The 111,588-nt window shown below is 56.5% G+C and carries 113 protein-coding genes, 1 tRNA gene and 1 pseudogene (2 of these 115 running past the window's edge); 66 read left to right on the top strand and 49 right to left on the bottom strand.

The features are described 5' to 3' along the window. On the top strand, nucleotides 1-1,515 hold the 3' portion of the coding sequence (locus CFA77_RS16940) for a S9 family peptidase (RefSeq protein ID WP_206991687.1). The gene continues 507 nt to the left of window position 1, outside the view; only the last 1,515 of its 2,022 coding nucleotides appear in the window; its start codon lies beyond the left edge, outside the window; it ends in the stop codon at nucleotides 1,513-1,515. Nucleotides 1,516-1,525: 10 nt separating this feature from the next. Here the strand turns inward: CFA77_RS16940 and CFA77_RS16935 are convergent, their stop codons facing one another. Together CFA77_RS16935 and CFA77_RS16930 are read right to left on the bottom strand one after the other, a co-directional pair. Next, nucleotides 1,526-2,056, bottom strand: coding sequence for a phosphoribosyltransferase (locus CFA77_RS16935; RefSeq protein WP_206991686.1), 531 nt, complete (start codon nucleotides 2,054-2,056; stop codon nucleotides 1,526-1,528). After that, the gene (locus tag CFA77_RS16930) at nucleotides 2,053-2,769 is read right to left on the bottom strand and encodes an MJ0042-type zinc finger domain-containing protein (protein WP_206991685.1); all 717 of its coding nucleotides are present in this window, start codon (nucleotides 2,767-2,769) and stop codon (nucleotides 2,053-2,055) included. Before CFA77_RS16930 ends, CFA77_RS16935 begins: the two co-directional genes overlap by 4 nt. A gap of 62 nt (nucleotides 2,770-2,831) precedes the next feature. Here CFA77_RS16930 and ftsE point away from each other — a divergent pair, with 62 nt between their 5' ends. From ftsE to CFA77_RS16895, 7 genes are all read left to right on the top strand, one after another. After that, nucleotides 2,832-3,581, top strand: a complete 750-nt coding sequence (gene ftsE, locus CFA77_RS16925) for a cell division ATP-binding protein FtsE (protein ID WP_206991684.1) — start codon at nucleotides 2,832-2,834, stop codon at nucleotides 3,579-3,581. 2 nt (nucleotides 3,582-3,583) lie between these two features. After that, a complete protein-coding gene (locus tag CFA77_RS16920) occupies nucleotides 3,584-4,453 on the top strand; it encodes an ABC transporter permease (RefSeq protein WP_206991683.1) in 870 nt (289 codons plus the stop codon). Further along, entirely contained in the window at nucleotides 4,450-5,040 is a 591-nt protein-coding gene (locus tag CFA77_RS16915) for a YdcF family protein (RefSeq protein WP_206991682.1), read from the top strand. The genes CFA77_RS16920 and CFA77_RS16915 overlap by 4 nt, the downstream gene beginning before the upstream one ends. A gap of 19 nt (nucleotides 5,041-5,059) precedes the next feature. Then, nucleotides 5,060-5,800, top strand: coding sequence for a 1-acyl-sn-glycerol-3-phosphate acyltransferase (locus CFA77_RS16910; protein ID WP_206991681.1), 741 nt, complete (start codon nucleotides 5,060-5,062; stop codon nucleotides 5,798-5,800). A 19-nt stretch (nucleotides 5,801-5,819) separates the two neighbouring features. Beyond that, nucleotides 5,820-6,839, top strand: coding sequence for a DUF2125 domain-containing protein (locus tag CFA77_RS16905; protein ID WP_206991680.1), 1,020 nt, complete (start codon nucleotides 5,820-5,822; stop codon nucleotides 6,837-6,839). Then, on the top strand, nucleotides 6,836-7,483 hold the full coding sequence (locus CFA77_RS16900) for a DNA-3-methyladenine glycosylase (protein WP_206991679.1): 648 nt from the start codon (nucleotides 6,836-6,838) through the stop codon (nucleotides 7,481-7,483). The genes CFA77_RS16905 and CFA77_RS16900 overlap by 4 nt, the downstream gene beginning before the upstream one ends. A gap of 140 nt (nucleotides 7,484-7,623) precedes the next feature. Beyond that, complete coding sequence (locus tag CFA77_RS16895) at nucleotides 7,624-8,187, top strand: HNH endonuclease (protein WP_206991678.1); 564 nt, start codon at nucleotides 7,624-7,626, stop codon at nucleotides 8,185-8,187. Nucleotides 8,188-8,196: 9 nt separating this feature from the next. Here the strand turns inward: CFA77_RS16895 and CFA77_RS16890 are convergent, their stop codons facing one another. Next, nucleotides 8,197-9,600 (bottom strand): protein adenylyltransferase SelO family protein, encoded by a 1,404-nt coding sequence (locus tag CFA77_RS16890; protein ID WP_206991677.1) that lies wholly within the window; start codon nucleotides 9,598-9,600, stop codon nucleotides 8,197-8,199. 79 nt (nucleotides 9,601-9,679) lie between these two features. Beyond that, on the bottom strand, nucleotides 9,680-12,016 hold the full coding sequence (locus CFA77_RS16885; RefSeq protein ID WP_206991676.1) for a TonB-dependent receptor: 2,337 nt from the start codon (nucleotides 12,014-12,016) through the stop codon (nucleotides 9,680-9,682). A 381-nt stretch (nucleotides 12,017-12,397) separates the two neighbouring features. Between CFA77_RS16885 and CFA77_RS16880 the strand changes: the two genes are divergently transcribed. After that, on the top strand, nucleotides 12,398-15,274 hold the full coding sequence (locus CFA77_RS16880; protein ID WP_206991675.1) for a TonB-dependent receptor domain-containing protein: 2,877 nt from the start codon (nucleotides 12,398-12,400) through the stop codon (nucleotides 15,272-15,274). A gap of 61 nt (nucleotides 15,275-15,335) precedes the next feature. Here CFA77_RS16880 and CFA77_RS16875 read toward each other — a convergent pair whose 3' ends face one another. After that, nucleotides 15,336-16,292 (bottom strand): alpha/beta hydrolase, encoded by a 957-nt coding sequence (locus CFA77_RS16875; protein WP_034814523.1) that lies wholly within the window; start codon nucleotides 16,290-16,292, stop codon nucleotides 15,336-15,338. A gap of 64 nt (nucleotides 16,293-16,356) precedes the next feature. Between CFA77_RS16875 and CFA77_RS16870 the strand changes: the two genes are divergently transcribed. Continuing rightward, nucleotides 16,357-17,001, top strand: coding sequence for a DsbA family protein (locus CFA77_RS16870; RefSeq protein WP_206991674.1), 645 nt, complete (start codon nucleotides 16,357-16,359; stop codon nucleotides 16,999-17,001). Between the two features lies 1 nt (nucleotide 17,002). On the opposite strand, the gene CFA77_RS16865 is transcribed toward CFA77_RS16870, so the two are convergent. From CFA77_RS16865 to cysQ, 3 genes are all read right to left on the bottom strand, one after another. Then, nucleotides 17,003-17,908: a hypothetical protein gene (locus CFA77_RS16865; protein ID WP_206991673.1), complete on the bottom strand. Its 906-nt coding sequence runs from the start codon at nucleotides 17,906-17,908 to the stop codon at nucleotides 17,003-17,005. 115 nt (nucleotides 17,909-18,023) lie between these two features. Next, on the bottom strand, nucleotides 18,024-19,364 hold the full coding sequence (glmM, locus tag CFA77_RS16860; protein WP_206991672.1) for a phosphoglucosamine mutase: 1,341 nt from the start codon (nucleotides 19,362-19,364) through the stop codon (nucleotides 18,024-18,026). Between the two features lie 59 nt (nucleotides 19,365-19,423). Then, nucleotides 19,424-20,215 (bottom strand): 3'(2'),5'-bisphosphate nucleotidase CysQ, encoded by a 792-nt coding sequence (cysQ, locus tag CFA77_RS16855; protein ID WP_371822995.1) that lies wholly within the window; start codon nucleotides 20,213-20,215, stop codon nucleotides 19,424-19,426. A 151-nt stretch (nucleotides 20,216-20,366) separates the two neighbouring features. On the opposite strand from cysQ, the gene CFA77_RS16850 reads away from it, so the two are divergent. Next, nucleotides 20,367-21,968 carry a caspase domain-containing protein gene (locus CFA77_RS16850; protein ID WP_206991670.1) on the top strand — a complete coding sequence of 534 codons (1,602 nt, stop codon included), beginning with the start codon at nucleotides 20,367-20,369 and terminating at the stop codon, nucleotides 21,966-21,968. Here the strand turns inward: CFA77_RS16850 and CFA77_RS16845 are convergent. From CFA77_RS16845 to CFA77_RS16815, 7 genes are all read right to left on the bottom strand, one after another. Then, nucleotides 21,965-22,846 carry an FKBP-type peptidyl-prolyl cis-trans isomerase gene (locus CFA77_RS16845; RefSeq protein WP_206991669.1) on the bottom strand — a complete coding sequence of 294 codons (882 nt, stop codon included), beginning with the start codon at nucleotides 22,844-22,846 and terminating at the stop codon, nucleotides 21,965-21,967. The two genes, CFA77_RS16850 and CFA77_RS16845, sit on opposite strands and share 4 nt — an antisense overlap. 81 nt (nucleotides 22,847-22,927) lie before the next feature. Further along, nucleotides 22,928-24,154: a threonine ammonia-lyase gene (locus CFA77_RS16840; RefSeq protein WP_206991668.1), complete on the bottom strand. Its 1,227-nt coding sequence runs from the start codon at nucleotides 24,152-24,154 to the stop codon at nucleotides 22,928-22,930. 70 nt (nucleotides 24,155-24,224) lie between these two features. Beyond that, entirely contained in the window at nucleotides 24,225-25,274 is a 1,050-nt protein-coding gene (locus CFA77_RS16835) for an SO2930 family diheme c-type cytochrome (RefSeq protein ID WP_206991667.1), read from the bottom strand. Between the two features lie 11 nt (nucleotides 25,275-25,285). Next, nucleotides 25,286-26,524: a parallel beta-helix domain-containing protein gene (locus tag CFA77_RS16830; protein WP_242517425.1), complete on the bottom strand. Its 1,239-nt coding sequence runs from the start codon at nucleotides 26,522-26,524 to the stop codon at nucleotides 25,286-25,288. 78 nt (nucleotides 26,525-26,602) lie between these two features. Beyond that, nucleotides 26,603-26,842, bottom strand: coding sequence for a DUF1150 family protein (locus tag CFA77_RS16825; RefSeq protein ID WP_206991666.1), 240 nt, complete (start codon nucleotides 26,840-26,842; stop codon nucleotides 26,603-26,605). 222 nt (nucleotides 26,843-27,064) lie between these two features. Further along, nucleotides 27,065-27,140 (bottom strand) — tRNA-Ala (locus tag CFA77_RS16820). A 46-nt stretch (nucleotides 27,141-27,186) separates the two neighbouring features. Beyond that, nucleotides 27,187-27,702 (bottom strand): TIGR02300 family protein, encoded by a 516-nt coding sequence (locus tag CFA77_RS16815; RefSeq protein ID WP_206991665.1) that lies wholly within the window; start codon nucleotides 27,700-27,702, stop codon nucleotides 27,187-27,189. A gap of 118 nt (nucleotides 27,703-27,820) precedes the next feature. Between CFA77_RS16815 and aroA the strand changes: the two genes are divergently transcribed. The 15 genes and pseudogenes from aroA (at nucleotide 27,821) to CFA77_RS16740 (ending at nucleotide 42,281) form a co-directional block, all read left to right on the top strand. Then, entirely contained in the window at nucleotides 27,821-29,143 is a 1,323-nt protein-coding gene (gene aroA, locus CFA77_RS16810; RefSeq protein WP_206991664.1) for a 3-phosphoshikimate 1-carboxyvinyltransferase, read from the top strand. 51 nt (nucleotides 29,144-29,194) lie between these two features. Continuing rightward, on the top strand, nucleotides 29,195-30,289 hold the full coding sequence (locus tag CFA77_RS16805; protein ID WP_206991663.1) for an NADH:flavin oxidoreductase: 1,095 nt from the start codon (nucleotides 29,195-29,197) through the stop codon (nucleotides 30,287-30,289). Nucleotides 30,290-30,322: 33 nt separating this feature from the next. Then, complete coding sequence (cmk, locus tag CFA77_RS16800) at nucleotides 30,323-30,961, top strand: (d)CMP kinase (protein ID WP_206991662.1); 639 nt, start codon at nucleotides 30,323-30,325, stop codon at nucleotides 30,959-30,961. Between the two features lie 146 nt (nucleotides 30,962-31,107). Then, nucleotides 31,108-32,787 (top strand): annotated as a pseudogene (rpsA, locus tag CFA77_RS16795) (30S ribosomal protein S1); the annotation flags it as partial. Nucleotides 32,788-33,207: 420 nt separating this feature from the next. Then, on the top strand, nucleotides 33,208-33,507 hold the full coding sequence (gene ihfB, locus CFA77_RS16790; RefSeq protein ID WP_034814550.1) for an integration host factor subunit beta: 300 nt from the start codon (nucleotides 33,208-33,210) through the stop codon (nucleotides 33,505-33,507). A gap of 106 nt (nucleotides 33,508-33,613) precedes the next feature. Beyond that, complete coding sequence (gene mscL, locus CFA77_RS16785; RefSeq protein WP_206991660.1) at nucleotides 33,614-34,021, top strand: large conductance mechanosensitive channel protein MscL; 408 nt, start codon at nucleotides 33,614-33,616, stop codon at nucleotides 34,019-34,021. 145 nt (nucleotides 34,022-34,166) lie between these two features. After that, a complete protein-coding gene (locus CFA77_RS16780; RefSeq protein WP_206991659.1) occupies nucleotides 34,167-34,877 on the top strand; it encodes an SDR family NAD(P)-dependent oxidoreductase in 711 nt (236 codons plus the stop codon). Nucleotides 34,878-34,933: 56 nt separating this feature from the next. Then, on the top strand, nucleotides 34,934-35,836 hold the full coding sequence (locus CFA77_RS16775; RefSeq protein WP_305798372.1) for a tyrosine recombinase XerC: 903 nt from the start codon (nucleotides 34,934-34,936) through the stop codon (nucleotides 35,834-35,836). Nucleotides 35,837-35,934: 98 nt separating this feature from the next. Further along, on the top strand, nucleotides 35,935-36,453 hold the full coding sequence (locus tag CFA77_RS16770; RefSeq protein ID WP_206991658.1) for a rhodanese-like domain-containing protein: 519 nt from the start codon (nucleotides 35,935-35,937) through the stop codon (nucleotides 36,451-36,453). A 116-nt stretch (nucleotides 36,454-36,569) separates the two neighbouring features. Continuing rightward, complete coding sequence (locus CFA77_RS16765) at nucleotides 36,570-37,385, top strand: ferredoxin--NADP reductase (RefSeq protein WP_206991657.1); 816 nt, start codon at nucleotides 36,570-36,572, stop codon at nucleotides 37,383-37,385. 73 nt (nucleotides 37,386-37,458) lie between these two features. Next, on the top strand, nucleotides 37,459-39,126 hold the full coding sequence (locus tag CFA77_RS16760) for a serine protease (protein WP_206991656.1): 1,668 nt from the start codon (nucleotides 37,459-37,461) through the stop codon (nucleotides 39,124-39,126). Nucleotides 39,127-39,185: 59 nt separating this feature from the next. Then, complete coding sequence (locus CFA77_RS16755; protein ID WP_206991655.1) at nucleotides 39,186-39,812, top strand: hypothetical protein; 627 nt, start codon at nucleotides 39,186-39,188, stop codon at nucleotides 39,810-39,812. Between the two features lie 78 nt (nucleotides 39,813-39,890). Next, a complete protein-coding gene (locus tag CFA77_RS16750; RefSeq protein WP_206991654.1) occupies nucleotides 39,891-40,259 on the top strand; it encodes a hypothetical protein in 369 nt (122 codons plus the stop codon). 97 nt (nucleotides 40,260-40,356) lie between these two features. Then, nucleotides 40,357-41,763, top strand: coding sequence for a dihydrolipoyl dehydrogenase (gene lpdA, locus CFA77_RS16745; protein ID WP_206991653.1), 1,407 nt, complete (start codon nucleotides 40,357-40,359; stop codon nucleotides 41,761-41,763). Nucleotides 41,764-41,837: 74 nt separating this feature from the next. Continuing rightward, complete coding sequence (locus tag CFA77_RS16740) at nucleotides 41,838-42,281, top strand: GNAT family N-acetyltransferase (RefSeq protein WP_206991652.1); 444 nt, start codon at nucleotides 41,838-41,840, stop codon at nucleotides 42,279-42,281. Nucleotides 42,282-42,284: 3 nt separating this feature from the next. On the opposite strand, the gene CFA77_RS16735 is transcribed toward CFA77_RS16740, so the two are convergent. From CFA77_RS16735 to CFA77_RS16725, 3 genes are all read right to left on the bottom strand, one after another. After that, the gene (locus tag CFA77_RS16735; protein WP_206991651.1) at nucleotides 42,285-42,596 is read right to left on the bottom strand and encodes a transcriptional regulator; all 312 of its coding nucleotides are present in this window, start codon (nucleotides 42,594-42,596) and stop codon (nucleotides 42,285-42,287) included. Between the two features lie 5 nt (nucleotides 42,597-42,601). Next, nucleotides 42,602-43,222 carry a hypothetical protein gene (locus tag CFA77_RS16730; RefSeq protein WP_206991650.1) on the bottom strand — a complete coding sequence of 207 codons (621 nt, stop codon included), beginning with the start codon at nucleotides 43,220-43,222 and terminating at the stop codon, nucleotides 42,602-42,604. A 108-nt stretch (nucleotides 43,223-43,330) separates the two neighbouring features. After that, nucleotides 43,331-44,089 carry a YebC/PmpR family DNA-binding transcriptional regulator gene (locus CFA77_RS16725; protein WP_206991649.1) on the bottom strand — a complete coding sequence of 253 codons (759 nt, stop codon included), beginning with the start codon at nucleotides 44,087-44,089 and terminating at the stop codon, nucleotides 43,331-43,333. 253 nt (nucleotides 44,090-44,342) lie between these two features. Here CFA77_RS16725 and CFA77_RS16720 point away from each other — a divergent pair, with 253 nt between their 5' ends. From CFA77_RS16720 to CFA77_RS16695, 6 genes are all read left to right on the top strand, one after another. Beyond that, nucleotides 44,343-45,089, top strand: coding sequence for an electron transfer flavoprotein subunit beta/FixA family protein (locus CFA77_RS16720; protein ID WP_034814577.1), 747 nt, complete (start codon nucleotides 44,343-44,345; stop codon nucleotides 45,087-45,089). Continuing rightward, the gene (locus CFA77_RS16715) at nucleotides 45,089-46,018 is read left to right on the top strand and encodes an electron transfer flavoprotein subunit alpha/FixB family protein (RefSeq protein ID WP_206991648.1); all 930 of its coding nucleotides are present in this window, start codon (nucleotides 45,089-45,091) and stop codon (nucleotides 46,016-46,018) included. The genes CFA77_RS16720 and CFA77_RS16715 overlap by 1 nt, the downstream gene beginning before the upstream one ends. 94 nt (nucleotides 46,019-46,112) lie before the next feature. After that, a complete protein-coding gene (locus CFA77_RS16710; RefSeq protein ID WP_206991647.1) occupies nucleotides 46,113-46,814 on the top strand; it encodes an SDR family oxidoreductase in 702 nt (233 codons plus the stop codon). A gap of 170 nt (nucleotides 46,815-46,984) precedes the next feature. After that, nucleotides 46,985-47,863, top strand: coding sequence for a 3-hydroxybutyryl-CoA dehydrogenase (locus tag CFA77_RS16705; protein WP_206991646.1), 879 nt, complete (start codon nucleotides 46,985-46,987; stop codon nucleotides 47,861-47,863). Nucleotides 47,864-48,066: 203 nt separating this feature from the next. Further along, nucleotides 48,067-48,261: a NepR family anti-sigma factor gene (locus CFA77_RS17320; RefSeq protein WP_371822963.1), complete on the top strand. Its 195-nt coding sequence runs from the start codon at nucleotides 48,067-48,069 to the stop codon at nucleotides 48,259-48,261. Between the two features lie 13 nt (nucleotides 48,262-48,274). After that, complete coding sequence (locus CFA77_RS16695; RefSeq protein ID WP_206991644.1) at nucleotides 48,275-48,880, top strand: RNA polymerase sigma factor; 606 nt, start codon at nucleotides 48,275-48,277, stop codon at nucleotides 48,878-48,880. A gap of 6 nt (nucleotides 48,881-48,886) precedes the next feature. On the opposite strand, the gene CFA77_RS16690 is transcribed toward CFA77_RS16695, so the two are convergent. The 3 genes from CFA77_RS16690 to CFA77_RS16680 are packed head-to-tail and all read right to left on the bottom strand — an operon-like array spanning nucleotide 48,887 to nucleotide 50,283. After that, complete coding sequence (locus tag CFA77_RS16690) at nucleotides 48,887-49,534, bottom strand: hypothetical protein (protein ID WP_206991643.1); 648 nt, start codon at nucleotides 49,532-49,534, stop codon at nucleotides 48,887-48,889. A gap of 47 nt (nucleotides 49,535-49,581) precedes the next feature. Next, nucleotides 49,582-49,980 (bottom strand): hypothetical protein, encoded by a 399-nt coding sequence (locus CFA77_RS16685; RefSeq protein WP_206991642.1) that lies wholly within the window; start codon nucleotides 49,978-49,980, stop codon nucleotides 49,582-49,584. A 3-nt stretch (nucleotides 49,981-49,983) separates the two neighbouring features. Continuing rightward, nucleotides 49,984-50,283 (bottom strand): YqjD family protein, encoded by a 300-nt coding sequence (locus tag CFA77_RS16680; RefSeq protein ID WP_206991641.1) that lies wholly within the window; start codon nucleotides 50,281-50,283, stop codon nucleotides 49,984-49,986. 116 nt (nucleotides 50,284-50,399) lie between these two features. Here CFA77_RS16680 and CFA77_RS16675 point away from each other — a divergent pair, with 116 nt between their 5' ends. Next, nucleotides 50,400-51,215: a Crp/Fnr family transcriptional regulator gene (locus tag CFA77_RS16675; protein WP_206991640.1), complete on the top strand. Its 816-nt coding sequence runs from the start codon at nucleotides 50,400-50,402 to the stop codon at nucleotides 51,213-51,215. A gap of 37 nt (nucleotides 51,216-51,252) precedes the next feature. After that, on the top strand, nucleotides 51,253-51,417 hold the full coding sequence (locus CFA77_RS16670; protein ID WP_206991639.1) for a hypothetical protein: 165 nt from the start codon (nucleotides 51,253-51,255) through the stop codon (nucleotides 51,415-51,417). A gap of 79 nt (nucleotides 51,418-51,496) precedes the next feature. On the opposite strand, the gene CFA77_RS16665 is transcribed toward CFA77_RS16670, so the two are convergent. After that, entirely contained in the window at nucleotides 51,497-52,291 is a 795-nt protein-coding gene (locus tag CFA77_RS16665) for a response regulator (protein WP_206993295.1), read from the bottom strand. A gap of 166 nt (nucleotides 52,292-52,457) precedes the next feature. On the opposite strand from CFA77_RS16665, the gene CFA77_RS16660 reads away from it, so the two are divergent. The 3 genes from CFA77_RS16660 to CFA77_RS16650 are packed head-to-tail and all read left to right on the top strand — an operon-like array spanning nucleotide 52,458 to nucleotide 54,934. After that, nucleotides 52,458-52,646: a NepR family anti-sigma factor gene (locus CFA77_RS16660; protein ID WP_034814600.1), complete on the top strand. Its 189-nt coding sequence runs from the start codon at nucleotides 52,458-52,460 to the stop codon at nucleotides 52,644-52,646. 10 nt (nucleotides 52,647-52,656) lie between these two features. After that, nucleotides 52,657-53,253, top strand: a complete 597-nt coding sequence (locus tag CFA77_RS16655) for a sigma-70 family RNA polymerase sigma factor (protein WP_206991638.1) — start codon at nucleotides 52,657-52,659, stop codon at nucleotides 53,251-53,253. Nucleotides 53,254-53,302: 49 nt separating this feature from the next. Continuing rightward, nucleotides 53,303-54,934 (top strand): sensor histidine kinase, encoded by a 1,632-nt coding sequence (locus tag CFA77_RS16650; RefSeq protein ID WP_206991637.1) that lies wholly within the window; start codon nucleotides 53,303-53,305, stop codon nucleotides 54,932-54,934. Between the two features lie 434 nt (nucleotides 54,935-55,368). Here the strand turns inward: CFA77_RS16650 and CFA77_RS16645 are convergent, their stop codons facing one another. Next, nucleotides 55,369-55,530, bottom strand: a complete 162-nt coding sequence (locus CFA77_RS16645; protein ID WP_206991636.1) for an entericidin A/B family lipoprotein — start codon at nucleotides 55,528-55,530, stop codon at nucleotides 55,369-55,371. A 163-nt stretch (nucleotides 55,531-55,693) separates the two neighbouring features. Between CFA77_RS16645 and CFA77_RS16640 the strand changes: the two genes are divergently transcribed. After that, nucleotides 55,694-55,867: a DUF1328 domain-containing protein gene (locus CFA77_RS16640; RefSeq protein ID WP_034814608.1), complete on the top strand. Its 174-nt coding sequence runs from the start codon at nucleotides 55,694-55,696 to the stop codon at nucleotides 55,865-55,867. Between the two features lie 139 nt (nucleotides 55,868-56,006). Beyond that, nucleotides 56,007-57,161, top strand: a complete 1,155-nt coding sequence (locus CFA77_RS16635; RefSeq protein ID WP_206991635.1) for an AI-2E family transporter — start codon at nucleotides 56,007-56,009, stop codon at nucleotides 57,159-57,161. Between the two features lie 7 nt (nucleotides 57,162-57,168). On the opposite strand, the gene CFA77_RS16630 is transcribed toward CFA77_RS16635, so the two are convergent. Beyond that, entirely contained in the window at nucleotides 57,169-59,577 is a 2,409-nt protein-coding gene (locus CFA77_RS16630) for a glycoside hydrolase family 3 protein (RefSeq protein ID WP_206991634.1), read from the bottom strand. Beyond that, nucleotides 59,574-61,529, bottom strand: a complete 1,956-nt coding sequence (locus CFA77_RS16625; protein ID WP_206991633.1) for a sodium:solute symporter family protein — start codon at nucleotides 61,527-61,529, stop codon at nucleotides 59,574-59,576. The genes CFA77_RS16630 and CFA77_RS16625 overlap by 4 nt, the downstream gene beginning before the upstream one ends. A 245-nt stretch (nucleotides 61,530-61,774) precedes the next feature. Here CFA77_RS16625 and CFA77_RS16620 point away from each other — a divergent pair, with 245 nt between their 5' ends. Further along, entirely contained in the window at nucleotides 61,775-62,776 is a 1,002-nt protein-coding gene (locus CFA77_RS16620; protein WP_206991632.1) for a LacI family DNA-binding transcriptional regulator, read from the top strand. A gap of 156 nt (nucleotides 62,777-62,932) precedes the next feature. On the opposite strand, the gene CFA77_RS16615 is transcribed toward CFA77_RS16620, so the two are convergent. The 10 genes from CFA77_RS16615 to CFA77_RS16570 form a co-directional block, all read right to left on the bottom strand. Beyond that, complete coding sequence (locus tag CFA77_RS16615; RefSeq protein WP_206991631.1) at nucleotides 62,933-64,210, bottom strand: TRAP transporter large permease; 1,278 nt, start codon at nucleotides 64,208-64,210, stop codon at nucleotides 62,933-62,935. Further along, nucleotides 64,201-64,710 (bottom strand): TRAP transporter small permease, encoded by a 510-nt coding sequence (locus CFA77_RS16610; protein ID WP_206991630.1) that lies wholly within the window; start codon nucleotides 64,708-64,710, stop codon nucleotides 64,201-64,203. Before CFA77_RS16610 ends, CFA77_RS16615 begins: the two co-directional genes overlap by 10 nt. Continuing rightward, nucleotides 64,707-65,666 (bottom strand): TRAP transporter substrate-binding protein, encoded by a 960-nt coding sequence (locus CFA77_RS16605; RefSeq protein ID WP_242517424.1) that lies wholly within the window; start codon nucleotides 65,664-65,666, stop codon nucleotides 64,707-64,709. Before CFA77_RS16605 ends, CFA77_RS16610 begins: the two co-directional genes overlap by 4 nt. A 206-nt stretch (nucleotides 65,667-65,872) precedes the next feature. Further along, nucleotides 65,873-66,385 (bottom strand): hypothetical protein, encoded by a 513-nt coding sequence (locus CFA77_RS16600; RefSeq protein WP_206991629.1) that lies wholly within the window; start codon nucleotides 66,383-66,385, stop codon nucleotides 65,873-65,875. 3 nt (nucleotides 66,386-66,388) lie between these two features. Then, nucleotides 66,389-67,978, bottom strand: a complete 1,590-nt coding sequence (locus CFA77_RS16595) for a carboxylesterase/lipase family protein (protein ID WP_206991628.1) — start codon at nucleotides 67,976-67,978, stop codon at nucleotides 66,389-66,391. Between the two features lie 27 nt (nucleotides 67,979-68,005). Beyond that, a complete protein-coding gene (locus tag CFA77_RS16590) occupies nucleotides 68,006-69,004 on the bottom strand; it encodes a sugar kinase (protein WP_206991627.1) in 999 nt (332 codons plus the stop codon). 23 nt (nucleotides 69,005-69,027) lie between these two features. Further along, a complete protein-coding gene (kduD, locus tag CFA77_RS16585; protein ID WP_206991626.1) occupies nucleotides 69,028-69,789 on the bottom strand; it encodes a 2-dehydro-3-deoxy-D-gluconate 5-dehydrogenase KduD in 762 nt (253 codons plus the stop codon). Nucleotides 69,790-69,836: 47 nt separating this feature from the next. After that, the gene (locus tag CFA77_RS16580) at nucleotides 69,837-70,478 is read right to left on the bottom strand and encodes an RpiB/LacA/LacB family sugar-phosphate isomerase (RefSeq protein ID WP_206991625.1); all 642 of its coding nucleotides are present in this window, start codon (nucleotides 70,476-70,478) and stop codon (nucleotides 69,837-69,839) included. A 188-nt stretch (nucleotides 70,479-70,666) separates the two neighbouring features. Further along, complete coding sequence (locus CFA77_RS16575; RefSeq protein WP_206991624.1) at nucleotides 70,667-71,716, bottom strand: LacI family DNA-binding transcriptional regulator; 1,050 nt, start codon at nucleotides 71,714-71,716, stop codon at nucleotides 70,667-70,669. A 50-nt stretch (nucleotides 71,717-71,766) separates the two neighbouring features. Next, nucleotides 71,767-73,152 carry a polysaccharide lyase family 1 protein gene (locus CFA77_RS16570; RefSeq protein ID WP_242517423.1) on the bottom strand — a complete coding sequence of 462 codons (1,386 nt, stop codon included), beginning with the start codon at nucleotides 73,150-73,152 and terminating at the stop codon, nucleotides 71,767-71,769. Nucleotides 73,153-73,300: 148 nt separating this feature from the next. On the opposite strand from CFA77_RS16570, the gene CFA77_RS16565 reads away from it, so the two are divergent. Next, a complete protein-coding gene (locus tag CFA77_RS16565; protein WP_206991623.1) occupies nucleotides 73,301-74,110 on the top strand; it encodes a 2-keto-4-pentenoate hydratase in 810 nt (269 codons plus the stop codon). On the opposite strand, the gene CFA77_RS16560 is transcribed toward CFA77_RS16565, so the two are convergent. The 3 genes from CFA77_RS16560 to CFA77_RS16550 all read right to left on the bottom strand — a co-directional run bounded on the left by CFA77_RS16560 (nucleotide 74,107) and on the right by CFA77_RS16550 (nucleotide 82,074). Next, nucleotides 74,107-75,729, bottom strand: a complete 1,623-nt coding sequence (locus CFA77_RS16560; protein ID WP_206991622.1) for a family 43 glycosylhydrolase — start codon at nucleotides 75,727-75,729, stop codon at nucleotides 74,107-74,109. The genes CFA77_RS16565 and CFA77_RS16560 overlap by 4 nt on opposite strands. 150 nt (nucleotides 75,730-75,879) lie before the next feature. Next, nucleotides 75,880-78,657 carry a TonB-dependent receptor gene (locus CFA77_RS16555; protein ID WP_206991621.1) on the bottom strand — a complete coding sequence of 926 codons (2,778 nt, stop codon included), beginning with the start codon at nucleotides 78,655-78,657 and terminating at the stop codon, nucleotides 75,880-75,882. A 222-nt stretch (nucleotides 78,658-78,879) separates the two neighbouring features. Beyond that, a complete protein-coding gene (locus tag CFA77_RS16550) occupies nucleotides 78,880-82,074 on the bottom strand; it encodes a PAS domain S-box protein (RefSeq protein ID WP_206991620.1) in 3,195 nt (1,064 codons plus the stop codon). A gap of 443 nt (nucleotides 82,075-82,517) precedes the next feature. Here CFA77_RS16550 and CFA77_RS16545 point away from each other — a divergent pair, with 443 nt between their 5' ends. Next, nucleotides 82,518-83,288, top strand: coding sequence for a response regulator (locus tag CFA77_RS16545; protein WP_206991619.1), 771 nt, complete (start codon nucleotides 82,518-82,520; stop codon nucleotides 83,286-83,288). 25 nt (nucleotides 83,289-83,313) lie between these two features. Here CFA77_RS16545 and CFA77_RS16540 read toward each other — a convergent pair whose 3' ends face one another. The 3 genes from CFA77_RS16540 to fliL are packed head-to-tail and all read right to left on the bottom strand — an operon-like array spanning nucleotide 83,314 to nucleotide 84,935. Continuing rightward, on the bottom strand, nucleotides 83,314-83,919 hold the full coding sequence (locus CFA77_RS16540; RefSeq protein WP_051607780.1) for a MotE family protein: 606 nt from the start codon (nucleotides 83,917-83,919) through the stop codon (nucleotides 83,314-83,316). Next, nucleotides 83,903-84,421, bottom strand: coding sequence for a hypothetical protein (locus CFA77_RS16535; protein WP_206991618.1), 519 nt, complete (start codon nucleotides 84,419-84,421; stop codon nucleotides 83,903-83,905). The genes CFA77_RS16540 and CFA77_RS16535 overlap by 17 nt, the downstream gene beginning before the upstream one ends. Nucleotide 84,422: 1 nt before the next feature. Then, the gene (gene fliL, locus CFA77_RS16530; RefSeq protein WP_206991617.1) at nucleotides 84,423-84,935 is read right to left on the bottom strand and encodes a flagellar basal body-associated protein FliL; all 513 of its coding nucleotides are present in this window, start codon (nucleotides 84,933-84,935) and stop codon (nucleotides 84,423-84,425) included. Between the two features lie 115 nt (nucleotides 84,936-85,050). On the opposite strand from fliL, the gene fliF reads away from it, so the two are divergent. Genes fliF through CFA77_RS16505 form a run of 5 tightly spaced genes read left to right on the top strand, consistent with a single transcriptional unit; the run spans nucleotide 85,051 to nucleotide 89,331 of the window. Then, nucleotides 85,051-86,571 (top strand): flagellar basal-body MS-ring/collar protein FliF, encoded by a 1,521-nt coding sequence (gene fliF, locus CFA77_RS16525; protein WP_206991616.1) that lies wholly within the window; start codon nucleotides 85,051-85,053, stop codon nucleotides 86,569-86,571. Further along, entirely contained in the window at nucleotides 86,564-87,127 is a 564-nt protein-coding gene (locus CFA77_RS16520) for a hypothetical protein (protein ID WP_206991615.1), read from the top strand. The genes fliF and CFA77_RS16520 overlap by 8 nt, the downstream gene beginning before the upstream one ends. Continuing rightward, nucleotides 87,127-87,450: a FliM/FliN family flagellar motor switch protein gene (locus CFA77_RS16515; RefSeq protein ID WP_206991614.1), complete on the top strand. Its 324-nt coding sequence runs from the start codon at nucleotides 87,127-87,129 to the stop codon at nucleotides 87,448-87,450. The genes CFA77_RS16520 and CFA77_RS16515 overlap by 1 nt, the downstream gene beginning before the upstream one ends. Next, complete coding sequence (gene fliP / locus CFA77_RS16510; protein WP_206991613.1) at nucleotides 87,434-88,216, top strand: flagellar type III secretion system pore protein FliP; 783 nt, start codon at nucleotides 87,434-87,436, stop codon at nucleotides 88,214-88,216. Before CFA77_RS16515 ends, fliP begins: the two co-directional genes overlap by 17 nt. After that, a complete protein-coding gene (locus CFA77_RS16505) occupies nucleotides 88,213-89,331 on the top strand; it encodes a FliG C-terminal domain-containing protein (RefSeq protein WP_206991612.1) in 1,119 nt (372 codons plus the stop codon). Before fliP ends, CFA77_RS16505 begins: the two co-directional genes overlap by 4 nt. Nucleotides 89,332-89,373: 42 nt before the next feature. Here the strand turns inward: CFA77_RS16505 and CFA77_RS16500 are convergent, their stop codons facing one another. The 5 genes from CFA77_RS16500 to CFA77_RS16480 are packed head-to-tail and all read right to left on the bottom strand — an operon-like array spanning nucleotide 89,374 to nucleotide 95,158. Continuing rightward, entirely contained in the window at nucleotides 89,374-90,486 is a 1,113-nt protein-coding gene (locus tag CFA77_RS16500; protein WP_242517422.1) for a flagellar basal body P-ring protein FlgI, read from the bottom strand. Between the two features lie 2 nt (nucleotides 90,487-90,488). Next, nucleotides 90,489-91,469 carry a flagellin gene (locus tag CFA77_RS16495; RefSeq protein ID WP_206991611.1) on the bottom strand — a complete coding sequence of 327 codons (981 nt, stop codon included), beginning with the start codon at nucleotides 91,467-91,469 and terminating at the stop codon, nucleotides 90,489-90,491. 1 nt (nucleotide 91,470) lies between these two features. Then, nucleotides 91,471-92,919 carry a flagellar hook-associated protein FlgK gene (flgK, locus tag CFA77_RS16490; protein WP_206991610.1) on the bottom strand — a complete coding sequence of 483 codons (1,449 nt, stop codon included), beginning with the start codon at nucleotides 92,917-92,919 and terminating at the stop codon, nucleotides 91,471-91,473. A 28-nt stretch (nucleotides 92,920-92,947) separates the two neighbouring features. Then, nucleotides 92,948-94,258 carry a flagellar hook protein FlgE gene (locus CFA77_RS16485; protein ID WP_034814647.1) on the bottom strand — a complete coding sequence of 437 codons (1,311 nt, stop codon included), beginning with the start codon at nucleotides 94,256-94,258 and terminating at the stop codon, nucleotides 92,948-92,950. A 45-nt stretch (nucleotides 94,259-94,303) separates the two neighbouring features. After that, complete coding sequence (locus CFA77_RS16480) at nucleotides 94,304-95,158, bottom strand: flagellar motor protein MotB (protein WP_206991609.1); 855 nt, start codon at nucleotides 95,156-95,158, stop codon at nucleotides 94,304-94,306. Nucleotides 95,159-95,326: 168 nt separating this feature from the next. Between CFA77_RS16480 and CFA77_RS16475 the strand changes: the two genes are divergently transcribed. From CFA77_RS16475 to CFA77_RS16440, 8 genes are read left to right on the top strand one after another with little or no spacing between them, the layout of a single operon-like run. After that, nucleotides 95,327-96,244 carry a FliM/FliN family flagellar motor switch protein gene (locus CFA77_RS16475; protein WP_206991608.1) on the top strand — a complete coding sequence of 306 codons (918 nt, stop codon included), beginning with the start codon at nucleotides 95,327-95,329 and terminating at the stop codon, nucleotides 96,242-96,244. 41 nt (nucleotides 96,245-96,285) lie between these two features. Continuing rightward, the gene (gene motA, locus CFA77_RS16470) at nucleotides 96,286-97,152 is read left to right on the top strand and encodes a flagellar motor stator protein MotA (protein WP_206991607.1); all 867 of its coding nucleotides are present in this window, start codon (nucleotides 96,286-96,288) and stop codon (nucleotides 97,150-97,152) included. After that, a complete protein-coding gene (locus tag CFA77_RS16465) occupies nucleotides 97,152-98,897 on the top strand; it encodes a hypothetical protein (RefSeq protein WP_206991606.1) in 1,746 nt (581 codons plus the stop codon). Before motA ends, CFA77_RS16465 begins: the two co-directional genes overlap by 1 nt. Further along, nucleotides 98,897-99,610 carry a flagellar hook-basal body complex protein gene (locus tag CFA77_RS16460; protein ID WP_206991605.1) on the top strand — a complete coding sequence of 238 codons (714 nt, stop codon included), beginning with the start codon at nucleotides 98,897-98,899 and terminating at the stop codon, nucleotides 99,608-99,610. Before CFA77_RS16465 ends, CFA77_RS16460 begins: the two co-directional genes overlap by 1 nt. Nucleotides 99,611-99,638: 28 nt before the next feature. Continuing rightward, complete coding sequence (gene flgG, locus CFA77_RS16455) at nucleotides 99,639-100,424, top strand: flagellar basal-body rod protein FlgG (protein ID WP_034814657.1); 786 nt, start codon at nucleotides 99,639-99,641, stop codon at nucleotides 100,422-100,424. Between the two features lie 4 nt (nucleotides 100,425-100,428). Then, on the top strand, nucleotides 100,429-100,836 hold the full coding sequence (gene flgA, locus CFA77_RS16450) for a flagellar basal body P-ring formation chaperone FlgA (protein WP_051607784.1): 408 nt from the start codon (nucleotides 100,429-100,431) through the stop codon (nucleotides 100,834-100,836). Then, on the top strand, nucleotides 100,833-101,543 hold the full coding sequence (locus CFA77_RS16445; protein WP_034814660.1) for a flagellar basal body L-ring protein FlgH: 711 nt from the start codon (nucleotides 100,833-100,835) through the stop codon (nucleotides 101,541-101,543). The genes flgA and CFA77_RS16445 overlap by 4 nt, the downstream gene beginning before the upstream one ends. A gap of 9 nt (nucleotides 101,544-101,552) precedes the next feature. Next, a complete protein-coding gene (locus CFA77_RS16440; protein ID WP_206991604.1) occupies nucleotides 101,553-102,104 on the top strand; it encodes a flagellar basal body-associated FliL family protein in 552 nt (183 codons plus the stop codon). Between the two features lie 44 nt (nucleotides 102,105-102,148). Here the strand turns inward: CFA77_RS16440 and CFA77_RS16435 are convergent, their stop codons facing one another. Continuing rightward, nucleotides 102,149-102,817, bottom strand: a complete 669-nt coding sequence (locus CFA77_RS16435; protein ID WP_206991603.1) for a flagellar hook assembly protein FlgD — start codon at nucleotides 102,815-102,817, stop codon at nucleotides 102,149-102,151. Nucleotides 102,818-102,829: 12 nt separating this feature from the next. Beyond that, nucleotides 102,830-104,131 carry a flagellar hook-length control protein FliK gene (locus CFA77_RS16430; protein WP_206991602.1) on the bottom strand — a complete coding sequence of 434 codons (1,302 nt, stop codon included), beginning with the start codon at nucleotides 104,129-104,131 and terminating at the stop codon, nucleotides 102,830-102,832. Between the two features lie 267 nt (nucleotides 104,132-104,398). Between CFA77_RS16430 and CFA77_RS16425 the strand changes: the two genes are divergently transcribed. The 6 genes from CFA77_RS16425 to CFA77_RS16400 all read left to right on the top strand — a co-directional run bounded on the left by CFA77_RS16425 (nucleotide 104,399) and on the right by CFA77_RS16400 (nucleotide 108,575). Then, nucleotides 104,399-104,719: a hypothetical protein gene (locus CFA77_RS16425; protein ID WP_206991601.1), complete on the top strand. Its 321-nt coding sequence runs from the start codon at nucleotides 104,399-104,401 to the stop codon at nucleotides 104,717-104,719. Further along, complete coding sequence (locus tag CFA77_RS16420) at nucleotides 104,712-105,095, top strand: hypothetical protein (RefSeq protein ID WP_206991600.1); 384 nt, start codon at nucleotides 104,712-104,714, stop codon at nucleotides 105,093-105,095. Before CFA77_RS16425 ends, CFA77_RS16420 begins: the two co-directional genes overlap by 8 nt. 145 nt (nucleotides 105,096-105,240) lie before the next feature. After that, nucleotides 105,241-106,842: a flagellin gene (locus CFA77_RS16415; protein WP_206991599.1), complete on the top strand. Its 1,602-nt coding sequence runs from the start codon at nucleotides 105,241-105,243 to the stop codon at nucleotides 106,840-106,842. A 65-nt stretch (nucleotides 106,843-106,907) separates the two neighbouring features. Further along, nucleotides 106,908-107,297: a flagellar biosynthesis regulator FlaF gene (locus CFA77_RS16410; protein ID WP_206991598.1), complete on the top strand. Its 390-nt coding sequence runs from the start codon at nucleotides 106,908-106,910 to the stop codon at nucleotides 107,295-107,297. Continuing rightward, nucleotides 107,297-107,731: a flagellar biosynthesis repressor FlbT gene (locus CFA77_RS16405; protein ID WP_034814676.1), complete on the top strand. Its 435-nt coding sequence runs from the start codon at nucleotides 107,297-107,299 to the stop codon at nucleotides 107,729-107,731. Before CFA77_RS16410 ends, CFA77_RS16405 begins: the two co-directional genes overlap by 1 nt. 1 nt (nucleotide 107,732) lies before the next feature. Next, nucleotides 107,733-108,575, top strand: coding sequence for a DUF1217 domain-containing protein (locus CFA77_RS16400; RefSeq protein WP_206991597.1), 843 nt, complete (start codon nucleotides 107,733-107,735; stop codon nucleotides 108,573-108,575). Here the strand turns inward: CFA77_RS16400 and CFA77_RS16395 are convergent. Next, nucleotides 108,572-109,894, bottom strand: coding sequence for a FliI/YscN family ATPase (locus CFA77_RS16395; protein WP_242517421.1), 1,323 nt, complete (start codon nucleotides 109,892-109,894; stop codon nucleotides 108,572-108,574). The genes CFA77_RS16400 and CFA77_RS16395 overlap by 4 nt on opposite strands. An 82-nt stretch (nucleotides 109,895-109,976) precedes the next feature. Between CFA77_RS16395 and CFA77_RS16390 the strand changes: the two genes are divergently transcribed. The 5 genes in view from CFA77_RS16390 to CFA77_RS16370 are tightly spaced (at most 15 nt apart) and all read left to right on the top strand, a layout consistent with a single transcriptional unit that may run on beyond the window. Next, entirely contained in the window at nucleotides 109,977-110,339 is a 363-nt protein-coding gene (locus CFA77_RS16390) for a flagellar biosynthesis protein FlgB (RefSeq protein WP_242517420.1), read from the top strand. A 3-nt stretch (nucleotides 110,340-110,342) separates the two neighbouring features. Further along, nucleotides 110,343-110,726, top strand: a complete 384-nt coding sequence (locus CFA77_RS16385; RefSeq protein WP_206991596.1) for a flagellar basal body rod C-terminal domain-containing protein — start codon at nucleotides 110,343-110,345, stop codon at nucleotides 110,724-110,726. 11 nt (nucleotides 110,727-110,737) lie between these two features. After that, complete coding sequence (locus CFA77_RS16380) at nucleotides 110,738-111,034, top strand: flagellar hook-basal body complex protein FliE (protein ID WP_206991595.1); 297 nt, start codon at nucleotides 110,738-110,740, stop codon at nucleotides 111,032-111,034. A gap of 15 nt (nucleotides 111,035-111,049) precedes the next feature. Further along, complete coding sequence (locus tag CFA77_RS16375; protein ID WP_034814684.1) at nucleotides 111,050-111,313, top strand: flagellar biosynthetic protein FliQ; 264 nt, start codon at nucleotides 111,050-111,052, stop codon at nucleotides 111,311-111,313. 7 nt (nucleotides 111,314-111,320) lie between these two features. Continuing rightward, a protein-coding gene (locus CFA77_RS16370) for a flagellar biosynthesis protein FlhA (RefSeq protein ID WP_206991594.1) crosses the window boundary here: on the top strand, nucleotides 111,321-111,588 show its 5' end (the start). It continues 1,811 nt past the right edge of the window; the window shows 268 of its 2,079 coding nt (coding positions 1-268); the start codon lies at nucleotides 111,321-111,323; the stop codon falls past the right edge of the window.

Genomic DNA, 111,588 nt, shown 5'->3' with positions numbered 1-111,588 from the left:
CATATCCTGATGCCTGCGCGCCTGGACGGAGACCTCGACCTGTTCAAGGTAAATGTCACCGATGGTACAGTCGAGCGGATCGCGACAGGAACGAGAAACACCTATGCGTGGTACACAGACAGGAATGGGGAGCCGGCCTTTCGCTTGAATAAAAATGCGCGGGGCACAGTCATTTATATTTATGCGCGCGAAGACCGGAAAAACGGTTCGATCAAATGGCGAAAGATCCGTACGGTACGCCTCAAATCGCGCCAGAATGACGAGGCGGCGCTAGACTTCCAGGTGCTTTATCCCGGTCCTACAGAGACGACTTATTATGTGTCCGCCCGGCCGGATGATGAAGACAAGGCTGGCATCCATCTTTACGATTTCGAGCGGGATGAAATTGTCGAAACTGTGCGTAAACATGAAAAGGTCGATATTGAAGATGGATTCTTCAACACCGAAACTCGAGAATTGGTGGGGGTGTTCTATTATGATGACCGCCTCGTCATTGAGATGGACGATCCCCTGATCCAGAGTCATCTGGATGCGTTGGACACGTATTTCGGGAATGAGGTCAATGTGATCCCGCTCGATTCCAGCGAGGATGGCAAGCGATGGCTGCTCAAGGCCGTCGGGCCGCGTGAACCGGGGTCGTATCATATCTACAATCTGGAAACTGCGGGGGCGACGGAACTCGGTAACCAGCGCAAGCGCCTCAACGATAAGACGTTCGGTGCCACCGATGTTGTGACCTATACCGCGCGCGACGGACTGGAATTGCGTGGATACCTCACCCGTCCTCCGATGGCTGAAGGTGCGCCTCCGCCCCCGCTGGTCGTGATGCCGCATGGTGGTCCGGAAATGCGGGACATGGTCACCTTCGATCAGGACGTGCAAATACTTGTGGCGCGCGGATACCAGGTGTTCCAACCCAATTTCCGTGGCTCTTCCGGCTTCGGGAAGGCGTTTGCTGACATGGGGCGGCGGCAATGGGGGCGGGCCATGCAGACCGATGTGGAAGATGGATTTGACCATCTTGTGGCCGAGGGATTGGCGGAAGCAGACCGCGCGTGCATTTTCGGTTATTCTTATGGTGGGTATGCCGCGATGGCGGCCGCCACGCTGACCCCCGAAAAATATCAATGTGTGATTGCTGCAGCAGGGGTCAGTGACTTACTTGCATTCTTGCGTCGTGAACGACGTGAAGAGGGTAGCAATTCCGAAGCCTATCAGTACTGGGTGGCTCATATTGGCCACCCGGGGCGCGACAAGGAGACCATTAAAGCAGTTTCGCCGGTCGAGCATGCGGGAAATCTGTCACGACCTCTTCTGATCCTGCATGGCAAGGATGATGGTGTGGTAGACTACGAACAAGCCGAACGTATGGACAAGGCCCTACGCAAAGCAGGTAAGTTCTTCCGGCTTGTGACGCTGGAAAACTCCTCTCATTCTTACATGCCTGAAGAAGACGAGCTGACCTACTACACCGAGATCCTCGCCTTTCTGGAGACGCACCTGCCGGTGAATTAGCCAGGCGGCCCTAGTCCAGCGCGCCGATATATGGCAGGCCGCGGTATTTGCCGGCATCGTCCATGCCATAGCCGACCAGGTAGCGGCCCGGCGCATCGATGGCGCAATAGTCGACGCCGTCTGCGCCGCGTGGGGCCCAGGGCTTTTGGGTCAGAGCGCAGGTGATAACTTCCCGCGCGCCCTTGGACAGCAAATGGGTCTTGGCAAAGGCCAGCGTGCGGCCCGTATCGTAGACATCATCCAGAATGATGACGCCCTTGTCCTTCACGGACCGGGCAAGGTCTGCACGCACGACCACGCGACCCGAGCTTTCGCGCGCGTCGCGATAGGATTCCAGCCAGATCACGTCGAGGGTGGGGTGGATATCGCGCCGGGCGAGGGCCTTCATCAGATCCGCCGTGAAGGGTGTGGCCCCGATCAGGATCGAGACAATCGTCCACTCCCCCGTCAGGCGCGGGGCCAGCGTGTCCGCCAGCTTGTCGATCTGGGCCAACAGTTCGTCTTCAGGCACGATTACTTCGATTTTGGGCAGGTCGGTCATTCGGCGGGCGTTTCCGTTTCGGTGGCCATGAGGTCTTCAGTGGTAGGATCCGGGGTATCGTCCCGCGGGGGCATATCGGAAAGATCGACGAATTTGAGTTCGATCTCGAAGCTTTCCATCGGCGCCTGTTCGACGACAACCTGAAACGTTCCCGATTCGCCTGCCGCCAGTTGGTCAGGCCGGATGCGGCCGTACTTGGTGGCAACCACGGCGCCGATTTCGTCTTTCAGGTCGACGCGCACCGCTGGCGTGTCGACGGTAGAGCGCGAAATATTGAGGGCCTTGCCTGCCACAGTGACGACCGGGACCGTGTCATTGAAGGTGCGGCTGCGCTGGATATCTTCGAAGTCGAGCCCGAACCGGTTCACATTGAACCCGATCTGTTTGTAGATGCTGCCCGCCTGCGGCCAGAGCTTCACCACTTCATTGCGGTACATGATGGCCCCAACACCGAGGGAGAAGAACAGGCCTGCGGTGACCAACCAGGAGAGCAAGGCGGCCGTACGGCTCTTGCGACGGCGTTGCTCGCGGACTTTTTCGCGATAAATCTCGTGGGCCGCGGCGGGGGTGCGCCGGACCGTTTCGTCCAGATGTTTTGGTTCAACAAACCAGGATCCGCCACAGGCCGCGCACTTAACAGTGCGTCCGCTTTCACCGATTGTTGAGTCATCGGCGAAATACTGGGTTTCACAATTGGGACAGGTGAGGATCATGTCTTGGTGTTTCCCGCAATTCGCCCCAATAATCCATTCGCCCGCGCACAGGACAGGAGCCTATGACTCTTTCCCGCCACGACCTGTTTGACGATGTTGCCGTACGCCTCGATGGTGTTTCGCTGCGCTATGACTCGTCAGAGGATATCCTTAGCGGGATTGATCTGGTCCTGAAACCCGGATCATTCAGCTTTCTGACGGGTGCCTCTGGCGCAGGCAAGACCAGCTTGCTGAAGCTGCTTTATCTCGCACTGAAACCGACACGGGGCGAAGTTTCCCTGTTTGGCCGCCCGACGAGCCGATTGACGCGAGATCAGCTGTCGGCATTGCGTCGCCGGGTTGGCGTTGTCTTCCAGGAGTTTCGCCTGCTGGACCATTTGACCGCATATGAGAATGTTGCGCTGCCGCTGCGGGTGTTGGGCCGGAAAGAGTCGACCTATCGCAGCGATGTCGAGGAATTGCTGGCCTGGGTCGGGCTTGGCGAGCGGATGCATGCGCGGCCGACCACGCTTTCGGGCGGCGAACAGCAGCGCGTGGCCATCGCCCGCGCCGTGGTGACCCAGCCGGACATCCTGATTGCGGACGAGCCGACGGGCAATGTCGACCCGGAGATGGGCTCGCGCCTGATGCGGCTGTTCCTTGAGCTGAACAAGCGCCGGGCTACGACGGTGATTATCGCGACCCACGATCTGGGACTGGTGCGGCAGGTCGAGGCGCCGGTGTTTCGCCTGCAGCACGGCCTGCTGGTACAGGATGTGGAATATGGGCCGGCCGCACGACGGCGGACAGACCTTTCGAAGGCGGTGGAATAGGCATGGCGAAGGAAACTCCTCTCCTGCCGCTTGAGGACGCGCGCGAAATGGCCCTGTTCTTTGTGGTTGGGGCACTGTGTTTTCTTGCGGCGCTGGCGACGCTGTCAGCGAAGTCGACCTATGGCGCGGCGCGCAGCTGGACGGCAGAAGTCGAAGGCGAGCTGACCGTGTCGCTGCCGGATGCTGACCGGCGTGGCGCAGAAGCCGCGCGAAAGCTGATTGAGTCGACCGACGGCATTCGTGAAGCGCGTTTGTTGTCGAAAGCGGAAATTGATGCGCTGCTGGAGCCGAATTTTGGTAGCCGGGGCTTGCCGGAAAGCCTGCCCCTGCCACAGCTGATCGCGGTCACCGCCGAGCCGGATGTGGAGTTTATCGGGCCAACTCTGGAGCGCCGCCTCACCGAGGCGGGATTTGTAAACGCTGTGGACGAGCATGCCGATTGGGCCGGAGATGTTCGACGCATGCTGGCGATTGCCCGGCTGGTGGCGCTGACGGCTGTCGCGCTTCTGGCATCAACGGCGGTCGCCGTGATCGCCTTTGCAACACATGCCGCGTTGCTGGCGCGTCGGGATATTGTCGATGTGCTGCATCTGGCAGGCGCGCGGGATCGGTACATTGCCGGCCTGTTCGAGCGACGCTTCTGGTTGCTCGGCATTCGGGCAGGAGCAGTAGGAGCCTTGCTCGCCCTCGGCGCGGCAGCGGCGATGATATTCGCGGTCCATTCCAGCGGCGCGCGAACCGGCTTGCTGCCTGAGCTGAGCCTGGATTTCCTGGACCTGATCATTCTGATCATCACCCCGCTGATTGCGGGACTTGCTGCGCGCCTTGCAGCACGTGTAACTGTCATCCGTTCTCTGAAGAGTGTCATGTGAGCGGTGAAAAACGACTGAAGAAACGACGCATCGGCGTGGTGCCGGCGATCGGAGTGGCGGTGTTGCTGTTGGCGGCGCTGGACTTTGTGCTGTTTGCGAACCGCGCCGCGAAGGCTGACCATTCACCAGAAGTCACTGGCGATGCGATCGTGGCGCTGACAGGAGGGTCCGGCCTGCGCATTGCTGCGGGCGTGGAACTGGTAATGCAGGGGCGTGGCGCACGGTTGCTCATTTCCGGCGTGAACCCGGATGTGCCTGTGGAAGATTTGATCACTCTGGCGGGGGGCGCCGCTGATGTGTGGGCGTGCTGCGTGGATATTGGCTATGTTGCTGAATCTACGCGGGGCAATGCCGAGGAAACCGCTGCCTGGGCATATGAGCGCGACTACAAGAAGCTGATCATCGTGACATCTGATTATCACATGCCGCGCAGCCTGATCGTGCTGAAAAAGTCGATGCCCGATATCGAGTTGGTCGCGTGGCCTGTGCGCACGGTGAATGATCCCGCTTCAATTTGGAGCGATCCTGATTCCTTTCGGGGCGTATTCCTCGAATGGGCCAAGTGGCGCGTGACGACCTTCGAATGACCGGTTATCTGGTAGTCCAATGATGATGTTTCGTTCGATCCTGTTCGTAATCTGGATGTACGGGCTGATGGCCGTTCTGGGCCTGCTGGCCCTTCCGGCATTGCTGTTGCCGAAATCGGTGACGTTCTGGGCGATCAGCCTGTATGCGCGCGGCCTGATTTGGGGGCTGAAAGTGTTTTGCGGCATCAGCGTGGAAATACGCGGCCGCCAGAACATGCCGCGTGGTACGGTGCTTTATGCGGGCAAGCACAATTGCATGTTGGACGTGTTCATTCCTTTCCTCGTGATGCCTGCACCGGCGATCATCCTGAAACAGGAATTGATGTGGTATCCGTTCCTTGGCTGGTACGCGCTGAAGGCGGCGATGATCCCGATTGACCGAGCGGGGAATACGAGAACGCTGAAGAAGATGGTCGCAGCTGCAAGGGAGCGCGCCGACGATGGTCGCCAGATCGTGATCTTCCCGGAAGGGACACGCACGGTGCCAGGGGCCGAGCCTGCCTACCATGCGGCCGGTATTTCGGCGCTCGCCAAGGGTATTGAGGCGCCCATCCTGCCGGTGGCGACAAATGCTGGCCTGTGTTGGCCGGGTCGGGGAGTGAAGCGCAGCAAGGGGACGATCATCTACGAGATCCTGCCGCCCATTCCGGCGGGCCTGCCACGCAAGGAATTGATGAGCCGGCTGCAATCGGAACTCGAGACCGCATCAGACGCTCTTGTTGCCGAGGGCCGTACCGTGCAGGGTCGCCTCGCCCACTAACTCGCTTCAGGACACGTCTATGGTCGAGCCCTCCACCTCTCGGAAAAAATCTCGGTTCTGGCTCTATGCGCCATTTGTCCTGCTGCTGATCCTCGTCGGCGCATGGACAGCCTATTGGTTCATAGCGAAAGACCAACTCGACAAGGGCATTGATGAATGGATAGCGGCAGAACGTGCCAATGGCGCTGAGCTTGAATATTCCTCCAAGTCGTTGGGCGGGTTTCCCTATCGGTTCGAGCTGGTCGTGAACGATCCGGTCTACCAGCCGGCCGGTGCGCCCCGCTGGGAAGGTGAGCAATTGCGCCTCGTCATGCAGCCCTGGAACTGGCAGCATGTCATCGCCTATTCGCCGGGTCGGAACCTGCTAACGGAGGCAGGCGGGCTTCGTCAGACCGTGACACTGGACAAGACATCCGCCGCCAGCCTCTCCTGGAACAGCGACACGATTGAGCGCATCGGCCTGCAAATGGGCAATGCGACGGCGCTGATCGATGGCGAGACCTATGCGACAACCGGGTTTTCCCTGAACCTGAAACCGCGTGAAGGCGCAGAAGATGATTTGATGATCGCCCTGCAATGGGACCGGCTGACCATCAATGCAGCCCCGCAAGGCGCAGAGTTTCTTGGCGACACGATCGGACCTTCACGTCTGATCGGCGAAGTGCGCAGCTTCTTTCCGGCCTGGATTCGCAGCGGCGGCAATCCGGAACGCTTCCATCGCGCGCTCGTGCAGGAAGATGGCGCAGTCGAAATTGCGCAAGGTCTGCTTGATTGGGGCCCGCTGGATCTCGGCGTAAAGGGCGACATCAAGTTTGATGACGGCCTGGCGCATGGCTCTCTGGGCATGCGGATAGAAAGTGCGGACGAGTTGCGCGACGCGCTGGATGCCTCCGGCCAGTTGGGACAGCAGGAAAATGCCATGCTGACCATGCTGGAAACCTCATCTGCGGATGGTGGCTTCCTGACCTTCACCATCAAGGACAGTGAAGTGAGGATGGGTCTGATCCCGGTCGGCACACTGCCAGAGCCGGGCTATTGACGGCGCCCTCGCGGCGGGTGCTGAGCGCGGCCTGCGAGACACTGGCCGCTGCAGACCCCGCATTGGCGAGAGCCTATGACGAACTGGGTATTCCGGAATGGCGGGTGGGCGAACCCTGCTATGCGGCGCTCTGTCGGCTGATTTCCTATCAACAACTCTCTACTACGGCTGCCGGCAGAATCTGGGAACGCACCCAGGCGATGTTTGGCGAAGTGACGCCGGTGGCTGTTCTGGCTGCGGATCCCGAAGATATTCGGGCGTGTGGCATGTCCCGCCCCAAGGTTCAGCACATGATCTCGATTGCCGAGGCGATGACCACAGGCAGGCTCGACCTTGAGCGTGTTTGCACTTCTGATCTGGATGTTGCGCGCAAGGAATTGATCTCGGTGAAGGGAATCGGCCCGTGGACTGCGGAATTGTTCCTGCTCTATTCGGTCGGCGCGACGGACGCTTTCCCGGTGGGTGATGTTGGCTTGATGGAGGCGCACAAGCTGCTTCTGGAGGTCGAAACCCGTATGGAAATCAAGGAATTCACTGCGCATGCCGAGTGCTGGCGACCCTATCGCGGCGTGGCGGCACATCTGCTCTGGGGCTGGATCAACGACCGGCGCGCCAAGGCGGCCCAGCCGAGCCCTCAGGCCTGACCATCTGGACAGCGTTGCAAAACGCCGCAACTGTCATAATCTCATTATGTGAATCACCTAAAGCAGGGGCGAGACGAAAAGGAGCTACGCCTTCAGTCGGTTCAAACAGACATATCTTCTCAGTGTCATGGAGGTGACCCATGGCTGAGATCATTTCGGCCCCCCCGAGCGGCCGGCCCGCTCTCGTATTGAACGCTGATTTTCGGCCGCTCTCTTATTATCCCCTTTCTTTGTGGCCCTGGCAGGAAGTGGTGAAAGCCGTGTTCCTCGACCGTGTCGATATCATCGCGGAATATGATTATGTCGTCCGCAGCCCGAGCACGGAGTTCCGCCTGCCCAGCGTGATCGCGCTAAGGGATTTTGTCCGGCAGGATCGCCCGCCGGCTTTTACCCGCTTTAATGTCTTCCTGCGCGATGGTTTCGAGTGCGCCTATTGCGGCACGTCGGAGCATCTGACCTTCGACCATGTCATTCCGCGCTCCAAGGGCGGTCGGACAACATGGGAAAACATCGTCGCCGCCTGCAGCCCCTGCAATCTTCGCAAAGGCGGAAAACTGCTCAAGCATACCGACATGCAGCTGATGCGGCGCCCGGCGCGGCCAAACAACTACCAGCTTCAGGAGATTGGCCGAAAATTCCCGCCCAACCACCTGCATGAGACCTGGATGGATTATCTCTATTGGGACATCGAACTGGAAGGCTGATCGAAGGGGTTAGTGCCAGTCATAGGCAAGGCGCGCCTGTTCGATATGGTCGAGCTTTGCGTGCAAAGCTGACCAGTCGTCCGACTCGGCAATGGGCGCCCAGACCGCCTCGACTTCATCGATCACCAGGCTGACCGGGGCAGGGGCCTGGAAGTAGGCGTGCTGAAGGCGTTCGGGCCGGACCGGGCTACGAGCGACCAGCGCGTCCCGCACAGGCGAAAACCGGTCTTCCTTATAGAGCGCAGCCTTGGGGGAGGCGTCGGCCCGCGAGGTGCTTTCATGCCCGCCAAACCAGTCAAAGAAGGTTTGCGGCCAGCTCGCACCTGTCTCGGTCATCCACGCGTAGAATGCCTGCAGGAACTCCGTATCCGCATCAGGATCACCGAATGGTGCAATGCCGAGCATGGCATGAGTGTGAGAAATGAAGCTTTCCTGATAGGCGCGTTCATAAGGCTTGAGACCAGTGGCGAGGTCTTCCGCCCCAGCGAGGGGCAAGAGGGCGGAGGCGAGTTGTTGGAGTGCCCATCCACCCTGCAGGGGTTGGCGCCCGAAACGGTATAGACCCTGCTGGTCGAAATAGGCGGCGGTGAAGTTCGGATCGGAAATCGGCAGGAACCGCCACGGACCGAAATCGAATGTCTCGCCTGTAATATTGAAATTGTCCGTGTTCATTACGCCATGCACGAAACCAGCGGTCATCCATTGCCCGATCATGTGACCGGTCGCGGACGCTATGGCCGAGAGCATGTTTACCGTCTTGCGACTGACATCCTCATCCTTCGCCAGAGGATGGAAGTTCGTCACCACATAGTCGACGAGCCGGGCGAGATCATCTGGCTGTTCGAGATAGGCGAGGCGCTGGAAGCTGCCGAAGCGGATGTGACTGTGTGACAGGCGAGTGAGTACGGCAGAGCGAGTCGGGGAGGGTTCATCGTTCCGGGCCAGCTGTTCGCCGGTCTCTATCAGGGCGAACGGCTTGGACGTGTTTACGCCAAGGGCTTCGAGGTAATTCGCGGCAAGAATCTCGCGCACGCCACCCTTGAGCGTCAGGCGGCCATCGCCTTGGCGACTCCATGGCGTCTGACCAGAGCCCTTCGTACCTAGATCGAGCAGGCGTGAGCCCGTGTCGCGGACCTGTGCAAACAGGAAGCCGCGTCCATCGCCCAGTTGCGGATTGTAGGTGCCGAACTGGTGGCCATGATAGCGCAGGGCGAGGGGCTGTTGCAGATTTTCGGGCAGGGGCGTGAACTGGCCGAAATGGGTGGCTTGATCAGCAGCATCCAGATCGCCCAGACCTACCTCGTTAGCCCAACGCGTGTTCCAGTACCGTACTGAATGTTTCGGGAAATCCGCAGAATCGACGGGATCGCCTATAAAGTTGGCTATGGCGAGAATGGGGGGTGTCTGGGTCATGCGCTCTCACATAGGGCCTGAATGAAGAAAGGGCGACCCGCCGGGCCGCCCTTTCCGAAAAGATTGAGAAGAACTGATCCTAGTATTCGTAGGTCAGTTCGAGGCCAACAAGGCGACCTTTCTTGAGCGGGGAGAACGTACCACCGGCCGGAAGGGCCTGGTAAGTATAGTTCACACCGGTCGAGAGCGGGCCCGGGAAGGGCAGCTGGGTGTCGTTACCCGCCTGAACTTCGTCGAGCAGGTTCTTGCCGTAGATCGATGCAGCAAGGCCGTCGACAGGCGTTTCCCAGGTCAGGTTCGCGTCCAGCATGTTGGCGGACTGAACCCAGCCGAAGTTGCTGTCTGTATACGCGATGCGATCGCGATACTGGTAGTTCACCTGGCCGATGAGCGCACCGGAATCACCCAGATCGACATCCTTGATCAGGCCAACGCCCCAAGTTGCCTGTGGCACGCGTGGGAGGTCGAGTGCGAGATCGCTGTCACCAACAACACCGTCCGCATCGAGATCGAAGAACACGTCATCATAGGACGCATCGATCATGCCGACATTGAACGTGGCGAGCCAGGAGTCTGCGAAGGCAACTCGGCCATCCACTTCAACGCCCGTGATGGACGCATCGGCAGTGTTGATGATGTTCTGGACCACGCCGGATGAACCAGCGGTGTTGACCTCACGCTGCATGTTCTGGATTTCCGTGTGGAACACGGCACCGTTGACCTGGATACGACCGTCTTCACTGCTGGTCTTGAAACCAGCTTCGAAGGCGTCGACTTCTTCCTCATCAAATCCGAAATCGCCGGTCTCGGCCACGAACTGGTAGAAGATCGGGATATCGGTGATCCGGAAGTTGTAACCACCGGAGCGGAAGCCTTTGGTGTAGTGACCATAGGTCTGCAGATTGTCGTTCCAGAAATACTGCACGCCGACTTTCGGTGTCCAGTTCGACCATTCATTGCTGTCGCTGAAACCGTTCGGCTCCTGTGCGGCCCCGCCGGTGATCAAGGAGATCAGCGCGTTGGTGCCATCCGGCGAACAGGTGCCGCTGACGACAGAACATTCGCCGCGTGGGCGGATGTAGACGACGTCTGCGTCTTTCTCTTCGTTGGAATAGCGAAGGCCGACAGTACCAACCAGCTTGTCCGTGAAGGCGTAATCGACGTTGGCGAATGCGCCCCAGACCGTGTGATCCTGACGTCCACCACCATAGAAGCCCCACGGAATCGATGCCGGCAGGGTTGCCGGGCGGGTCGTCGGCAGGTTGCGTGTTTCAGTGTAGGCGATTTCCTGTTCGAAATAGTACAGGCCTGTCGTCACGTCTGCTTTGCCGAACGTACCGGCGTAACGCAGTTCGTCAGAGATCTGCTCCTGTGTCAGCTCTGCACCGGAGTGGAAGAGCGTGAACGGGGTCGCGTCAATATCGCCAACTGACTGCGAGTCGTAGTCACGATAGCCAATGATGTTGGTGATCCGGCCGTTGCCGAAATCGACATCATAGTCGGTGCGAAGGGAGCCGAAGATGGTTTCGGATTCTGCCAGACCTGGCTCGTTGATCGAGAAATCAAACGTGTCACGGTCGAAATAGGACCGGTTTTGGCCAGACGGGCCGTCGCCACGGCTGTCTGTGTATTCGATCTTGCCGAGGAAGGAGAGACGCTCGGTTGGCGTGAATTCCAGCGCGCCGCGATAGGTCGCGGTCTGGAGTTCGCCGTGATTGTCACCATTGTACTGGTTCTCGAAGTAGCCGGCATCGCTCGTATAGGAAGCGCCGATCTTGCCGTTCAGCACGCCTTCAATCAGCGGGCCGGAGACATAACCCTGCACAGTGGCGCTGGCGCCACCACGGTCTTCATCCACAGGGCCATCGACCTTGGCACCGAGCTTGTAGGTGAATTCGTCGGTCGGATTGCCTGAGTTGATGACAACCGCACCACCTGTTGTGTTGCGTCCGAAGAGCAGGCCCTGAGGACCGCGCAGGATCTCGATGCTGTCCACGTCGAACAGGTCGACGACAACGCCGCTGTTCACGCCGAGGTAGACACCGTCAACGAAGACACCGACGGCCGGATCGATCGATGGGATGGACGAGTTCACGCCAAGACCACGAATGGCGAAGTTCGCCGTGCCGCGTGACGTGCCCACATCATCCAGCGAAACGTTCGGGGATGAGTAAGACAGGCTTTCCAGCGTTGTGACGTTCAGCGCGTCAAGTGTGTCGGAGTTGAAGGCCGTCACCGCGACGGGCACGTCCTGAACATTCTCGACATCTTTTTTCTTCGTGGCGGTCACGGTGACCGTTCCAAGCACGCGATCGATTGCCGATTCGCGCTCGGTTTCGGCTTCCTGAGCCTGAGCATTGGTCGCAATTAGAAGGACGGCAGAAGCCGTCGCAAACAACGATTGTTTGAGATGCATAGCAGTTTCCTGATTGTAATATTTTAGTTCCGGGAGGGTATTTCGGAGCCCGCTCTTGGTGGCGGGTACGATTAAAAATAATCGTTATTTCGATAGATTCAGCCTCAAATAACGAGACTGTCGGGGATTGTTTTTTACTGTAACATTTGCGCCACAATCGGGCCGTTTCCGACCTAATTTGTTCAGAAATTGTGCAGGTCTGGATTACACGCCAAACATAGACAACGTTGTAATATGAGCTTCCTCAAAGGAAGGCGCGTCGATTTGTTGCGCCGCACAACAAAATTACCCTGTTTCCGTCCGGAAGCGAGCATATGCTGCCTGTGAGTGAGACATGAGCCGGACACCAGATCCGGTCGCTCACACCACGGGAGGAAGTATATGAAACACCAAATGAAAATGTGGATAAGTGCGTCTTGCGTTGCGCTGGCAGTCGGTATGCCCGCTGTCGCGCAGGAGGAAGACGGAAGCGAGCTGCGCCAGTCGACTGTCACCGTTACTGGCTCGCTGATCGCGGGTACGCCAGAAGATGCCGCGCTGCCAGTCGACGTGCTGACCGCCGCTGAATTGAAGCTTGAGGGTTCGCCATCGATAACGGAGCTGATCCGGAATCTCGGCGTGTCGTCAGGTGTTGATGGACAGACCAACCAGTTCGCCTCGAACGGCCTGGAAGGTACGTCCAACGTCAACCTCCGCGGGCTTGGCCCAGCCAGGACATTGGTCCTGATCAACGGACGCCGCCAGACCTATCACCCCTATTCGATTGGGGAGCAGGCGCAGCTCTTCGTGGATACCAATATGATCCCGAGCGCCGCTGTCGGCCGGATCGAAGTCCTGAAAGACGGCGCGGCCGCAATCTACGGATCTGATGCCATTGCCGGTGTTGTGAACTTTATCACGCGGTCCGACCTCGATGGTTTTGAAGTCGGCGGGGATTACTCGCAGTTCGACGGTACGGACGGCGACTACAACATCAATGCCGCCTACGGCATGCAGGGCGGAAGCTGGAACTGGGTGACGTCGGTCGGCTACAACTCACGTAGCGAAGTGCCGCTGCTCGAAAAAGACTGGGCGATCCTTCCTTTCGCCGATAATCCGGTCGGTGGTTGGTCGTCCCTGTCGAATCCAGGACGCTATGTGCCGCTTGGTATTCGCCCTGATTTGGGAGGCGCTCTCGGTCCGCTTGCGGCAAACGTGAATGACAATGGCTGTGAACCCCTCGGCGGTGTGTTGGCACCGACCTGCCGATTCCAGTTTACGCAGTATGACAATCTGGTTGAGGAAGAAGAGCGCTACCAGATCTTTTCTGAATACAACCGGACCTTCGAGAATGGCGTCGATCTTCATCTGGAAGCGCTTTACGGCTATAGCGACGTGCCGTCCTGGAAGACGTCTCCTTCATATCCGCCCCAGGAACTGGCCACACAAGTGGTGCCCGCTTCCAATCCCGGTTTCCAGCAATACATGGCTGACAATCCGGGTGATTTCCCTGCAGGCACACTGGCTGCACTCTATATTGGACGGTCCTTTGGCTGGGGCGGCTACCCTGGCACCGGCGGAGCTCAGGAGGGCTTCCGGACCTATAAGAGCCACCGTCTTGCAGGTGACCTGACGGGTCAGTTCGAGAACGGCCTGACATGGGACACAGCGCTCAGCTATTCCTCAACCGAGGGTGAGCGGCTGACGAACGATACCTACATTCTCGGCTTTACGGCCGCACTGAATGGCTATGGTGTCTGTACAGATCCTGTAACCGGGAATGATCCGGCGACTGGTAGCCAGCCTTTTGCCGCCGGCTACACCGGATCCCTCGTAGCGGGCGCTGGAAGCTGTGAATACTACAATCCCTTTTCCAACGCTATTCCTTCAAGCGGCGTAACAGGTGCGGCCAATCCGAACTATGTTCCGGGCCTCGAAAATTCCGCGACGTTGGCCGACTGGCTGACGGACGGAAACAGCACGACCGTCACAACCGATCTGTTGGTATGGGACGCGTCTGTTTCGGGTCTGAGCGGTGTTCAGGCGGCAGGTGGTGAAATCGGCTGGGCTGTCGGCGCGCAAGTACGCCGGGAAAGCTACAAGGTCGAGCCGACTGCATTGACCGACCTGACGGTTACGCCCGGACCGGGCGGCACGGGCCCTTATTCGTTCCTGGCGGGGACTACGCCAGCAGACGAAGACCAGACCATCTACGCGATCTTTGGCGAATTGCAGGTGCCGCTCTATGACGACATCGATATGCAGGTCGCCATGCGGTACGAGGATTATGGCGGTGATGTCGGATCCACCTTCGACCCGAAGGTTGCGATCAAGTGGCAGGCCAACGACAACCTCGCTCTGCGCGGATCGGCTCAGACGTCGTTCCGTGGACCAACCCTCAACCAGTTGAGCGGTGCGGTGACCACGCTGCAATTCGTGGCGCCGACCTCCGCCTTCAAGGCAGTTGACCAGTTTGGTAACGGTGCACTGAGCCCGGAATCGGCGTTCAGCTTCAATGTGGGGGCGCTCTTCGACAATCAGAACGGCTTCTCCGCGTCGCTTGACTACTACAATTTCGACTTCTCTGATCCGATCATTGTGGAAGATCAGGCGTCTATTGTGAGCGCTGCAGTTGCGGCTATTGGGGCAGGTGATACTGAGAATCCGATCCTCTCACGGATCACATTCCAGGATCCGGCCAATCCGGCCGCGTCCGGAATTGCTCGTATCGAGACCAATGTCGTGAATGGTCCGGACATCAAGACGTCCGGCGTCGATGTTCGCGCCGAGCAGGTCTGGGACATGGACAATTCGGCAGCCTTCACCCTTGGTGGCGAAGCGACTTACATCATCGAGTATGATGTCGACGATTTCGAAATCGAAGGCGTGATGATTGCTGGTGGTGATCGGGTTGGCCAATTCAACCGGTCGAACTTCTCCCGCTCGCTGCCGCAGCTCAAAGCCAACATCTTTGGCAACTATGAGCTCGGTGATCACAACTTCCGCGCTGTGATGCGTTACATCGATGCATATGACGATGAGCGTGGCGACCTGACTGGCAACAACACGACGGAGATCGATAGCCAGACGACATTCGATCTGTACTACACTTGGCAGTCGACCGCTTGGGACCTTGACCTTGGTCTGTCAGTGGTCAACGTGACGGATGAAGATCCGCCATTTGCACAGTTCGATCTGAACTATGATCCCTATACCCACAATCCGTTTGGCCGCACATTCAAGATCAGTGTGACCAAGCGTTTCGGCGGCAGCAACTGATTGCCATCGAATGCAGCACTGGGGGCGGCCTTTGGGTCGCCCCCTTTTTTATGTCGGGTTGTCAGATGGCGCCAAGTGCCCGGCCAGCTTCAACGCCGGCATCGCGGATCGCAACGCGCACGGCATCTGACAGGGCGGTCATATTCATGAAGCCATGTACCATGCCCGGGTGTTCGCGCACGCTGACGCGCACGCCAAAACTCGCCATCTTGTCGGCATAGGCGAGGCCTTCATCCTTGAGCGGGTCCCAGCCGCATAGCACGAAGTGCGCCGGCGGAAGGCCCTTGAACGCATTTGGTTCTGCGAAGAGCGGCGAGACACGCGGATCCATTCGTTCGGCATCATTCCCGATATAGGCATCGCGGAAGTACTCGAACAGATTGGCCGATATGAAGAAGCCACCTTCCTGAAAGCTCATCTTCTTCGTCCGGATGTCCACAAACTGAACAAGCGGATAGAGCAACAGCTGGAAGGCAGGGCCCTTTTGGCCCGTCCGCAACAATTCCTGAGCCAGAAAGGCTGACAGGTTTCCACCAGCGCTGTCGCCGCTGACCGCCAACCGGTCCGGATCAACCCCGCACGTTTCGGCATGGGTGGTGATCCAGTTCCATGCGGCGAGGGCGTCTTCATGGGCCGCAGGAAATTTGTGCTCCGGCGCGAGCCGATAGTCGACCGCGATCACCCTGGAGCGCGCGCCTTCGGCCAGCCGTTTGCAGATCATGTCATGGCTGTCCAGGTCACCGAGCACAAAGCCGCCGCCATGAAAGAAGATGATTCCCGGACCGGGCGGAATGCCCGCGCCGAGGGGGGTGTAGATGCGTGCCTTCATCGGCCCGCCGGGGCCGGGAATGGTGATTAGCGAGATATTTGCCATTTCCGGGGCGTCACGCTCGATCGCGCGACTGGCGACATAGAATTGCTGGCGCAGACGATCGACCGAGCCTTTCCAGTCAACGGCGGAAAAGTCCGGCATCTGGAATTTGTCCATGAATTGGCGGAAGGTATCATCGAAGCCCATGACAGGCTAAATGGGGGTAAATTCCGGCCTTGTGAAGACGGCAATACGCCGCCAAGATGACCATATGAAAACCGTTGACGTCTTTTGGTCGTTTCGTTCGCCCTATTCCTATCTCGCGACCAAGCGCCTTCGCAGCATGAGCAATGTCTGGGATGTGCGGGTGGGTCCTCGTCCAGTCTATCCGATTGCCATTCGAACCCCGGAATTCTTCTCCGAAATACGGCCGCAATGGGTGCCCTATCTGATGAGGGATATTGTCCGCCTGTCGCAATATCTGGGGCTACCGCTCGGAGCGCTCAATCCGGATCCCGTCGTCATGAACATGATGACCCGCGAGATTTCACCGGACCAGCCGCATATTGGACGGCTGACCCGTATGGGCATTCTTGCATGTGAGGTTGGCGACGCCGAGGGGTGGGCCTTTATGGATGAAGTCTCCAGCCTGATCTGGTCAGGAGGGGCTTGGACCGAAGGGACCGCTCTGGCTGAAGCTGCGGCGCGTGCAGGGTTTGACCTCGCTGATCTAGACTCTCGGCAAGAAGCCGAGAAGGATCGGCTCGAAGCTTTGATTGCCGAGAACCAGGCTGCTCAGGACCCGCATCATTGGGGTGTGCCGCTGATGGTGCTCGAAGGGGAGGCCTTCTTCGGTCAGGACCGTCTGGATGTGCTGGAATGGCGACTGGAACAGTCTGGCGTGCAGCGCCTGTAGTTTAGAAGCTCGACAAGTTCTTTAACTGGCTGAGGTCTCCGCCGCTGAAATCTGCAGAACGAACCATTTCAGCGAATGCGCGGCCCTTGGTCCCTTGGGGCAGGGTTTTCAGCGCGGTTACGGCGGTCGCGCCCAATTGGCACATATCGAGGGAAGCCAGCGCCGATTTCGACGGTCCTTCCGGTCCGGAGGCCAGCAGGAGTGGCATAATTTGTGGATCCGACATCAGGGACATCGCGACGCCCTGAAGTGCCGCTTCATCGCGAGACGTCAAGTTGCCGTGCTTTACGGGACGCGTTTGGGCGTCTTCGATGGCCACAAGCGCTATACTGATTGACGCAAAAGAATAGTCGGTCAGTTCGGAGCCAAGATCTGCGAGGTCGGATGCGGCGGCCATCTGACCCGACAGGCCTGACGCTGTGTTGAAGTCCTGATATCGGCTGCCTGCACACCAGCGATGCTTGGAACGCGAAGCGCTTTTGAGCTGTGACCGGGTCATATCCAGCCAGTCATCGACATGGCGCATATCAGCCTTTGCCAGGTCTGACTTGTGCCGGGCCAAAACCTTGCCAGCCTCTTCAATGGCAATTTTTGTATGATCGTATGCGTTGGCTTTGGCGAGCCGCCGATCCAGACTTGCGCGTGCCGCGGGATCGACGCGGCTGAGGGCGGACAGGAATGACTTGGCCGATTTTCCCGAGAACTCCGGATATTCCATTTCTGTTGTGCTGGCAGCGTCTTGCGCCTGGGCAAGTGTGTGAGCGCTTCCCGGCGCAGCACGGTTCGCTGAATGAGGGAGGTTGAGCACAGCGAAGAATGCGCCTGCCACAACGGTCAGGGTGATCGCTCCGAAAACAAGCGTGTTTCCGCCTGATGATTTTTCCCTGCCTCGCGCGTCAAACGTCATTATACGTCCCCCGATACAACATAGGTTATATCGGGAAAATACTGACAAAGACTTATCGAGACTGAAAAACCCTGTTGCTTCAAAGACTTCGCGATCAGGTCGCGTCAGAAGTATCTCAGGCTTCGGCCCGTACTGCAGCGACCACTAGCGAAAGCGCACGGTGCATCAATTCGTCATCCAGGGCCTCAGCCATGACCCGGATCAGGGGTTCCGTGCCCGATTTGCGTACAACCATCCGGCCGCGCTCGCCCAACAGCTCGTCCGCTTGCGTCAGGGCATCGCCCACACCTGCGCTTTCAAGGGGATTGGAGCCATTGAAGGGAATGTTGACCAATTCCTGTGGTGCAGGCTCAAAGACCCGCATGATACTGGAAGCGGGCAGATCACTGGAGGCGAGCGTCTTCAGCACCTGAAGTGCCGCCAGCAGGCCGTCGCCTGTGGTAGAGACGTCGGACAGGATGATATGGCCGGACTGTTCGCCGCCCAGATTGAAACCATGTTGGCGCATATGTTCGCCGACATAGCGATCGCCCACTTTGGTACGGGCGAGGGTGAGATCCAGTCCCTTAAGATATTCGGCAAGCCCCATGTTCGACATGATTGTGGCGACCATGCCACCCCCTTTGAGACGGTTGGCGCGATGCAGTTCGCCCGCGATGAGCGCCATGACCTGATCGCCATCCACTTCTTCACCCAACTCATCAATCACGATAACGCGGTCAGCATCGCCATCGAAGGCGATACCAATGTCCGCACCCGTCTCAGTGACGGTAGACTTCAGCAGGCCGGTGGCTGTGGAGCCGACCCCTGCATTTATGTTCAGCCCATCGGGCGTGTCGCCAATGATTGTTACGTCGGCGCCCAGTTGGCGCAGTGCCGCCGGGCCAACTTCGTAAGCCGCGCCATGCGCGCAATCCAGGACGATCTTCAGGCCAGAGAAATCAATGTCCGTGCCCACCGTTTCAAGGCAGCGTTCCAGGTAGAGAGTGGTTGTGCCCTTCATGCGATGTGGCGTTGAAATGGCGGGTGGCGGGGCGAAGTCGCCTTCAAAGGCTGATGCCATGGCGGCTTCCAGAGCCTCTTCTTCGGCGTCCGTAAGCTTGATCCCAGCGGGACTGAACAGTTTGATCCCGTTATCGTCTGATTTGTTATGTGAAGCCGAGACCATCAGACCGAGGGCGGCCCCGGTCTCGCGTGTCATCAAGGCGACGGTAGGAGTGGGGACAATGCCCAGCAGCACGGGTTTGAGCCCCATACTGCTCAGGCCTGCAATCAAGGCTGCTTCAATCATCTGGCCTGAGCGGCGTGTGTCACGACCAATGACGACTTCACGACCGCCATTCGGGGCAAAAGTGCGGGCTGCAGCAATCGCAAGCCGCAAAGCGGATTCTGCGGTCATGGGCGGTGTGTTCACGCGCCCGCGTATGCCATCGGTTCCAAAATACTGTCGTGCCATGATCCAAATCCTTCGCCCGCGATTCTGGCAGGTCTGACGAGAAAAATCGAGATCGGTCCTCAGGCGGGGGTGACGTCGCCATATACGATGAAATGCGGATTATCGTACCCTCGACCGGTCTTGCCATAGAGCAAGGGTGTACTTTCTTCCGTCAGGACGCGGCCACCCGCAGCTTCCACAACAGCATGGCCGGCTGCGGTGTCCCATTCCATGGTGCGACCCATGCGGGGATAGAGGTCAGCTTCTCCTGCTGCTATCAGGCAGAACTTCAGCGAAGAGCCTGCACCCACCGTTTCGGCCACATTGAACTTGCTGAGCCATTCATTCGTTTCAGGTGAGCGGTGGGATTTGGACGCCACAGCGGTCAGGCCAACTTCGGGCGCAGGCCGAATCTTCAGCGCTTTGCGGACCGTTGGAAGCTCGCCGCCGGGTTCAGCCGTGGCTTGCCAGGCGGAATTGTGGCTTTCCGCAATGAACAGCCGGTTCTTGGCTGGCGCATACACAACACCCATGACCGGGCGGCCATGTTCTATGATCGCCACATTGACGGTGAATTCGCCATTCTTGTTCACGAATTCCTTGGTGCCATCGAGCGGGTCAACCAGCGCAAACCGATAACCATGTTCGGGCACTTTGCCTTCACTGAAGGATTCCTCCGCCACCACGGCGAGATCAGGTTCTGCCTCAGCGAGACCTTTCAGGATCAATTCTTCCGCGCGCTGGTCGGCTTCAGTTACTGGTGACGCATCGCCTTTGTGTTCCACGCCGAAGTCGCTCGCATAGATATCCATTATGAGCTTGCCGGCATCGAGGGCAATTCGGCCGAGTTGGTCCGCAGTAATCGTCACTATGTAGGGTCCCCTGATCAAATTCCGGCCCTTCCTGTCAGCCGCTCCGGGTTGAAGCAACCCAAAAATGCCCGCGGCGTTGACGCAGGAGGTCCGCATCGGCAAACTTGGCGCTCGGTCGTCAAAGAGGGTGAAGATGATCTCACGTCGACACATGATGCTTCTTGGAGGCGCTGCTGCCATGCCGTGGCCGGGGCATACCCAGGAAACGCCCGCAAAGCCCCGGATTGCCCTGATCATGGGGAATGCAGCCTATTCCAGTGGCATTGGCACATTGGCAAACCCGGTCAATGATGCGGAGTTGGTGGCGCAGGGGATTGCAAGTTGCGGCTTTCGACTCGTGTCAGGTGACATTGTCCGCGATGCGAACCGCTCAACCATGATGGCTGCGATCCGGGACTATGTGGACGTGCTGAAAGAAGCGGGTCCGGATGCGATGGGCTTTTTCTACTATTCCGGTCACGGGGCCGCGCGGGAGAACGAAGGCAATTACTTGATTCCGGTCGGAGAAAGCGACGTGCTGGACGATGCCCTGTGGGATGATTCGGTGTCGCTCGACTGGTTGATGCAGAAACTGGATGCGCTGGACGCCCCAAGCGTCGTGGCGATTGATGCCTGTCGAAATGTGCTGCAGCTTCCGGAGGCGCAGCGCTCGCTTGGCGGCGGCGAATCCTTCCGAGGATTACGCCGCACTGCCGGCGGGGCGGGGGAGCGCAACATGTTCCTGTCCTTTGCAACCTGGGAAGGCGAAACGGCCAGCGATGGCCGCGCAGATGATGGTAATGGCCCTTATGCCAGCGCGCTCAGCACGCGCCTGAGCAAACCGGCAACCACCGTTCGGGACATGTTCGAACAGGTGCGTCTCGATGTGTTGGAAAAGACTTTTCAGCGTCAGGAGCCCATGAATCTTTCGCGGCTGCAACGGCGGTCGTCTGACATCAAGATTGGCTCGTGGGAGTTGGACCGGGTCGAGATGACGCCGGGTGGAGCACGCTGGCCGCTCCGGCAAGCCCTGGTGATTGCGAATTCATACGCGGAATCACAGGCCTTCTCTCTGTCTGGTACCCATACGGACGGCGAAAAAGTTCGCGCCGCGCTGGAAGCCAGCGGGTACAGTACAGTGTATGTTCCCGACACTGAGTATTCGGACTTTTTCAGTCATGTGGATGCTTTCATTGATCGCTTGAGAGTTGCCGGGCCGGCTGCCGTGGGGCTTGTCTATTTTGCGGGATACGGCACCGATATTTCGGGGGACAATTACCTCATGATGGAAGGCGAACTGCCGCGTAATAAATTCGAGGCGGCACAGTCATCGGTTCGACTTGGTGACCTGGTTACGCGTCTGGAAAGTTCATCCGCCCAGGCGATTATGGTTTTGGCGGATTGCGGACGTCCATTTAACGGAATGGGCCACCGGGGCGGTGATCCCGGCTTCAACGAAGACTTTGGTCGGGACAATGTGGTCGTCGCATATGCGGTTGCGCCGGGCACACATCGATTGAACCCGCAGACGGATTCGGAATTTGCGGGCTCCTTCTCCCGGATAATCCAGTCCGAGGACCGAATTGATATCGAGACGGTCATGCGCCGCGTTGCGTTGGATGTTCAGGCGCGCACGGACGGGGCGGAACGGCCCTGGTTCCAGACGTCTCTCGACCTGCCGATCTTTTTTCGGGCGGATATCCGTCCAGAGGACGAGACCACACAGATGGGGCCGGAGGACACGTATGCTCCGCCGTCCGACCCGTACCCTTAATTGCTCTTGATGACGTCCAGCAGTTCAACTTCGAACATCAGGTCGGCATTTGGCGGGATTGGACCGCCCGGTGTGCCTTGCGCGCCATAGGCGATATCTGACGGGATATACATCAACCAGCGATCACCCGGCTTCATCATGGCGAGCGCCTCTACCCAGCCGGGGATCAGGCGATTGGAGGGGAATGTTTCCGGTTGCCCGCGCTGAAAGGCGCTGTCGAACATCTCGCCGGTCTCCACAAGGCGGCCTTCATAATAGACAGCGACCATTTCGCCATTTACCGGGCTCTCGCCAGCGGCATCTCCGCTCTCCAGCACGACGTATTGCAGGCCCGACTCCGTTTTCTGAACTTCCGGCAGTTCTGGATTCCAAGGTGTGTACTTTTCCCACGCTTCGGCGTCGGCGGATTTAGGCTCCATCACTTCGACCAGTTCAACCTGGAAGACGAGATCGTCGCCAGCCTTGATGATGTCGCCGCGATTGCGATTGCCATAGGCCAGCGCGTTCGGAATGTAGAACAGGTAGACGTCGCCTTCGGTCATCTGTTGCAGGCCCTGCGTCCAGCCCGGGATGACCTGATTCAGGCGGAACATTGAGGGTGAGCCGCGATCATAGGAGGAATCGAATTTGTCTCCACTTGCGGTGCGGCCTTCATAGTGCACGCGCACCATGTCTGACGGCACAGGACTGGCACCGCCATCAGGGCCTTCTTTCAATACGATGTATTCCAGACCGCCCATGCCGGTTTCCACGTCAGAGCGCTCGGCGTCCCAAGGTAGATAGGTTTCAAACGTTGCATCCAGGTCAGTGGTGTCGGGAGTGCCGCCGCAAGCAACAAGCAGAATGGCCGCAAAGGCGGCGATTGTGGTCCGGATCATTTGACTCTCCAGTTGGCTGGGATGTTCATTCGGGTTTAGTCAGGTCTCGCCTCCAAGTCACCTTGGCGGCTGATATATCGATCAAAGTGAACGCGGAGGATAGCCTGCCTGCGCCAATGCATCGATCACTTCCTGCGTATGCTGCGCGTCGCGCGTCTCGATCAGGATATCGAATTCGGCTCCCTTGGCGGGCACATCCAGCGCGATCCGGTTGTGCGCAACTTCCATGATGTTGGCACCCTGGTCGCCAATAATCTTTGAGACGAGTGCGAGCAGGCCGGGCCGATCGTCGCCGATGATCCGGATGGAGGCCAGGCGGTGTTCACGGACCAGGGCGCGTGTCAGCACGGACGACAGGAGGCGCGTGTCGATGTTGCCGCCGCAGAGCACCAGACCGACCTTGCGGCCTTGAAAGCGGGCGGGATGAGCAATCAGGGCTGCGAGGCCCGCTGCGCCTGCGCCTTCCGCGATGGTCTTCTCGACTTCCGCGTACAGCGTGATGGCGCGCTCGAGATGTTCTTCTTCAACGAGAACGATGTCATCGACCAGTTCGGCGCAGATCTGACGGGTCAATTCACCCGCTTCCTTCACGGCGATGCCTTCCGCGATCGTGGCGCCGCCGGTTTTTGGCGTTTCGCCACGAAGCGCGGCGTGCATACAAGGATACATCGCCGCCTCGACGCCGATGATCTGGATGTCCGGTTTCAGGGCCTTTGCCGCAATGGCGATGCCGCTGATCAGTCCGCCGCCGCCAATCGGAACGACTAGCGTGTCGAGGTCTGGTTGGGCTGCCAGCATTTCCAGTGCGATCGTGCCCTGGCCTGCGATGATGTCTGGATCGTCAAAAGGGTGCAGGAAGGTAAGATTGTCGCGCTCGCAAACCTCCATTGCATACTGTTTGGCTTCGTCGAAGATCAGCCCCTCCAGCAGAACGCGTGCCCCGTGGCTCCGCGTATGCTCGACCTTGCTGAATGGGGTGGTCTTGGCCATCACGATGGTGGCCGGGATACCCAGGCGTCGCGCGTGATAAGCCACGCCCTGAGAATGGTTGCCGGCAGAGGCCGCGATCACGCCACGTTGCTTCTGGTCGTCGGTCAGTTTCGACAGCTTGTTGAGCGCGCCGCGCTCCTTGAAGGCGGCGGTGAATTGCTGGTTCTCGAACTTCACCCACACTTCTGCGCCGGTAATATGAGACAGGGTCCGAGACAGGTTCAGCGGTGTGTGAACGATCTGGCCTTCGAGCAGGCTGGCGGCCGCTTCGATATCGGACAGGGTCAAGGGAAGGTCTGTTGTCTGGGTGTCGGGCATGATGAGCCATTCTTGAGGGTGCAAAACGCGCGCACCCTATGCTCGCGGTCCGGCAAGGGCAAGGCTGGAACTACTCCCGCCCGTCAAGGCTTTCGATCCACTCCCGGACCAGCAAGAGACCGTCTTCATCAATCACGCTGCGGCCGAGTTCCGGCATCGCGATGCCCGCTTCGTCAGAGGCCATGCGAAAGACCAGGATCGACTGGTCGGGCTGACCCGGCTCTACGACCATGCTCCGCCCGCCTGAGCCGCGCCCGGCAGCAGTCGGATGTTTACCGAGACCAAGCTTTACAGGTTCGGTTTCGGTCCAGCCGAGCCAGAGGCCGGAGTTGGAGGCTGATCCATCGGCCTTGTGGCAGTGGGCGCAGTTTATATCCAGATAAGCGCGGGCGCGGGACTCGACCGGAAGGCTCGACTCCCAGACAGGAGGGACCACGGGTGGATGAGCCGGAACACCATCGATTATGCCGCGAGCCTGCCAGTTGGAGAGTTGGCTGAAACCTGTCGGCCCGTCATGATTCAGGTTTCGCGCTTTTGGCCCGATCGGTAGAACCGAATCTCCGCTTTGGTGGCAGGTCTTGCACTGGTTCTTGTTCGGTATGGCGTAACGAATGCCCAAAGGCGTTCCGGAAGGATCGATCATGTCGATATTGCGTTGCTTGCCCGCAGGCGCGTAGGTCGCCTCGGTGCCGGACGCGTTCCAGATATAAGGAAACGCGGCCCAACCATCTTCCTTGTGGATCAGGAGCCTTGTCTCCACCTTGTACCGGTCTGTGTCGGGCGTGCGCATGTCCGGCGCGAAGGAAAAGGTTTTTACCAGCACGGTACCGACAGGAAAGCTGAAGACATCCGTATCCGAGTAGATTGCCTGTTCGCCGCCGGGCACGAAAACAAAGCGATGCTTTACGGCGTGGTCGGAAAAGAGTGGGTTTACGAGGTCATATGCCAAAACCCGGTTTGCGGGCGTTTCGGCGGCACGGTCTGTAAACAATCCGTATTCTGATAGCGTTTGGGCGGGCGTGTCGCTCAGGATTGTTTCGAGGGATGGCGCGGCCGTATGATCATAACCGCCGCAGGCCGTCACCAGCAGGCAGGCAATCAGAAAAAGGCGCGCAATCATCGTGTCGGCCGCTAATTTTCATCCTGTGGCAGTACGACTGCCAATGGTTGCTCCGCTGGCGCAGCGTCGGGACGCTGGTTGGATGGGGCGATGCTGGCTGGATCGGCAGGATACTTGCCAATGCCCAGATCGATGAAGCCAACAGACTCATCCTCCTGAATGGAGATGTTGGTTGTCGGAACACTGCCGCCTTCCCATGCCACTACGCCATCGCTGACGATTTCCGGCAGGATGCCTCCCATGGCTTCGGCGATGGGTTGCAGCATGCCTTGGGGGTCGCCGCCGCCGCCAGAATAGGAATTGCCAACAAGTATGACATCGCGAGGCACAGGGTTGTATGTTTCGTCACTGAAGGGTTCGGGATAGGCTGTCATCAGAATGTGCGCCGAGCGATTGTTTGAAAAATTGTTCGAAAACACATGCACGTTACGGTTGGCCATGATGATGACTCCCGTTCCGGATGGTACGCCCGCCACGATATTGCCGGCAGGGGCGAAATTGCGGGTGTTGTTGTCGATGATCTGATTGTTGAAGATGCGCGTTGAGTGCCCGCCCGTTTGCGGCAGGTCAGGCAGATCGAAAACAAGAATGCCGCCAGTATTGTGCTGGGCAATATTTCCGTAAACGTCCGCATTCATCGAATTTTCTATCTCGATGCCAGCAACATTGTACTCGGCGACCGAATTGCGAACGATGATGTTTTTGGACTGGCCGACATAGATACCCGCATCGGATGCACCGCGTACAACAACGCGCTCGATGAGCACGTCTCGTGATTCGACCGGGTATACGCCGTATGCGCCATTGCTTTCATCGGGATCGCCAGACCATTCCACGATCAGGTCACGATAGGTGATCCGGTCCGCTCCTTTGGATTTGATGCCGTCGCCCTTGGTGTCGCGAATGGAGAATTCAGCCAGCGTGACATCGTCCGATGTAACCAGAAGGCCCTCGCCGGCACCGGTTTGGCCGGAGAAATCGAGTATGGTCTTGTCCGATCCCGCGCCAATAAGCGTGATGCCGTTCACGTCGAGGGAAAGGCCGGTTTCAAGTTGGAAGTGGCCTTCAGGAAGCTCGACGGTGCTGCCGGAAGCAGCCTCGATGAGGGCTGTCTGCAAATTTGTGGCAAAATCTCCTTCGGCCGAAACTATGCCAGCGGCAGGGGCGGCATCATCTTTTGGTGCGGAATCGCCGCATGAGGCCAGTGCGGCAATACTCAAACACACAGAGCCCATAATAATGCGTTTCAAAGTTCAACCCTCCCCTTGGTTTGAATCGAATTTCAATCCAAGGGGAGGGAAAGGCAAGTATTAGTTTGAAATCGTATCCTAGTGCACGCTCAGGGGTTTGAGGTCGTGCGACCGGGCGGCAGCAAAGGCGGCTTCACGCCCCTGGACTACGGCCAAGTGGACTCCGTCGGCAGATGCCACGACGAACAAATCTTCAGGTTCGTCGATCTGGTCGATGGCGTTCGCGGGAAGAATCCCTGAAAGCTCTCCGGCATCAAGATGGCGGATATATACGAAGGCATCGTTTTCAAACGGGTTCGTTTTCAGTTCTGTTGTCATCGCTCCAATCCTTTCCGTCGCAAGAGACAGACATGCCGAACGTCGGAACGATCTGTTCCACTGTTCACAATAAAGGTGGGGGATAAAGGTTCCCGTTCAAGGCCGGCATTGGGGCATCTTGAAGGCATCGCATCACGATGATGTGCTGCTGCAGCCGTAATATTCATGCGAGGTTCAGAAAACGGGCTTCCCGCACGAGCCCGGTTCGGGCGAGGAAGGAAATGGTGGAGCCAGACGGAATCGAACCGACGACCTCTTGCATGCCATGCAAGCGCTCTCCCAACTGAGCTATGGCCCCGAACCGGAAGCGACGCAGTTACATCCGCCGCTCCCGTGATTCAAGTTTATTTTTCATCATCCTCGTCATCGAGCGGCAGATCGTCGTCGTCATCATCGTCGACATCTGCGTCGATTTCGAAATCGGTATCGTCGTCGTCATCCAGCAGGACGTCATCGTCATCATCGTCGACACCCTCCTCGTTGAAGCCGGCAGGAACCTTGGTGGGCGTGTCGCCGTCCTCGTCGTCTTCGGATGCGCCTTCCAGGATCACTTCTTCTTCGTCGCCACCAAGCTCTTTGGCGACTTCCTCGTCGACTTCATCATCCTCGTCCTCATCATCGTCATTGGTGCGGGCGGCGGAGTCGTCCTCGTCGTCATCATCCTCGTCATCATCTTCGGTCTTGACCGCGGCCTTGGCAGCCTTGGCCTTCACTTTCGTGATCGTGGTGCGGATGACTTCGTCTTCCGGGTCAAACTCCTCGCCGCACTTTGGGCAGACGCACGGACGTTTGTTGAGGTCGTAGAAGCGTGCCTCGCAGGACGGGCAGACCTGTTTGGTTCCAAGTTTGTCTTTCGACATGGGAGACAGCCTCCTTTAAGTCTTCTCTGAATTTGATATGGCCGGGCGCTTGCCATGAACGCCGCACGCTGTCAAAGCCCCATTTCACGTCGTCAATCAACCACGGAATGTACCTGAAATGGTCTGGACCAGCCGACCCGTTAAAAGTCTCAAGGGCGTTATACGTGCGCCGGGTGATAAATCCTGCTCTCACAGGGCACTTATCTTCGGGGGGCTCGCGGCAGGAAAGAGCCGGTTTACCGGGCTTCTGGAGGGCGAAGATGTGCTCCGCACGGGCTGGGCAATGGAGGCCCTGGGTGCAACGGTAAAACAAACGGGGCCGGGTGCCTGGGAAGTTACCGGTGTTGGAGAAAAAGGACTGACTCAGCCGACCAAAGTACTGGATTTTGGCAATTCCGGAACAGGTTCACGCTTGATGATGGGGTTGGTGTCCGGCTATCCGATCAATGTGGAGATGACCGGGGACGAGAGCCTGCGCTCACGCCCCATGAATCGTATCCTGAAACCCTTGCGCCTGATGCGGGGTCTCGACACGGCCGGGCCGGACGGTCAGTTGCCCTTCGCAATTGTCGGGACCGAAAGTCTCAAGGCGATCACTTATGTGCCGCCTGTTGCGTCGGCTCAAGTGAAGTCGGCCGTAATGCTGGCGGGACTGAACGCAGAGGGCACCACCATTGTCGAAGAAGCGCGCCAGACGCGCGACCATACCGAACGCATGCTGCGCGGCTTCGGTGTCGAGGTTGGCACTGAGCGGATTGGAAGCGAGGGTGTCCGTGTTTCACTGGCGGGTGGACAGATGTTGTCGGCCATTGATGCGGCCATTCCGGGCGATCCATCTTCCGCCGCCTTCCTGGTCGCGGCCGGTATCCTCTCGCCGCTGGGCGATGTGATGGTTGAGGGTATTATGTCCAACCCCACACGTTCCGGCTTCTATGATGTTGCAAATCTGATGGGCGCGCATCTGGGCGCGGAGGAAATGGGGGATGCGGCTGGTGAACGTTTGATCAACATTCATGCAGGGTCGGCGCATCTCTCCGGCAAGGCGGTGCCGGAACGCCTTGTGCCTTCGATGATCGATGAATTCCCGATCCTGGGTGTCATGGCGGCCTTTGCGGACGGCGAGACAATTGTAACCGGCGCCGAAGAACTTCGCGTCAAGGAGTCGGACCGGATCGGTGCCGTTGTTGCCATGCTGCGTGCCAACGGTGTTGAGGCCGAGGAACGCCCGGACGGGTTCGCGGTCCAGGGTTGCGGCGGCCCGCCTCCGGGAGGTGGTCTGGTCGAGACCCGTCATGACCACCGCATCGCGATGAGTGCGCTGGTCATGGGAACGGCGTCCCAGAAGCCCGTGCACGTTGACGACATCTCGATGATCGCGACGAGCTATCCGGACTTCCTGAGCCATATGGCGGAGTTGGGCGCGGAAATATCGGAAGGCTGATTTCCGCAAGGTCAAAATTGACCAGACTCGATAAGCGGGCATCTTGGTCAAATGACAGACCTCAACTCTCCCCTGACTCTTGCGCACGGCCCAGCCCTGAAAAACCGGTTCATGCTGGCCCCTCTCACCAATCAACAGAGCCATGCGGATGGCCTGCTAAGCGCCGACGAGATCCGTTGGCTTTCGATGCGCGCCGAAGGCGGCTTTGGCCTGACCATGACGGCGGCGGCGCAGATTGATTCCCATGGTATCGGTTTTCCGGGCCAGTTGGGTTGTTATGATGATGCCCATTTGCCGGGACTTCGCGAGCTTGCCGCGAACATCAATGCCGCAGGCAGCCACTCAGTGGTGCAGTTGCATCATGCAGGCATGCGCACGCCGCATGAGTTGATCGAGGGGCAGCAACCAGTCTGTCCGTCTGATAATGAGGAATTCGGCGCGCGGGCGATGACGCTTGCTGAAGTGGAGCAGGCGCGAGACAATTTCATTGCAGCGGCGGTCCGGTGCGAAGCGGCAGGATTTCATGGCGTCGAAGTGCATGGGGCGCATGGATACCTGCTCTGCCAATTCCTCAGCGCCGAGATTAACAAACGCGATGATCGCTACGGGGGCAATCTGGAAAACCGGGCCCGTCTGACCTTCGAGATAATCGACGGCATCCGCGCAGCCTGCGGGGACGATTTCTCGGTTGGCCTGCGTCTTTCGCCGGAAAGGTTCGGCATGGACCTGATGGAGGTTCGTGAAGTTGCACGGCGGGTCATGGCCGAGGGTCAGATCGACTATCTGGATCTTTCACTATGGGATGTATTCAAGACGCCTGTTGATGAAGCCTATCAGGACCGTCGGCTCGTCGACTGGTTCACCGACTTGGAGCGGGGCGAGGTTCGGTTGGGCGCGGCTGGAAAGCTGACCACAGCCGCGAAATGCCGTGAAGCGGTTGAGGCTGGTCTCGATTTCGTTGTGGTCGGTCGGGGGGCGATCTTGCACCATGATTTCCCAAAACAGGTATCCGCCAATCCGGATTTCGAGCCGACAGCGCTACCGGTTTCGCGCGCGCATCTGCGCCAGGAGGGGCTGGGCGAGAGCTTCATCGACTATATGAGCGGCTGGAAAGGGTTTGTGGAGGCGACGGCAGCCCCGGCTTGACTTGCCCCTTGGGATCGCTCACTTCCCGCCCCCATGATTATCGCCATTGATGGAACTACGGCATCGGGCAAAGGCACGATCGCGAAGCGGCTATCGGCCCATTACGGCCTGCCGCACATGGATACGGGGCGACTGTACCGCGCGACCGGTGTTGCCGCGATGCGTGCCGGGGTTGCACTGGATGATGCAGATGGCGTCGCAGCGGTTGCCCGCAGCCTGGATCTTGCCGATTTCGACGAGGCCGACCTTCGCACAGCTGAGGCCGGCAAGGCAGCAAGCGTGGTGGCGGCGATTCCGGAAGTTCGCCAGGCTCTCTTCGAACTGCAGAGGGCTTTTGCAACCCAGCCGCTGGGTGCCCTGCTCGATGGCCGGGATATCGGAACGATTATCGCGCCGGAAGCAGATGCGAAGCTCTGGGTAGACGCCAGCGTGGAAGTGCGCGGTGCGCGACGCTGGAAGGAACTTTGCGGTCAGGGAAGCGACCTCGCCCTTGAAACGGTGATCGAGCAATTGCGCGTTCGCGATCAACGGGACCAGTCTCGCAAAGACGCCCCGGCCGAAATGGCGGCAGATGCTGTCTTGATAGATACGACCGACCTGACTATAGAAGCCGCAGTGGAAAAGGCGATTGCGGCTGTTGAGGCGGCGATGGCCCGTGGAAACCGCGCCTGAAGGGGCTGCTCTCATATTTGAGAGACCTCAAATCCAAACAGGCCGCACCACTTCAAATGCAAGAGACCACGCTCTCGGGTCGTTCTGAGCAGGCTGCAATAGTGCACGCCTGCCTTGAGCCGTTCGACCCGCCCGAAGGAACCCAAATGTCAGATAACTTCAATCCCTCGACCGACGATTTCGCAGCAATGTTTGAATCGTCCACGGCCGCCAGCGCAATGCAGGAAGGCCAGGTCATTCCGGCCACCGTCATTCGTATCGACAATGACGCCGTGCTGGTTGATATCGGTCTGAAGACCGAAGGCCGCATCCCGGTCAAAGAATTCTCGATGGAAGACAAGGAGCCGGAAGCCGGCGACATCGTTGATGTCTACCTTGATCGCATCGAAAACGCCCTTGGCGACGCTGTCTTGTCCCGCGACAAGGCCCGCCGCGAAGAGCGCTGGATCAAACTGGAAAAATGCTTCAACGCCGAAGAGCCTGTCAAAGGTGCTATTTCCGGCCGCGTCAAAGGTGGCTTCACGGTCGACCTTGGCGGTGTGAACGCCTTCCTTCCCGGCAGCCAGGTGGACATCCGCCCGGTTCGCGACGTTGGCCCACTGATGGGCGAAATCCAGCCATTCCAGATTCTCAAGCTGGACCGTGCTCGCGGCAACATCGTTGTCTCGCGTCGCGCAATCCTCGAAGAGAGCCGTGCCGAACAGCGCGCAGAGATCGTTTCCGACATGGCAGAGGGCGACGTCCGCAAGGGTATCGTCAAGAACATCACCGATTATGGTGCGTTCGTTGACCTGGGTGGTATCGACGGCCTCCTGCACGTCACCGACATGAGCTGGAAGCGGATCAATCATCCGTCGCAGGTCGTGGAAGTTGGTCAGGAAGTCGAAATCCAGATCATCAAGATCAACCCTGACACCCAGCGTATCTCGCTCGGCATGAAGCAGCTTGGTTCCGACCCGTGGGATGGCATCGACATCCGTTATCCGGTTGGTGCGCGCCTCAAGGGCCAGGTTACCAACATCACCGATTACGGCGCCTTCGTGGAGTTGGAAGATGGTGTCGAAGGTCTGATCCACGTCTCCGAAATGAGCTGGACGAAGAAAAACGTCCATCCGGGCAAAATCCTCTCGACCTCTCAGGAAGTCGACGTGGAAGTTCTGGACGTCGATTCCGAGAAGCGCCGCATCTCGCTCGGCCTGAAGCAGACCATGGACAACCCATGGACCGCATTCCTCGCAGAGCATCCGATCGGTACGGAAATCGAAGGCGAAGTTCGTGGCATCACGGAATTCGGTCTGTTCGTTGGCCTCGGCCCGGACCTCGACGGTATGGTGCACATCAACGACATCGCTTGGGACAAGTCCGGCGAGCAAGCCATTGAAGCCTTCAACAAGGGTGACATGGTCAAGGCGAAAGTCCTGGATGTTGATGTTGATAAAGAGCGCATCTCGCTCGGCATCAAGCAACTGTCCGGCGATCCGATCGAAGCACCTGCAGATGGCGGTTCCGGCGTGAAGCGCGGCACGATTGTCACCTGTACTGTCACCGAGATCACCTCGGGCGGTATCGAAATCGAGTTCGGCTCCCCGGCGATGAAATCCTTCATCCGTCGCTCCGATCTGTCTCGTGATCGTGCAGACCAGCGTCCTGAACGCTTTGCGGTTGGCGACAAGATCGACGCAAAAGTGATGTCGGTGGACCGTTCGTCCCGACGTGTTTCACTGTCCATCAAGGCCCTCGAAATCGCCGAAGAGGCAGAAGCCGTTGCACAGTACGGATCGGCAGATGCCGGTGCGTCGCTCGGCGATATCCTCGGTGCAGCGCTGGCTTCGTCCGGAACGTCCAAGGAAACCTCGGAAAAGGTCACCCCGACCCCACCGAGCACGGATGGCGTGGCCACGGCTGACGCGTCTGCGCTGGACGAGAGCGGCCGCCTGTCCGGTCCTCAGGGCGATGCTGACGATCTGAAGCAGATCAAGGGCGTCGGTCCGGCGTTCGAGAAAAAGCTGAACGAAGCAGGTATCTACCACTTCTGGCAGATTGCTGCGCTGACGGATGCTCAGCTGGCTACTCTCGAAGAGGAAGTTGGTACGTCCGGCAAAGGCGCTGAGTGGAAGGCCCAGTCGGAAGAACTGGCCAACGCCTGAGGCGGCTGATCCGGTCTCCGGATCAGTATTCTAAAATTGATGAAATGTTTGCGGCGGGGGCCTAGCGCTCCCGCCGCAAATGCGTGTAATATCAAAGACATGCTGAAGTCCGAATTGATTGCAAAACTCGCTGTGGAATACAGTCACCTGCGCCAGGAAGACTTGGAGCGTGTGGTCAATGTTATTCTGGAAGAGATCGGATCTGCTCTCTCGCGTGGTGATCGTGTTGAGTTGCGCGGATTTGGGGCGTTCTCTGTTCGCCATCGGGATGCGCGCAAAGGTCGAAACCCGCGCACCGGGGAATCTGTTGAAGTTCCGGCGAAATCAGTGCCCTTCTTCAAGGCTGGCAAGGAGCTGCGCGCGCGTGTGAATGGCGGCGAAGATCCTGAAGCCCGTTAGGTTGCGACTGTTATTCCACTGAGTGTGACGACTTGACGCTCTTGGCAAATATGCGGCCTAATTCGCGCTCTTAATTGAAAGATCCTAGCAAAAAAGGGGCATAGGGATGCTGAAGGAATTCAAAGAGTTCGCCTTGAAGGGCAATCTGGTCGACATGGCCGTAGGCTTCGTCATGGGCGGGGCGTTCGCAACCGTGGTGACGGCTTTCATTCAGGGCGTGTTCCTGCCCCTGCTCGCACCGATCATGGGCGGCATCGACCTCGCCTCCATCGCTTACACGGTTACGCCGGCTGAAGTGAATGCCGCTGGTGAAGTGGTGAAGGAAGCCGCAGTCGTCGAACTGGGCAATTTCATCGCCGCGATCATCTCCTTCATCATCGTGGCATTTGTCATGTTCATGATCATCAAGGGCATGAACAACATGAAGAAAAAAGAAGAAGCCGCGCCCGCTGCGCCACCGCGCCAGGAAGTGCTGCTGGAAGAAATTCGCAATCTGCTGGCCAAACAAAGCTAGGCGTGCGTCAACATATTCATGAAGGGTTAAGCACAGTTCGTGTACCTTCATGGATAGTAGAGTAATTGGTAGAGTATTGAGGGGCGGCCTGTTTGGCCGCCCTTCTTTTTTTGCCTGCACATCACTTCGTCCTAGATCGATTGGCATGAATGCTGTCGTATTTGGATCATCGGGCGGTGTAGGCCGCGCCCTGGTGGACGCCCTGTTGACGCGTGGGGTCTATCGAACCGTTTTTGGGGTTTCCCGTTCCGGCGATGCCCCTGCGGGGGCAACGGGTCTGAAAGCCGACGCATTGAATGAATCCGCTGTCGAAGCAGCCGCACAGGAGGCGGCTTCAGCAGGAGACGTCACGCTCTGCATGGTTGCCATCGGGCGCCTACATGAGGGCAAGAGCCTCCAACCTGAAAAATCCTATCGCCATCAGAGCCGGGATGGTTTCGAACGCATTTTCGCTGCCAACACGATTGCGCCAGCATTGATTGCCAAACACATGCTCGGTCGCATGCCTCGGTCCGGTCGGTGGGTGTTTGCGCCGCTGTCAGCCCGGGTCGGTTCTATCGGCGACAACCGTCTCGGCGGCTGGCACGCCTACCGCGCATCGAAAGCAGCGCTCAACATGCTGGTTCGCAACTATGCCATCGAATGTGGGCGGACAAACAAGAAGTCGATTTGTATCGGGCTCCATCCAGGCACGGTTGAGACTGGTTTGTCTGAACCGTTCCAGGCCAATGTGCCGGATGGGCAATTGTTCTCACCGGCGCAATCAGCCGGACATTTGCTCGATGTCGTAGACGCGCTGACCCCAGTTGATTCCGGCAAGCTGTTCGATTGGGCGGGAAAACTCATCCAGCCCTGATTGTTTTCGACATTCGCTGAGGCAAGGCAAAGTTAAGACCGACCTGCCAGACTGGCATGATGGAAACCCTGGCCGCCTTTACTGCCTACCTGACTGACGAACGCCGTATGGCGGACAAGACGGTTGAGGCTTATCAGAGCGATCTTGCCGGCTTTTTTGGGTTCCTGAATACACATCTTGGCGAAGCCCCGACGCCGCAGCTGTTGGACAAACTCAAGGCTCGCGACGTGCGAAGCTTCCTCGCCCAGCGCCGCCGGGACGGATTGTCGGATGCCTCAATTGCGCGGCTTCTTTCCTCCATCAAGGCGCTGTATCGCTGGCTGGGCCGCACATATGACATTGAAAACGCGGAGATCGCCTATTTGCAGGGTCCGAAGCGTCCACAGCGCCTGCCGCGACCGGTATCAATTGAGGCCGCGAAGGATCTGATTGAAGAAGCCGGAACAGACCCTGATTCCGAGGCCTGGATAAATGCACGCGACGCGGCGGTACTGTCACTGCTCTATGGTGCGGGCCTGCGGATCTCTGAAGCCCTCAGCCTGACCGGCGGAGATATTCCGGCACCGGAGCGACTGAGAATTGCCGGAAAAGGCGGCAAGGTGAGGATCGTGCCCCTGATTCCGGTAGTACGGAAGGCCGTTGATACCTATGCAAGTCTTTGTCCCTACAATCTGGGTCGCAACGATGCGTTGTTCCGGGGGGCGAAGGGCGGGGCGCTCAATCCACGCCTGATTCAAGGGTTGGTGCAGAAGCTCCGCGCGGTGCTCGGCTTGCCGGATACTGCGACGCCACATGCGCTTCGCCACGCCTTTGCGACGCACCTTCTGGCAGCTGGCGCAGACCTCCGTGCGATCCAGACTTTGCTGGGCCACGCGTCGCTTTCCACCACTCAAGTCTATACAGGCGTGGACGCCGAGCGCTTGCGCGATGTGCATGCCGCCGCGCATCCAAGAGCCTGAATAGCCTTAGGAAACTCTTTCAAATTGCCCATTCCCGCCTCAATTGAAGGTAATCTTACTGCGATACTGTGGAGAAGTACGCAGAAAGGATTGACGCCATGGGTGTCAAAGGAAACGCAATTCTCGGGCTCATCACGCTGGCCGCTTTTATCGGATGCGGACTAATGGCTCAGGCGCAGGAAAGCCAGGTCGATTATGATGGCTTTGTGGACCTTTCAGCTGAAATCTCAGATTACCGGTCTTCGCGTTTGGTCGATCTCGACACGTTCAACGAAATGAAAGCCGATAGCGATACGATTATCCTGGATACGCGCAGCGCTGAAGCTTATCGCTTGGGACACATCGATGGTGCTGCTCATCTGAACTTCTCCGACTTCACCGATGACAAGCTCGCACAACTGATCCCGTCAAAAGACACGCGCATCCTGATTTATTGCAACAACAATTTCACGGACAATGTTGCGCCTGTTCCGGTCAAGCGGATCGAGCTGGCGTTGAACGTTCCGACCTTCATCAATCTCTACGGCTATGGCTATGAGAATATATATGAACTGGATGGAGCCTACCCGTTGGCGGAGCCCGCCATTCATTGGGTAGGAGAGGTCTCTCCGCTCTAGGCTTTCCAGAGCGCCAACTCTTCAGTAAAACTCAACTGTTCATCTGACGCATTGCATTCAGTGCGGCCTGACGTCATGTGACGCCGCGAGACAATGCAAGAGCGAGATGCCCTGATATGACTGCAGATGCGACGCCTGTTGCCGCCAAGAAGGTCAACCCGAACGCGCCGACTGAGGAAACCGTCCTCGAGGTGAAACACTATACGGACCGGCTGTTCCGGTTCCGTTTGACCCGGCCGTCGACTTTCCGATTCCGGTCAGGCGAGTTCGTGATGATCGGGCTCTATAAAGATGACGGCCGTCCATTGCTTCGCGCATATTCCATTGCCAGCCCAAGCTGGGATGAGGAGCTCGAATTCTATTCGATCAAGGTCGCTGACGGCCCGTTGACGTCTCGCTTGCAAGCGATTCAGCCGGGCGACAAGGTTCTGCTCGGCAAGAAGCCGACCGGTACGCTGGTGCATGACGCGCTGGTGCCGGGCAAGCGGCTTTATTGTTTCTCCACCGGCACGGGCTTTGCGCCGTTCGCCAGTGTCGTGCGCGATCCGGAGACGTATGAGAAATTCGACGAAGTCATCGTCACCCATACCTGCCGTGAAGCCGCGGAACTCGATTATTCCAAGGAAATCGTGGAAGAGACGCTGAATCATGAATTCCTTGGCGAACTGGCTCAGGGCAAACTGCGTCGCTATGGAAGCTGCACGCGCGAGGACTATGAGTACAAGGGCCGAATTACTGATCTGATCGACAGTGGGAAACTGTTCGAGGACCTTGGCGTACCGCCCTTGAACCCGGAAACCGACCGCGTCATGATTTGTGGCTCCATGGAGATGATCCAGGATGTGAAGGATTTGATGATCAAGGCGGGCTTGACCGAGGGTTCGAACGCGTCGCCAGCAGAATTCGTCATCGAAAAGGCCTTTGCGGGCTAAGCCTGACCCGACAAGTATATTGGCGCTTTTGCGCTGGCATGGTTAATCTTCCTGTATGGGAGGACGTAGCAACATGCGTAGAGTTTCAACATTGACTGTGGGCCTTTTGGCCGCCGCCATTTCTTCCGGTTTCAGCGCGTCTGCACAGGATCGCGCCTGTCGCGTGGAGGATACGCCCACCGGTGCCAAAGTCGTTGGCGGCGTCAACGCACATCTTGCCAACTGGCCTGGTATCGCGTCGATCCAGCTGAACACGCAACGGGGCGCCTTTCATGTCTGTGGCGCGGCAGCGATTTCGAAAGAATGGATCCTGACCGCCGCACATTGCGTCGAAGGCTTCAGGGTTTCGGAACAGAGCGGACGCGTTTTCGCCTTCGAGGATGCAGGAGATGGTGGGCCGGAGCGGAAGATCGCAGCCATTCGGGTCCAGCTTGGCACCGGCGATCTCGGGCGCACCCCGGAAGGGTCACAAGCTGCATTCGTAACGAAGGTTGTCACGCACCCGGCTTATGCGGGCGCCGAAGACATCTACAAGGGTGCGGACATCGCGCTCATGAAACTCGACACGCCATGGGAGGGACCACTTGCGACCCTGTCGACAGATGCGACGACGGACAGATTGTCCAAGGCGGGTGAGGAGGCTTGGGTGGCCGGGTTTGGTAATCTGTTGGAACTGGAGCCGGGCCAACGCACCAAATGGCAGAATGCGCGCAATTTTGCACTCGCAGCGCCGAGCCTCGTCTTGCAGGAAACTTCGGCCCCAACCGTGGCAGCATCGGTGTGTCAGGCGCGTCTTCGCAAGGCCTCCATGCTGGAAGGCTATCCGGCGGATTACCAGTCGCTGATCGTGGATAAGACGCTCGTCTGCGCCGGCCTGGAGCAAGGCGGCCAAGATGCCTGTCAGGGCGACAGTGGCGGTCCACTGGTGAAATACGACAAGAATGGTTGTCCCTACCAGATCGGCGTTGTCAGCTGGGGTGTCGGGTGCGGACGGCAGGAGAGCCCCGGCGCCTATACGCGGGTATCTGCGTATGCGGATTGGATTCGCACCTATGTGCCGGATGCGAATTTCGTTCAGTATGCACAGGTTCCACCGCCCACGCGCGGCGTACCTGACCTTGTTTCGAGCGTGCAGCACGATTTCGATACGATCGTCAAAGATATGCCGGTCACGTTGGTGAATGCGGCAGGCCAGCAAGTGTCGGTCGTCGAGAACGGCCAAATGGTCGACCTGAAAGTGACCTTGCCCGTGCGGGGAAAACTGGTCCTGTTCGATTACAATGCCGATGAAGTGCTGACCCAGCTCTATCCGAACCCGGTTGAAGCAGCGGGACGCTGGCCGGTGCGTGAGGCGGGCGAAACCGTATTCCTGGCAAAGGATATCTTTGGTGAACCGGGCCTGCAGGCCGGGCCGCCGCTGGGCCCTCAATCCATGATCGCCATGGTCGTGCCAGAAGATGCGCGCTTGCCGGTTTCACCCCAGCAGGGCTTTCAACAGATTGATGCTCCGGTCGATTACATTACCCGTCTGGTGCGGACTGCATTGCGCCAACAGCAAACGGTGCGTGGGCTGTTCCGCATTGCTGCTGCGGAGGCGGGCGAAGTGGCCGAAGCTGAGCCCGAGGTACGCTCCGAGACGGCCCCGCCGGAACCGAAGCTGGCCATGGGCGTGCTGAACTATTGCATCGACTCGCGGATCTGCGGGACAGGAAATGACGAGCCGTCCGACGACCCGAGATAGATCAAATTCGCAACATCGCGTTCAGCGGGTAGTTACCGTAGCCGTGTTACGCGAGAGGGATGCTCCGCCGCCTCATTGCCATCCTGCTGACAGTATATGCAATCGCCTTTGCCTTCGGCGCGCTGACGGCTGTGCGGTGGCCCTCAATCATGATGGCGCTCAGCTGGGTGGTGCAGGATGATATCGCGTCTGGTTTGGAGAGCGTGGACTGGCGCCAGCTCGGCATTGCTCATGGTGGGCCTTATCTGCTCGCGGCGCTGTGTTTCTATTGCTCGGCTGCAATGATTGCCGCGCGTCGCCCGGGCGGTGTGCTGTGGTATTTTATGGGCGTCGTCGCGGGAATCCCGTGTCTTTATCTCGTGACGTTCGAGCCCGGTTGGTGGAATGATCCCAGCGCAGCCGAAGGCGCCATTGCGGGGGCATGCGCTGGTGCGGTGCTTCTGATGCTCGCCGTGTGGGAATTGCGATTGCGGACACAGCGCAAGGCGGAATCCGCTGAGCAAGTGGCTCCATTGGTCCTTTCCCAGCCGGTGCTTGTCAGTGAGCCCTTGCCGGATCATCGCAAGCGGTCGGCTCCGGCAAAACCGGTCCGGCCGGCCATTGTGCCTGCTGCGATTGCTCGTCAGCGCGCGAGCTTTGCCGCCCATGGCCGCAAGATGAATGCGCGTCGTCGCCGCGCCGTCTGAGCGTTCCAAAGCCAGATAGCATTTGCTGTCGTGCCGTCATGCCCGTACCTTCTCCAATAAAAGGGATGAGGATCAAACATGATGAGCGTAAGGCGTATCATTGGACTAGTTCTGGCGCTGCTGGGGGGATGGCTGTTCTGGGGCGGCGCAGCAACCGTCAACATGCTGGTTAATCGGGGCAGTGGCCTGTCGGACGCGCTTATGCAACCGCCTACAAGCTTGGTGCGACTGGTCGCAACGGGGCTCATTCTGCTCGGCGGGCTCGCTATCATGGCTGGAAAAGGTTTTGGACGCTGGGTCGCACTGGGAGGAATCCTCGTATTCACGCTGCTAGCGGGTCTGATGGTATTGTCAGGCGCTGATCCGATCCTCTGGACGGATGAAGTCGTTATCACCGGTGTGTTTTGGGTGCTTTTCGCAGGCCTAGTCGTAACCAAACGCAGCTAATCCAAACTAGCAGACCCTGCCGCATTGATTTCAGAAGCAAAATGCCTAGTTTGGCGGCTCAATCCTACTGGGCCCTCTAAGCAAGGCAGATTTCCCCATGGCTGAGACATACGACGTCGTCATTATCGGTGGCGGCCCCGGCGGCTACAATTGCGCAATTCGTGCCGGACAGCTCGGCCTGAAGACCGTGTGTATCGAAGATCGCGGTGTGCTGGGCGGCACTTGCCTGAACGTCGGGTGTATCCCCTCCAAGGCGCTTCTGCATGCTTCGGAACTCTACGCAACAGCGCAGAACGAATTTGAAGGCATGGGCATCAAGACCGGCAAGCTGGAAATTGATCTCGACCAGATGATGGCTCAGAAAACCGAAGCGGTTGACGGTCTGACCAAGGGCATCGAATTTCTCTTTAAGAAGAACAAGGTCGATTACATCAAGGGCCGCGGCAAGATCCTTGGCAAAGGGAAAGTCGAAGTCAAAGGACTCGATGGCAAGACCCAAACCCTGGACACGAAGAACATCGTGATTGCGACGGGCTCTGAGCCAGCCAACCTTCCAGGCATCGAGATCGATGAAGAACGCGTCGTGACAAATGTCGGTGCGCTGTCGCTGACCTCGATTCCAAAACGTCTCGTCCTGATCGGGGCCGGTGTGATCGGTCTCGAAATGGGATCGGTCTGGGCACGTCTCGGCTCGGAAGTGACTGTGGTGGAGTATCTTGATCGCGTCATGCCGGGCGCCGATGCGGATGTCGCCAAGGAAGCCCAGAAGATCTTCAAGAAGCAGGGACTGAATTTCCGTCTCGGCATGAAAGTGACCGGCGTCGAGAAACTCAAATCCAAACTGAAGCTGAGCATGGAGCCGGCTGCGGGCGGTGAAACTGAAGTGCTTGACGCCGATGTCGTAATCGTTGCGATTGGTCGCAAGCCGTATACGGAAGGCCTTGGCCTCGAAGCGGTTGGCGGCACGACAGACAAGCGCGGCGTCGTGCAAGTGACCGATGGTCACTTCAAGGTCGCCGACGGCGTCTGGGCTGTGGGCGATTGCATTCACGGGCCGATGCTGGCGCACAAGGCTGAGGACGACGGCACGGCTGTTGCTGAATTGATCGCTGGCAAGGCAGGTCATGTGAATTACGACCTCGTGCCAAGCGTGGTCTACACCAAGCCGGAAATGGCGTGGGTCGGTCAAACGGAAGAGCAGCTGAAAGAAGCCGGCGTGGAATATGTGAAAAGCAAATTCCCCTTCATGGCCAATTCGCGCGCCCGCACAAACCACGAAACAGACGGGTTCGTGAAAATGCTGGCCGACAAGAAGACCGACAGAATCCTCGGGGTTCATATGGTTGGTGTGGGCGTTGGCGAACTTATTGCCGAGATCTGCGTCGCCATGGAATTCGGTGCGGCCTCGGAAGATATTGCCCGTACCTGTCATGCTCACCCCACCCTGTCAGAAGCGGTCCGTCAGGCGGCGATGGGTATCGAAGGCTGGACGATGCAAATGTAGGCATTCGGCAATTTGCCGAAATGCGCCTGAGATAAAGAGTGGACCTGATCATGCATCGGGCCCACTCTTTTCACATGTACACACATACCGGAGCAGGCTGGCATATCCGTGACTTTGAACGCCGGGACTATCGCCCTTGCTATCAATTGTTTCGTGATTGCCTGAGAGAGTTTCCGTGGCGCGGTCCGGCGGCACCCTATCTGAGGCAATTGTTCAACTCCCTGCCGACGGCGCGGGCCTGGGTCGCAGAGGAGCCGCAGGCGGGCGTGGTCGGCTTCCTGACGCTGCGTCCCGATTCCGGCTATGTCGATCATCTCTTCGTGGCGCCTGATTGGCGCCTGTGCGGCGTTGGTCGCGGCCTGTTGCATGTCGGGCGAGACGTGATGGGAGAGCCGCTACTGCTTGATGTCGATGCGCAAAATTCGCCGGCGCGGAAGGCCTATGAGGCGCTGGGCTGGAAGGATTTCGCCCGGACCGGCGAAGCCGGCAATGAACAGATTCGCCTGATCGGACCCTGACCCTTATTCTGCTGCCCGCATCAGCGACTGCATTCGGTCCAGCCAGACCATCCAGGCTTTTCGGCCCGGCTCAGTCAAGTGGATACGTGTCTGGGGCCGGCGGCCAACGAAGCGCTTTTCCAGTTCGACATATCCGGCCTCTTCCAGTTTACGCAAATGCGTGGACAGGTTTCCATCTGTCGCCCCGACCTTGTCGCGCAGCTCTCCGAAAATGGCGGGACTGACACTGGAAAGGTAAGCCATGATGCCGAGGCGGAGACGCCCATGGATGACATCGTCGATGTCGTTGTGATCGAAGGGGTTTTTCTCGGGCATGGGCGTTACACTGTTTCCGAGGGTTCGTTCCGCATCAATAGAAGGCCGGGTAACAGGACACAGAGCGCCGCTACGGCTGATCCGAGAAGCACGATGTAAGGCGTCTGCATGAGGAGCACCGCTGGCAATGTGCTGGCCATGGCGGCACTGCCGCTAAGAGAGAGGATGCGGTTTTGTGCCATCACGCCGGATACGTATTGGGCCAGGCCATAGAGCCCGATCACCATTGGGACTGACCACATGAAGGCGGCGGTACCTTGGCCCAACAGGGCCGCGATGAAGGCTCCCATGAAGTAGGCGCCAAGAAAATAGCCTGCCGCCTGCCAAACGATGCGAGAAACCTGATTTCCCACTGAGGCGGCGCCCGGCTTGTGGGCAGAGAAGCCTGCCTGCATGATGAACATGCCGCCCATGCCGAGGACGACATAGCCGATCCAGAGGAAGGCGAACGCCATGGGCGAAAGACCCCACATGCCCGTCGCAATGGCGTAGTGACCGAGATAGGCCAGTGTGGTCAGCGCGCCCCACAAGATCAGGAAGCGTCCGCCGAGGAGCGGCGCCTTCTGTCCGGCTTCTGCCAGATCGCGCACATAGGCAAGATCATCGGTGAGGGATTGAGGGCTCATTTTCGTCTCCACAAATAACTTTGAAAAACAAAGTATATTCATATCGGAAAATGTCAAGCAATCCAACTAGCTGCCAAACGGAACTTTGAATTTGGTCAGAAGGTTGACTCAGCCCTCGGCGAGGCGCGCCATTTCGGCGTCGGACAGTTCGGAATTGTCGTAGACATTCTGCACGTCATCCAATTCGTCGAGCACGTCCAGCAGCTTCATCAACGTGTCGGCGGCGTCGCCGTCGACCGGGATGTTGTTCTGCGGCTTCCAGATCAATTTTGTCGATTTGGCTTCGACATCAGCGCCGAAATGTTCAGTCAGCGCGTCGGCTACGGTCTGGAGGTCTTCGCGAGCCGTGTAGATCCAGTGGCTTTCGGCATCTGATTCCACGTCCTGAGCGCCCGCAAGGATCGCCGCTTCCATGACTTCGTCTTCGGTGCCCACGCTCGCAGGATATTCGATCTCGCCAACCTGATCGAAACTGAATGAGACCGACCCCGTTTCGCCCAGATTGCCGCCATTCTTCGAAAAGGCTGTGCGCACATCGGTCGCCGTGCGGTTCTTGTTGTCCGTTGACGCCTCGACGATTACGCCAACACCGCCGGGCCCGAAGCCTTCATAGCGGATGTCCACATAGTCTTCGCCGCCGCCTCCCTGGCCCTTGTCGATGGCGCGCTGGATATTGTCCTTGGGGACGGACTGGCCCTTCGCGTTCTGGATAGCGAGTCGTAGGCGCGGATTTCCATCCGGATCTGGCCCGCCCATCTTGGATGCAATCGTGATTTCTTTGGACAGGCGCGCGAAGAGTACGGCGCGCTTCTTGTCCTGTGCGCCTTTGCGGTGCTGGATATTTGCCCATTTACTATGGCCTGCCATGGCGCCCTCTTCGAATTTGGTCTGATCAGGAGAAGGGAGGCGTTTAGCGCAGGTTTGCAAAACGGCCAAGCTCCCCGTGTGCTACGGGCTATCTGGGGCAGGGAATTGCATTTCTGCAGCACACCGGCGCGAGCTTTGCAAAATTTTCCGCGCCAAATTGACACTTACGTCAACGTCAACCTTGCGTCTTTTCTGCGCGGGCGTTAGGCACACCCCACACGAGTTTAATTCCAACTATGTCTGGAGCGGTTGTATGAAGGTCCTGGTACCGGTCAAACGCGTCATCGACTATAACGTCAAAGTTCGGGTGAAGCCCGATCAGACGGGTGTCGATCTCGCAAACGTCAAAATGTCGATGAACCCATTTGACGAGATTTCTGTCGAAGAAGCAGTTCGCATGAAGGAAGCCGGCACGGCGACCGAAGTTGTGATCGTGTCCATCGGTCCGAAACAGGCTCAGGAAACCATTCGCACGGCGCTGGCCATGGGCGGCGACCGCGGCATCTTGATCAATACGGACGAAACCGTCGAACCGCTGGCTGTTGCGAAAATCCTTGCAAAAGTTGTTGCAGAAGAGAGCCCGGACCTGGTGCTCCTCGGCAAGCAGGCCATTGACGATGATTCCAACCAGACCGGCCAGATGCTGGCAGCGTTGCTGGACTGGCCACAAGGCACATTCGCTTACAAGATTGAGAAGGACGGCGACGCCCTGACCGTGACCCGCGAAGTCGATGGCGGCCTGCAGACCGTGAAACTGGCCACACCGGCAATTGTCACCGTCGATTTGCGCCTTAACGAGCCGCGCTACGCGTCTCTGCCAAACATCATGAAGGCGAAGAAGAAGCCAATCGATGAGAAAGCTCCCGGCGATTATGGCGTCGACATCTCGCCGCGCCTGTCAGTTGTGAAAGTGACTGAGCCGCCTGTGCGCGAGGCGGGTGAAAAGGTCGAAGACGTTGCGACGCTTGTTTCGAAACTCAAATCAGCAGGAGCGATCTAATGGCTGTTCTGGTTATTGCTGAACACGACAATGCGTCCCTGAACGACGCGACCCACAAAGTTGTTACCGCAGCTGCAAAGTTTGGCGGCGACGTAGACGTCTTGGTGGCTGGCGAAGGCGCAGGCGACGTGGCAGCTGCAGCAGCCAAGGTTTCCGGTGTCCGCAAGGTCGTTCACGTGGATGGCGCCTCGGTTGCCAAGCAACTGGCGGAAGCCATGGAAGCCCTCGTTGTGCCAATGATGTCCGGCTATGACGCCGTTTTCATCCCGGCTACGACGACGGGCAAGAACATGGCTCCGCGTATCGCGGCCAAGCTGGACGTCATGCAGCTGTCGGATATCACGGATGTCATCGACACCGACACGTTCGAGCGTCCGATCTATGCCGGTAACGCCATCCTGACGGTGAAGTCTTCCGATGCGAAGAAAGTCATCACGGTTCGTGGCACAGCGTTCGAAGCTGCTGGTGAAGATGGTTCGGCTTCGGTCGAAGCAGCTGATGCACCTGCAGGACCATTCAAATCCGAATTCGTGTCGGAGCAGATGGTCAAATCCGACCGTCCGGAACTGGCTGGCGCGAAACGCGTCGTGTCCGGTGGCCGCGCGCTGGGCTCGAAAGAAGAATTCGATCGCCTGATCGTGCCGCTGGCTGACAAGCTGGAAGCAGCTGTCGGCGCTTCGCGCGCCGCTGTCGATGCGGGCTACGCCCCGAATGATTATCAGGTGGGCCAGACCGGCAAAATCGTTGCGCCTGAACTGTATGTTGCTGTCGGCATCTCCGGGGCCATCCAGCACCTTGCTGGTATGAAGGACTCCAAGATCATTGTCGCGATCAACAAGGACGAAGAGGCTCCGATTTTCCAGGTCGCCGATTATGGCCTGGTTGCAGACCTCTTCAATGCCGTCCCGGAACTGACCGAGGCGCTGTAAGCTTTTCAGCCCTGACTGAATTCAACCCGCAACTCCTTAGGGGAGTTGCGGGTTGTTTTGTATAGAGCGAGCTAAGCCATGATCAGGAGATTTCATGCGAACAGCCATCGTAACAGGTGCGGCGTCGGGTATCGGCCGTGCAATTGCCGTGCATTTTGCCAATGAAGATTGGCAAGTCGCTGCGCTGGATATCGATCATGATGGTCTTGCCTCGCTCCCGAAAGACGGGATTCAGCCGATTTGGTGTGACCTGTCATCCGAAGAGAGTATTCGCGCCGCGGTCGCAGAAGCAGGGTTCGAACAGCTTGACCTGCTCGTGAACAATGGCGGGCCAGCCGACCCGGTCGCCGGTCCTCTTGAGGAGATGAGTCTCAATGACTGGAATAGCTGGATCGCACCGCACCTGAACGGCAGTTTCCTGATGGCGCGAGAATGCATGCCTTATTTGCGCGCTGCCAAGGGCAGTATCGTCAATATGACATCGACCCGAGCCTATCAGTCGGAGCCGGACACCTATGGGTATGCGGCGGCTAAGGGCGGAATCATTGGCCTGACGCATGCGCTGGCCATCGGTCTCGGGCCGGATGTCAGGGCCAACGCAATTGCGCCCGGCTGGATCAATTCAACTGGTGACGTGCTGTCTGGTGAGGCACACGCGCAGCATCCAGTCGGCCGAGCGGGGGAAGTCGAAGATATCGTGGATGCGGTGGTCTACCTGTCTGGTGCCGGCTTTGTGACGGGGCAGGTGCTGACAGTGGACGGCGGCATGACGCGCAGGATGATTTACACCGCGTAGCGCGGGATCGATCCTGAGTTTCCCGCTTCGGTGTTGTCGGACCGTCTGCGGGCGGGACCATCTTGCAGGATTGCGGATATACCCGCGGCGACTGCATCCCAGACTTGTGTTTGACGCACTGCACAAACAGGATATGACATCTCTCTTTTACGACGATCTGGACGAGACTTATGGCAGACCTGAAGACAATTGGCGTGATTGGCGCGGGCCAGATGGGGAATGGTATCGCCCATGTCAGCGCGCTAGCCGGATACGACGTCATTCTCAGCGATATTTCCGAAGAGTCTCTCGCCAAAGGCATGAAAGCGATTGAACGTAATATGGCCCGCCAGGTTGGGCGGGGACAATACAATCAGGGCGATATGGATACTGCGCTCGGGCGCATTAAGCCGACAACTGTCTTGAAGGACCATGAGGCCGCCAACCTTGTTATTGAGGCCGCCACAGAGCGCCGGGAAATCAAGGAACAAATCTTTCGTTCACTCTGCGAAATCGTGCCTACGAGCACATTTCTGGCGACGAATACGTCGTCCATTTCGATCACACGGCTTGCATCCGTCACCGACCGTCCCGAACGGTTTATCGGGCTGCACTTCATGAATCCCGTTCCGCTGATGAAGCTGGTTGAAGTGATCCGTGGGCTCGCAACGGATCAGGAAACCTATGAAACCGCCATCGAGTTTGCAGGGCGCCTAGAGAAGACGACCACGAATGCCGAGGACTACCCGGCCTTTATCGTCAACCGGATCCTTGTGCCCATGATCAATGAGGCCGTCTACGCTCTTTACGAGGGTGTTGGCACGGTTGAAAGCATTGATACGGCGATGCGCCTGGGCGCAAATCATCCGATGGGGCCTTTGACGCTTGCCGACTTCATCGGGCTCGATACATGTCTGTCGATCATGCAAGTTTTGCATGATGGTCTTGCCGACACCAAATACAGACCGTGTCCATTGCTCGTGAAATATGTTGAAGCAGGCTGGGTTGGGAAGAAAGCCGGCAAGGGATTCTACGACTATTCCGGGCCCGAGCCTGTTCCAACGAGATAAAATCATTCCCCCGCATCTCTTTCTATAGAAAGGGGCTGTCGTCTGAAGCGTGCTGTTCCGCAGAGGTGGCGGGCGGTTGACTGTATTTCAACCAATAGTAATTTTAGATTCGTTAACCCACCACTGATTTACTTCTGTATGAAGTCAAGACAGATCGTATGGTGGGAACGAATTCATGATTTGTTATTTTGGCGAACGGATAAATGGTGTGCATGAGCGCCCGTCGTCCCGAACGCAGAAGAATATTCGCTTTCACGGCCAAGGCGACGGGAGGGAGTCGGCGGTTCGAAGCACACCTACGGGCCGAGTACGCGGCCGTGGTGACAGAGCCTCTTCCCTACCGATTTCGAGAACTTCTTGGCGCCATGAGAGAGGTGGAGACCTCGCTAAAGCGATAGGATACGTGACGGCATGACCGATACCGGAGAAAATCCCAGCCCAGACTGGTCCTTTGTCGATGAGCTGGAGGCATTGTTACCTCAAATGCGCGCATTCGCGCGTAGCCTTTGCCATGATGCGACGCTGGCCGACGACATCGTTCAGTCTGCATGCCTGAAAGCTTGGGCGGCGGCGGAATCTTTCGATCGAACCGCAAAGATGAGACCGTGGATCCTGCGTATTGTTCGAAATGAATATCTCCAGCACAGCCGTCGCGCTTGGCGCAATGTTGATGTTGAAAGCGGATTTCTCGAAGAGGCTCTTATTGATAACACATCAGCTGAAATGCTGAGCGAAGCGTCGCAGGCTGTCCAGGCGATCTACTCCCTGCCGATCAAACAAAGGGATGCAGTCATTCTGGTTCTGGCGGCCGGCCTCACTTATGAGGAAGCGGGTGCGATCATGGACTGCTCGCCCGGAACAATCAAAAGCCGGGTAAGTCGGGCGCGCGCAGTTCTGATGGATGAGCTGAATGGAATTGTTCCGGCAATTTCCAATGACACGCCCGGGTTTGCTGAGCAGTCCACATTACACCAGTTGGTGATACATGCCGAAGAGCTTATGGCCGAGGCTGCCTGATTGGTATCAGGCCATGAGCAGGAAAACGCTCACCGAATAAATGATCATCAATGCGGCCGTCTTGATGGCAGCGGACACAAGAAATGGTCGCAGATCAGACCAGGACGTATCTCGAGCGATGGCGGCGACAGAGGTTGCAATATCATGCTCGATCCCTTCGCGGGATTGACCCGCAAGCACCAGCATGACTTTCGAAGAGCGAGTGGACGGAGCAGATTGGGCTTCCGTCAGGACTTGCTGAAATACATGCCCGGCGACGACCTCACCGAGCGCGCGCTTGGGGTGCCAGCCATAGCGAGAAAGTTCTACTATCCCAAGCCGAACAAAGGGCCACGTTACCCAGATATCACGAACAAGAAACGCGGCGAGAATCCCTGTCACACCCCAGATAAAATAAGGCCGCTCAATAACACCGCCATGGAAAAGTCCCCAAAGCGTCGCGAGGATAAGCAGTTTGATAGCCGTCGCGATTGCGAATGACCGAAAGCTCTTTTTGAGAAAATCATCTGCATGGCGCTTGATCTGACGACGTGTTTCCACGGCTGCTGTCTCGATCACCTTGTTCTTCTGGGCAGAAACCCCGCGTTCGAGGTATCTGCGGCCAAAAGCCAATCCGGCACCAACCGCTGAGGCAACAAGCAGAAACGATCTCATGCTAACAATATAGGTGTTCTGGCATGATTTGTCTGTAATTGGCGCCGCTAAAGCAAACCGAGTAGAAGCCTCTGGGCGTGACGTGTCGCCGTCTTGGGGTCACGTACAAGCGTGTATCCGAGCAACATCGCGCCCGCGGATACAGAGACCGGATATTTCTGGACCAGGGATTTCAGGGTGTCGAACGGAAGGTCTGCCAATGCATTGGCCGTGGACTCTTCCAAATCATCGATCTCTTCTGATGATTTCCGATAGGGTAGCAGGAATATATACAGCATAAGGGCAGCAATTGCCACAAGGATGGCGGCCACTGTGAAGCAGGCCGCCGTCAATCCGATGACAGATGCCAGCGCCAATATTCCGGCTACAGACAAAGCAAACATGCCGCCGAAACCACATACGATTCCGGCGACAGCCGCGAACAGCCTAAGCTTTGTCGCGTCCATGAATTATTTGCCCCTCATCATCGCGAGAATGAGTCCGGCCCCGAACGCGATTCCGACAGCGGCTAGCGGATTCTTGCGAATTTCCGTTTCAACATCGTCGCGGGTTTCCTTGAACTGGCCGGAAGCTTTCTCGGCCATTTCCTTGCCTTTTTCGACTCCGGCTTGCGCCTTTACCTTCGCAAGGCCCCGGACGTCTTCCATTACGCTTTTCAGGTCGCCGCGAAGCATGGCAATGTCATCCTTGAGCGCAGCGTAATCGCCCTCGGCTTCAGCTTTGAGTGTGGTGGCTGTCTTGGTGTTCACGTTAAATCTCCTGATTTCGTGTGCGCCAATACAACGATCGATCGAAACTTTCGTTCCATCGGGTGCCAGCAGTTTTCTGCGATGGAACCTTGCACAAGTACATTCGTTTGAACCGCATGGACGTATTCAGAAACAGAATTTCCCAATATGCCTCACTGAGAGATGATGCGTGGTCCAAATTCGATCAAATCGATTTTCAAACCCGCGCATTTCAATCCGGCGATGACATCATCCGTGTGGGGGAAACCCCCGCAAAGATATTTATCGTGAAAGAAGGCTGGGCAATTCGACACCGTTCTCTTGATGATGGTCGTCGCCAGATCGTCAACTTCATGTTGCCTGGTGATGTGTTCGATATGCAAGTCATTGCGGGTGTGAAGGCAGACCACTCAGTGACCGCCATAACGCGCACTGTCGTGGCGACGGTTGCAGCGGATCAATTCATGAAAGTGTTGCGCAGCGATGCCGATGTCGCCGCAGCATTCTGGTGGGCAGCGGTGCAGGAAGAATCTATCCTGCGTGAACAGATTGTCCGCGTCGGTCGCAGGTCTGCCAAGGAGCGTATCGCACACCTATTGCTTGAGCTTCAAAGAAGATTGAGAGCTGCGGTCGGTGGAGTAGAAGATCACCTTCCCATGCCTTTGACACGCACGGATCTGGCAGATGCGCTCGGCCTGACCCCGGTTCATGTGTCGAGGACGATGTCAGCTTTACGCCGATCGGGCCTTATCGATGAGTCCCGCGGCCAGGTCACCATTCTCGATAGAAGGCGTATGGAGAGTTTGTCCCAATTCGACACTGACTATCTCCATGTTCGTAAACTCGATTTCGTAGCGCGAGCCAACCTGAACGGTAGTTCGCATTCGCCTTTGTCAAATGGCGCTATCTCGTCTCACACAAATCAACATCGCATTCCCCGCAATGACAATTGATTCAGGGGATAACACTCAAACAGGATTGGAATAACTTATGCCAGACACAACCCATCAAGAAGAGTTTTCTACAACTGAGGCACGTCAGGGTCGTCGCCGGACGGGCTTGTTGAGCGTTTTGGGGATAGGTATCGTCGTCGCTCTTGTCGGCATGTTGTTGGTGCTGGCATTTACCGGCATATTCGCGCCTGCCAGCGTCTGACATATCTCGAATTCAAGAACAACGGCCGCCCGTACATCATTATGTACGGGCGGCCTTTTGAATCCGCGACATCAGAAATTTAGGCGTCCACCCGCTTTTCGTTGGCGGGATGGAAGAACAACGCCTGGCCGATCGCTGCCTTCACAGTATTTTCCTGGAAGGGCTTTGGAATCAGGTAGGTCGGCTCCGGGCGCTCACCAGTCAGCAGGCGTTCGGGGAAGGCCGTGATGAAAATGATCGGCACGTCATGATCGGCCAAAATGTCGTGGGCGGCATCAATACCGGACGATCCATCTGCAAGTTGGATGTCACAGAGAACCAGTCCTGGCGGATTCGCGCCGAAGAGAGAGAGCGCTTCGCGATGCGTGGTTGCGATACCGGTGACCGTATGGCCGAGGTCTTCGACCAGACTTTCAAGATCTGCAGCAATAATAGGCTCATCCTCAATTATGAGAACTTTCGTAGCGAGCTCGCCTTCAATTTCTCTTTGAGCATCTTGTTCGAGAACACGCTGCTCTTTTTCAGAAATTCCGAGGATGTAAGCTGCGTCCGAAGCAGAAAACCCCTCAAGGGCTGTCAGCAGGAAAGCTTGCCGCTGGATGGGTGCAAGTGACTGCAGTCGCTTGTCTGCAGGATCGCCTTTGTTGCTATCTTTTCCTTCAAGCTGGGCGCCTGTCGTGCCCCAGATGACGTGGAAAAAGCGGTAAAGCGAAAGACGAGAATCCTCCACATTGTCGACAACTTCAGGATTTTCGACGAGCGCTTGAAGTGACGCGCGAATATACGCGTCTCCGCTGTCTTGACTGCCTGTTAGCGCCCGGGCGTACCGGCGCAAGAATGGCAGATGGGGGGCAAACGATTGTACCAAACTCATTGGGAACCTCTCTTCTGGGACCGCATTAACAATTCGTGAAAGCTGCTTCGGTTCCACACTAGTGCAAAATACTGCATTAGTGTGGAACTTATATGGTGCCGGATTGTTTAACTATCAGACTCATATAGTTAGGTATCAGATCGTGAATCAGGATAGTTTGGACGGAATGGAAAAGAACGGACGCAAAAACTCCGTCAAATCCGACCTCGGCAGTAAGAGGCGGACGCAGCGCATTGGTGAACAATTGCGCCGCGTGTATGACGAAGTAGCGCAAGAAGATGTGCCCGATGAGTTCCTGCGGCTTCTCGAAGAAGCCGATAGGGCTCGGCCATCTTCCACCTCAGACAAATCCTGAGGGGGGTTCCATGACAGACAATACGGAAAAACTCAGCGATCCTGAATTCAAACGCGAACTTGCTGCGCTAATCCCACATTTGCGGGCTTTCGCGCGCAGCTTGTGCGGAGATGCAACGCTTGCAGACGACCTTGCACAGGATGCAATGCTGAAAGCGTGGAATGCGCGACAATCCTTTCAGGCCGGCACGAATATGAAGGCGTGGGCCTTCACGATTCTCCGAAATGTTTTCTATTCAGAAAAACGCCGGTCTTGGCGCCGCACCCCACTTGATCCTGAAGTTGCCGAAGCAACGCTGGTGTCTAACAGTAACCCATCCGACACGCTCGACCTGCTCGCCATGCGCAATGCCCTCGGCAGGTTGCCAATTGATCAACGTGAGGCCCTCATTCTGGTGGGTGCGGGCGGCTTGCCCTATGAGGAAGCTGCGGAGATTTGCGGAGTGGCTGTCGGAACGATCAAAAGCCGGGTGTCTCGTGCCAGGAAAGCCGTCGTCGAGATTCTGGAATCAAATGGGGCGGGATTCAGCGACGACTCCGAAATGAGGGCGGAAGACGCCTTCAATGACATCATGCGGCAGGCAGATGATATTGCCGGTGTCGGGTAACCAAGGTGGGCTAGACCAGGGGGAGAGCAAGGGCGCAAACGCGGCGCCTTTGCGTAATAAGCTCGTTTTGACGCTGGCAGCTGCGCTGACACCAGTACTCCTGCTGTCTGCGTTCAAGGCCTATATCGACGCCCGAGATATTCGGGAAAGCCAAGCTCAAAACCTTGTCGTCGTTGCGGGCGCAGCCATTGATGGTGTGAACCAGTCGCTACAACAAGCAGAGCTATTGCTCTCGCTATATGAACCGCGATTGACGGCGGGCGAGTGTAGCGGTGTCTACAACGAATTGTCTGAATATCTGCCGTCGCTCACCAATGTCGTGGCGTTTGACAAGGACAGTGAAGTTGTCTGCGCCAGTGTAGGTACACCCACACTCAGTCGTGACAATCAGGTTCTGCATGACAGATTACGGGCCGGAGGAGACTCCTTTGCTCGGAGTGACGCATTCTTTGGATCCGCAAGTGACGAGTGGCTCTTTGCGCTCAATAAACGCGTCGAGGACGAAGCCGGAAATTTTGTGGGCATCCACACATTTGCATTGAGTGCAATTGAACTCGCCAACCTTGTTCAGGCCGGCTATCTGCCCGATTACGTTTCCCTTTCCATCGCGGATGAGACGGGCAGGGTGTTTGGAGATCCCATTATTGGGCCGATCCCGTCCGAATGGATTGAGCAGGTGAAGGAAACTCGTGCCGCCCAATTGTTCCGGGCAGAGCAGAGCAGTGGCGGTTCCACGGATGTTGTGCTGCGACCTGTCGGCGATTCCAACATATTCGCAGTGATCGCGCGGCCCTCCTACGGTTTGTGGAATGATTTCTTTTTGCGGCCCGCGACTTCATTCGGGCTACCCTTGCTTGCGTTCGCAGTAACACTGCTGGCGGCTTGGATGGCGATTGATGGGTTGGTGCTGAGGTGGATCTCTCGCTTGACCCGCACAGTACGCATCTATGGTGCGGGGCGATATCAATTCAAAGCGGGTAATTCTTTTGTCGATGCCCCCTCGGAGATTCGCAATCTGGCGACCGCGATGGAGGTCATGGCGAAAGATATCGACCACCGAGACCAGGATCTCAAAGAGGCTATCTCCACGCGCGATGCGGCCGTGAAAGAGATTCACCATCGCGTGAAGAACAATCTCCAGATTGTTACAAGCTTCCTGAACTTGCAGGGTCGACAATTAAAAGACCCACAGGCTCGGGATGCAATTGCGGCGACGCGCCACCGTATCGATGCGTTGGCGATTGTACACCAGACATTGTACCAGAATGAGCGCCTGGAAACCGTCGATATGCGACCCTTCCTTACCGGACTTCTCAATCACCTTTCGGATGCATTGGGCATGTCAGAGGCGGGCATAAACCTCGTCCAGTCTTATGCCGAGATTCAGCGGGATGCCGACGATGCCATTCCGATGGCGTTGTTCATTGTCGAGGCAGTCACCAACGCGATGAAGTATGCTTTTGAAGAAGACGGCGGCGAAGTTGCAGTGCACCTTTCGTTGGCGGGCGAGAAGGTAATTCTTGAGATCAGGGACACAGGTCTCGGCTATGACTCAGCGGATGAGGACTCCGGACTGGGTTCCAAGCTCATGGTCGCTTTTGCACGACAATTGTCTGCGGAATTCACGACCGAAGCGCGACCAGGACTGGGCTGCTCGCATAAGCTTGTCATGGATATTTAGGTAGAAGAGCAGCATCCAGTCCGCCCCGTGTGTTAGCATGCAGAACAGCGCGGAACTCGCATCGCTTGGATGCGTAGGTTGTTTATGGTCAACGCAGTACACCCCCGGATAGACATTCAACGCCAATCCCGTAGTTTGAGCTCTCACCTTGAAATTTTTCGTCGTTTGAATGGCCCGCGTCGCGTTGGCGCGATGTTGTCTGTGCTGATTATTGGACTTGGGCAGATCTGGACCTGTTTGCGCAAACACACAGAGCTGATGCGCACCAGCAAGCGAACACGAGTTTTGCTGATCTCCTATTCCGGCCAAGCGGTTCATTCCACACAATAGGTAGTTCTTGCTGCCCTGTGAGTACCGCTCACTTCCAACATACGAGCTAAAAAAAAGACACGCTCGATTTGAGCGTGTCTTTTCAGGCTTGGTTTGCGGCCCGCTTAGTCGTTGATGTCTTCTTCAACGTCTTGTGCGGTATTCTGGATAACTTCGCCACCGGCTTCGACATCCTTGCCAACGCCGTCGACAGTGTTGCAGGCAGCCAGCAGGGTGGCCAGGGCGCCCAAGGCACCGAGTGTTGCGATCTTCACGGTATTTTTCATGATAGTTCCTTTCCGCTTTAAGCAGTAAACAAACGTTACCCGTGTCCCTTGGTTCCAATGGTCGATCAAAAAATAATCGGGAACTCGGATGCCTGCGACCGGGTTGTACTGTCATCGTATCGACCACGACGCGTCGATTTGTTTGATAGAAGGAGTTATTGTCATGCTCGGTTGGGCAATCGCATTTTTCGTATTGGCGTTGATCGCCGCAGTCCTCGGCTTTGGTGGCATCGCTGGTGCTTCGGCAGGTATCGCCAAAATCCTGTTCTTCGTTTTCCTCGTTCTGTTGGTCTTGTCCTTCGTGGCGCGGGCCGTCCGTGGACGAAATGTGACCTAGTGAGGTTTGCATCTTTTTGAAAAGGGCGTTGCGACTGCAGCGCCCTTTTTTGTGCTTGCTTTCTATAAAGACCGCAATGGAACTATTTTCCTGCAGTGGCGTAGGTAAATTAAGGCGTCACCGGGAGGAGGTATAGGCTGTGAAAGAATACATGGCTTCCCCGGATGCTCCAGACAACAAGCGGGATGTGGTGCGCAATTGGGCCATCACCGGAATATTCTGGATCCTCACGCTTGGGACACTGAGTCTTGCCCAAGGTGTATTTGTTCCAATCATCTCCGCATTTGTTCTTGCGCTGACTTTCAGTCCTGTGAGGCGCGCACTTGGCCGGATCGGAATTCCTGCGGGTGCCGCAGCCGGCATAATCATGGTCAGTCTTCTCGTTGTGTTCGGAGTCCTGTTCTACTTCATATCTGAAGCTCTACAGCAGTATATGAGTGACGCGCCGACTTTCGCTGCTGAAGTTCGCCGCGAATTAAGTGGTCTTTTTGGTACAATTGAGCCGGTATTGAAGGCTGGCGATCAGATTGATGCGCTTACAAGTCAGGGTAAACAGCAAACAGTCGCGATACGAGAGCCAGGTTTCGTCAGTGTAATGACCCAAGCCACGCCGGCTGTGGTCAGCCAATTGATCGTGACGTTGACGTTGAGCTTCTTCCTTATCGCATCGGGTGACATGTTCTATGAGAAGCTTGTGCAGGTCATGCCCAAGCTCAAGGACAAGCGACGAGCGTTGGCAGCTGCGCGCACTATAGAAAACCAACTTTCAACTTATCTCTTCACCATTACAGCGATCAATGCAGTGCTCGGCATGGTCATCGGTTCGGTTATGTGGGCGATCGGGATGCCCAATCCGCTGCTGTTCGGGTTGGGCGCATTCTTGCTCAATTATATTCCGTACATTGGTTCCATCGGAGGAATCACGGTTTCGCTCGTGACTGGTTTGGTGACCTTTGACAACACTCTCCAGGCGCTACTGCCCGCGCTGCTTTATTGGCTGATAAACACCATAGAAGGACAGTTTTTAACACCCGTGCTGGTGGGGCGCCGCCTCAAGCTGAATGCGGTCGTCGTATTCATTTCATTTGCCTTGTGGGCCTGGGTTTGGTCATTTATGGGAATGTTATTGTCGACGCCGATCCTGCTAATGGCAAAAGTCGTGTCCGACAATGTGAATGGATTGGAGAGCTTCGGAAAATTCCTGGGTGATCGGGACGACCTGTCCGGTTCGGATTCACGATTGATGAAATTCGTGTTCCGCCAAAAAGATACTCCACTTTCGGAAGAAGGGTGAGTCCCCTTCAGCCGTCGGGCATCACCATGGCCAAGTGCGACAAGACAATACGTGCCGGCCTTCGGGCCGAGAACTCGATACCCTCAATCAAGGACATAACCGCACCTGATTCAGATACTTCTCGGAGTGGAATTTGGAAAGTCGATGTTCCCTTCTCTCCGTCGTCCCGTTCAAGTTCGGACAAGTTGCCTATCTCATGCCGGCCGGACTCGGAAAGTACAGCTAGAACAATGTTACCTGCATCCTGCTGAGAAACGTCCAAAGTCAAGGTGAAACAGAAACCAGCGTTGACCTCCCGAGTCAGGTCCAGTCTCTCGTGTGAGAAAAGGACAGGCGCAAAGGAGTCACTCTTCCAAACGATCTCGATGGCATTTTCTTGTTGTCCCAAGTCAGCTGACTTGAGCACTATCGCTCCCGCAGCAGAGATGGCTTCGCCGCCATGCCAAGGTTTCCCAATTTCACTATTCTCGAGGTGCACCGTCCAACTTCCTGCGGTTCGGCCTAACTCAAAAATTGTGCCATGGTCGGGCTGGGTGACGACACCTTCTTCATGCAGTATCCGCAGGTTCCCACAGTTCTTCATGGATAGTCCGAACCCGAACGGAAACAGGGGGTCATAGGGCTGCGAACCCATATTGAGCGCGTATTGATCCGCATATTGAGGCCAGGAAAAAGATAGTTTGCCGGAGAAGTCGAGACCATTCGTTGCGAACAGCACATCAGCGAGTGCGCCTGCTTGAGTGCCGGGAAGAAATGCTGCGATGAAGGCGTCGGACGCATTCAATGATGGATTGACCCAAAGCGGTCGCCCAGAGAGGAAGATGCAGATGGTGGGGATGCCGGCCTTGCGCAACCGTTTGAGCGTGTCGGCATCTTTCTTGTCTCGGGGCTGAAAATCCAGCGTCGACAGGTCTCCGCGAAACTCGGCATAGGGGGGCTCTCCAAACACGTGAATGGCAATGTCCGGAGAGTCTTTGATGCGCCCGTCGGGTGAATAGATAATTGTCCCGCCATGCTCGTGGCCCACCCGTCGAATTCCCGCCAGAAAGGTTTCGGCATGCGGATAGTCGGTCGGATTGAGATTACCGCCCTGCCAGGAGAGCGACCACCCTCCGCACATCATGCCGAGATCATCCGCAGCGGGACCCGTCACCAGGATTCTTTGGTTCGACTGCAAAGGCAAAACATTGTTCGCATTCTTCAGCAAAACGGCAGACTTCTGGACGGCGACAGCGGCAAGTTCCGTATGGGCCGTGCACCCAACAATATTTCCCCTCACAGCTAGGGCTCGTTCGCTGGGAGTGGGTTGAGTACACAGGCCTGCACGCATTTTTAGCCGGAGAACCCGGCGAACCGCATCGTCCAGACGCTCCTGGGTAATTCGTCCGGACTCAAGGTGGCGCAATAGGGACGCATGCAGGCCCTTCCAGCTTTCGGGGGCCATATACATATCGAGGCCCGCCATCAACGCGTCCGGGCAATCAGTTGGGGTGGCGCCCTCTATTTGCCCGTGCCCGTCCCAATCTCCCACAACCACACCATCGAAGCCCCAATGGGCTTTTAGAAGGTCGGTGAGAAAGGCTTTGTGTCCGTGCATTTTACGACCGCCCCAACTCGAAAAAGAGGCCATCACAGTCTGCACTCCAGCTTCGAGAGTGGCGTAGTAGCCGGCGGCGTGGACCTCGCGTAACTCGGCTTCTGTGGCGATCGTTTCGCCCTGGTCCCGCCCCCCCTGAGTGCCACCATCACCAATGAAGTGTTTCGCGCAGGCGAGTATCTTGGTGTCACCGAGGAAATTCTCGTTGCCCGAAATGCCTTGTAGGCCTCGGACCAGGGCGGCGCTTAGCTCGGCGACTAATTGGGGGGATTCCGAATAGGACTCATAGGCCCGGCCCCACCGGCTGTCGCGTGCGACGGCGACGGTCGGAGAGAATGCCCAATCCATACCTGATGCACGTACTTCACGTGCGGTGGCGGCGCCTATGCGTTCCACCAGTTCTGCATCCCGCGTGGCACCCAGTCCGACATTATGTGGGAAGACTGTTGCCCCGATCAGATTGTTGTGGCCGTGAACAGCATCGGAGCCCCACAGTATCGGAATGCGGGGGCCATCTGCACGCATGGATGCCGCCCAAAATGCATCGGCGAGTTCCAGCCAATCGGCGAGGCTGGCACGTTGATTTCCGTTTGGTGCAGAATTGCCGCCATTCAGCACTGAACCGAGATGATAGGCGGCGACATCCTCAGGCGTCACTGAAGCAATATCGGCCTGAATGATTTGCCCTACCTTTTGCGCGGGTGTCAGCCACTCCAGAATTCGCTCAATCAGGGCCTCTGTTTTCTCGGATTGCAGGCGTGGCGTTTGCGCCTTCGGCCAATCGGACAGAGCAAGCGTGGAAGTAGACCAGTCAGTCACAAATTAAGTCCGACATCGGATTTATGTGTTCGTTCCTCGTCGGGAGAGTAGTCTTCCGGGTAATCTCTCATCTGGTCATACCAGTTAAGCTTCAGGAATACGCTGGTGATGAGCACAACTGAAAGAGCTGCAAGCATTTTGGGCCAGTCTTGAATCACGAGGAAAATAGGGACGCAGACCAGGGCAGTCTGCCAGACAATTCCCACGGCTACGTTAATCAAGTCACGCTTCAAGTTCGTATTGGGGGAGACAGTTCGGCCGGCGGCCGCGAGTGAGTCGGCGACAGGCCCCCAAAGGCCCCATGGGCGCGTCTTCAAGTAGAATCGCTGCAATGTTTCCATATTGGTCGGCTTGGTCACCAGAGATCCGATCACCACGGCGAAAAGGCACGCTACGAAGAAGAATGGGAAAGCCTGCAACGGATTGATGTCCACCTGTGGCATGCCTAACCCCAGCGCAAACACGATACCCGTCAGCATGCCCCAGAAGTAACCGTAACCATTCATGCGCCACCAGTACCATTTCACGACATTGGCGGCTGTGTATCCGCCAAAAAGCCCTGCCGTGATCCAGTTGATGACATTGTCGATGCTGGTCAGGAACACTCCGATGAGCGTGCCAATGATCACGAAGACCGTGGACACGAGGTAGCTGATCCTGAGATACGTCTTCTCAGACGCGTTCGGTTTGATGTATTTACGATAGATGTCATTTACAACATATGCGGGGGCGGCGTTAAGGGGGGCGGCGAAGCTGGACATGAAGGCAGCCAGCAATCCGGCGAGTGTGAGGCCGAGCAGCCCGACTGGAATGAATTCACGTAGTGCAAATGGCAGTACGGCCTCAAAGTCCGCATCTGTCCCCATGTCCCGCAAATATGGGCTGAAATAGACCAGAGCGAGAATCGTCAGGCCGGTGATCAGCAAATAACGCGGGACATTCAGCACAACGCTGACCAGCGCGCTCATCTTGGCGGCTTCGATCGGAGTGCGGGCTGAAAGGATGCGCTGCATATCATAGTTTGGGGCCGGCCCGGCAAGTGATGTGAAGATGCCCTTCAGCAAGACAAGCATGAAAAATATTGAAAACAGCGAGTAGCCCTCACTCGCTATCTTGGTATCTGCGGAGGGCAGCAGATTGGACCAATCGAGACCAAGCCTCCATCCAAAAAAGGGATTGTCCCACCCTTCGGGGACTGCCGCAGCCAGCGTATCCGGCGCCACATGCATCATGGCGATCACGGCAATACCGACACTGGCAACCGTGATGACGAGGAATTGTATGACTTCGGTAAATACTACCGAATACATGCCGCCCTTGATGACATAGAGCGACGTAAGAAAGATCAGGATAACGCCGAAAACCTTCTCATTGAGTGAGATCATGGCGGCTTCTCTCTGGGCCAGAAGGTCACCGGCGAGATTGGGCGACTTCAGCGCGGTAGGCAGGAAAACGTCGAGCTGAAGAAGGCCCGCCAGGTCTAGCGGGATGAACTGAACGGCGAGCTTGCCGATACCGAGGAAGCCGTAGGCCATGTAGGCAAGCACCAGGATCAACGCGAACAACACAACAATCAAATGGCTTAATCGCGCGGCTGGGCCATCGCCGAACCGGAAGGTGATCCACTCTGCCCCGGTCATCGCGCCCGATCGGCGCAACCAGATGGAGAGGAAGACCATGAGAAATATCTGGTTGAAGACGGGCCAGAGCCATGGGATCCAGATGCTTTTCAAACCATAAACGAACAGGATGGATACGAGCCACATCGTGCCAGCCACATCGAACATGCCAGAGGCGTTCGACAGGCCCAGCGCATACCAAGGCAGCCGATTGCCACCCAGAAAGTAGCTCCGCATGCCCTTATTGGCCCGGGTAGAAATCCAGAAGCCGATAAATAGCGTCAAGCCGATGTATGCCGCGATCACGGCCATATCAATTGGATGCAGACTCAAGGACCCCAACTCCTCGTTTGTGCACGCGGTTCCCCCGGGCGGGCGGCGGTGCGCCGAATTCCTCCTTGCAGCCAAATGGGCCGCGGTCGCCAACGTTCTCTGCGTGCCTGACCATGAGAACATTCAATACAACCGGTTTCATGGCAAGCGGTCATGGTGTTTGATGACCAGATCGTTCCATCATTCGGGCGAGTTACCCCGACGCGGAGCCTTAAAAAAGCGAAATGGCTCGTAGGAGAATTTCAATGGCTCAGATCAGGGATGTTGCAAAACTGGCTGCTGTCTCCCCCGCGACAGTGTCGCGGGCATTTTCAGATCCGAGTAAACTGTCCACAACGACGCTCGAACGCGTCCTGACCGCCGCCGAAGAACTCAAATACAAGCCGAGCTCATTGGCTCAATTGTTCCGTGAGAAGCGGACCAATACAGTGCTTGTCATGGTCCCGGACATTGCAAATGTCCTGTTCGCGAGAGTTGTCTCGGGCATTGAGCGTGTCGCGGTAGAGAACAAGTTCAATTTGATCGTGTCTGACACCGGAGACGATGCGGCCATCGAGTCCGTTGGTGTGGAGATGGTGGAAACCTATCGCGCCGATGGCGTGATCCAGCTGGGCGAGCGGCCGCTGGACCAGTTGCATCATGAGGGTGAACACTGCGCGATTCCCTTCGTGCAGGCGATCAGCGCCGATCCGCGCGGTCGGTATCCGACCGTCGGTATCGATGATCGCAGCGCCGCGGCAATGATGGCGGAACACCTTATGGCGTCAGGCCATCGTCGGATCGGAGTGTTGGCAGGCCTGAAAGACCGACTGGTAACGCGAGAGCGGCTGACGGGTATTCGCGATGCGTTGGCTGCACGGGAACTACTGCTCGACGAGACCATGGTGGCATATGGGCCCTACTCGATGGCGGGTGGGGAGAGTTCGGCCATGCGCCTATTATCACGCAAGCCGAATGTGTCGGCGCTATTCTGTATGAGTGATGAGATCGCGATTGGCGCAATCCGCGCGGCGCATGATCTTGGTTTCAACCTGCCGAACGACCTGTCGATCTCCGGCTTCGACAACATTGAATTCGGAAAATACTGTACGCCGCCCCTGACCACTGTGATGCAGCCTGCGGAAAAAATAGGAGAAGTAGCCATGACCCTTATGTGTGACATTCTCAGAGGCCACGCTGTGACGGGGATACACGAAATGCTTGCAACCGAATTGGTGGCCAGAGCGAGTGTTCGAGAGGTTGGCTAACCGGGTGGATTGAAAATGTCGTGCGCGCGGTCCCAGTGGGGAACGAGGTCAGTCCAGATACCTATTTAGGAACAGAAGATGATCGGCCCATCGCGCATGTCGTCAGCGAAAGGCCCAAGCCAAGAATGAGGAGATGGAGGCGCAGGTTGGTGCCAATCAAAACAGGCTCGGTAGTGTGAGAGACAGCGCGGGCACGAATGTAATGATCATGAGCGCGAGCAGAAGCGCGCCATAGAAGGGCCAGATCGTCTTCACAGCCTGTTCCACCGGAACTTTTCCGACCGCAGACCCAACAAATAGCACCGATCCCACTGGCGGCGTCACAAGCCCGATTCCTAAATTCAGCATCATGACAATGCCAAAGTGAACTGGATCGACGCCCACTTCCATGACTACCGGCAACAAGATCGGGGTTGTGATGATGATGAGAGGCGACATGTCCATGAATGTGCCGAGCACAAGCAGGATGACATTCACGATGAGAAGGACAAGTATCGGATTGCTGGTGGCGGACGTAATCATGTCAGCCAGCTTCGCTGGTGCTTCAAGGATGGCGAGCGCGTAGCCGAATGCAGTCGCTGCACCGATGATAAGCAGCACCATCGCCGTGATCTTTACCGATTGCATGGCGGCTTCAAAAAAGCGCTTCCATCCCAGCGTTCGATAGACAAGAGCTCCGATAGCGATCGTGTAGATGACCGCAATGGCAGAAGATTCCGTGGCGGTGAAGATACCTGACAGAATGCCGCCCATGATGATGAACGCTGTCATCAGGCCGGGGATGGCGAACAGGAGCGCGCGCGTAAAGTTACGCCAGCCAGGAAAGGCACCGCTGGCATAGCCACGCAGGACAGCGACGCGCCAGGCGACGAACATAAGCAAGGCTGCGGTCATCACGCCGGGCACGATACCAGCCAGGAACAGATCTCCGATCGACACGCCGATCCCGCTGGCGGCGGAATATATAATCATGTTGTGTGAGGGCGGAATGAGTAGGCCGACAATGGCGGCGGTAACGGTGACATTGACGGTATAATCGCCATCATATCCACGCTCACGCATCAAGGGCATCAGCGTGGATCCCATAGCCGAAGCGCTGGCAATCGCGGAGCCGGAGACAGCGCCAAACATGGTGGACGCCCCAACATTTACGAGGCCGAGTCCGCCTCGTGTGCGCCCGAAAGCGCCTTCGGCAACTTCGACCAATCGCTTTGCGATGCCTGACCTGTACATGAGGTCCCCAGCGAAGATGAAGAAGGGAATCGCCATCAGCGTAAAGACACTGACGCCGGCCGCCATGCGTTGGAAAACCACGACCATCGGGATGTCGAGGGCAAGGAACGTCGCCATGGCCGACCCGAGTAGAGAATATGCGACCGGCACGCCAAGCGCGAGCAGAACGACCAGAACACTGACCAGAATGATCAACTCCATCTTGGGTCCTCCTCATCTGTAATTTTTTCGCCGGAAAGTTCTTCGAATATGCGTTCGAGCGAGAACACCGCCATCAAGGCGCCCGCAATAGGTAAGCCGAGATAGGCCAATCCCCGAGGCAGTCCGAGCGAGGGAATAACATGACTCCAGGTCTTGGCAACCAATTGGCCGCCCCAGACCAGCATTGCCAGCCCACACCCGCCGACGATGATGTTTGAAATGATCCGCATCCAGAGTCGCGTCTTTGGACCAACTGCATTTTCAATCGCCACGATTCGGATGTGGAAGCCTTCCCGGACGCCTGCGGCGGCCGCGAGCGACACATACCAGATCATCAGGGCGAGTGAGGCTTGTTCAGACCAGGAAGGGCTGGAATTCAAGACATATCGGCCGAAGACTTGCCACCCAATGATCAGCGTCATCAGGACTAGTCCGACTGCTGCAACTCGCACCAGCCAGTCTGCAGTGAAATGCGTGATATTAGTCAGGAGGCGTATCATGCGTCAGGCCTTAGCGCTTCGATTTCTGCAACAATCTCTTTCTGGGTGTCGGTTCTGACGAAACGGTCCCAGACCGGACGCATTTTCTGCTGAAAGGCACCTAAATCTGCCACTTCATTCACCGACACACCCGCAGCGATGATCTTTTCACGGGACTCGGCGACGCGCTCATCCCAGAGTTTGCGCATGAAGGGTACGGAATCACGAGCCGACTGTTGGACCAGCGTCTTGTCGCTATCAGAAAGCTTTCGCCAACGGCTGGCCGACATGACCAGGACTTCAGGCGCGATGATGTGCCGAGTAAGACTATAGAAGGGCGCAGCTTCGAAATGGCGGCCACTTTCGAAGGATGGCCAATTGTTCTCTGCACCATCAATCACGCCCTGGACCAGTGCCTGATAGACTTCACCGAGCGACATAGGCGTTGCGTCGGCGCCGAGTGCCTTGATCATGGCGACGTAGAGGTCGGAATTCGGCACGCGTATTTTCATGCCAGCCATATCATCTGGTGACAGTATTGGCTTGCGCGTATTGTAGAAGCTGCGTTCGCCAGAATCGTAGAAGCACAGGCCGATGAGATCGTGCGGCGCGAGCGAGTCGAGAATTCGGTCGCCTGCAGGTCCGTCGAGTGCCGTCCGCATATGGGAAGTTGAGGAAAACAGGAACGGAAGCGCAGGGATGGTCGTCAGGGGTTCAATCGAGTTAAGCGGTGCGAGGTTTACCCGGTTCAGGTCAAGACCCCCGAACGAGGTGATTTCTAGCGTGTCGCGCTCCGAGCCGAGCTGTCCGCCCGCGTACATCTTGATACGAAGCCTGCCCCCGCTGCGCTCGTTCAACAGGCGCCCCATTTCCTTGACGGCCTGAACGGTCGGATATTCTTCCGGATGAGAGTCTGCACTCAGCAAATCCCGAACCGAACTCTGATTGCACGCAGCCAAACTTGTGGCGGCTGCCATGCTGATCAGGGCTTGCCGACGTGAGATAACTGGTATGCCACGCATCATGGGCGCACCGCACGTACAGTCGTGTAAAGGAACTGATCCCGCCTCATATCTCTCCTCCCCAGTACGGCCATTTCAAAGGCCTCTTTTAGAGAGGCGGCTCGTGCGGTCACTACCCATGGTAACCGGTGTCATTTATTCTGCAAGGTGCCTGGCCAACTTTAATGCGGCCAACGTTCAGCCAGCACCTCCACTTGCCCGTCTTTCGACTGAACTTCCATGGCCGGGTTTTTTGGCATGCCGTCGGCGAACAATTCATAGATGATGCTGCCATCGGTTTGCGTACTCTCGATGATTCGGACCGGCTCAGCCGCGCCTGCTGCCGTGGCGGCGGCTTGAACGTCTGCAGGTACGGCGGTCCAGGGCAGGTCCCGCTGAATTTCAACAACTTCTGCAACGCCGTCGGCGTACAGGATATCAAGTTCGATTTCGGATCCGTCGGCGCGTTCACCTTCGACATCGAAATAGACGCGCTGGCCGCGTTCCTTTCGAAGCACTTCCAGTACCGTCATGTCGGGCATGGCCTCGGAGACGGCAGATTGCACCGGTCCGGGCAGGTCTGTGGGCGCCACTTCGGTAACAATGTCGCCTTGGCTTTGAGGTTGCGGCACTTGAGTTGGTGAGCAGGCCGACAGAATGCCGGCAGCGACGATGATGTGAGTGGCAGATTTCATGGATCAGGTCCCCCATTGAGTGAAAGGTACTTTGGCGAAGAGTTCCCTTTCGCCTTTGCGCGGGTCATTCTCGAGCCGGGTCGTGGTGCCGAATACCAGTGTCTCCCGGTTTGGCAGCGTATGTCGAGACCAGTCCGGCAACCCGGGATGATTGGGCTGGCCTTCCCTGGCCATGGAGATGAAGGCGCGAGACAGTTCGTCTGCGACGCGTGCATACTCGCCTGTTGAGGGAACCTTTGTGCCGCCATACGTGCCGGATTGGTCCAAATTGTCGAAGGCAAAGGCGATGTCCATCGTGTGCGGTGCGCCCCATTTTCCGCCCTCTTCTGGCGAGCCGAGGTTGAACTGGTAAACCCAGGTCGGGCCGTTCTCAGCCGCGCGCATATCTGCCTCTTCCACCTGTCCGCGCCACGACCGCCCGGCCGTAGTGGCTGCAAAAAATACATCACTCGGCGAATAGGATGGGTAGAGGGCACGATACTCCATTACGACATCGTCTGGGTCGATGTCGCACCGCATATGATCTGCTAGAAGTGTTCGAACGTCCGACCAATCGAGGTGGAATGTGTCAGGATGCTTTGCGCCAATCAGGTTTCGAGTCTCGTCCTTCGTGTTCCCGAGGATCATGGGGATCGATGAGGACTGTCCCGGAGCGCCAGGCCAAAAGGGATGGCGGTTGAGAAAACGTCCATCCAGGACAGGACCAAAATACAGGCCGTGCTCCGGATTGACCGGATCACGCGTTGCGAGTGCGTCAATGAGGGTTTCCACCGGAGCTGCTCGCAACGCAGTTGTGTCTTCTGGTGCGATGCCGAGGGTGTCGAGATAGGCTTGTGCGCGAAGCTGGCCGTTCAAGGGACCACAGGCGGTGACTTGTTGACCGCTCATTGTGGCTGCGGAATGAAACAGGCCTCGGGCGGACGGAGCGGCCATCAGGGTGGCAATCTTTGCCCCCCCACCGGACTGACCAAAGACGAAGACTCGCGACGGATCGCCTCCGAAGGCGGCCGCATTGTCGCGTACCCATTCAAGTGCAAGCACAAGATCCCACATGCCGGCATTGCCGGAGTGAGGAAAATCCTTATTGAGTCGACTAAGCGACAGGTACCCAAACGCATTCAGCCGATGGTTCACCGTAATTACGACCACGTCACCCTTGGTCGCCAGGTTCGTCCCGTTATAGAGCGGTGAAGATCCGGAACCGCTGGCGTAGGCTCCACCATGGAAATAGACCATGATCGGACGATTGCCACCATCGGCCAGACCTGGCGTCCAGATATTCAGGAACAGGCAATCTTCGCTGACATTCTCCACATTTCCCAATTGCGGAGCAGTCGCCCCGTACTCGGTCGCGTCCCGCGTATCCGCCCAAGGGACAGGGGGGCGTGGCTTGGCAAAACGCGTTGGCGCCGTGTCCGCGCCATAGCGGACGCCCTTGAAGATATTGACTGCCTTGTGGCGATAGCCGCGAACCTTTCCGTGTGTGGTGGCGGCGACAGGGTGTTCGGATGGCTTGCCCGCGAGCCCCATGAGCGGAGAACTGAGTGCAAGCGCGGCGGTGCCGCGAGTAAAGGCCCGTCGGTTCATCGTCATGTTTCAAGCCCTCCCTGCTTCACTGGTCTAGCGGCGCACGTCCAGATCCGTTTGCGTCAAAAGGATTTCCACCTCGCCAACACTCGTTCTGTTGTAATCTCCGGCCACGGAATGCTTGATCGTAGCTGCTGCCGTTGCGAAGTTTACAGTTTTCTGCGGCGTGTCACGAGAGATCAGGCCGTGCAGGATGCCGGCTGCATACGCATCGCCCCCACCGATTCGATCTACTATGCCGGGCAAGTCCATTTCCGGCGAATGCCAGGTGCCATCGCGTGTTGCCAGACGGCCTGTGAGGCGGTGGTGACTTGCGCCGACCTGCTCGCGTAATGTCGATGCAACATATTTCAATCGGGGGAACCGCGCGAAAGCAGTCTTCTCCGCATCCTCACGCCCAGGATATTTTTCTCCAAAAACGAGCTGTACGTCCAATTCATTGATAAAGGCGAGGGTGGCGTGTTCTAGCAATTGGGCCAGAATCTCCGGACCATTTCCGGACCAGCTTTTCCAGAGCTGTTCGCGATAGTTACCGTCGAATGAGACGTTCACACCCTGCGCGACAGCAGTGCGCGCTGCAGCCAATGCCGCATCAGCCGCATTGGGGCCCGTGGCTGGCGTGATGCCGGAAATGTGTAACCAGTCCGCATCTTGAAGCAATGTCAGCCAGTCATACGTCGCGGCGGGAGTCTCAACGAAGCTGCTTCCAGCCCGGTCATACGTAATACGAGATGGTCTTTGGACTGCCCCGGTTTCGAGAAAGTAGAGCCCGACCCGACCTTCGCGCCTCTGGATCGAATTGGTCTGAACGTCATGCGACCTCAAATCCCTGATCACCGCGTCAGCAAGCGGGTTTTCAGGCAAAGAACTGACCATGCGGGACGTGTGCCCGAACTGGGCGAGTGAGATGGCGACATTCGCCTCGGCGCCGCCGACATGCACGTTCAATGATGGCAATTGCATCAGACGTTGATTGTCGGACGCACTCATGCGGAGCAGGAGTTCTCCGAAGCAGACGATTGTGGCCGCCATGTCTGGTCAACCTTTCTCCCGGCTCAGCGGGCCAGCCAGCCGCCATCGACAGGCAGCGTAATGCCCTGCACGTAATCAGATGCGCTCGATGACAAGAAGACCGCCGCGCCACCGAGATCGGACGGCTTACCCCAGCGACCTGCTGGAATACGGCCGAGGATTTCGGTGTTGCGCGTTTCATCGGCTTGCAAGGCCGCTGTATTGTTTGTCGCGAAGTAGCCGGGGGCAATCGCATTCACATTAATGCCGTGCTTGGCCCATTCATTGGCGAGGATCTTGGTAAGTCCGGCTACGCCGCTCTTGGAGGCAGTATAGGACGGCACGCGAATGCCACCTTGGAACGAGAGCATCGATGCGATGTTGACGATTTTGCCACCCTTGCTGGCGGCAATCATTTCACGTGCGACCGCCTGACTCAGGAAGAACAACGTACGAAGATTCACATTCATGACCGAATCCCACTCGTCAAAGGTGAAGTCGATCGAATCGTTGCGTTTGATGATACCGGCATTGTTGATGAGTATGTCCACGGCGCCGAGAGCTGATTTGGCTTCTGTGACGATAGTCTCTACACTGTCTGCCGAGCCGAGGTCTGCGAGGATCGAGTGCGTTTTGCAGCCGGTCCCAGCCAGCATGTCCAAGGTCTCTGACGGTGCACTTCGGCCGACAAGGCAAATGTCTGCTCCCGCTTCCGCCAGCGCAACAGCCATGCCCTGGCCGAGGCCTGTGTTGGCTCCGGTGACAATGGCGCTCTTGCCTTCAAGCCTGAAGGGATTGGTCTTCATGGGTCGCTCCGAATGTCGTCTTGTTGCGATTGTTGTCCGCTCGAGGCCTAGGAGGCGAGTACCTGCTTTACATAGTCGGTGAGGGCCGCATCCTGGCTGTTTGCGAAGAAGAACTCCTGGAATTTCTCACCAGAGACTGCAGCCTTCAAGAGATCCTGATCGACTGACTTGAGGACGGTAAGCATGTCCTTGCAGGAGGCTTCCTTGAGCTTAGTGAGAATCCCGCGATTCTCAGCCATGACAGCGGCGCGTTCTCTCGGATAGCCCAGGCCCGGCTCACCCTCGAAAAGCTTACGATAACAGTCCTGGAGATTGAGTTCAGCTGCCCAGCCGAAGCCCTTCGCGTACGGCATGGAAATCGCGTTGCCGTCATTGATCTGGGCGAACAGGAAGGCGTCTGTTGGATCGATGACAAGGCCACAGAATACGCCGGGCATTGCATTGCATGCGAGGTTGGAACCCATGCCTGTGCCGCAACCTGTAACAATGAAATCTGCTGCGTTTGAGTTGATCAGAATGCCAGCCATGATGCCGATCATTGGATAAGTCAGATGTGCCTCGTCGTCCGGGCCGGACATTCCGCAATGGGCAACGGAATGGCCGAGTGGCTCTGCAACTGAAGTAAGCGCGTCATGGACAATGCTGCTCTTCGCAGCCTGGCTATTTTCAATAATGAGCGCAATCTTCATGGGGGTATTCCTTTTGTTGCTTGAGTACTTCGCCTCGAAAAGCGTAGCTGGGATAGGGCGCGTCCGTGATCAGGTTCCGAATCTGGACCAGGACTGTCATCACCCCGGTGATCTTCGGTGTGGCGTGTTTGGTAACCGGTGTCATAACATCTGTGTTTCAGACTGACAACCGGTTGATCGGGCGAGAATTAGATTGTGCGGGTCGATTCTCGCACCACAAGCTCCAACTGAAAAGATTGTAGTTCCTGGTTGCCGCTTGAGCCTGCTCCACGCTTCACCAAGAGATCAGCGGCGGCGCGCCCAACTTCGCGGATAGGAGACCGAACCGTGGTAAGCGGCGGCCAGATCCTTGCGGATATTGGTGTATCGTCAAAACCGACAATCGAGAGGTCTTCGGGAATTCTCAAGCCAGCCTTCCGAGCGGCGACATAGACGCCAACGGCCATTTCATCATTACCGGCAAAGATAGCTGTGGGTCGGTCATGGCGGTTGAGAAGCCGCGTGGCACTGGTCACACCGGAATCAAATGTGTAGGCGCCTTCAACCGTCAATTCCGGAGCAAGTTCAAGGCCATAACCCTCAAGGCCGCGTTTGAACCCTGACAGGCGTTCGTGGGCCGAGCGGAATGTTTTTGGTCCGTGAATGTGCCCGATACGCTTGTGGCCGAGTTGTGCCAAATGCGCGGCGGCCATTTCTGCCCCCTGAGCATCGTGGGTCCGAATGCTGCGCGACGGAATGTCCAGTTCTAGTGAGGCGATGCGAACGTAATCGCATTCCTCCTCTCTTAAAATCTCGGCAAGTTCCTCATCTTCAGATACGGATGGAGTCAGGATTATGCCATGTGGTTTGTGTTGTAGGATGAAAGATCGGACGCGTTCGCGATAGCCTTCTTCCCCACGATCACAGGGCCGTAAGACCAGCTGGAAGGCGGTGTCCCCCAGTGTGTCGAGTATCCCGCGCTGCATATTGACGACATATTGCGGACTTGGATTGTCATAGACGAGGCCGATCAAGAATGATTTCCGGAAAGCTAGTGCGCGTGCCTGAGGGTTTGGTGTGAAGCCCGTCTCAGCGATGATTTGCTTGACCTTCTTGCGCGTTTCCTCACGAACAAGCGGTGACTCATTGATGACACGAGACACGGTTTTCTTGGACACCTCCGCCATGCGGGCAATGTCTATAATTGTTACCTGAGACCGGTCTCGGACCGGTTTGGCCTCGTGTTCATCGTCGCTCATGGGAAAGCCTTGCTATGCATCGTCTCTTTTTGACGTGATTTGGGGTGGCTTCAAGTCCCCTTGGCTTTCAAGCCGGAGTCTAGCGCTTCTGGTGCGGCAGGTTGCATCGTCTCCAAATCCCACAGGGCCGGATCAAAGGCGCGGTGGGTCGGACTCGCGGTCGGATATCCGCCGACTTGATTTTGACTGTCGATGATTTCACCGCGCCCCTCCGCCGTGTCGGCCAAAATGCGAACGTCCACTGAGTCCCTGTCCCAAGGGCGCGCGCCAGCGTTCTTCAGGACGTAGCGCTCAACCTGATTCGCAGCCAAAATTGGCAACCCTGCAACAATGTCAGAAGGTTCAGACTGTTCTGCAATCTGAGTGGAAGATGATGTGTAGCGCCCAAGCTCCGGCAATTCATGACCCCAGTGATCTATGGAGATGTTGCCAGACATGTGGAGGTCCAGGTCGCCATCGCCCCCAATCATGAGTAGCGGTAACCGTTCGCTGGTCGAGGGGCCCGCGCGCATCACGTTGCCGATCAGGTCCATTCGGCCCGTCTCCGCAGGCACGTCGCCCCATTCCAGTCCTTGCAGATTATAGTGAACGCCGCGCTGTCCGGGATTATAGATGAAATTGTTCACGATCGCGCCTTGTACGCCGCCCTTGAAAAGTGGGCTGCGCTCGAAATTGTGAGCGTATAGATTTCCGTAGATCAGGATATCGCTGACATTGTCATGTATGAGCGATCCCTTTGAGTGCTCTCCCTTCGCATGTGTCGAATGGGACAGACCTTCAGCGATGATGTTGTTGGTATAGGCGATTGTGTGTGATGTGCCTTCGCGCCAGTCTTTGGGAGTTTCGCCGGTGAAACGTGGGCCGGAAGCGGACAGGTTTTCATCCGTCGCCCAGCTAAGCGAACAGTGGTCGACAATAACATTGTGAGCTGCGATCGTCGTGATCGCATCTATGTCTCGGCCGCTTCGTAAGCCTTCACCCAGATCGCCCGGGCGAATACGCATGTGCTGAACGATAATGTCGTCGCCGGTGATAACCATGCCACCACGTATAAGGGTAATGCCAGGTGACGGCGCGGTCTGGCCCGCAATTGTTGTGTTGGACGAGCTAACTCGCAAATTGTTGCCATCAAGATCAATGACGCCGCCCACTTCAAAAACGATGATATTGGGACCATCGGCCTCCAGCGCTGCTCTGAGTGTACCAGGTCCATCGGATTCCAAGCTTGTCACTCTGACGATTTCTCCGCCGCGCCCTCCCGCCGTCATTGCTGCTGGCCCGAGCGGACCCATCCACGGGGCAACTGGTACAGAGGCTGTTGTTTCAGTCTCCGCTGGAGCGACACCTAGCGGCTGTGCGGTGGCGCAGCCGGACAGGACCAACAGCGCTGACGCAGCAATCATTCTTGGGAAGGGAGCGTAATTCGGTCTCGCCATGGGTGTTTCCTCACTTCTTGTCCCCGGATTTGCCGACCGATTTCAAGTATTCGCTCGTTCCGGATCACTTTTTATCACTATGGAGGTTTGAAAATGACACCGGTTTCCTATAGTGTCTACCCCAAGATAGGCAGGCTGAGGAAAAAGCGTGAGCGTAGTTGAAAATATAGCAAAAAAATTCGTTCAGGCGCGACTTGCCGCCGGCAGTCTGGCTGAGTATCCGGGCACTGTGCCCCAATCCATTTCCGAGGCCTATTCCATACAGGATGCCGCCATCGATATGTGGCCCGACGAGCTAGCTGGTTGGAAAGTTGGCCGCATTAATGGGGCAGACATTGATCGTTATGGAACGGATCGCTTGGCGGGCCCGATTTTCAAATCGCAAATCCACAATCAGACGGTCGGAGTCATGGAAACCCCCGTTTATGCAGAAGGATTTTCGGCGGTTGAAGGGGAGTGTGTACTGATTGTCTCGTCCGATGCAGAACCTTCGAAGACCGAGTATTCCACAGAGGACGCGATCGCCTTGGTCGGCTCGATTCATGCGGGTGTAGAAATCGCCAGCAGCCCTTTTTCCGAAATCAATGATCACGGGCCGCTGGTGACAATATCTGATTTCGGCAACAATCATGGTCTGATCATTGGCGATGAATTGCCTGAATGGCGATCTCTGGAATTTAACCGTTGGCCGTTTGAAACCACGATTGATGGACTTACTGTCGGCACAGGAGATGCGAGCGGGATTCCCGGAGGTCCGATTGAATCCTTGCGCTTCATGCTAGAAAACGCCGCGCGTCGCGGAATGCCGTTGAAGAAGGGGATGGCAATCTCGACTGGAGCGGTGACAGGTGTTCACGCCGCAAGTGTAGGTCAGAAAGCCGTGATTCGAACCCGAGGGGCCCGGGATATCGATCTGCGGCTGTCCTCCGTCGGAAAATTTGTCGGTACCGCCGCTTAGGAAAGTGCTTTGTACCGGAACTGACTGAAACGAACATGACCCTTCCCGGCCGCCATCAATCCTGGGCGGAGGCTGAGGAAGTCATATGCCGTATTGTGGTGATAGCCAGACACTTCCATCTGAACATCGAATTTCTTCCATCTTTCGCCCGGCAGACGGGTAAAGAATGTGACGACGTGATTGTCGTTGCGAACCTTGATTTCAAGGTGTGTGAGGCCAGCATCCAAATCGTTCGGACGTGAACGCTCCTGACCATAGCGATGCATGACGAGGCCCTCCGGTCCGTAGCTCAAACCGCAGTATAATCCTGAATTGTAAAACAGGAGAAGTCCTGCACGTGACCCCGGGTCCAGTTCCATCCGTGCCGTCACTTCATAGGCGCGATCTCCGGGGATCACACAAAGAGGCGATGTGTCGGCCGGGGTCTCACCCTTCGCGGTCATGCGCAATCCATCACCATCAAGGTCAATGCGATCATGTTCAACAGGCGAAGGATCATAGAACACCCATTGCGGACCCAGTGACGAGGTCGAGAAATCATCAGAAAGCGGAAGACCATGAGGCTGATGCTGGCTGGGTAAGGGTTTGGGGAAGGGGGTTGACAGGTCTCCGCCCAACGATTCAAACCAGCCGTCTTCTCTCCAACGGATTGGCTCCAAGAGGCATTGCCTTCCAAGCGTCCAGAACCCGTTCTCATAACCGTGTGAAATCATCCACCAATCGCCCGCCGGTCCTTCAATGAGGGTGGCATGTCCTCTCGACCACCAGGATTCGGAGCGGTCGGTGGTGCGGACTTGAGGATTGTTCGGTGCATGTTGCCACGGTCCTTTGACGGATCGGGCGCGCGCCGCAATGACCATGTGCCCGGTAGGGGGACCGGCAGTGCCACCCACGGCTGTCAGCATATAGAACCAGTTATCCTTTCGGAGGATTTTGGGTCCCTCCGGACAAAAACATTCGACATCCCAGTCATCAGGATATCGCCAGGGGTCGTAGATGTGTTCCACATCTCCAACGGTCGAAAGGCCGTCGTCTGAGAGTTCAACCAGATCGCCGTTTGACAGGAAAAGGTATCTCTTGCCATCTTCGCCAATCGCGTGGGCGGGATCAATATGATCCGGGAGGTCCAGATCGACGGGTTTGCTCCATGGCCCGTCTATTTGATTGGCGTAAATGACATAGATGGATTTTCTGTTCTTGCTCCGTGCAGGAATGTAAATGTAAAAACGATCCCCATGCTTTATGAGATCGGGTGCCCATACCGAGCCGATGGGATGGGTTAGCGCCGGACCCACAGGTTGCCAATTCACCAAATCGGTCGACTGCCAGATGAACAGACCAGGGTAAGCGTCAAAGCTTGAGAATGTGAGATAGTAGGTATCGCAGTCTCTGATAATTGAGGGGTCCGGCCTGTCGCCCGAGAAAATCGGGTTCAGGAATGTCCCATCCTTGCGGTCAGCGATTCTTTGATTCTCGTGTCCTCTTCCCCAGTCCGGACGATTCGGAGCGGGGGATTCGCTTCTGACGGCAGCTTCTGAAGCGGGCGTCGTGCAAGCCTTCGTGGCGAGTGTCGTCCCCAGGAGAAGCAGGCTTCGGCGTCGGGTCAGAGAGTTCTTCATATGTTGCACCTTAAAAAGTGGCCCCTGCGAGGATCTCGCCGGGGCCACTCAGAAAATGCGCCTTGGGAGGATCGCAATTTTCAAAACTATATCGAATGATCTGGACCGGCGGCTTCAGATTGTGTCGCCGTTCCGTACCCCGAAAGTTCCCTAGAATGTATACCGGGCGCCGAACAGGAAGTTCCGGCCGGTATGATGGTAGAGGGTCGGGAGATTGAGCTGGTCAAATGTCTGATGCTCGAACTCATCCGTCAGATTGATGCCCTCAAAGGTCAGGTCGAGCTGATCTGTCAGCGCGTATGACATCGACAGATCCACGTTGTAGGTCGATGCGACACCCCGCTCCTCGCGACCTTCGGTGCGTCCCGAACTATTTGGAGCTCGGGTTTGGTATTCATCCCGATACGCACCGGATACGCGTGCCGAGAACCGGTCTGTCTCATAGTACAGAGTCATGTTGTGCGAGATTTCCGAGAAGTTTCTGATTTCGTCGGAATCGACATAGGTTAGGTTCCCTACAAATCCGGCATTCTGTAGAAGACCCGGCAGGAAGAAGAAGGGTTGCTGGTACACAAGTTCCAGACCCTGGATCGAGGCTTCTCCACCATTTGCCACCTGGCTGACCGCGACGATCGGATCAAGCCCGTTCGCCAGATCTTCTCCCAGTGGGCTGGTCGAAGAGGCCACGCTGGCCGGCAGACCGAGTGAACTGAAAGCCACTTCGTTGCTGGCAGGGGTCAGGAAGAAGGATTCCACGTCCTTGTAGAAGAACGACACAGCCAGAAGGCTCTCCTCTGCAAAATACCATTCGGCGCTGAGGTCAAAAGCTGTGGCCCGGTAGGGATCGAGCTCAGGATTTCCGATGCTGAATGTATATGGCTCGCCGCTGAACGTATCGAGGCTACCGCCCGGTGTCAGATTTCCGAGCGATGGTCGGGCCATGACTTTGGCGACGCCAGCGCGGAACTGAATTTGGTCGGAGGCTTCCAGAACAAGGTTCAGCGCCGGAAGGAAATCTGTATAGGAGTTTTCCACCGTGCGGAGCGCAAGTCCGCCACTGCCAGGCACATAACCCGAAGCAGTGGTAGTCGTTTCAACATACCGCGCACCGATATCTCCACGGAGATTCATGCCTGACAGGTCGGTTTCGAAGTCGAGCTGGACGTAGCCGCCCAAGTCTTCTTCTTCGACCGAACGGTTGCTTTGAGGCCTTGAGCCGATGTCCCCTGTGATATCCAGGATGCCGCTCAAGTCGATGGCGGCGTCCCAATTGGCGCTAACCCACGACGTATCGTTGGAGCCGTAGTCCAATCCGTTTCCATAACCGCTTACCAGTCCAACCAAGTCACCACTGACGACTGGCGGCTCGGTGAAGCCGTCGAGATCTGCGACATTGCCGTCGATACGGATTTCGCGTGTCGAGAAGTCATATTTCTTGAAACTCAGTCCACCCGACAATGTCATGGTTGGGGAGAAGTCATAATACAGATCGGCCCGGACGGTCTCGAAATCATTGTCAGACCCCTGAGGGCGATTCCGGAACTGCGTGAACAGGAATTGGGACGGATCCGTTACATCCGTGTTGCCATAGCTGATGGCCGGGAGATTCAAATCGTTCCGAAAATCATAGCTATAACCTTCGACCGGGTTGGCAGCGTCAAAGAAAACTGTCGCCTGAACCGGGTTATCAAAGCTGGATGAGGACTGACCTGCAAAGAAAGAACCCCGCAGCGTGTCGGAGAAGTCGTGTTCGACTTCGAGTGTCAGCTGCGTGAACTCGGTCGTGTAGTAGTCCCGGCGATGTTCGCTGCGCATCGGGATGATGCCGTTGCTCGTATCGGCGAGGACATCGCCTTGCAGATAGTCCAGAACGCCATCGCTATTCACGTTGTAGTCCGTTACCGCAATATTGTCGGTATTCGATCGTACGAAGACCTGCAGGAACTCTTCGTCGCGCTGTGCATCCAGCTCAGAGTAGAGTCCTTCCACCGTGATTGTGGTCCGGTCAGTTGGACGGAATTGTAGTGCGCCGGTTAGACCGGTGCGTTCCTGATCATAAGTGAGGCGACCATAGCGCGGGATGCGCGCATAATAGGAGTTGCGGACTTCCTCACAGGCAGCTGGCATCGGGTCCGCGCCAATACAGCCTGCGCCGTTCACAGAACGGAATGTGCCTTGATCATCAAATCGGACAGAAGAAAAGCCTTCTTCGCGGATTGTGCGGTCTTGAAATGCTGCAGAAACCAGCGCGCCAAACGTGCCAGTGTCGTTCTTGTAGGAAGCTAGGCCGGCAAGGCGAGGCGACGTGTCTTCTACGAGATCATTGTAGAGGGCCTGTGCGGATGCCGAGAAGGTCCACCCATCGTCATAGTCCAGAGGACGCGCCGTCTGAAGTTCGACAACTGCACCAAGCGATCCTTCCTCAATGGACGAGGACTGTGACTTTCGAACAACCAGTTGGCTGAACAACTCGGACGCAAATGTATTGAAATCGAACGAGCGGCTGCGGTTTGTACCACCAGAGGCGTCTGATCCACCACCGGTGGACAAGGCGTCCATACCGTTGATGCGCACACGCGTGAAGTCGCCCGAGAGGCCTCGCACCGTGATGCGTCGACCTTCGCCAGCCTGACGATCAATCGCGATGCCGGGAATGCGCTGAAGCGATTCAGCGAGGTTCAGGTCTGGAAAAGCGGCAATGTCTTCAGCGACGATGGCATCGACCACTCCGGTCGATTGTTTCTTGAGATCAAGTGCTTCAGCAAGTGAATCACGGAAACCGGTTACCACGACACTGTCGAGTACTTGGTCTGCCTCATCTGCCGATGGTTCATCTATGGTTTCCTGCGCATACGCTATGGAACCTGACAGCATTAGGCTGGCCAGGGACGCGCCCGCAAGGATTCTGACTCTGGTGGATACCCGCATTCTAATTTTCCTCCCGATATTTATTTTATCACCGAATGACACCGGTGTCAGGAATGGTTATCCTATTTCACCCCGCTGTTCAAGTCTGTCTCGTTTCGATTCGTGATCCGAGGTTGGGCTTGCTTGGCGTAATTCTGCTCATCGGGGGTGCCGACGGCTCTCTGTTTCATGGGTATCGGATTCCATATTCAACTGGGAATCGCCACGCGCCGTGGGCCTAGGTCAGGCAACAAGTTGCTCTGTGACCCGAATAAATTCGCTCAAGCTCTCAGCCAGTTCTACTGTGAGTTTGCCGCTCTCGCTCATGTCCCGCGCGACCGATTCCAGAGAAAATGCGGCGGTTGAGACTTCTGTGTAACCGAAGCTACCGGCGCTGCCGGCAATAGAGTGAGACAATTGACGGATCTCTTCCAGCACCACTTTGCGGTCCTCTTTGTCCAAGATGGCCGCGAACTCTGCAGGTACTGTGGTGAGGTAGTCCCGATATTTGAGCTTGAGTTGCTCCATCGGATCGTTGACAGGTTGTTGCTGATGGGTGGAATCGGCCTGACCAGCCTGCTGTGTGGTGAGGGCTGAAACAAGCGCATTTAGTTGAACGATATCAATCGGCTTGGGGGCATGATCCGTCATGCCAGCTTTCATACACTCGGCGATCTGTTCGGGCAGGACATTTGCGGTCAGTGCTACAATCGGAATTTGACTGGCTGGCGCAGACAGAGCCCGAATCTCGCGTGTCGCAGCAATGCCATCGAATTCCGGCATCTGGACATCCATCAGGATGATATCATACGTGTCGCCCTTACGAAGGGACGAGAGCGCACCATGCGCCGACAGAAAGCCCTGAACCGAGTGACCGAACTTTTCGAGCCCCAATTCAATCAGTTCCAAATTCATGGCGACATCGTCAACGGCCATGATCTTGAGCTTTCCGAGTTGTGGGGTTTTGGCAGTCGAGCGGAAGTCGGACATCGGCACTTCCGCAGGTTTGAACGGCAATACCAGTTTCGCAACCGTACCCCGTCCAAGTTTGCTTTCCAGGTGCAATTCTCCCCCCATTAGCCGGGCAAGAGATCGACTTATGGAAAGCCCCAAGCCTGTGCCGCCAAACTTTCGAGTGACGCTATTGTCAGCCTGCTTGAACCCTTCAAAGACGCTTTCCAGTTTGTCATCGGGGATACCAGGCCCGGTATCTGCCACTTCAAACTTCAGCAAGTCTCCCTCCTGGGAGGCGCTGACTCGGACTGATCCTTCGGTTGTGAATTTTGCGGCATTTCCGATCAGATTGGTCAGTATCTGTTTCAGCCGAACTTCGTCAATGAGGGCGCCTTTGCTCTCCACGGCGGATGTCAACGGCACCGACCGAGAATCCCTTGCAGCGTGAACAAGGTCGATCGTATCCTGAACAAGTTGAGCAATGTCGACAGCACGCTCTTCCAACTGGATGCTTTCTGCCTCGATCTTGGAGTAATCCAGAATATCGTTGACTATATCTTTCAATAGGCGCCCGGCCTTCATCGTGCGGGTAGTGAACAGCCTTTGCTCTTCATTCAGATCCGTCTGCTCCAACAATTGCGTGAAGCCAAGAATACCATTCAGGGGCGTACGAATTTCGTGGCTCATATTCGAGAGGAACTCCGCTTTTGCCTTGCCAGCAGCTTCGGCTTCAGCGCGGGCTTCGGCCAAGGCCTGCTCCCTTTCCTTGCGATCCGTGATGTCCCGGAAGGTCGATATTACCTCGCGGGGGCGACCATCCTCACCCTGAATGAGCTTCGGATTTCCCTCCAGCCAGATCACATTGCCGTGCTTGTTCTTCACTCGAAATTCTCTTTGCACAGATGGATCAATAGCGTCATTCTGGAATAGTGATTGGGTGATTTCTGACGCACGTCCGCGGTCTTCCGGAATCGCGAAGTCCAACGTTGACAAGCCAATTGCATCTTCTGGCGAAACACCCAAAATCTCGCATGCGGGCGACGCATAGGTGATGATTCCATCCAAACCGAACTTTACAATGATGTCTGTAGAGTTCTCCGCGAGGGTCCGGTACTTGGATTCGCTATTCGCAAGTGCTTCAAGTACAACCTGCTCGTCTGTGACATCCTTGAACACGCCGAACACTCGCTCGACCTTCCCGGTCTTGTCCACAAGAAAATCTCCGATAGAGCGCACGCGCCGCCTCTTGCCATCCGACTTTCGAACTATCGTGGCTTGAAATTCCCAGCCTACGGCGTTGTTGACAGCGCGCTCGACCAGAGCCCGCACACGATCGCGGTCTTCCTCTGCGTAGAACATTATCGCGTCGCCATACATCGGGTTGAATTCTTCTTTTGTGACGCCGTGAATTGCATAAACTTCCGGCGACCAGTCCACTTCCTGAGTGGATGGGTTCAGAGTCCAGTGACCTACGCCCGCCATACGCTCGGCCAAGTGAGCCTTTGTCAGCATCTCCTGTTGTTCGCGTGACTTGCTCGACAAGCGTTCTCGAGACCGTCTGATATGATTGATCAGTCGACGGCGGTCCGAAGAGGCTGCTCCGACAGCGAGCCCGAGAATGGAGTTTGTCGCCAAGAATAGTTGAAGTGCCAGAATCTTGGAAGTGAATTCGGCTGACATCAAGTGTACTGGGCCAGTGCCAGCCAACGTGAACGGCAAAGCGATTGCCGTGATCGTGAGTAGTCCAATGGCGGCCGCTTTTACGCCTCCCCCAAAGGCGAGGAATACGAGCGCGGGGGGTACGAGAAAGAGGAATGGATAGTCGCTCTGGGCGAAAACGAAGAAAGTCGTCGCACACAATAGCCCCAGCTTGAGAATGTATTGAAGGTCAGGCGACGTGCTGACGAATTTTTTCGAGCGATCCGCCAAAGACCAGATTATCGGAGTGAACAGAACTATGCCCAGAAAGTCTGCTGAGAACCATACGAGGGCTTCAGAGAGCACGAGGGTCTCTCCACTCGTGAACAATCCTGTTGCAGCCATAAGGGATGACAAGAGGCTGCCGACGAATCCGCCCATGATCAAAGTAGAAATTCCCGCCAGGCTGATGAACCGTATTTTGCGCTGGTACATGAAAATAAAGGCGACGCAGCAGACTTCTGCTACGTTTGCCAGAGCCAGAATGAACGCCCGGAGAACCGGGTCTCCTGAATAGATGTTTGCGAGCACCAGCGCGGTCATCATTGCCGTGAGAAGGGGAATCCAGTTCCTGCGCGGGTTCTTCAAAAGCAAGACGATCAGGATTGCATTCGCTGGCCAGACGGCGGCCACACGCCCAGCGCCGCGCGTTAACTCGATCATCGCGACGGCAACGACGAAAATGACGATTCCGACACCTAGGCTTCTAGCCAACATGCCGAGGCGGCTGGTGGCGCGACTGGTTTTTCTAGTGGCTGATGAGGTGTTAGGAGCTGCGCTTGGCATGGATCAGATCCGTGTTTGTGTTGCCGTCTTGCAGTCCGCATGCAGACGGATTGTGTGATTGCCCGTGCTCTGCCGCAGGCGAATTCATGCGGAAGCTGCCCGGCATGGAGACATTTTCAATCAGAATGTAGCCAACGCAACACGGCGCTCACAGCTGTGCCTGTGCAAATACCCGGAAATCGCCTTTGGTTCAGCAGTACTGATCTCTTCAGAAAGATCACAGGGTGGGCGATCGCCATAACTGACCTGACAAATTGGTACCTGTATCCCCATCGTGTGTCCCCTAACTCGGTAAATAGATGAGCTGCTGATTTGGATGGAAACTTGTTTCAATTGAGTTTAGATCATCGGTTTTCCCGCAGTGGGAGAAATTCTGTGGTACAATGCTTTGAGTACACGGCTGAATTACTCTCTTGATTGAGGCAAGGGACCAAGGGGCTAAGATGTTTTCGGATATCGTTTCTTCAGAACTCAAATCCTTGAGATCCTATGCGCAATTGTTGCTGGGATCGATTGATGCCGGCGACCAGGTAGTCTGCGATGTTTTGGGAGACTTGATCGGATCAGTCCAGGCCGCAGGCTCAACGGGCGTGGATCGGGCGTGCCTGTTTCGTCAACTTGACCACAGGCTGCATCAGATCGCCCAAGCCCATTCGGTGAATGACCGTATCCATCCCATTCTACATGGATTGGAGGTCGTGGACCGGCGAGTGCTGTTATTGTCCATAATCGGCGGATTTGGGACGGAGGATTTGGCGCGGATCACCGGTTTACATGTTGATGAGGTCACCCACATTATTGCTCGTGTTGAGCCAGTTGTTGCAGCTGCCTCACGTACCGGCGTGCTGATCATCGAAGATGAGCCCTATATGGCGGAGCTGCTTTCCGTGCTGGTGGAGCAAACTGGTCATTGGGTCGCTGGAATTGCTTATACGCGCGACGAAGCCATGACCTTTGCAGAAAAGCGGGACATTGGATTAATCCTCTCGGATATAGATTTGGGCAACGACGTCTGTGGCTGGACAGTCGTTCACAAAATTCGCGAAACTCTCGGCTATAGGGTGCCGACTATTTTCATTACGGCGCACCCCGAGCGGTTGGAGGAAGACGGGTGTGAGAATCGGGATGGGGTGGTACCAAAGCCGTTCGATATCTGGCGCGTACGGGAAGCTGTGAACAACGCCGTGCACGTGAACGCATCCATTTTTGCCTAATGTGGCTGAGTTCGACGGAGTTCTCCTAAGGCAGGACCGCGTCGTCGCGTAGGTCACTGTTGGTCGACGCGATTTTGACGCTGACAACATATGCCTTTTCGTTTTCCATATTGGCAAGGATCAGGCCGGCTTGGTCGCTCGGGATGAGCCGCAAGAAGCCCGCCGCGAAGCCGGCGTCCATTTGGTTGAAGATCCCTGCGGCCTGATCTGGTTTCATTGCGCCGTACATCTGGGCAAGGTGCTGGATGTCCTCATTGGCCGCCTCTGCCATGCGTTGCCATCTATCATCCAACTGGATCTGGATCGATTTGAGGTCTTCCGCCTGCTGGTCCAGTTCCATCTTCCGATTCTGAAACTGAATTTCTTCGGCCCGCAGGTCAGAAATGCGTTGCTCGATAGTCTTCTGGTCTTGCTCCATCGCTTCGACGAGGTCGCCTGTAAGGCAAACCTTCCGCACAGTATCGGAATCGTCGACATAGCTCTTGGGCAGCACGTCAGATGGACGGCTGCTGAGTGATTCCGCACCTGTCGTTGCAAACGCCTGGGGCAACCACCGGGTCCCGCCTGCGATCGTGAACAAGGCACCGATCGTCAGAAGAACATGAGTGCGTCCGCTACTCTTTATGCCCATAGCTCTCATATACCCTTTTGGTCTTGATCGTATCATCGTCTTCGAAAAGATAGTCGGAACTGTCCAGACTGGAGGCTGCTTGGTTAGCGACGGCTTCAAGGCGCTTGGTCAGCCGCGTGATCTCCGCGACCCTATCTGATGACTGAGCAAGTGCGTCGCGTACTGTTGTGCGAATCTCGGCATCAGCTGCCTGAATCTTGCGGGAAATCTCCCGATCCTTCATTTCGAGTGCATCTTTCAACTCCGTCAGCTTCTTGCCAGCGTCATGCGCCTCAGTGAGGATTGCGGTAAGTCGAACTGCTATTTCTCCAGATTGAGCCTTCGCTTCGTGTCGCGCTGATGAAACTGCGGCGACTGATTCGGACATGGCGCGAATGGATGCGCCCAAGCCATCCTTGGTATTTTGCAGGGCCTTGAGCCTGCGGCTGAGCAGGGCACAGTAGAGGCAAGCCGCAAACGAAACGAGAAAGAGCGCTATGTCGGAGGGATCTAGAGGCATCATCTTACCGTAGCAGGAATTCGGTTACGAGCACGCCGTGCGAAGCATCCGCACCGAGCACAATTTCGGATCGCATTGCGAGTTGCTCCCTCATCTTCGGGTAGAAGTCAGCTGACTCGAAATCAGAGAGCTGAAGTGCACGGAGGTAGCCGACGAAAGCATCGACCAGCATGGGTTCGGCTTTCTTTACCGCGCTGACATGACTGTTGTCTGAGATGACAGAAGTCTTGATCTTAACATAGCGAGTGGCCGGCTCATTACCTATCGTGACAAGGATTTCTTGCAACTCTACATAGACGTGATCTTCCAGCGCGAGCGGCGTATGAGCCGGCTTGCCACCTTCGCCTGGCGCACATGCAAGTGCTGCCGCAGGGGCATTGGGCGACAGGAAATAGACGATCCCGAATGCGCCAGCCATGCTGACGACAGCCAACACCACAAGCGGGATCAACCCACCACCGGAAGACTTTTCTTCAGGAAGTTCTGTGTTCGCGTCAGAGGCCAAAACGTTACCCAATAAAAAATTGCTGCTGACAAAGGCTTATTAATTTCTGGGTAAAGGAAGCGTTAATGATTTCGCGGAAAATATTAACCAATGGAATGATGGCGTTGGGATCGGGGTTTTCTGGCCTATGAAACTTTTAGACACACTGAAGGCGCTATCAACGGCGCAGAAACTCGCACTTGTGGGTGCAGTTGCCGGTGTGGTCTTCGCCATGTCGTTGCTCGTTCAAGGTGCGGTCAAGCAGCCCATGGGCCTGTTGTATGCCGGACTGGACCCGATGCACACCGGTGAAGTGATCGCTGAGCTCGAAAAGCGCGGCGTCGAATATGAGATCCGCGGCGAGGCGATCTTTGTTCCGAACTCCGATCGCGACTCGGTTCGTTTTGCGCTGGCCAAGGACGGGCTGCCGCAGCAGTCTGTCAGCGGTTATGAGCTGCTTGATGATGTGAATGGCTTCTCGATCACGTCGGAAATGTACAATGCGACTTACTGGCGAGCGAAGGAAGGCGAACTGACCCGCACCGTGCTGGCCATTCCGGGTGTATCATCCGCGCGAGTGCATATCGGTGCCAGCCTTCGATCGGGTTTTTCCCGATCCGGCCCATCACAGACTGCATCCGTGACCTTGGTTTCCAGCAACCGGATCAGTGCGAGCCAGGCTGAGGCGATCCAGTACCTCGTCGCCCTCGCCGTGTCCGGACTCGATCCGGCCGATGTAGCCGTGATCGATCCGAAGCGAGGTATGCTGGCGGGGCCCAATATCGACCGCATGGAAGAACCGGGAATCGTCGCCGAGGGCCAGTCGAGCACTCTGGAACAAAAGATTTTGCGCTTGCTGGAGGCCCGTGTCGGTCCGGGCAATGCGCGCGTGTCCGTGACGGTTGATGTCAATCGCCAACGCCAGCGCGTGTCCGAAGTGGTGTTTGACCCGAATTCACGCGTAATTCGCAATCGCACCAGCAATGACACCAGCGAAGCCAGCGGTGGTGGGGGCGGAGGTGTCACCGTGTCCAGTAATCTGCCGCAAGGAGCCGGAAGCCAGGGCGGCGGCAACAGCACGGTGAAAAACTCGACCGAGAGTGTTGTCTACGACATCAATGAGACACGCCGTGAAACCGAAACATTACCGGGTGAAATCGAACGTATTTCTGTTGCTGTACTGCTAAACGAACAAGTCCTCGGTTTTGATGCCAACGCCGAAGATTCTGCTCCCTTGATGCGCAGCTTGGTGGCCGATTTTGAACAATTGATCCTTTCTGGTGCCGGCCTTAACGCTGATCGGGGGGACTCTCTGACCGTAGACTTGATGCCGTTTCAGGAACTGGAGGTCGAAGAGCTCACACCCGCTCCCGGTCTCGTCGAGACCCTTACGGAGCGCTATTTCTGGTCTGCCTTGCAAGCCATTCTGCTGGGTTTGGTTGTGATTGTTCTGGGCTTCGGCGTTGTCCGGCCCTTACTGGCTCAGGGAGCGAAATCTGATCTGGGCACTGACGCAGGTGCAATCGCAGGCACGACCCCGGCGCTTACGAACGATCCAGTCGACCCCTTGGATTATCTTAAAGACTATACTCGGGAGCGCCAGGATGAAACAGCAAGCCTGCTTCAGGAGTGGCTGAACGAAGACCGGAAGGCGCTGGTCAATGAGTGAGTCGCCTTTCGCCAACCTGCCGAGATTTGACCAGACTACTGACGATACGGCTGGCACCGCCAGTACAATGGCGGATACTGTAACCGCTGTAGATTTTCATGAGCCCGAGGCGCCAGCCGAGATTGTGCCGGCGCTCGATCCGAATGTGGAAGTTCTCTTGACGCGATTGTCGGAAGAGATTGAGCGTACGAATGATCTTCTGCTTGTTCAAACAACGAACTGGGTTACCGCGATAGCGGAAAAGTTGTTCCCGGAACTTTCAAAAATGTTCTTGGCAGAAGAGATTGGTCGACAATTGCCAAGCCTGTTACCGGAATCGGCAAATCGAGTGGAAATCACGGCTCCCGAGCTTCTTGCAAATGACATTCAGGGTGTTGTTCAGCGCTCAAATAAACTTGCCAACCGGTGCCTCGTTTCTCCGACGCCTGCATCCGAGCGCCAGGGTGTGGAAGTGTCCTGGGTGACGGGCGGATTGTCGTTGGAATTCGACGGGTTGCTGGAGGCCTGCCTTGGCCGACTGCAGTCTATGCAAACGAATCAGAAGGAAACATTGTGATGGCTATTCCCGAAATGACGCCTTCGGACGAAAACATGATTGAGCAGGATGAGGCCTTGCCGGGCGGCAAAGTCTATCGATCCATCTATAACGTCCCGGTCAATGTGATCGTCTCCATCGGCCAGAAGCGTCTGACCGTTTCTGAAATACTGGATTTGAAACCGGATTCCGTGATCGCGCTCGCGGCGCGCATAGAAGACCCTGTATCTCTTTCGGTAGACAACCGGCTCATCGCGCGAGGCGAGTTGATTGAGACGGAGGAGGGTGGTTTAGGCGTAAAAATCACGGAGATCGCGGAGGATCCCGATGCTAAGGGGACTTGAACACCTGCCGCGTTTTGCTGGCGGCTTGTTCATACTAATTCTCCTGTATGCGCTTTCCGGCGCAGCTTACGCGCAATCCGTTGATCCAGCTCAGATAACCATTCCGGATGGATTCCTTGGGAATGGCGGCGAGGGCGGACTCAGCGGCTCTGTCGTACTACTGCTTGTTTTGGTGACAGTGCTCAGTCTGGCGCCAGGCATCGCCATGATGGCGACCTGTCTGCCATTCATGATTATTGTCTTTTCATTTCTGCGTCAGGCCATCGGCGTACAGCAAGCGCCTCCAAACATGCTCATTATGGCGCTTGCCATGTTCCTCACCTTCTTCGTCATGGAGCCAACCTTCATGGAAGCATGGTCTTCAGGCATCTCTCCATACATGGAGGGTACAATTGACGAGGGACAGGCCTGGACGGCCGCGACAACGCCTTTCCGTGAATTCATGACGGCCCGTGTCGATCCAGAAACCATCCCTGTTCTTGCCGATGCGGTGAACCGCCCTGTGGTGGAAGGGGAGGAGCCAACATTCGCTCTGCTTTCGACGGCATTCATGTTGTCCGAGATCAAGCACGCATTTCAGATCGGCTTCGTAATTTTCCTGCCATTCCTTGTTATTGATCTGGTCGTCTCATCTGTTCTGATGGCAGTCGGCATGATGATGGTGCCGCCGACCGTGGTTTCGCTTCCTTTTAAGGTTGGATTCATAGTTCTGGCGGATGGCTGGTTGAAGATAACGGAAGCACTTTTGCGAGGATATGCCGGATGAGTTCGGTCGTAGAGTTGAAACAACCGACACAAAGGCAGGCTGTAGCCAGAACAGGGCCACAGACTGGCTCCTCGCGCATTGCGGGTCTGACGCGTGCACAGAAGGCTGCTGTGGTCATTGCCATGCTTGGTGAAGCCGAGGCACGTCCCATCGTTGAGCGTCTTGATGACCAGACCATGGCCCAGGTTGCTGCTGCGTTGGAAACAGTTTCCAAACTTCCTCGGGAGCAGCTTGTTGAGATTGCAATCGACTTCCTGAAAGAATTGCGCGCCGCGAGCGGTTCGTTCTCCGGAGGACAGGACAAGGCTCGTGAAGTCATCGCGAACATCCTCGATCAGAAACGCTATGATCAGATATACGGTACTGGCGAGCCACAACAGGAAGTTGTGGTGGAAGAGGTTGGCGACACCTGGGAGCGGCTTGAGAATTATGATGCGCAACAGGTCGCAACCTATTTTCTGACACTGACCCCCAATATCATCGCTCTAATCCTGCGCCGATTGGATGTCGCTGCGGCATCGGAAATTGTCGGCTTTCTGGGTGAGGAGCAACTGGACCCGGTGGTCGGTCATTTGGTCGAGGATGAGGCGCCAGACCCGGAAATCTATTCCGTGCTTGCCCACATGGTCGAGATTGAATTGCTGAACAATACTGAAGCTGGTCCGGGCGCAACCGAAGATACGGCTCACTTGGAATCCATTGGTGAAATGCTCAGCCTTGTCCCGAGTGACAAGCGTGATCGGATCATGGCCTTCCTCAGTAGCGAGCATGAAGGCAAGATGAAAAGCATCGAGCGGGTCATGTTTACCATCAGCAGCCTGCCAGAAATTTTGCCCCGAGAAGCTGTTGCAATTGTATTCCGGGAACTTGGCGAAGAGACAATGGTCCAACTCCTTGCGAGTCTCCGCGAGGGTGGATCGGAAGTTTCGGATTATTTGCTCAGCAACATCTCGTCGCGCTTGGCGGACCAGTATCGCCTACAGCTCGAAGACGTGGGAAAAATATCTGCTGAGAAGGGCGAGAAGCTCCAACGTCAGTTCCTGATGTCCCTGATGACCCTCAAGCGGGAAGGGGCGATCAAGGTCGGCAAGCCTGAAGAAGACGAGGCCGAGTAGGGCCTGACACGAATAAGTTCCTGTCCAACTTGTCTTACCAGTTCAACGGATGATCAGGTCTGCGTGAAGGGCGCCCGCTGCTTTCATTGTGCGAATGATATCGGCAGTTTCCTGAGGCGTAACCCCTAGCGCATTCAGCCCAGATATCAGCTCTGAGAGTGACACGTTTGGGTTCAGCATCGCAATATTCTTACTGCCGGTCTGGCCGATTGTGATGCGTGAGCGGGGCAGGGCGATGGACTCGCCTCGCGCAAACGGATTCGGCTGGGACACAACGGGGCTTTCCACCACCTTGATAGAGATGTTGCCCTGAGCAATCGCAACTTTGGAAATGGTGACATCCTCGCCAAGTACGATCGTACCGGATTTCTCATCAATCACTATTCGCGCCGGCACAGACACGCTGACGGGCAAGTTTTCGATATCTGCGAGGATACGGGAGGGCGTCCCATTGATCCCGCGAAGGTCCAGATCAATCGTGCCAGGATCACGAGTATAGGCGATCTGAGCACCATAGGCCGAGTTGATGACGTCTTCGATGCGGGCGGCTGTCGTGAAATCCGGATCGCGCAGGGCGAGTGTCAGGCTCTCGCGGTCATTGAAGTCATAGCCGATTTCACGCTCGATGCGGGCCCCATTCGGGATGGCGCCTGCTGTCGGCGTACCACGCGTTTCGCGTGCGGCGGCGGCTTGAACATCAATACCAGAGACGATGATGCTACCTTGAGCGACCGCATAAACTTCATTGTCTGCGCCCTTCAGGGGCGTGAGGATCAGGGTGCCGCCCTCAAGGCTCTTGGCGTCTCCGATCGAGGCGACCGATATGTCTATGGTCGATCCATTACGTGCAAAGGAGGGTAGCGTGGCTGTCACAAGAACAGCTGCGGCATTGTTGGGCTTGATATCCTCACCTTGGACATTCACGCCAAGGCGCTCAAGCATGTATGTCAGCGAGTCTTCTGTGAACGGTGAGTTTCGAACTGAATCGCCCGTGCCATTGAGGCCGACCACGATACCATATCCGATAAGATCGTTTTGCCGCACGCCTTCAACATCGACGATATCCCGAAGGCGGGTTTGCGCATCGGCAGGGGCGGAACCCCCGAAGAGACCAAAGCAGAGCGCGGCGATGAGGAGTGTTTTCCGAAGCATCATTTTTAGCCCAGATAATTCAGGAGTGACAGTTGGGACAGGCGGGCAGTAATCAGATAAGACGCTTCCAACGTCGTCTGCAGCGATTGCAGCTCCGTTGCGGCTTCATACTGGTCTCGCGCAGTCAGATCGTTGAATGACGCAGTCAGTAGTGTTTCTTCCGTGTCGAGCGTTTTTTGTTCGATCGCATTCCGCTCTTCATATACGCCGAGATCTGCCCGTAGATTGGTGATTTGCGTTTCGCTCGACGACAGGCTCAGAGATGTCTCCTGAACAAGCGTTTTGTAACCGTCCAAAGAGGCGAGTGGGCCATCCGGACCCGAGATTGCCAATACGGCCAAATCTCTGATGAGCGACTTGATTGCGTCATTATCTGCGGTGACGCTCTCCGGGTCGGACGCGGTCGTGCTGCCTTGGTAGATATTCTGCAACCAACCGCCTGTTGGCGAGGTAAAATAGTCATCCAACTGAGTCGCGAAGTCGGCACTGTCGGTTGCGCTATCCGCAATCAGCTCGATGTCAGCCAAAAGTGCGGACTGATCGGAAAAGGGAAGCGTGGATGTAGCGTCTCCTGCGAAGAGGAAGCGGTCTCCATATCGCGCATTCAGAGACGAGAGCGACGCGGACAGGGCGGCCTTTGCGTCCCGTGCTGCAATACCCACATCTGTTTCATGCTCGCCGCCGATAGCGCTCAGCATGTTTGCGGCGATGCCACTTGAACTCTCTTGAACCGTGCCCAGGCTTGTTTGGATCAGCGACAGTCGGCTCGCGCGCAGGTTGAGGACTTCGCGATCAGTTGAGATGTCTGCCAGCGCCTTCTGACCAAGCATGGCCTTACCGATCCGGCCGGATAGATGAAGCGTAAGGTCCTCATATCGACCCGTCGTGGCCTCGGTCGATGTTTTGCCGATCTGGGTCCGCAATTCAGAAATGTGCTGACCGAGGCTGGCAGTCATCAGGCCGGAGGAAATAGAGAAGCGGTCCATATCAGATCTCCATCAGCTTCTGCATCATCTGGTTCGCAATCTCGATGACCCGGGCGTTTGCTGCATAAGCCTGTTCGATTGCTAGCAAGTCCTGCATCTGACTATCGATATCGACTCCGGTCTCAGACAATTCGGCCTCAATCAGAAGGTCGTGCTGCGTGGATGCCGAAGAAAGCACTGATTCGTGAGAGATACGGGTTTGCCCGGTGAGTGACGCAACATGTGCAACCAATTCGGTTGCAGAGAAGCCGCCCTGGATACCGTTCGAATTCATCGATTGTATTTTGGTGAAGGCGTTGGACATAGCAGAAAGAATGGAGTTGTCTCCGGGCGGGCCCTCAACTGCGGCGCCGATGCCATCCCTCAACCGCCAAAGGCTACCGCCTTGTGCCGGGTCAACTTGGGCGTTCAGGTCGATGCGACCAGCGAGACCCGGATCGCCCGGCGTGCCTGTGTCGACAAACATGCCGAACTCGCCGGGTACTTTTGTCGGATCGATCGAGTCATCCGACAAGCGGGTCACAAGGTCGTTGGCGATCGTATCGAGTTGGGCTCCAAAATTTGGAAGGTCTGTGTCGCGCAAGGTGAAGAGCGCGCCGAACATACCACTCGATATAGCGGCGTAACTGGACGCACCGGGCGTCAGTTCCTGCCCATTCACCGAGAGGCCCGAAAGTGCACCATTGTCCAGTGTCATATCCGCGCCAAATGAATTGGCGGGCGAGAATTCCAGTTGCTTGGCAGTTCCCGCAACGAGGTAGACGCCTTCGACAGTTATGACATCCACAACGCCGCCATCGCGCGGAATCGCTTCGATCGGCAGATATTCTGCGATTGTATCAAGTGTTCTGTCGCGGTCATCCATCAGTGCGGCGGCCTGGGATGTCGAGCGGTCCATGCCCGCCAGCAAACCGTTGAGTTCTTCGACCTGCTTCAGCGCGGCATTTACGACGTTCACGCCGTCTGCGATCTCGCGATCAGCTTCCGAGCGTTGCTGGCTGACCAGTTGCGAGAGATTGTTCAACTCCGTCACAACAGCATTGGCCGAGTCCAGCAAAGCGGCAAGCTGGGTGCTGGACTCCGGAGAAGTGACCGAGGCAGACAGGGCCGCCTCAAACTTGGAAAACTTGCTGAAAAGCCCGGTGCCTTCAGCGTCATCCCCTATGCGGGATGAGAGCACTTGCCATGTGCTGGACATTAGGCTGGACTGTGCAACATCGCTGGAAATGCTTCGACGCTCTGCAGAGAGTGCAGAATCGGCAGAGCGCGAAATGCCTGAAGCGGCCACGCCGCTGGTCCGGCCGCCAAGCAATGTCTCGCCCACCAGCACAGAACGCCGGACATAGCCCGGCGTTGATGCGTTTGCGACGTTCGTGGCGACAATATCGGCCCGAAGGCCAGATACCTTCAGGCCGGATTGTGCTGCGTTGATGGCGTGGGAAATACTCAAAGCAGAGCTCGCCTGTCAGAGTTGCGGATCAGCGCTTCAGATTGGTTGTCTCTTGTAGCATCTCGTCGACCGTCTGCACGATCTTCGCGCTGGAAGAGTAGGCGCGCTGTGTTTCAATCAGGTCTGTAAGCTCCGCAGCGATATCGGTTGTAGATTCCATCAGAGCGTAGCCCTCGATGCTGCCCACCGGCCCGGTCCCAGCGTCCCAGAGGTACAAATTTCCGCTTTCAGCAGAAACACGAAAGGCCTGACCGTCCAATGCCTTCAGTCCGTTCATGTTCGGAACATCACCAACTGGGATCTGGTAGAGGGTCCGGCGGAAGCCGGTATTGTAGATGGCTTGCAGATAGCCATTCTCGTCAATTTCAACGGACTGAAGGTCACCGATGGGTGCCCCGTCCTTGCTAACCGAAGTTGGTGAGAAGTTGGCGGAGAGCTGAGTGATACCCGCGCTGTCATTCGGTCGGCCGATGAATACCTCGACATCACCGTGGGGCAGATTCAGCGTTACGGTGCCGGTCGTATCATCATAGGTCGCACCGTTGGACGCGGTGACACCACCGGTGTCGATACGGCCGCCATTTACAGCGCTGTCGGAGAAGTTGACGGCCAGATCGCCAATCGAAACGGCCGGGTCGCCTGCGCTATCGAATATCTCCACCGACCAGGCATTGCTTGAGCCTGATGCGGGAACGTTCGGGCTGAATTCCAAAGACAATGTTTGGGCCCGGCCCAGATTGTCGAAGTACTCTATCGGCAGAGTGTAGCTCTCACCCGTTCCACCAGCTGTAGTAGCATCGGCCGGAAGGTTGATGCCGAGTTCAATGCGCGATGTTGGGGAGGCAGTATACTGGGATGCCGCAATGTTGACAGGCTCAAGGTCGGTACCACTGTTGCGGCTGACATTGCCGATTTCACCGTCGGAATTCGCAGGCCAACCAAGCAGGAAGAGCCCGCTCTGAGTCCGGAGGTTTCCGCTTTCGTCTGCGTAGAATGAGCCCGTTGGAAGCATCATCAGGCTGCGCTCCGACGAGAGCGAATTCACGCCTGTATTGTCCGTAACCGGAACTAAACCGCGGCCCGAGACCGCAAGGTCGGTTGCGTTGCCCGTAGAGATGAGTGACCCGGTTGCGGCAATGTCCTTGAAGGCCGTAACCCGGACGCCGCCTGCGGCGTAAGCAGAGGACTGCTGTTGCAGAACCATGCTTGAAAAATCAACTTGGCTTCGCTTGTAGCCGTAAGTTGATGAGTTCGCGATATTGTCAGAAATGGCGGAAAGACGGCTTGAATTTGAGTTCAGCCCCATCACGCCCGCATTCAGGGATGAAGAAATGCTCATGGTCGACTCCTACGACAGATGTACTCTATCACTGGAGCGGATTTGTTAATAAGCAGATAACCTTGATTCATCTTTGGACTGGCCGTCCGTCAGGATGATGATCGATATCCTTCGGTTTTGGGACGCCGAAGGATTTTCCGGAGCGAGTGGATCAGTATCGGCCCGGCCGGAGACCTCGCGTAACCGTGATGGCATCATGCCTTTTTCGAGCAGAAGCTTGCGGATGACGTTGGCCCTGTCGGTGGACAGGTTCCAATTGTCGTAGTTCGCATCCAGACGGTATTGCAAGCTGTCGGTATGGCCAACAATCTTGATGTCATTACGAAACGCGTCAAGCGAACCGGAAATCGACGCCAGCAATTCCTTAAGCAGGGGAGTGGGGTTGCTGTTGCCAACGGCGAACAGGGGGGAACTATCCGAGTCAATCACTTCGAGCACCATGCCTTCAGGAGACATCTTGATCATCAAGTGCTCGGAAAGCTGTTTGGACTTTTCGCCCAGTTCTTGTCTGAGGTTATGGAGATTCTCTGCGACTTCTTCCTTGCTGGCGCCGGACTGGGCTTCTTTTCTAGGTGAGTCGACAGTTTGTTGGCGCGTGCCGCCCGTGCCCATCTTGGCGTAAGTGTCTTCGGTGAACATGGAAGAACCGTTCAGTCCATCAGATCCACCGCCTGAGATCCGGCTGATCGGGATAGTCGGGTTGAAATAGTCGGCAATACCTTTTCGCTGATCTTCCGTGGTTGCGTTTAGCAGCCACATTAGCAGAAAGAACGCCATCATCGCGGTGACAAAGTCAGCATAGGCAACCTTCCAGGCGCCACCATGGTGACCGTCACCTTTGACCACCTTCTTGCGCTTGATGATGATAGGTTGCGTATTTGTCGATTTAGGATCGACCATTTGGTGTCCGCCCTGTGTTCAAGAATGTCCGTAGTAACAGGGCGAAATCAAATTACGGATAATCCCGGACGGCCGTTTGATGCGGTCTTGGTAACTATTCAGCAACCAAATTACTGAATTCCTACCAACGGAACTGGTATTCATATTTGCGGGTGTCTTGTGTCTTCTGTGCTGCAGAAAAAGATAGAAGCTGCGGGAGGCTTACCTCCCGCTGTCCGGCTGTGCGACGCGCTCTGGGCAACGTTATCTTCTGCGATCGGCCACTGGGCCAAGGATGTTTACGGCTTAACCATCATTCCATCCATTTCTAGTCAGAAAGTCCTAACGGGTAGCCAACCTGCCCAATCTTTTGAGGGGTCATATGCGTTTGTCTCTGTTTCGGAGGCTGTCGGTCCGGTTGTGGCCGTCGCAATCAACTCTATGGGTGCCCGCAAGTATGCGGCAACGCGGTTGCGTCAGGATGCAAGTACTCTGAAGAGCGCCCCGGACCTGTTTCTGCGGCTTATGTCCGAACATGCTGCGCGCGGATTATGGTCCCGAGTCGTCGCTTCGGCGACGCAGCAAGCGACCGCCAGCCCACCTCATCTCGCCGATTTCTCCGCCTCCGGTGACACATTCAGTCAAGACATCACGTACTTGAGCGTCGTCTATACGCTTGGCGGTGATGGTGGTGAAGACAGCTGGTTGATGGAAGGCGGTGACGATGCGCCAGAGATTCAGCTGGTCTTGAAGATGGATGACGTAAAAAAGCTTGTCCGCACACTTCAGGAACGTGTGGAGCCCAAGACCGCTCCTGATGAGAGTGGTCGGGATGTCCTGCGGGAGCGGATGCGGAGCACGACGGTCGTGCTCGATGCTGTGCTGGAATCCATGCCGATGACGATTGGCGAATGTTCACAACTGGAAGTGGGGCAGGTGATCACGCTACCAAATGCCAAGATGGACAAATTGGTTCTGAGCGCGGACACGGTCAGCGGCTCTTTGCCCATTAGTCAGGGCGAATTAGGTGCTTGGAAAGGTTTCAGAGCGCTCAAGTTGCGTTCGCCGGTTCCGGAAGACGTCATCAGAGAAATTGCGGAAATTTGAATCAGTCCCCGTGTCAGCGGAGGAATCGAAGGAGTTTGTAGGTGAACGCAATAGCAGGTCTGGTTGTCACGGTGGTGATGGTCTTCGGCGGGTATATGCTTGCTGGCGGACATCTGGATATCATCATGCATTCGCTTCCGTTCGAGATGATGATGATCGGTGGAGCAGCCACAGGTGCCTTTCTTGCCGGCAATGACATGACCACGATCAAGCATGCTGGTGGGGACATGGTCGCCGCATTTGCAGGACCCAAATGGAAGAAGTCGGACTATCAGGACCTGCTGTGTTTGATGCACGAACTCCTTAATGTCTTGAAGAAGAATCCAGTGGATATCGAGACGCATATCGAAGCTCCGCAGGACTCTGATATTTTTGCCAAATACCCCAAGATTCTGAAGGACAAGCGCGCGATCGAGATGATCTGCGACACCATCCGTTCCATGATCATGAACTTCGACAATGTGCATCAGGTAGAAGAGCTTCTGGAGAAGCAGCTGGACAGCCTGATCGAAGAGAAATTGCACGGATCGCACGCCCTGCAGAACATGGCCGATGCCTTGCCTGCCCTGGGGATTGTTGCGGCAGTTCTCGGCGTTATCAAGACGATGGCATCCATCGACAAGCCACCGGAAGTTCTGGGCGGCATGATTGGCGGCGCGCTTGTTGGTACCTTCTTGGGCGTTTTTCTCGCCTATGGCATCGTCGGACCATTCGCGACACGTGTGAAACATATTCGGCTGGAAGAACATAATTTCTATTCAATGATTGGTGAGGTCCTTGTGTCGAACCTCCACAAAAACCCGGTCAATATCTGTGTCGAAGTGGCCCGTCGCCACGCACCGACGCGGGTACGCCCATCGTTCAATGAAGTGGAAGAAGCGATCCGGGGGTTAAAGCAGGCCGCGTGATGACGAGTCGCCTCTCCTTGCTAGCCGGGCTCGCCTTGATGGCGGGCTTTTCGGCGTTTGCTGAAGCGCCCGAAACAGCGGAAGATGCCGGGCGCGCGACCGAAGCAGATGAGCTTTCCGTGAATTTTCGAGAGTTCGTTGATGAGGCGATAGGGGAGGGATTGTTGACGCCGGCAGATCAGGCGCCGGTCTCCGCGTCCGCGCCCTCGGAGCCTACGCAATTGTTTCGCGGCCGGTTGTCGCCGACCGACGCTGCTGCGCCGGTAGAAGTCGATTCAGCCTGCATCAGCGACGCCGTCCTCGACCTTCAGGCTTTTGAGGAGTTCTCGACCTACGAACATTTCCTGAATTGGCGTGCTGAGCAGGTTGCCACGGGCATTAGCCTGACGCCAGCAGACGTGGCCATGGCGTATGTATCGATAGGTCTTTATGCTGAGGGGCGCCTTCAGGTGTCGGGGATGGAAGACACTGATAGTCGCTACATCCGCAATCTGTCTCGCCTGCTCGAGGACGGTTCGGTGCCTGACATCGAGCTGTTCGAGCAGGTCGCGGCCTGCAACATGTATGGTGACATCTGGTTGTCGCTTGCGCGCCTGTCGCTGCTCGACGAGAAAGGCGTGGATCTTCTGGACCTCAATCTCATGAGCTATCGGCGGTTGCCGTACCGGCTCAAGGTGCGCACGGCCTCATTGGCAATCCCTTCTCTTGATCGCATGGGAAAAACCCTCCTTTCAGAGAAACTGATGGCGGATTTTTCGGCAGAAGAAATCAGACGGTCGCAGCGCCTGGCGTTTACCCGAGCGATGATTGACATGAACCAGGGCGGCATCGAGCGAGAGCGCCAGCTTCGAGAATTCCTCAATGTTCCAGAATTGCGCTCCGAGACAGCAGCCGTCCTCATGCGGCATGGCTTGCCGGTTGAGGCGAGCTTGCAGGACGAACTTGTTGGTGATCTCCTGAAGAATGTCCAGCAACTGCCGCGAGGATCAGATGTTCGCGCAAGTCTGGAGACGATGCTGAAAGGTCCTGGAGAAATTTCTGATTACGAAATGATCTCCGAACTTGCTGAGCTTCCTGCCATGCAGGACCCTGAAACACGCAAACTCTTGGGGAATCAGCTGGCCGCCCGTCTCCAGAAGGATTTTGAAGGTGCCGATCGTCTTGCCAGCCTGGCGGCGATGAGCGCCGTGGGGGAGAATGAAGACATACTTTCTGGCAATTCTGGTCACGATCAGATCGTCGAGTCTGCCGCCCGATTCGCAGGAAATATTGGCCTTTTGAGCGTCATGACAGCCTTGTCGGAAGACATTCCTGACAGCGAAGGCCTCACATCGGAACGGGCAGCCCTGGCCTTCCGCATGCAGGATTTCGCGAGTTTGCGAGATCTCACGCAAACCCGATCTGACAATCCCGATGTTATGCGTCTTGCTGCCATGGCTGCTGTGCTGACCAACGACCGGGCCTGGCTCGCCAAAGTTGCCTCGAGAGTTGTGTTGGACACGCCAACCGTGGTCGACCTCATTGAAACAGACGCCGCTTCCGGCAATTGGATCCTACCGGCGGCAGTCTACTCAGCTGCAGAGCGGATTACTCAGGAAGACTATCGGCCGCGTATTGATGCCGTTCTCGCTTTGAAGTTTGGCAAGGCCGAACCGAGGCTTCAGCGTATCAAGTTGAGTGAGATTCCGGAACATCTCAGTCAAATCAACGCGGCGCTAAACTCGAATTTTCAGGAGATGCCCTGATGTCTAATGCGATCTATGCGGCTCTGACCCGACAAGATGGTCTGCTTCGAGAGATGCAGGTAATTGCCAATAATATGGCGAACTCCAGCACAACTGGGTTCAAGTCCAACCATGCCATTTTTGCGGAGCACATTGCTGCCGTAGGCGACCAGTCTGAGAGCCTGTCCATGGGCAGCCTTGCCGGGCATAATTTCGACCTTTCCCAAGGCGGAATGAAGCATACGGGCGGTCAATTCGATCTCGCCATTCATGGAGACGGATTCTTTGTTCTTGATACGCCAGCCGGCGAACGTCTCACCCGCTCTGGGGCTTTCCAACTGTCAGCAGAGGGCAACCTTGTTGACGCCTTTGGTCACCAGGTCCAAGGGGCCGGCGGCGGAGCGATTGCGATCCCGCAGGAAGTTACCAAAGTTTCAATTGCTCCCGATGGTACCATTTCGTCTGGCGAAGAAATATTGGGGCAGGTTGCGGTCGTCATGCCCGATGGCGAACTCAATCAAGAGGGCGGCACCATGTTTGCAGCTCCGAATGGTCATCAGCCAATCGAAGAGCCCTCAGTGATCCAGGGCACGCTGGAACAATCCAATGTATCCTCAATCCTCGAAGTATCTCGCTTGATTGAGGTGCAGCGCGCTTATGAGGCTGGTCAGACACTGATCGAGAAAGAAGACGATCGGATCAATCAATTGATCAAGACGATACGCCAGCTGTGAAGCTGGCTTAGAACCGTAGGGGAATGAAATGAAGTCATTGCAGATCGCCGCGACAGGAATGGCCGCTCAACAGATGCGCGTCGAAGTCATTTCGAACAATATCGCCAATATGAGCACGGCGGCCTATCGCCCGCGCACCGCCGAGTTCTCGGACCTCATGTACCAGCAACACCTGACGCCAGGCACGATCACGTCGCAGGTTGGTACCGTCGTTCCGGCGGGTATCCAGCTGGGTACCGGCGTAAAGCCTTCATCGGTGTCCATGGAAATCACTCAGGGAAGCCTCCGCCAAACGGGCGCGGAGCTTGACCTTGCGATTGACGGAACGGGCTTTCTTGAGATCACGCTGCCGTCTGGAGAGTCTGCCTATACGCGGGATGGCAAGCTGAACCGAAGCGCTGAGGGTGAGATCGTCACAATGGATGGATTCCCGCTGGCAGATGGCTTGGTCATTCCGGAGAATGCGCGAAGCGTTGCCATCAGCCGAGATGGCGAGGTGGTAGCCTATTTCGACGATGGATCTGACGGTCAGGCCATTGGGAACATCTCGCTTGTCCGCTTCATCAACGAAAAAGGCCTCGAGGCCATGGGCGACAACATGTTCCGAGAAACCGAAGCCTCCGGTCCGGCTAACCAACTCGTGCCGGGGACTGAGGGGATGGGGCTTCTTCGCCAGGGCTTCCTCGAGGAATCCAGCGTCGACGTGGTTCAGGAAATTTCGGAATTGATCGAAGCCCAGCGAGGCTATGAACTTAACTCAAAGGTTATTACCGCAGCTGACGAGATGTTGGCTGCCACAACACGAGTGAGGTAACAGAATGATACCAGCTATTGCTTTGGGATTAGGGCTGGCGGCGCAAATGCTTGGTGGCTCGTCGCTCGTGGTCAAGGAAGTTATTCGCGCCGGCGACACGGTTACGGCCGCCAACATATCGACGGAGACGGGTGCTTTGGTCGACACCGATAACCCTCTGCTCGGCCGAGAAGTTCGCCGCACGGTGTATGTCGGGCAAGAATTGTCGATGGATGATACGCGCCCCGCACGCCTTGTGCGCCGCAACCAACTCGTGACGGTAAAATTCGTCAGCGGAGCATTGGAAATCACGACGACTGGCCGAGCGATGGGGGAGGCGACTGAAGATGAAGCAGTCGCGATCCTGAATTTGAATTCGAAGAAGATCGTAAACGGTATTGTTCAGAAAGACGGATGGGTGCTTGTGCAATGAAACATTATCTTACATTCACCGCAGCATTCCTTGGTCTCACAGCCTGCGGCTCTGTGCCTTCGGCAGATGCAACATTCGACATGACTGCACCTGCGACCACCATGCCGGCGGTGATGCAGCAGGCCTATGTTGAGCCCGAAGGTACAAGCGATGCGTCGCTTTGGACTACCGCTCCTAATGCTCTGCTCAGCATGCGCCGAGCAAAGGCTATCGGCGACCTGCTGACTGTCGTTGTTGAGATGGACGATCAGGCAAGCCTGCAAAGCTCTCTGTCCCGGAATCGCAATAGCAGTGCTGACGTGAATGTCGATGCGCTGTTCGGTTTGCCGGAGTGGGCAAACGGTGTGCTGCCTGGCGGGGCGTCATTGTCACCTGGCGTCGACTATAATCGTGGCTCGTCAATGGACGGAAGTGGTGCGATGAATCGGGCCGAGAAGATCGCCTTTACGCTTGCGGCACGCGTAGTTGCGATGGAGCCGAATGGCAACCTGGTCATTCAGGGCTACCAGCAAACGCGCGTAAGCAACGAGGTTCGCATGCTGACGGTAAGCGGCGTAATTCGATCACAAGATATCACCCGGACCAATACGGTAACCTATGAGAAGATCGCAGATGCGCAGATTTCATACCTCAACAGCGGTGATGCGACATCGGTTCCGCAACAGCGGATTGGCCAGAAAATTATCGACAAGGTCGTACCGTTCTAGGATCCTGAAATGAAGCAAATCGTTCCTTCTATTGTAGCCTTGCTCGCAATTTCTGCTGGCGGTGGCGGTGCCTATTTTCTGAAGTCCGGTTCCTCGCCTTCGCCGGTGGCTGCGGCTGAGCACGAGAATGATGGCCAGAAGAGTGATGAACACGCCGCGCCCAAGAAGGAAAAAAAGGCCAAGAAGGAAAAAGACTCCCACGGAAAAAGTGACAAGCACGGCGCTGCTGACAGTGGCGAAGTGACATATTACAAGTTCACGCGGGAGTTCGTCGTCCCCATGATTGAGGATGATCGGGTGCAAAGCCTTGTGATCCTGAACCTCAACCTCGAAGTCGACACAAGTATTTCGCAAGAGTTGTTTTCCAAAGAGCCCGTCCTGCGCGACAACATCATGACCACTTTGGTGAAACTGAGTAGTGGGGGGCGGACGCTTAACTCTATCACCGATGTCGACAATTATGAGACGTTGCGCGCCATGATCCTTACGAACCTCCAGAACGAGATTCCGAACGGCATTCATAACGTGCTGATACTGGATATGGCCCGTCAGGATCTGTGATCTGCCATTTGCCTGACATAGCGAGGATCTGCGGGCTTTTTTAGCTAGCTCACAGCCCCGGAATATTTGTTCACGCTCGTCAGGTCGGCTGATAGATGAGATGAGGTTCCGAAGCGGAGACCGCCATTCTCGGTTGAGACATCGGTGATGGTGGTAATGACCTGTGGCGCTCCCAATCCGATGTATTCTTCACCTCTGTAATAGTCGATGTTGAACTCGAAAATCTCATCGTTCGTAATGGTGTCACCGGAATTGGTCTGACCATTCCATGTGTGGACTCCGTCTTCCATATCCAGCTTTTCAGACCAGACAAGCTCTCCCTCCGAGTCCCGCACGGTCAGGTATGCGTCGTCAGCGTCGGTAGGCGTGTTGGCCAGATAGCGGATTTCGGAGCCTGTGTATGGCACCCATGACGACTCAACCGTTACGGTCTCGCCCAGCCATTCACTGGCGAACATTGTGTGGAGTTCCCCGATAAGTGACGAAATTCCACCCAACGCAGAGTTTGTCTGAACCTGCTGTTCAAGCGAGGAAAACGTCGCGAGCTGGTCAACAAACTGTGTCGAATCCATTGGGGAGAGTGGGTCTTGATTCTGAACCTGCGCAGTGAGCAGTTTGATGAAGTTATTGAACTCCTCACCAAATTGTTGGGTGGCTGCCGAAGAGGCAGTCGTCTGCGTTTGCGCGGCGGTGGTCGATTCGATCGTGCTCATGAAGTCGAACTCCTATACCCGTATATCCAGGCCGTTGGTGACGGTTCTGGAGGGGGTGGCTTGTTGAAGGGGGGATGCGACGACAGCCAAACTATCTGGGTCGCTGTCCAGAGCGTCGGCGTCAGTGTTCGACCAGCTTTGAGCCGGGTTTTGATCAGAGGCTTGCTCGCGAAAGGTCATATCCTGGCTAGACAAGCCGTGCTCGTCGAGGACCGAGACCAGGTCCGGGTGAAAGGCCCGTATTCGGCGAATCGCTTCGGCTGAATCTGCCGTGACCAGCACGTGTTGCAAGCCTTGCGAGTCAAACTTGAATTCAAGAGAGACCCGTCCGAGTTCTGGCGGATCGAGCTGAATTCGCACGCGGTTCGACTGCGTGTCTGATGACAATTCCCGAGAAATGATGCTCGGAATATCGGCGGGTACAGCAACATAATTCGCTTGAGGTTGCGCGGGGGCGACTACGACTTGCATCGAGGGGGTGGAGATCGTCGGCGTCGTGCTCGTTACGCCTGACAGGCCCAATGTAGATGGTTGCCCGGTGTCAGATGCCGGGCTGGCAAACTCTGTTGCCATTCCGGATGCAAATCCTTGGACCGGCTCCATAGACCCTGAGGTATTGAGTGATCCTGGCAGAGGGGCAGGTGATTTCCGGTCTTGCGGCGTGCCGTCCTGAGCGGTGTCGCCAGATGGAGCGGGCTGTGGAGTTCCAGCGGTGTTGAAGGCGGTCTTCTGGGGGGCGGGGGAGGGCTCCAACTCGGATTCGCTAGCCGCGTCAGCTAACGCACCCATCTCAGTGGCTTTCGGAACAATAGCCGATTCGATCAGCGCATCCGGTTCGATCACCGCATCCGGTTCGATGTCAGAGGCCTCTCGAGGCTCGGCTGGGGGTGCCTGAAACTGGAGCGGGTCATCAACGGCGACCGTTGCTGGCAAGTTCTCAATGGACGCATCGGCGCGTTCAGGTTCGGCGTCTGCTAGACCCTGCACAGTAGTGGTTTTGGTGTCTGCAAGATCCGGATCAACAATGGTCTTGGCGTCGGGTGCGCGCGGCTCGGACGAAGCCGACGCCTCTATTATTTCCGCGGCATGCGGGACCGGAATAGTCACGTCAGAATCTGTGCCTTTGACAGTGTCCGGATCGACATTTGAGGTAACCAGTGGCGCTGATACTTCCGGGGCTTCCTCAAGTTTTGCGAAGTCGGTTGCCCCAAGGTCGGCTGGATCAAGCTCTACATCTATGACGTTTTCAGATTCCAGATTCAGAAAGGCGATCGGCGACGCATTTGCGGTATCAGTGTTTACGCTCGCCATCATGACCTGATCTGGCGCTTCACCTTCAATAGTATCTTGTTCTGCTAAATGCTTCTGAAAAGCCTTGCCTAGTTCTCCATCCGCTAACGGAGATGCATTTGGCGCACCGCCAGATGAATCGACTGCGGACATTCCATCGAAGCTCAGAAAAGGCGTCATAGGTTAATCCAGATTAGGTTTCTCTTAACCCTGTTTGGCCCAACACTGGTAAAATAAGTTTTAAGCAAACGCGGTTCATTTCGCTGCCGCCAGACGTGAGGAGTGAGAGGTATGACAGATATTTCAGGCGCAGGCATGGGAACAGCGCCTCTGTCTGGCACCTCGCCCGTCGGAAACGGCGCAGGCAAGACTGCCATCGAAGAAATCGGTGTGAGGTTCGAACAACTGCTCTGGTCCGAAATGCTGAGTCACACTGGACTCGAAGAGGCCTTCACCCAGTCAGGAGGGGAGGCGGCTTCGGCGTTTTCGCGAATGATCATTGAGGCAATTGCCGAAGATCTCGCCGAAAAGCACCCCTTGGGGCTGAACGCGACCGGTATACCAGCCTCAAGCGAGAGCAACGAACAAATAGGAATTGTTACCGATGACTGACGCCGCGCGCGCCCAACAAATCATGTCTCAGGTCGAAAGCGTCCTGTCAGCCGAGAAGCATCTTCTGCTCTCAGGCCAGGTTCACCGTGTCGTGGAATTGTCTGAAGAGAAGGTCCAGGCCATGACGGCTTTCGAGTCCTTGCTTCAAGAATCCGGTCAGATGCTGCGAGCGGAAACCATTCAGGCTCGGCTCAGGGGTATTGTACAGGCAGCAAGTGAGAACTCCATTCACTTCCGCGCCGTTCAAAATGGCCTTCAGAACATGGTAACCAGGCTCGGCCGCGTGTCTCAGGACTCCTATGTGGGAGCCTATCAGTCCAATGGATTGCAAACGCCATTTTCAAACGCCACCGGGAATTATCTTAAGAAGGCATGACGGTTAACTGATTGTACACGGGTCCTGTATACTCAGTTACGGCGAACCAAGATGGGTTGCGGGAATTCCCGACGTCAGGACGACGTGAGATCGAACCTAGGCAGCGACATAGCCGCTCGCCTGACGAACATGGGGTACATTCAAAATGTCCAGTATTCTGACTAACAATAGTGCGATGGTTGCGCTGCAGACCCTGCGCGGAATCAACAGCAACCTCGAGACGGTCCAGTCCGAGATTTCGACCGGTAAAAAGGTCGCCACCGCAAAAGACAACGCCGCCATCTGGGCTATCTCGACCGTCATGGCGACGGACGTAGACAGCTTCAACCAAATCACGGACTCTCTGAACAAGGGCTCCTCGACTGTGGGTGTTGCCCGTGCCGCTTCCGAGCAGGTCACCAGCCTCCTGCAGGACATGAAAAACCTGATCGTTTCCGCTCAGGAAGATCTGAATGCTGACGACCGCGCGAAAATCCAGACTGATATCGATGCCAAGCGCACCGCGATCAGCAATATCGTCAACGCCGCTCAGTTCAATGGCCAGAACCTGCTGCAGGGCGACGAGAGCATCAGCATTCTCGCTTCCCTAGACCGCGGTTCGGACGGCTCGGTTTCTGCCACGTCCATCACGGTTGCCCGTCAGGACCTGCAGACGTCGGCAGCTGTTGACGCTGCCGATAAGGCTAGCACTGCCGCTGGGTACGTTTCGACAGCCGACTCCATTACTCCCTCGGACGTCGACAAAGGTTCAACTGAAGGCGGCTATTTGACGCTTGGCGGTGTTACGAGCAACGCGACTGCCACCGGTGGTGATGCAACCTACACGTTCAAGGCAGGCGCTATCTCGACTGGTGACAAGTTCACGATCAACGTGGGGGGTGCAGACTTCTCATACACGGCCCTCGCGGACGACACGATCAACGACGTGGTCACCGCTCTTGGCGCTGCAGTCACAACCGCTGACGGAAGTTCTGCGATCACCAACCTCGATTCGGTGACCGTCAACGTGGCTGCCGATCCACTGGCCAATGACGCCACGCTCGTTTTCTCGGCTGATGCCGGTCAGGCTCTGACCGTTACGGAAGCCAGCACTGCTTCGACAAATTCCGTTTCAAATCTGGCCGATACTGAATCTGCTGATGTTTCCATTGCTGGTGGTACGCTAACCGCGGGCGATACGTTCACGGTCAGTGCAGGTGGTAGCGACTATACATACACTGCCGTTGATGGTGACACCAACAACGACGTCGCGGCTGGCCTTAAGTCGCTTCTGGACGATGCAAGTATCACCAACTTGGTCGTCACGGTCTCTGACGCAGCAGATCCAACTTCGGATGCGGCAACGCTCACGCTGGCAGCCGATGGTGGTGCCGTTGAAGTTAACCTGACCGCTCTCGCGTCCCAGGATGCGGCAGTTGCTGCAGGCGGCCTTGGCGCCATCGCTGACCTGAGCGTTGGAACGACTGAGGATGCTACGGCGGCTCTGAACACAATCGAAGACCTGCTGGATACGGCTATCAACGCCGCAACAGCATTCGGTTCGGCTCAGACCCAGATCGAAGGTCAGGGCGAATTCGTCCAGACGCTGATCGACTCGATGACCGCCGGTATCGGTGCCATGGTCGACGCAGACATCGAAGCGGCATCCGCCAAGCTTCAGGCCCTGCAGGTTCAACAGCAACTCGGCGTTCAGGCGCTGTCGATTGCGAACTCGAACCCGCAGACACTCCTGTCGCTGTTCAGATAATTTCAATAGGATCCAGGCGCTGATTGGCGCCTGGGTCCGCTTACTACCAACACTAGAGAGGGTGCATGCAACAACTGGCTTACAAGGCATATGGTGAGGTCACGAGCCGCACTGCCAATACTGGACAGATTGAATACGCCCTGTTTCAGGACATCACGCAGGCACTTAAGAATGTTGACGAGGTCGAAATGCCGGCGCCCGCAGTCTGGGCCGACGCAATCGATCGCAATATGAAACTCTGGCAAATTCTTTCAACCGACCTGATGAGCGAAGCCAACGAATTGGACCCTGCGCTCAAGCGAAATCTTATTGCGCTTTCTGAGTCGGTCCGCCAGATCAGCTACCAGGTTCTCGCGCGCAAGGCAGAGATCACAGAACTGGTCGAGATCAACGAAATAATTATGCAAGGCCTGGAAGGACAAACTTCCTCACCTGCAAATGTGGCGGCAGAATAATGTCAGGACTTGTGCTCAAACTCGCAGCGGGTGAACGGTTTGTCGTGAACGGCGCCACGTTGGAGAATGGGGACAAGCCTTCCACTGTCCGAGTGGTCGATGACAACGCTCGAATTTTGCGCTGTCGCGATGCGATGAAACCCCAAGAAGTTGATACGCCAACCAAGCGCGTGTATTACGCAATCCAATTGATCATTACGGGCGATCTGAACGAAGCAGACGTCCTGCCAGCCATTCTGGAAGAATGCGCTCGGCTAGATGACGTATTCGAAACCATAGACCGCAAATTGCTGAGCGTTTTGCGCTCCATGCTAGATCGCGGAAACTTCTATTCGGCACTTTGCCACCTGCGCAACATCATTGCGATCGAAGCTGAACTCCTAAAAGTCGCTAGTTTGAAACCACAGTTTACCGAGCAGGCGCAGGTCGCCTGACATGGTCTATCAGCCGGTCATCCCGATCACAGGATATGGCGGGTGGAAATTCCTGGAATCCACGCTTGAGAAGCAAATGGAGGGGTTCACCGACTCTGCCAGTATCAAGAACGACCGCGAATACTTTCAAGAAAAGATGTCGTCGCCAATCGCGATGGAAGACTTCCTGTCCGACAAGCGGCTCCTCCGCATCTCTCTCACGGCCTTTGATCTTGGGGGAGAGGAGTGGAAAGTCGGTTACATCCGTCATGTGATGGACGAACAGGCTGATCCCGACAGCACCTTCCTGACCCGCCTGAACAATCAGGCATACAAAGATTTTGCCAGCACTTTCGCGGTGAGTGAGGGTAAAATCTCGCTGTCTGCGGATACGATTTCGACACTGTCAGATAATTTCGAACTGGCCTCTTTCCGGTCCGCCGTTGGCGATGTTGATAATAACATGAAGCTTAGTCTGAATTTCCAAGCGAAGATTGGCGACCTTGTTCGAGAAGAATCGAGCGATTCTGCGAACCTCTATCGTATTCTGGGGGATGTTCCGACTCGAACTGTTTTCGAGACAGCGCTGAACTTGCCCACTTCTTGGCAGCAGTTGGGCGTCGACCAGCAGGCAGATATTCTGAAAGAGCGCGTATTGAGCGTGTTTTCTATCAGCAAGATAACAGACTTGGCCAATGAGGACGTCATGGACAAGGTAATCCAACGCTTTCACACGATGGACTCGATCGCCAATGGCCAGTCCTCGCTTTCTTCCGGATCTGTGGCTTTGACGCTGCTCAACAACGCGGCGGGCTTCGGATCGACCGCCAGCCAGAACCTGTTTCTCAGCATCGTGTCGAGCTAGGATTTTTCGGCGGCCTCAACTGGGTCCAACAAGCCCTGAAGGTGCTGGAAGGCTTGTGGAATATGTCCGGTATTCGGCTCTGAAACGAAATTGTCCAGCTGCGGGAAGCGTTCGATGGATCGATCTCCGGCTGCGTCATGTCCTCGCTCATACAGATTGGCGCGCAGCATCGGCGCGATTTCTTCATAGAGTGCAATCGTCCGTCGGTAATCCTTGATGATTCTGTTTTCATCTGGTTTGGCCGCATCTGGCAGGCATCTCGAGACACTGCGCAAGACATCAATAGCGGGATACCGTCCGCGTTCGGATATCTCCCGCGACAGGATGATATGACCATCCAGAACCCCACGGACCATGTCTGCTACGGGCTCTTCCATATCCGATCCAGCCACCAGGACGGAAAAGATTGCGGTAATATCGCCTTGGCCTTGCGCACCAGGGCCGGTCCGTTCCGCGACTTCGGCAATGGCGCGTACGGTTGACGGTGGAAAGGCGTTGAGGGCGGGAGTCTCTCCAGCTGAGAGAGATACTTCACGATGTGCTTCGGCAAAACGTGTGATGGAATCAAACAGGAAAAGGACCTGGTGCCCCTCATCCCGAAAATGTTCCGCAGTCGCGATCGCGCAGAGCGCGGCGCGTTTCTTGGCTCCAGGTGGGTCATTGGCAGTCGCAGCTACAATGACCGTTCGGGACAGGACTTCTTTGGGCAGAGTCTTGTGGACGAACTCATTCACTTCCCGGCTGCGTTCGCCGATCAAGGCAATGACGACGCGGTCCGCTTTCACGCCAGCGGCGAGCGAGCCAAGGAAGGTAGATTTACCGACACCAGACCCGGCAAACAGGCCCATTCTCTGACCCTGACAGATCGGTAGGATCGTGTCAGTGATCATCCACCCGGTGGAAAGGCGCTGGCCTAGGCTTTTGCGGGTTGTGTTCGCCGGGGGAGATGCTCTCAGCGGGCGGCGAGTGGTGTTGGCGGCTGGTGCTATGGCGCTCTCGCCGGAAATCGTGCCTCGGTAGTCCACGATCTTGCCGAGCCAATGATCACCGGGCTCGACATAGGCTTCCTGTTCCAACACAGCTCGATCGCCAATTAGGATCGCATCAGATTCACCGTAAAGCATTGCTTTCACATGACCGCCGGAGACGGCGAGCACTTCTCCGAACACCTCACCCTGACGCGTGCGAACCCGAATTTCATTTCCCAGGCGGGCGAACTGGCTGATCCCGCCAATCAGAATCAGTCCCGGTGATACCTCCGTGACGGTTCCCCAGATTCGGTACAGGCGATCAGGAAAATTGGGGGTCGGATGCAACAAGTAAACAGATCTCGCCTATTCGTTAACTCTTTCTTCAAATTACCCCGGCAATTCTTCCAAAGTATTAACTAGGAGCGATTCTGTGGCGATTCTCAATCTGGATGTCCTGAATGTTTACAGCGCCATGGCGCGCCATGCTGCTGAGAGTCAGAAAGTATCGGCGACAAATATCGCCCATGCCAACGATCCTGATTACAAGGCGCAACACGTCGAAGCCTTTCAGGACTTTCTCGCGCGAGCTGCATCAAGCGGAGCCGTCGATGCCGGCGACCCAGCTTTCAAGACGTTCGAGACGGATTTCGCAAACTCGCCGAACGGGAACTCTGTAAACCTCGAGCTCGAAATGTTCCGCGCAACCGACGCGCAGGGTCAGCACGAAATGGCGGTCTCAGTCTACACAAAGTCGCTTGACCTCCTTCGCACAGCCATTGGTCGGAAAGGGTAATTCATGGACTCACTCAAAGCCACGATGATGCAGGCTGTTTCCGGTATGCAGCTCCAGTCGAAACGAATCGATATCTCGTCCCAGAATGTTTCGAATGCCGACACGCCCGGTTACCGCCGCAAGATTCTGTCCGTCGAGCAGGCACCGACTGCTGCGGACGCCTTCATTGCGACACGCATCGAACTCGATCAAACCGAAGGCGAGCGCAGTTATGATCCCGCCAGTCCGCTGGCGGATGCAGAAGGATATGTGACAGCGTCCAACGTGTCGCTGGTCACTGAAATGGCTGATATGCGCGAAGCGAATCGCGGATACGAGGCCAACCTGAACTCGTTCCGGCAGGCGCGAAGCATGTACCAGTCACTTCTCGATATTCTCAGGCGTTAAAGGGGGGCAGAATGTCCAATGTAAGCTTCAGTGCATACGCAGCGCTCGGTTCGATCAAGCCGGCCCAGGTTTCTGACAAACCAGCAACAAACCCGGCTGAAAAGTCGGGGGTGGCAGAGGGGTTCTCGACCTTCAAGGCTGCTCTGCAGGAGGCTGAGCAGACAGCCATGCAGACCGCTGTGTCCGGCGCGGATCCCCATGCCATGGTCGAAGCGCTAGCTCAGGCCGAGTTGGTCCTTGATGCCGCCGTGACTGTTCGGGACAAGGTCGTTGAAGCCTATCAGGAATTGCTTCGGATGCCGGTCTGATCAGGGCGGCCACACATGACCGAACTCGCCATCTTTGAAGTGTTGCGCGGTGCGCTCTGGGCGGCGGCCATGATGGCGCTGCCCATTCTTGCTGTCACGCTGGTGCTTGGGTTTGTAATTGGCTTGCTACAGGCGCTCACCTCCATTCAGGAAATGACGCTTACCTTCGTGCCAAAGATTTTGGCCGTCGTCGTCGTGTTCTTCCTGTCGCTTGGGTACATGACGCGCATTTGCCTTGATTTCTTTAATAATACCGTTCTCCCCATGATTTCGAATTAGGGCCGCCATGCCGACCTCACGCTTCTTCGATTTGTCAAAGCCGACCGCCATCCTCGCGATCGGCTTGATGGCGATTATTCTCATCATGGTATTGCCCGTCCCGGCTTGGGTTATGGACATCGGTCTCACGGCGTCCTTCGCGTTTGCCATTCTGATTTTCACGACCAGTATCTTCATCGAAAAGCCCCTGGACTTTTCGTCATTCCCGAGCGTGCTTCTGGCATCGCTGATGCTGCGCTTGGCGCTGAACGTATCCTCGACCAAACTGATCATCA

Origin of the sequence: Hyphomonas sp. KY3 (assembly GCF_017309975.1) — a bacterium.
Taxonomy (GTDB): domain Bacteria; phylum Pseudomonadota; class Alphaproteobacteria; order Caulobacterales; family Hyphomonadaceae; genus Hyphomonas.
Note: the sequence above shows the minus strand (reverse complement) of the source record. Positions and strands in the feature narration are given on the sequence as shown.

What these genes read in the sequence shown, in the direction of transcription:
- CFA77_RS16895 (WP_206991678.1), top strand. Translation starts at nt 7,624, where the DNA reads ATGGCTGAGATCATTTCGGCCCCCCCGAGCGGCCGGCCCGCTCTCGTA.
- flgG (WP_034814657.1), top strand. Translation starts at nt 99,639, where the DNA reads ATGAAGTCATTGCAGATCGCCGCGACAGGAATGGCCGCTCAACAGATG.
- CFA77_RS16740 (WP_206991652.1), top strand. Translation starts at nt 41,838, where the DNA reads ATGTACACACATACCGGAGCAGGCTGGCATATCCGTGACTTTGAACGC.
- CFA77_RS16415 (WP_206991599.1), top strand. Translation starts at nt 105,241, where the DNA reads ATGTCCAGTATTCTGACTAACAATAGTGCGATGGTTGCGCTGCAGACC.
- CFA77_RS16545 (WP_206991619.1), top strand. Translation starts at nt 82,518, where the DNA reads ATGTTTTCGGATATCGTTTCTTCAGAACTCAAATCCTTGAGATCCTAT.
- CFA77_RS16505 (WP_206991612.1), top strand. Translation starts at nt 88,213, where the DNA reads ATGAGTTCGGTCGTAGAGTTGAAACAACCGACACAAAGGCAGGCTGTA.
- CFA77_RS16440 (WP_206991604.1), top strand. Translation starts at nt 101,553, where the DNA reads ATGAAGCAAATCGTTCCTTCTATTGTAGCCTTGCTCGCAATTTCTGCT.
- CFA77_RS16845 (WP_206991669.1), bottom strand. Translation starts at nt 22,846, where the DNA reads ATGATCCGGACCACAATCGCCGCCTTTGCGGCCATTCTGCTTGTTGCT.
- CFA77_RS16885 (WP_206991676.1), bottom strand. Translation starts at nt 12,016, where the DNA reads ATGCATCTCAAACAATCGTTGTTTGCGACGGCTTCTGCCGTCCTTCTA.
- CFA77_RS16770 (WP_206991658.1), top strand. Translation starts at nt 35,935, where the DNA reads ATGGGTGTCAAAGGAAACGCAATTCTCGGGCTCATCACGCTGGCCGCT.
- CFA77_RS16620 (WP_206991632.1), top strand. Translation starts at nt 61,775, where the DNA reads ATGGCTCAGATCAGGGATGTTGCAAAACTGGCTGCTGTCTCCCCCGCG.
- CFA77_RS16655 (WP_206991638.1), top strand. Translation starts at nt 52,657, where the DNA reads ATGACAGACAATACGGAAAAACTCAGCGATCCTGAATTCAAACGCGAA.
- CFA77_RS16480 (WP_206991609.1), bottom strand. Translation starts at nt 95,158, where the DNA reads ATGGTCGATCCTAAATCGACAAATACGCAACCTATCATCATCAAGCGC.
- CFA77_RS16910 (WP_206991681.1), top strand. Translation starts at nt 5,060, where the DNA reads ATGATGATGTTTCGTTCGATCCTGTTCGTAATCTGGATGTACGGGCTG.
- glmM (WP_206991672.1), bottom strand. Translation starts at nt 19,364, where the DNA reads ATGGCACGACAGTATTTTGGAACCGATGGCATACGCGGGCGCGTGAAC.
- CFA77_RS16465 (WP_206991606.1), top strand. Translation starts at nt 97,152, where the DNA reads ATGACGAGTCGCCTCTCCTTGCTAGCCGGGCTCGCCTTGATGGCGGGC.
- CFA77_RS16710 (WP_206991647.1), top strand. Translation starts at nt 46,113, where the DNA reads ATGCGAACAGCCATCGTAACAGGTGCGGCGTCGGGTATCGGCCGTGCA.
- CFA77_RS16645 (WP_206991636.1), bottom strand. Translation starts at nt 55,530, where the DNA reads ATGAAAAATACCGTGAAGATCGCAACACTCGGTGCCTTGGGCGCCCTG.
- CFA77_RS16705 (WP_206991646.1), top strand. Translation starts at nt 46,985, where the DNA reads ATGGCAGACCTGAAGACAATTGGCGTGATTGGCGCGGGCCAGATGGGG.
- CFA77_RS16555 (WP_206991621.1), bottom strand. Translation starts at nt 78,657, where the DNA reads ATGCGGGTATCCACCAGAGTCAGAATCCTTGCGGGCGCGTCCCTGGCC.
- CFA77_RS16425 (WP_206991601.1), top strand. Translation starts at nt 104,399, where the DNA reads ATGACAGATATTTCAGGCGCAGGCATGGGAACAGCGCCTCTGTCTGGC.
- CFA77_RS16870 (WP_206991674.1), top strand. Translation starts at nt 16,357, where the DNA reads ATGAAAACCGTTGACGTCTTTTGGTCGTTTCGTTCGCCCTATTCCTAT.
- CFA77_RS16550 (WP_206991620.1), bottom strand. Translation starts at nt 82,074, where the DNA reads ATGCCAAGCGCAGCTCCTAACACCTCATCAGCCACTAGAAAAACCAGT.
- CFA77_RS16890 (WP_206991677.1), bottom strand. Translation starts at nt 9,600, where the DNA reads ATGACCCAGACACCCCCCATTCTCGCCATAGCCAACTTTATAGGCGAT.
- CFA77_RS16375 (WP_034814684.1), top strand. Translation starts at nt 111,050, where the DNA reads ATGACCGAACTCGCCATCTTTGAAGTGTTGCGCGGTGCGCTCTGGGCG.
- cmk (WP_206991662.1), top strand. Translation starts at nt 30,323, where the DNA reads ATGATTATCGCCATTGATGGAACTACGGCATCGGGCAAAGGCACGATC.
- lpdA (WP_206991653.1), top strand. Translation starts at nt 40,357, where the DNA reads ATGGCTGAGACATACGACGTCGTCATTATCGGTGGCGGCCCCGGCGGC.
- CFA77_RS17320 (WP_371822963.1), top strand. Translation starts at nt 48,067, where the DNA reads ATGGTGTGCATGAGCGCCCGTCGTCCCGAACGCAGAAGAATATTCGCT.
- fliF (WP_206991616.1), top strand. Translation starts at nt 85,051, where the DNA reads ATGAAACTTTTAGACACACTGAAGGCGCTATCAACGGCGCAGAAACTC.
- CFA77_RS16935 (WP_206991686.1), bottom strand. Translation starts at nt 2,056, where the DNA reads ATGACCGACCTGCCCAAAATCGAAGTAATCGTGCCTGAAGACGAACTG.
- CFA77_RS16445 (WP_034814660.1), top strand. Translation starts at nt 100,833, where the DNA reads ATGAAACATTATCTTACATTCACCGCAGCATTCCTTGGTCTCACAGCC.
- CFA77_RS16685 (WP_206991642.1), bottom strand. Translation starts at nt 49,980, where the DNA reads ATGGACGCGACAAAGCTTAGGCTGTTCGCGGCTGTCGCCGGAATCGTA.
- CFA77_RS16485 (WP_034814647.1), bottom strand. Translation starts at nt 94,258, where the DNA reads ATGAGCATTTCTTCATCCCTGAATGCGGGCGTGATGGGGCTGAACTCA.
- CFA77_RS16560 (WP_206991622.1), bottom strand. Translation starts at nt 75,729, where the DNA reads ATGAAGAACTCTCTGACCCGACGCCGAAGCCTGCTTCTCCTGGGGACG.
- CFA77_RS16590 (WP_206991627.1), bottom strand. Translation starts at nt 69,004, where the DNA reads ATGGCGGCCACAATCGTCTGCTTCGGAGAACTCCTGCTCCGCATGAGT.
- CFA77_RS16640 (WP_034814608.1), top strand. Translation starts at nt 55,694, where the DNA reads ATGCTCGGTTGGGCAATCGCATTTTTCGTATTGGCGTTGATCGCCGCA.
- CFA77_RS16690 (WP_206991643.1), bottom strand. Translation starts at nt 49,534, where the DNA reads ATGAGATCGTTTCTGCTTGTTGCCTCAGCGGTTGGTGCCGGATTGGCT.
- CFA77_RS16765 (WP_206991657.1), top strand. Translation starts at nt 36,570, where the DNA reads ATGACTGCAGATGCGACGCCTGTTGCCGCCAAGAAGGTCAACCCGAAC.
- CFA77_RS16500 (WP_242517422.1), bottom strand. Translation starts at nt 90,486, where the DNA reads ATGATGCTTCGGAAAACACTCCTCATCGCCGCGCTCTGCTTTGGTCTC.
- CFA77_RS16400 (WP_206991597.1), top strand. Translation starts at nt 107,733, where the DNA reads ATGGTCTATCAGCCGGTCATCCCGATCACAGGATATGGCGGGTGGAAA.
- fliP (WP_206991613.1), top strand. Translation starts at nt 87,434, where the DNA reads ATGCTAAGGGGACTTGAACACCTGCCGCGTTTTGCTGGCGGCTTGTTC.
- CFA77_RS16460 (WP_206991605.1), top strand. Translation starts at nt 98,897, where the DNA reads ATGTCTAATGCGATCTATGCGGCTCTGACCCGACAAGATGGTCTGCTT.
- CFA77_RS16835 (WP_206991667.1), bottom strand. Translation starts at nt 25,274, where the DNA reads ATGATTGCGCGCCTTTTTCTGATTGCCTGCCTGCTGGTGACGGCCTGC.
- CFA77_RS16865 (WP_206991673.1), bottom strand. Translation starts at nt 17,908, where the DNA reads ATGACGTTTGACGCGCGAGGCAGGGAAAAATCATCAGGCGGAAACACG.
- CFA77_RS16515 (WP_206991614.1), top strand. Translation starts at nt 87,127, where the DNA reads ATGGCTATTCCCGAAATGACGCCTTCGGACGAAAACATGATTGAGCAG.
- CFA77_RS16825 (WP_206991666.1), bottom strand. Translation starts at nt 26,842, where the DNA reads ATGACAACAGAACTGAAAACGAACCCGTTTGAAAACGATGCCTTCGTA.
- CFA77_RS16720 (WP_034814577.1), top strand. Translation starts at nt 44,343, where the DNA reads ATGAAGGTCCTGGTACCGGTCAAACGCGTCATCGACTATAACGTCAAA.
- CFA77_RS16580 (WP_206991625.1), bottom strand. Translation starts at nt 70,478, where the DNA reads ATGAAGATTGCGCTCATTATTGAAAATAGCCAGGCTGCGAAGAGCAGC.
- CFA77_RS16595 (WP_206991628.1), bottom strand. Translation starts at nt 67,978, where the DNA reads ATGACGATGAACCGACGGGCCTTTACTCGCGGCACCGCCGCGCTTGCA.
- flgA (WP_051607784.1), top strand. Translation starts at nt 100,429, where the DNA reads ATGATACCAGCTATTGCTTTGGGATTAGGGCTGGCGGCGCAAATGCTT.
- CFA77_RS16905 (WP_206991680.1), top strand. Translation starts at nt 5,820, where the DNA reads ATGGTCGAGCCCTCCACCTCTCGGAAAAAATCTCGGTTCTGGCTCTAT.
- CFA77_RS16660 (WP_034814600.1), top strand. Translation starts at nt 52,458, where the DNA reads ATGGAAAAGAACGGACGCAAAAACTCCGTCAAATCCGACCTCGGCAGT.
- CFA77_RS16850 (WP_206991670.1), top strand. Translation starts at nt 20,367, where the DNA reads ATGATGCTTCTTGGAGGCGCTGCTGCCATGCCGTGGCCGGGGCATACC.
- CFA77_RS16410 (WP_206991598.1), top strand. Translation starts at nt 106,908, where the DNA reads ATGCAACAACTGGCTTACAAGGCATATGGTGAGGTCACGAGCCGCACT.
- CFA77_RS16920 (WP_206991683.1), top strand. Translation starts at nt 3,584, where the DNA reads ATGGCGAAGGAAACTCCTCTCCTGCCGCTTGAGGACGCGCGCGAAATG.
- CFA77_RS16875 (WP_034814523.1), bottom strand. Translation starts at nt 16,292, where the DNA reads ATGGGCTTCGATGATACCTTCCGCCAATTCATGGACAAATTCCAGATG.
- CFA77_RS16600 (WP_206991629.1), bottom strand. Translation starts at nt 66,385, where the DNA reads ATGAAATCTGCCACTCACATCATCGTCGCTGCCGGCATTCTGTCGGCC.
- CFA77_RS16815 (WP_206991665.1), bottom strand. Translation starts at nt 27,702, where the DNA reads ATGTCGAAAGACAAACTTGGAACCAAACAGGTCTGCCCGTCCTGCGAG.
- CFA77_RS16725 (WP_206991649.1), bottom strand. Translation starts at nt 44,089, where the DNA reads ATGGCAGGCCATAGTAAATGGGCAAATATCCAGCACCGCAAAGGCGCA.
- ihfB (WP_034814550.1), top strand. Translation starts at nt 33,208, where the DNA reads ATGCTGAAGTCCGAATTGATTGCAAAACTCGCTGTGGAATACAGTCAC.
- CFA77_RS16750 (WP_206991654.1), top strand. Translation starts at nt 39,891, where the DNA reads ATGATGAGCGTAAGGCGTATCATTGGACTAGTTCTGGCGCTGCTGGGG.
- CFA77_RS16540 (WP_051607780.1), bottom strand. Translation starts at nt 83,919, where the DNA reads ATGGGCATAAAGAGTAGCGGACGCACTCATGTTCTTCTGACGATCGGT.
- CFA77_RS16610 (WP_206991630.1), bottom strand. Translation starts at nt 64,710, where the DNA reads ATGATACGCCTCCTGACTAATATCACGCATTTCACTGCAGACTGGCTG.
- CFA77_RS16840 (WP_206991668.1), bottom strand. Translation starts at nt 24,154, where the DNA reads ATGCCCGACACCCAGACAACAGACCTTCCCTTGACCCTGTCCGATATC.
- CFA77_RS16675 (WP_206991640.1), top strand. Translation starts at nt 50,400, where the DNA reads ATGGACGTATTCAGAAACAGAATTTCCCAATATGCCTCACTGAGAGAT.
- CFA77_RS16665 (WP_206993295.1), bottom strand. Translation starts at nt 52,291, where the DNA reads ATGAGTTTGGTACAATCGTTTGCCCCCCATCTGCCATTCTTGCGCCGG.
- CFA77_RS16385 (WP_206991596.1), top strand. Translation starts at nt 110,343, where the DNA reads ATGGACTCACTCAAAGCCACGATGATGCAGGCTGTTTCCGGTATGCAG.
- CFA77_RS16775 (WP_305798372.1), top strand. Translation starts at nt 34,934, where the DNA reads ATGATGGAAACCCTGGCCGCCTTTACTGCCTACCTGACTGACGAACGC.
- CFA77_RS16695 (WP_206991644.1), top strand. Translation starts at nt 48,275, where the DNA reads ATGACCGATACCGGAGAAAATCCCAGCCCAGACTGGTCCTTTGTCGAT.
- CFA77_RS16520 (WP_206991615.1), top strand. Translation starts at nt 86,564, where the DNA reads ATGAGTGAGTCGCCTTTCGCCAACCTGCCGAGATTTGACCAGACTACT.
- ftsE (WP_206991684.1), top strand. Translation starts at nt 2,832, where the DNA reads ATGACTCTTTCCCGCCACGACCTGTTTGACGATGTTGCCGTACGCCTC.
- CFA77_RS16380 (WP_206991595.1), top strand. Translation starts at nt 110,738, where the DNA reads ATGTCCAATGTAAGCTTCAGTGCATACGCAGCGCTCGGTTCGATCAAG.
- CFA77_RS16780 (WP_206991659.1), top strand. Translation starts at nt 34,167, where the DNA reads ATGAATGCTGTCGTATTTGGATCATCGGGCGGTGTAGGCCGCGCCCTG.
- CFA77_RS16670 (WP_206991639.1), top strand. Translation starts at nt 51,253, where the DNA reads ATGCCAGACACAACCCATCAAGAAGAGTTTTCTACAACTGAGGCACGT.
- CFA77_RS16735 (WP_206991651.1), bottom strand. Translation starts at nt 42,596, where the DNA reads ATGCCCGAGAAAAACCCCTTCGATCACAACGACATCGACGATGTCATC.
- CFA77_RS16760 (WP_206991656.1), top strand. Translation starts at nt 37,459, where the DNA reads ATGCGTAGAGTTTCAACATTGACTGTGGGCCTTTTGGCCGCCGCCATT.
- CFA77_RS16880 (WP_206991675.1), top strand. Translation starts at nt 12,398, where the DNA reads ATGAAACACCAAATGAAAATGTGGATAAGTGCGTCTTGCGTTGCGCTG.
- CFA77_RS16730 (WP_206991650.1), bottom strand. Translation starts at nt 43,222, where the DNA reads ATGAGCCCTCAATCCCTCACCGATGATCTTGCCTATGTGCGCGATCTG.
- CFA77_RS16570 (WP_242517423.1), bottom strand. Translation starts at nt 73,152, where the DNA reads ATGGCGAGACCGAATTACGCTCCCTTCCCAAGAATGATTGCTGCGTCA.
- CFA77_RS16715 (WP_206991648.1), top strand. Translation starts at nt 45,089, where the DNA reads ATGGCTGTTCTGGTTATTGCTGAACACGACAATGCGTCCCTGAACGAC.
- CFA77_RS16495 (WP_206991611.1), bottom strand. Translation starts at nt 91,469, where the DNA reads ATGGACCGCTTCTCTATTTCCTCCGGCCTGATGACTGCCAGCCTCGGT.
- aroA (WP_206991664.1), top strand. Translation starts at nt 27,821, where the DNA reads ATGGTCTGGACCAGCCGACCCGTTAAAAGTCTCAAGGGCGTTATACGT.
- CFA77_RS16755 (WP_206991655.1), top strand. Translation starts at nt 39,186, where the DNA reads ATGCTCCGCCGCCTCATTGCCATCCTGCTGACAGTATATGCAATCGCC.
- CFA77_RS16420 (WP_206991600.1), top strand. Translation starts at nt 104,712, where the DNA reads ATGACTGACGCCGCGCGCGCCCAACAAATCATGTCTCAGGTCGAAAGC.
- CFA77_RS16430 (WP_206991602.1), bottom strand. Translation starts at nt 104,131, where the DNA reads ATGATGGCGAGCGTAAACACTGATACCGCAAATGCGTCGCCGATCGCC.
- CFA77_RS16930 (WP_206991685.1), bottom strand. Translation starts at nt 2,769, where the DNA reads ATGATCCTCACCTGTCCCAATTGTGAAACCCAGTATTTCGCCGATGAC.
- CFA77_RS16605 (WP_242517424.1), bottom strand. Translation starts at nt 65,666, where the DNA reads ATGGCAGCCGCCACAAGTTTGGCTGCGTGCAATCAGAGTTCGGTTCGG.
- CFA77_RS16805 (WP_206991663.1), top strand. Translation starts at nt 29,195, where the DNA reads ATGACAGACCTCAACTCTCCCCTGACTCTTGCGCACGGCCCAGCCCTG.
- CFA77_RS16405 (WP_034814676.1), top strand. Translation starts at nt 107,297, where the DNA reads ATGTCAGGACTTGTGCTCAAACTCGCAGCGGGTGAACGGTTTGTCGTG.
- CFA77_RS16575 (WP_206991624.1), bottom strand. Translation starts at nt 71,716, where the DNA reads ATGAGCGACGATGAACACGAGGCCAAACCGGTCCGAGACCGGTCTCAG.
- kduD (WP_206991626.1), bottom strand. Translation starts at nt 69,789, where the DNA reads ATGAAGACCAATCCCTTCAGGCTTGAAGGCAAGAGCGCCATTGTCACC.
- CFA77_RS16435 (WP_206991603.1), bottom strand. Translation starts at nt 102,817, where the DNA reads ATGAGCACGATCGAATCGACCACCGCCGCGCAAACGCAGACGACTGCC.
- CFA77_RS16615 (WP_206991631.1), bottom strand. Translation starts at nt 64,210, where the DNA reads ATGGAGTTGATCATTCTGGTCAGTGTTCTGGTCGTTCTGCTCGCGCTT.
- mscL (WP_206991660.1), top strand. Translation starts at nt 33,614, where the DNA reads ATGCTGAAGGAATTCAAAGAGTTCGCCTTGAAGGGCAATCTGGTCGAC.
- CFA77_RS16535 (WP_206991618.1), bottom strand. Translation starts at nt 84,421, where the DNA reads ATGATGCCTCTAGATCCCTCCGACATAGCGCTCTTTCTCGTTTCGTTT.